Source organism: Exiguobacterium sp. BRG2, assembly GCF_031844245.1.
Classification (GTDB): domain Bacteria; phylum Bacillota; class Bacilli; order Exiguobacteriales; family Exiguobacteriaceae; genus Exiguobacterium_A.
In genome coordinates this window covers 1-115,343 of record NZ_JAUZUW010000008.1, presented here as the reverse complement: position 1 = coordinate 115,343, position 115,343 = coordinate 1, and the positions used below count along the sequence as shown (strand labels likewise).

Here is a 115,343-nt window from a genome sequence, read left to right as displayed (position 1 = left end):
TCCGTATCGTTGTCACCGACCATGATCGTCTCGTCTGGTGTTGATCCAAGTAACTGCATCGCTTTCTCAAACGGCTCGACGGCTGGTTTTTCTTCCGTTACGTCGTCCGCTGCGATGACAGCATCAAAGAGTGACGTCAATCCGAATAACTCGATCCCGCGTAAGGCGACGCGACGACTCTTCGACGTCACGACCGCCATCTTATAGCCTGCTTCATGCAAACGGCGTAATCCGTCAAGCACACCTGGATATTCGAGTACAAGCGCGTCATGCATGGCAATGTTGTAGCTCCGGTAAAAAGCAACCATCTCTTTCCACTGTTCCGCATTCATCGCTGAAAATGATTTTTCAAGCGTCGGACCGATGAACGGAAGCAGTTCCGCTTCCGTGAACGTCCGATCCGGATAATAGTAACTGAGCGTATGCTCGAAGCTTTTTAAGATCAACGGATTCGTGTCGATCAACGTTCCATCCAAATCAAATAGTAGCGTGCGAATCATCGATTACTTCGCCTCCTTTTTCGAACCGTCCAAGTAACGAACGGCGTTGCGGCGAACGACCATCATGATCACACCGAAGATGATCAAACAGATTGAGACGATTTGCGCCGTCCGGAGTCCATCTCCCATCAACAGACTGTCCGTCCGGAGTCCTTCGATATAGTAGCGTCCGATCGAGTACCACACGAGGTAACCGAGGAAGACATACCCACGGCGTGGATTGAACTTCATCCGCCAGACGATCAACAGAATGACACCGATGATGTTCCAGATGCTTTCATAGAGGAACGTCGGTAAATAGTATGTTCCATCAATGTACATCTGATTAACGATCCAGTTCGGTAAGTGCAGCGTATCTTGTAAGTACGACCATGTCGTCTCGCCACCGTGTGCTTCTTGGTTGAAGAAGTTACCCCAGCGTCCGACGGCTTGTCCGAACAAGAGCGACGGTGCCAGGATATCGGCGATTTGCCAGAACGAGATCTTTTTCTTACGCGTATAGATGATGACCGTCAAAATCGCCCCGATGATCGCACCGTGAATCGCGATTCCACCTTGGCGGATGTTGATGATCTGATCGAGATGCTGACTGTAGTAGTCCCACTCGAACGCGACGTAGTAAATCCGGGCACAGATGATACTGATCGGAATTGACCAGATGACGACATCGACCGCATACTCTTCATTGAAGCCGATCCGCTTCGATTCGAAGATCGCGATCAACAGGCCGACGACCGCACCGAGTGCGATGACGATCCCGTACCAGTAAATCGGTACCGGTCCGAGATTGATTGCGACGCGATCAAACGTTGGTTGTACAGAGGCTAGAGTTCCCATCAAAGACCACCATTCCCATCTTCAATTGCTTGCGCGAGACGTCCCGCGAATTCTTCTGCTGTATTAATGCCCATGTTTTTCAGGCGATAGTTCATCGCTGCCACCTCAATAATGACGGCGAGGTTTCGTCCGGGACGAACCGGAATCGTCAAGAACGGGATTTCCGTATCGATGATTTGAAGCGTCTCTTGATCCAGACCAACGCGGTCATAGACTTTCGATTGATCCCAAATCTCGAGGTTACAGACGAGGCTGATCTTCTTGTGCGAGCGAACAGCACCTGCACCGAACAACGTCATCACGTCGATGATCCCGATTCCACGAATCTCAAGCAGATGTTGAATCAACTTCGGTGCCGTTCCGACGAGAATCCCGTCACCCGTTTGACGAATCTCGACCGAGTCATCTGCGACCAGACGATGACCCCGCTTGACGAGTTCGAGTGCTGTTTCCGATTTACCGACGCCACTTGCTCCTTTAATGAAGACGCCGACACCATAGATATCGACAAGGACACCATGCATCGCCGTCGTTGGCGCGAGTTCTGCTTCGAGGAAGTTCGTGATCTGTGACTCGACCGATGTCGTATGCCCTTTTGTCGTCAACAGTGGCACGTTCGTCTCGTCCGCAGCTTGGATGATCGCTTCCGGCACTTCAAATCCACGTGTGATCAAAATACCAGGTGTTTCATCTGTACAAAGGACGTTCGCTCGTTCACGTTGTTCCTCGTACGTTAAATTATTGAAGAACGTCAATTCTGTTTTTCCGAGAATTTGAAGACGTTCTGCCGGGTAATAGGCATAATAACCGGCAAGCACAAGGCCAGGTCGGCACAAATCAGCCGTTAGAATCGGGCGATGTAAGCCTTCTTCTCCCGTGACGATGTGGAGATTGAATTGTTTTACGATTTCAGCTGTTCGCACTTTTGGTTGCACGCTTCGTCAGCCCCTTTCACTTGAAGTATTGTACCATATTTTTATTCGGTTCATGGAATTGGATTAGAAGCATGATTTCTTGGGAATGGAATAAAGAGTTAATATTTTGAAGGAGGTTTTGCCATGATGTCAGGTGGCGGTATTTGGTTCGTTTTAATACTTATTTTATTTGGAATCCTCGCGATCGCCGGTTTCGTTTATCTCGTGATTTCGCTGATCGATATGTGGAAGGCTTACTCCCGGAATCAAGATCAAACAGCTCTCTTATTCTTTATTATTTCCATTATCGGGGTCTTCATCAGTGGGTCTTTCATCTCGTACGTCTTAGCCATCATTTTCTATTGGAATCGCGCACGCGGAAAGAGTTGGCTCGGCATTGGTCTGATTCTCGTTTCGATCGTTCTTGCAATCATCGGTGTCATCGCCTTACTCTCGTTCGGTTACGATATGAATAATATCGAGAACATGAACTTCGACGAGCCGATGATGGATCAGGATTACGATTATTGATGTAGCTACACCCATCTTCTTATGAGGATGGGTGTTTTTACATGTGCAGACGAAGTCGTTCCGCATCTGTGACTCCTACAGGAAAAAGCGCGGATATCCACACTGTCAGAGACAAACGAGCCTGAGAAAAGCACGCAAAGCTGATGCGACGTCATTAGAAAAGCGCAACCTCTTTTTCAAGAAGTTGCGCCGAGTATGCTTATAACGCTTGTGGACTGAGGTGAACGCCGTGTGTGACCGAAATCGTACCTGTCTTCGTATCCGCTTCGACCTCGATTTTTGGTGAACGGCCGCGTCCTGATACGAAATGGAGTTTCCGGTTGACGATCTCTTTTTGATCCCGAATCAATTCCATGTCGTCCAAGTTGCAGTTGAGACCACCAAAGTTCGTCTCAAGTTCCCCGTAGACTTCAGCGCCATGCGGCAACATCAAGGCGATGCTTCCAGCAAGTGACGAGGCTTTGACTTTCGCATTTTGCGCTGTCTTCAGCTCGCACCGGACGTTTCCGTTCGCTGTTTTCAATTCTGAACGTTCGAAGACACCCGTCGTGATGATTTGACCGTTGGCTGTCTTCGCTTTTAAGACCTTCAACTCCGACTCTTCGATTTCGATCGAGCCGTTCGCTGTCGATACTTTGACATCTTCACTGAAGAGGTCACGGACGTTGACCCGACCGTTCGCCGTCATCAGTTGAGCGGACGTCGTATCGAGTGACGATAACGAAATCTCACCGTTCAACGTCTGTAAGACGAAGGACTCGTAATGACGACGTGGTACTTTCAGATGGACTGTCGCACGGACACTCTTATCCTTCAAACGAATTGAGAGTGTGTTCGCCGATACCGCGTGTTGCACAGCGGCTTGAAGTTGCTCAAGCGCCTGTTCTTCCGTCACCTGTTGGCGGCGGAGCGGACGTCCTGTCACCGTCAATTCGCATTCTTCAAGATCACTCGGTTCGACGACCAAGTTCGCATTGAACAGATCGACGTGAACCGTCTCACCGCTGAACGGGAATTGTTTGACGTAGGTGACGTTCGGACCAGACGCCTGATTAAGCGAAAGATCACTGTCCTTGATCCGGCTGACGAGATTATCGAACGCTGACATGACTTTCGTCGTCAGCGAATCGACGGAATACTGGTCGACCCGATCATATTGTTCTGGTTCATCGACGTACTTATGTTCACTGGCAGAAGTTGCACGTTCGTCGATCGCTTCGAGCCGCTCGAGTTTATCGAGTGCCTCATCAATCGTTAACTTTCCTTCTTTGACTTGCTCCAATATCAATTGACGCATATCTTGCTTCATGAACCGTTCCCTCCTATTCTTGAACCTCAAACGTGTGTTACATGATACTTTCGTTTAAGTTCCCTTAGTTCCTTCCTACGAATCCTCATCCACAAAAGTTTCACGATTCAATTCGTGCCGCGTCGCGTTCAAGGACAGGCGCGAGGTATCGTCCCGTATAAGATGCTTCAACTTCAGCGATCTGTTCCGGTGTCCCGGCAGCAACGATCGTTCCGCCACCGTCGCCCCCTTCAGGTCCGAGATCAATCAAGTAGTCGGCCGTCTTGATGACATCCAAGTTGTGTTCGATGACGAGCACCGTATCACCATTGTCGACGAGACGTTGTAAGACTTTCAACAGACGCGCGATATCATGGACGTGGAGTCCTGTCGTCGGCTCATCGAGAATATAGATCGTCTTCCCAGTCGAGCGTTTATGCAACTCGGACGCCAGTTTAACACGCTGCGCTTCCCCACCGGACAGTTCCGTCGCGGGTTGACCGAGACGCATGTACGTCAGACCGACGTCAGCAATCGTCTGCAGTTTCCGCGTGATTTTCGGAATGTTCTCGAAGAAGGCGAGTGCATCTTCAACCGTCATCTCAAGCACGTCGGCAATCGTTTTGCCTTTATATTTTACTTCGAGTGTTTCGCGGTTATAACGTTTACCGTGACAGACTTCACACGGGACATAGACGTCCGGTAAGAAGTGCATCTCGATCTTGATGATCCCGTCGCCACGACACGCTTCACAGCGTCCACCCTTGATGTTGAAACTGAAACGTCCTTTTTTGTAACCACGGAGTTTCGCTTCGTTCGTCGAAGCAAAGACGTCCCGGATGTCATCGAAGACACCCGTATACGTTGCAGGGTTCGAACGCGGTGTCCGACCGATTGGTGACTGATCGATATCGATGACCTTATCGATTTGATCCAGACCGGTGATTCCTTTATGAGCACCCGGCTTTTCTTTCGCCCGGTTCATCTCGTGGGCGATCGTCTTATAGAGAATTTCATTGATCAACGTCGATTTCCCGGAGCCCGAGACACCGGTGACGGCGACGAACAGACCAAGTGGAATATCGACATCGACGTTCTTCAAGTTGTTTTCCGATGCTTTGTGGATATGGAGCATCCGACCGTCCGGCTCTTTTCGTGTCGACGGAACAGGAATGAACTTCTTCCCGGACAAGTATTGACCAGTCAACGAGTTCGCATCCTGCATCAACTCTTCCGGTTTTCCGGCTGCCGTAACGAATCCACCGTGATCGCCGGCACCAGGTCCGATATCGATCAAGTAGTCGGCTGCCATCATCGTATCTTCATCGTGTTCGACGACGATCAGCGTATTGCCGAGATCACGCATCGCCTTCAGCGTATTGATCAGACGATCATTATCGCGTTGGTGTAAGCCGATCGATGGTTCATCCAGAACGTAGAGGACGCCCGTCAGACGCGAACCGATTTGTGTCGCAAGACGAATTCGTTGCGCCTCCCCACCGGACAACGTACCGGCTGCGCGTGAGATCGTCAGGTAATCGAGACCGACGTTCTCAAGGAACGACGCCCGTTCATGAATCTCACGGACGATCATCCGCGAAATCGTCTGATCCTTCTCACTTAATTTCTCCGGTAGTTCGTCGAAGAACATGACCGCTTGTTTAACAGACATCTTCGTCACTTCACCGATATGGTGATCGGATACTTTGACGGCGAGCGATTCCCGTTTCAAGCGATGTCCTTTACACGTCGGACAGGCTTTCTTCGCCATGTAGCCTTCCATCTGTTCCCGGATATAATCAGACGATGTTTCCTTGAAGCGACGCTGTAAGTTATTGAGGACCCCTTCGAAGTAGAGGTTCGTGTTCCGGACCATGCCGAAGTCGTTCTCATAACGGAAATGAATCTCTTCCTTCGTGTTTCCGTTCAAGATCGTTTCGCGATGTTCTTCTGACAATTGTTCGAACGGTGTATCCATATCGATTTTAAAGTGGTCACAGACCGCTTTGAGCAATTGTGGATAATACTGCGAGCTCGTTGGTTCCCACGCCACGATTGCCCCTTCGTTCAATGACTTATCGGGATGCGGCACGACGAGATCAACATCGACCTCAAGCTTCGTTCCGAGACCATCACATGACGTACAAGCACCAAACGGTGAGTTGAACGAGAACATCCGTGGTTCGAGTTCGCCGATTGAGAAACCACAGATCGGACAAGCATGATGTTCACTGAACAATAGTTCGTTGCCGTCCATCGTATCGACGATGACCCGACCATCCGCGAGGCGAAGTGCAGTCTCCAGTGAGTCCGCAAGACGGGCTTCGACGTCTGGTCGCACGACGACACGGTCGACGACGACTTCGATCGAGTGTTTCTTGTTTTTCTCAAGCGTGATTTCTTCGGCGAGATCCATCGTCTCTCCGTTGACACGAACGCGGACGAAACCTTCCTTCTTCAAATCGTCGAGCACTTTGACGTGCGTTCCTTTGCGTCCGGAAACGATCGGCGCGAGAATTTGCAGACGGGTCCGTTCCGGCAACTCCATCACTTGGTCAACCATCTGACTGATCGTCTGACTCGAAATCTCGATTCCGTGATTCGGACAGATTGGTTTACCGATCCGTGCGTATAACAGACGCAAGTAGTCATAAATCTCTGTGACCGTTCCGACCGTCGAACGAGGGTTTTTACTCGTCGTCTTTTGATCGATCGAAATTGCCGGACTCAGTCCTTCAATCGTATCGACATCCGGTTTATCCATTTGTCCTAGGAACTGGCGGGCATAGGCAGACAGACTTTCGACATAACGCCGTTGTCCTTCAGCGTAAATCGTGTCGAAGGCAAGCGACGATTTCCCTGACCCGGACAAGCCCGTCAAGACGACGAGCTGATCGCGGGGGATTTCGACATCGATGTTTTGTAGATTATTGACGCGAGCGCCTTTGATGATAATCTGATTCTTCTTTTCTCCCAACTTAGGCACCTGCTTTCAATTCTAATATGAGGTCGCGGAGCTCAGCAGCTCGCTCGAACTGCATGTCTTTTGCCGCTTGACGCATCTCTTGGTCAAGCTGTTCAAGCAACGTTTCACGCTCCGGTTTTTTGAGTTTGTTGAACTTCTCGAGTTTTTCGACGGTATCGTCGTTCTCGATTGTCGTACTAATGACACCACGCACGTCTTTTTTGATTGTCTGCGGCGTAATGCCATGTTCTTCGTTGAACGCCATCTGGATCGCGCGACGGCGTTCCGTCTCATCGATCGCCCGTTGCATCGAATCGGTGACTTTATCGGCAAACAAGATGACGTGTCCTTCCGCGTTCCGCGCCGCCCGACCAATCGTTTGAATCAGCGAACGGTCCGACCGGAGGAAGCCTTCCTTATCGGCATCAAGAATCGTCACGAGTGAGACTTCCGGAATATCGAGTCCTTCTCGTAATAAGTTGATCCCGACGAGGACATCATATTTTCCGAGTCGTAAGTCACGGATGATTTCAATCCGTTCGAGTGTCTTGATCTCCGAGTGCATGTAGTTGACCTTGACGCCATTCTCTTTCAAGTAATCGGTCAAGTCTTCAGCCATCTTCTTCGTCAGTGTCGTCACGAGAACACGTTCGTTCTTCGCGACCCGGTCACGGATATTATCCATCAAGTAATCGATTTGTCCCGTGATCGGATGAATCTCGATCGTCGGATCGACGAGACCGGTCGGACGGATGATTTGCTCGACCATCTCTTTCGAATGTTCGAGTTCATACGGTCCTGGTGTCGCCGAGATATAGATCGCCTGACTGACTTTTTCCTCGAACTCCTCGAACCGTAACGGACGGTTATCTTTTGCCGACGGAAGACGGAAACCGTGATCGACGAGGACTTGTTTCCGCGCCTGATCTCCGTTATACATCCCGCGAATTTGCGGCAGTGTGACGTGTGACTCATCGGCAACGAGTAAGAAGTCCTTCGGGAAGTAATCAAGCAACGTATACGGTGTTGCCCCTTCCGGCATCAAGTTCAAGTGACGCGAGTAGTTCTCGATTCCGGAACAATAGCCCATCTCACGCATCATCTCAAGATCGTAGTTCGTCCGTTGTTCGAGCCGTTGCGCTTCAAGCAACTGATTGTCTTCACGTAACTTCGCAAGCTGCACTTCAAGTTCCTTCTCGATGTTCGCGATCGCTTTCTGTAGACGGGTATCCCCCGTCACGAAGTGGGACGCCGGGAAGATCGAGATGTGCTCGCGGTCCGCGACGATCTCACCTGTCAGCGGATCCATGTCACGGATCCGTTCAATCTCGTCACCGAAGAACTCGACCCGGACACACTGTTCGTCGCGTGACGCCGGGAAGATTTCGACGACGTCTCCGCGGACGCGGAACCGTCCGCGCTGGAAGTCGATGTCGTTTCGCTCATACTGGATGTCGATCAGACGACGAAGCATCTCGTTTCGCCCCATCTCATTGCCGACACGCAGGGATAAGACGTGGTTGTTGTACTCTTCCGGATTACCGAGACCATAGATACACGAAACGGACGCGACAATCAAGACGTCCTCCCGTTCGAACAAGGCGGACGTTGCCGAGTGACGTAGTTTATCAATCTCGTCGTTGATCGAAGAGTCCTTCTCAATGAACGTATCCGTCGATGGGACGTACGCTTCCGGTTGGTAATAATCATAAAAACTAACGAAGTATTCGACCGCATTGTTCGGGAAGAATTCCTTGAACTCCGAGTAGAGTTGTCCCGCTAGTGTTTTGTTGTGGGCAAGGACGAGCGTCGGTTTCTTGATTTCCTTGATGACGTTCGAGACCGTGAACGTCTTCCCGGTACCGGTCGCCCCAAGCAACGTCTGATGTCGTTCGCCTTGTTTTAGCCCAGTCACCAATTTTTCGATTGCCGTCGGTTGATCACCGCCTGGTTCAAATGGTGAAACGAGTTCAAAATCCATCGTTTGCTTCCCCCTCATCACGTTAAAAAATCTATTTTTATTGTACCACTTTACGAACAAACATTCGATTATGAAGTGCTCCTTTTAGGAAGTTACCCTTTTTTTCGAAAATGCAAAAGTTTCTTTTTGCTTCGAGTGTTGATCCTCGATTTTTCTGCCAACAAAAAAATCCCCGTCACGGCTGTTCCGTGACAGGGATGTACTCGTTAATGTAAGGACCGCACTTTAGTGCGACCATGGACCGGCTCGTTGACGAACAGGATACCAAGTTCATGATGATCTTGTTCATAAAAGGCACGTTGCGCAAACCGGATGTCACCGTTATGGTTCATGACTTCAAGACGCAGATACGGTTTGTGTTTTTGGATGGCTTCGTAGAACGATGCTTCCGAATCGACCTTCTCACCATTGACCTTATAGATCGCTTCACCTGGAATCAAGCCCATCTCAGCAGCCGGTTTATCAGGTAGCGTTCCAAGAATGACGGCACCACGCGTTCCATTGAGGAACAACGGTGTCTGTGCCCGGTTCAAGCGTTTGACCCGCTGATGCAACAAGATATGCAGAACAAGCAACAAAACGATTCCGTACAGCCATTCAGCTTGTCCGGTGACGTATGCAAGAACCGTCAATAGAATCGCGACGAGGCTCGTGATCAAACGTCCTTGAACGAGCGGACGCATCAATTCTTTCGGCAGCTTACCTGTAAAGAGGAAACTGAAACCGATCGGTAACCAGAGAACGACCGGAACGAGTTCCGGGAAGCTGTAACGTGGCCACCAGGCTTCAAGCACGTCGCCCGGAACAAAGACGAGCAAAGGCAATAGCCAAAGTTTATTCGCTGACAGCCCACCGATGAAGCGACCACGCTTCGAAACGACGAGTGACGGTGACAGGCGTCGCTGCCCGCGCCACCAGACGAGGAGACATTCCGCGACGAGCGTCAACGTTGCAAGTAATAAAACCATCTTCGGCTCGACCGCTCGGATCGAGTCAAGACGTGAATCCATTAGGAACCAGCCGGTCAGTCCAAGCAAGAAGATCGGCCAGAGTGGCAGGTTCAAACGAACGATCCCGACCAACAACAGGACGCTCGAGAGTCCGAGTAACAACAGAGCGTATTGCGGCGTCAGCGTCAATCCGAGCCATCCGCTGACGATGGACAAGACGAGACCGACGAGTAGACCTGGTAAAAGTGTTTCGAGGACATCGCTTCGTTTGCCGTGTGTCCGGGAGCGAAACAGTCCGCGTTCCCGTTTGACACGCCGGATGCCGATGACCCAACTGACAAGGAGTGCTAACCACAAGGTCGGACTGGCGATGAGACTAATCGCGGTCCAACCAATTTCATCGAGTAATTCCACGCGCATTCAGACCTCTTTCCATTCCTTATTATTGAGCAGCGACCTCGAGTGCTTTTTTCCGCTGGACGTCATTCTTATCGTCCTGGAGTTTCTTCAGGAGACGCGTCTCCATCTCACCCGCTGTCTGCTGATCGATTTTTCCAGTGACGTCGAGGTTCGCGTCCTTTTGCAAAGCCTCGACAGCTTGTTTCATCGTGTCACCGAAATAGCCGTCCTGTCCTTTGGGCTCATAACCGATCGCTTCGAGGACGAGGTGGGCATTCTCGACTGATTTTCCGTAATCGCCGACAGCGAGTGACTTTTGATCAGTCAAAATCTTCGTGACGTTGAAGTACGCCGGTTGTTTGACTTCGACCGTCGGCTTGACCCCTTTTTTGTGGATCCAGTTTCCGTCTGGTGTCAGCCATTTGTTCGTCGTTAACTTCAGGTCGCTACCGTCCTTCAAATCATACGCACTTTGGACGATCCCTTTCCCGAACGACTTCGTACCGACGACTTCGGCGCCAGCTCCTTCCTTCAGTCCGGCTGCAAGGATCTCGGACGCTGAGGCCGATCCGCCGTCTTCTAAGACGACGATGTTATATGGTTTCTTCTCGTCTGCCTTCCCGAATTCCTGCTGGCGCTCGCCTTTATTGTTCTCGACCTGATAAATCGGCACGTCTTTCGGAATGAACGGAGCGATCATTTTCGAGACGGCCGTCAAAAGACCACCCGGATTTCCGCGGACGTCGATGACGAGTCCATCAATATTCTGACTCTCGAGTTTCGTCAACCCCTTCTCGAACTCTTCTGCTGTCGGTTCCGAGAACTGTGTTACTTGTAAGACACCGATCTTCTTGCCGTTGACATTCTCCGTTGACGTATAGACCGTCTCGATTGGAATCGTATCGCGTTTAATCGTGATCTCCATTGCGTCTTGTCCGCTACGCTGAATCGTCAGGACGACATTCGTTCCTTTTTCACCACGAATTTTTTTAACGGCTTGATCCGTCTTTTGACCTTTTGTCGACTTACCATCGATTTCTAGGATGACGTCGCCTGGTTTGATACCAGCTTTTTCAGCAGGTGATCCTTTGATCGGCGAGACGATGACGATCGACTCACCTTTTTGTTCAAGCGTCGCACCGATCCCTTCGAACGAAGACGACAGATTCGTGTTGAACGAGGTCGTTTCCGACTCATCCATATAAACGGAATATGGATCGTTAAGCACTTCTGTCATGCCAGATAACGCACCATCGAGTAACTCTTTATCTGTCACGTCTTTTAGATAATTTTGTTCGATCATCTGCCGGACCTGGTCGATTTTTTTCCAATCACCAGTCGCATTCGAAGATGATGACTGCGTTGCAACGGAATCTGTTCCGCCAGCCGCTAACATACCGACGGCACCTGCCCCTAAACCAAGCCCGAAGGTACTGACCGCAATCACTGCTGTTGTAGATTTTTTCACGCTTGATTCCCCACTTCCATTAAAAACGCATTATTTTTTTCAGTATAGCAAAAAAAGATAGGTTACCCTATCTTTTCAGTATTCTGTGGGATGTCAAAAGATGTACGGTGCTGGGTCAACTGCATTCGGTTGTCCGACTGCCCACTCTCCCTTATGCAATTCGAAATGCAAATGCGGACCTGTCGACCAGCCCGTTGTACCTAATGTACCGACCGTCTTACCCGGCATGACTGTTTGACCGGCGGAGACGCTGATCGAATCGAGATGTGCATAGACGGTCGTGTAGACCTGTCCATCGATCAAATGCGTCACCATGACGACGTTCCCGTAACCTGTTGCACTACCGGCTCGTAGAACGATACCACCTGCCGCCGCATGGATCGGTGTTCCTTTTGCATTTACGAGATCAATCCCTTTATGAATCTCCGGCTTTCCTGTCAACGGATTGTTCCGGGGACCGAACGGCGACGAGACATATCCTTGAACCGGTAAATGGAACGGACGACTCGTCACGGCATCTGCCGGTTGCTCCGGTGTCGCAGTCGGTGACTCGACTTCAGGAATGATCGGTTCCGCACTTGGAGCATCGGATTTTTTCTTTTTCGCCTCTGCCGCACGTGCCGCTTCTGCCGCTTCCGCTTGACGTTTTGCTTCTGCTGCCCGCGCCGCTTCTTCCGCTTTCCGTTTCGCTTCTTCTTTAGCTTTCCGTTCGGCTTCTTGCAGGGCAATCAATTCATTTTGAATCAGACGGCGCTGATCCGCGAGAATTTCTGCCTCCTCGGCTTTAGAGAACTGCTCTTGTTGCAGTTCCTTGACCTTCGTGTTCAACTGGACGACGAGCTTACGCTTCAGTTCGGACTCCGCGATGATCCGCGTCTGGAGCACAAGGAGCTTGCGTTGTTCCCGTTTCACGCTTTCAAGCAATAGTGCTTGTTCCGACCGTTGTTCGCTCAGTTGTTTGACGTTCCCCTTGTAAGCTTGTAAGACATGATCATCTTGTTTGATGATCTCACTGACCGTACTGAAGCGCGAAATCAAATCACCAAAGTCTTTTGCGTCGAGCAAGACCTCGATGTATTTGACGTCCCCTTTTTGCTGGACGGCACGCAATCGGCTTCCAAGCAACTCTTCTTGCTGGTGCAGTTCCTTGAGTGTCTCGGAAATCGCTGCTTCCGTCAGACGCAATTGTTCTTTAGATGCAGCAACAGCCGCTTGTTGATCGGCTATCTTAAGCGCTAAATCATCCAAACGGCTGTTGACTTCATTCAGTTGCGCACGGGCTTCCTTACGCTCCTGTTTCGTCAAGATCAACTTCTCTGATGTCTGATTCTGTAATCGTTCCGTCTCTTTCAGACGGCTTTCGACCTCCTGTTGTTCCTTCAGCAAATCTTCTTTAGACGTGGCATCAACGGACACACTAGTTCCAATCAAAGCTAAGCTCAGGACGGCAGAATAGAATCGGACTTTCATGAGAAGCATCTCTCCTCTATTTTATTTTTGAGTAACTGATTTAAATCTTCAAGAAACGACCGAGTGATGTCGTTGATCCCCATACACCGATGAATGCACCGAGTCCGAGCAGGATTAAGACGACTTGTGCCGACAATTCACCTGGTGGAATCAACGAGAAGATTCCCGCATTCACGGTAGAAAGTTGGGGTTGGATCGCATTGTAGGAGACTTCATAACCGAAGTAGACGACGACGATCGGAATGATGGCACCTAATATGCCCATCAATAATCCTTCGACGAAGAATGGGGCACGGATGAATCCGTTTTTCGCTCCGACGAGGCGCATGATCTCGATTTCCCGGCGACGGGAGAAGATCGTGACTTTAATCGTGTTCGAAATGAGGAACATCGCCATGAACGTCAATCCGACGATCAGGATGATTCCACCGATCCGAACTCCTTCAAGGAAACTAAACATCTTTTTAACATATTCCTTACCGTATTCGACACTATCTACATTTTCCATTTTTTTGATGGAATTTGCAAGTGTTTCTGTCTCTTTTGGTGAGGTAGCTTTGACGATGTACCGGTCATGAAGCGGATTATCCTTTTCAACCGACTGGTAGGCCTGGGAACCTTCGCCAAGTTGCTCCTTGAAGCGGTCCAGTTCTTCTTCTTTCGAACTGTAACGAACGGAGTCGACACCCGGCATCTGCTTGAGTGCTTCACCGACTGAATCGATCTTCGACTGGTCTGCTTCTCGTTCGACGAACACTTGGATTTCAACGTCTTTTTCGACGTTATCGGAAATCTTGTTGACATTGAACATGAGCATCGCGAATATTCCTACGAGAAGTAACGTGACGGTAACGGCACTGACAGAAGCGAATGTCATCCAGCCGTTCCGGACGAGACCTTTTGCCCCTTCCCGTAAATGACGGAATCCATTAAACTTCATAGCCGTACATTCCTTTCTCTTCGTCTCGGACGATTTTTCCTCCATCGATCGCTAAGACACGATGACGCATCTTGTTCACGATGTCCCGGTTGTGTGTCGCCATTACGACCGTTGTCCCACGGCGATAGATCTCTTCGAATACTTCCATGATCTCCCAGGCTGTATCCGGGTCCAGGTTTCCAGTCGGCTCATCGGCGATGACGAGTGACGGACGGTTGACGATGGCTCTCGCGATCGAGATCCGTTGTTGTTCGCCCCCAGATAATTCGTCCGGATAGTTGCGCTCTTTATGCTTGAGCTTAACAAGATCGAGTACTTCGAGTACTTTCTTCCGGATTTGTGCTTTGTCTTCCCCTACGACTTCTAGCGCAAAGGCGACATTTTCATAAACCGTCAGTGACGGGAGTAATTTAAAATCTTGGAAGATGACGCCGATTTGGCGACGAAGTTCGGGGATTTGACGGTTCTTCAACTTACCGACTTCGATTCCTTTAAACAAAAATGAACCGCTCGTTGGTTTCTCTTCGCGGTACATCATTTTCATGAATGTTGATTTACCCGCACCCGACGGACCGACGATATAGACGAATTCGCCTTGATTGATCGTCAAATCGACCTCACGGAGTGCCGTGACGCCGTTCGGATAAATCTTACTGATTCGTTGCATCTTGATCACGTACTTCACATCCTTACTTATTTACTGATGCTGAATGAATAGGTCCAAAAACCTACCGACCACCATTATAACAGGGACAAAATTGAACGCACATTACAATCAAATGTCATTTCAGGCGATTATACCATAAAAAGAGGCACGAATGACGAACACATGTCGTGTGTGTCATCTCGTACCCCATCATATCCCATAATCATTTTTTAGCAGCGAGCCAGTCGGCAACAGCCATGATTTCTTTATCATCTTTCAGGATACCAGCAGGCATTTGCCCTTTCCCGTTCTTGATGATTTTTTGAATCTCTTCTGAAGAATATTTCGAGCCAACCTTCGTCAAATTCGGTCCGACGTTTCCTTCAAGGTTTTTACCATGACACGTCGCACAGTTTGTTGCGAAGATTTTCTCAGCATCTACACCAGATTGTGTCTTCGACGAATCATCGTTCATCGTTGACTCATCCTTCGTGCCTGACGATGAATCATCAGAACTCGAATCGTCACTACCACCACATGCCGCGAGCGCAAGTGTCGTTCCTAAGCCTAACGCGAGTAACAAGTTTTTCAGCTTCATCCGGATATCCCCCTCTTGTAAGTATCTACATAAACGCTACTGACCTAGTTAGAGTATAACCGTTATCCGGAGGAGTTAAGCGTGATTTCACAAAAACTTCACGAGTTCAGAACGATTACGGCACATTACGGTAGCGTTTATCGTCTGTAAACCCGAGTCCGAGCACCTCATGGGCTTCACTGACGACGAGGAATGCCGATGGATCGATGTGTTTGACGATTTCCTTTAATGTCGTGATTTCTCCTTGACGAACGACGACCATCAGCATTGGTTTGCGTGTCCGAGTGAACGCTCCCGCTGCCTCGATCTCCGTCGCCCCGCGATCGAGCGTCTCGAAGATTTCCTTCACTAACGCTTCCCGTTGATCGGAGATGATGTAGGCAAGTTTGTCGTTCGTGATTCCGAGCTGGACGACGTCGATCATCTTGATCGTGATGAACAAAGCGACGAGTGCATACAGCCCAATCTCAAGCGAGAAGATCGTCGCCGCACTAATGACGATCGTGCCGTCAAGCAAGGCGATACACAGATGGAGTGGCAATTTCGTGAAACGATGCAGGATTTGCGCAATCAAATCCATTCCTCCGGTCGACGCTCGCCCCCGGAAGATCAGACCGAGTCCAATCCCGACCCCGGCACCACCGAAGATTGCAGCAAGCATCGGATTCATTGTCGCAGCCGGAACATCGAACCGCTCATATACGAGAATGACGACCGGTAAGAAGATCGACCCGACGAGTGATTTGACCCCAAAGCCCATCCCGAGGATCATCCAACCGATCGCAAGCAAGACGACGTTCGCGACGAGTTGGAACAATCCTGGCGAGATCCCGAACAAATCGTTCAAGACGATCGATAAGCCACTGACCCCTCCCGAGGCGAGTTGGTTCGGTGCTAAAAATAAACTAAAGGCACTTGCGACGAACAAGGACCCGATTAACAAATACGCATAATCGCGCACGACTTCCTGACGTGTCGATGTCATGACATTCCATTTCCCCTTATCAATTGATTCTCGTGTTTCATTTTAGCGGAAAAGTCAGACAACGACTAGACAGGCGGAACAACTCACAGTGTTCCCTTTATACCGCACTAAAGGGTGGACTGTAGCGAACGATACCGCTAACGCCACGTAATCCATTCCGTTCGAGTGCAAGAACGAGAAAGACCTCCGGCGGAACGGGGAACGGCGGCTTGATACCGTAGTCAATCGCCCGTTCAAAGCCGAACTGTGGATAATAGCTGTCGTGACCGAGGACGACGATGTGGGATTCCCCGGCGTCCCGCGCATCCTCGATCACTTGACGGATCAATTCAGAGCCGATACCCTTTCGCTGCCAGGTGGGTAGGACACCGACCGGCGCTAAGGCAAGCGACGGGATGTCATCGATATGGATCCGGCTCAACAGGACATGACCAACGATTTCTCCTTTATCAGTCACGGCGACGCGACCGAAGACTGGTTGCGCGGCTTCTTCCTCGCGTAACGCAACAACGAGATTCGCTTCGTTTGGTTGTTCGAATGCCGCTTCATGGACGAGCCGAATTCCCGTGGCGTCCTTGAAGCCTTCTTTACGGATGATCATTAGTTATTGCTCCCTTCAAGTAGTTTGGTTGCGAGGAGCGTGAACTCGGTCGGGATGTTCTCACCGTTCCATCGCGTTTCTCCCAAAATTCATGTGCTCGGTATTCCCACGCCTGTTTGTTGACCCGACTTTGCTTCTTCATCACGTTTCCCCCTTTGACGGTCAAAAAACCAGTCGAACATCGTCCGACTGGTTGGTTGTCTTACATATTCATGAGACGGAGGTACGCATCGATGAAGCCCATGATGTCACCATCCATTGCCCCTTGCGTGTTCCCGACTTCATAGTTCGTCCGGTGATCCTTGACCATGCTGTATGGATGGAAGACGTACGAACGGATTTGGCTACCCCACGCGATATCCGATTTTTCACCACGGATTTCGTCGAGTTTCTTTTGTTGCTCTTCGATTTCGCGTTGATAAAGTTTCGCTTTCAACATCTTCATCGCTGCTTCACGGTTTTTGATCTGCGACCGTTCTTGTTGACAGGAGACGACGACGCCTGTTGGTACGTGTGTGATCCGGACAGCCGAGTCCGTCGTATTGATGTGCTGACCACCGGCACCAGAGGCACGGTACGTATCGATCCGTAAGTCTTCTGTACGGACTTCGATATCGATGTCATCGTTGAATTCCGGCATGACGTCACACGAGACGAACGATGTATGACGACGGCCTGACGAGTCAAACGGTGAGATCCGGACTAAACGATGGATCCCTTTTTCGGCTTTTAAGTATCCATAGGCATTGTGCCCTTGAATACGGAGCGTGACCGATTTGACACCTGCTTCATCACCCGGTTGGTAGTCCATCGTTTCGACTTTCCAACCCTGCTTGTCGCAGAAACGTTGGTACATACGCAGTAACATTGATGCCCAGTCTTGTGACTCGGTACCACCCGCACCTGGGTGTAACTCGAGGATTGCGTTGTTTGCGTCATACTCGCCGTTCAAGAGGATTTGTAGTTCGAAGTCTTCGAACTTCTTCTTAAGGTCGCCAAGTTCTGACTCGAGCTCTTCTTGAAGATCCGCATCCGGCTCTTCCTTGATCAATTCGTACGTCAAAGCAACGTTTTCGTGACCTGCTTCGAGTTCTTTGTATTTGTCGACCATCGCTTTTAAGCCGTTCGACTCATCGATGACTTTTTGTGCCGATTCCTGGTTGTTCCAGAAGTCTGGGTACGTCATCTCGTTTTCAAGTTCTTCGATCCGGGCAATCTTCGACTCGAGGTCGAGTGATGCCTTATATTCGTCGAGTTTCTTTTCCATCCACTCGGCGGTGTTGCGAATTTCTGCTAATTCCATGTGTTCCACCTTCTCTTTCCGTGAAAAGAGGCAGGAATCTCCTGCCTCTCTTTCAGTCGATTCATCACTTATGCCTGACGGCCGTGACAGTTCTTATATTTCTTACCGGATCCACACCAGCACGGATCATTGCGTCCGATTTGGTCGTTTGGATTTTTCCGGACCGGTTTTTTCTTGACCGCTTTATCTTCCTTACCAGAAACCGCGACTTCGTCTTGGACGACTTTTTCGCGTTTGAGGTTCGGGTCGAGATCTGCACGAAGGACGAATTGCGTCACTTCTTCAGCGATCGCAGCGTTCATCGCATCAAACATCATCGAACCTTCTGATTGGTATTCACGGAGCGGGTCGTTTTGACCGTATGCCCGAAGGTGAATCCCTTCACGGAGTTGATCCATCTGATCGATGTGGTTCATCCAGTGTTGGTCGACGGCACGTAGGACGATGACTTTTTCGAACTCATCGAATGCTTCTGCTGGGACTTCTGACCGTTTGTGCTCGTAGTGCGCGAATGTGCGCTCTTTGAGCAACTCGATGATCTCTTCGCGTTCTTTTCCGAAGAGGTCGCTTTCCGTGACCTTCTCTTCGATCGCAAGCGTCTGGTTCGCCCACTCCGCAAGTGCACCGATGCTCCATTCTTCCGGTACGAACTCGACCGGCGTATATTGATGGACGCCTGCTTCAATCGTCTGCTCGATCATCGGACGGACGATATCTGACACGGAACCGGCATCGAGAATCGCTGCCCGGTCCGCGTACATGACTTTCCGTTGATCTGCCATGACGTTATCGTAGCCGAGGACTTGTTTCCGCGCATCAAAGTTATTTCCTTCGACGCGTTTTTGAGCCGATTCAACGGCACGAGACACCATCCGACTCTCGATCGGTTGCGAATCATCCATTCCGAGACGATCCATCATCGACTGCAGCGAATCAGAACCAAAGCGACGCATCAATTCATCTTCAAGTGAGAGATAGAATTGTGATGCACCTGGATCCCCTTGACGACCGGCACGACCACGGAGCTGGTTATCGATCCGGCGTGATTCGTGACGTTCTGTCCCAAGGATGTAGAGACCACCTTTTTCTAAGACACCTTGACCGAGCTTGATGTCGGTACCACGACCGGCCATGTTCGTTGCGATCGTGACCGAGTTCGCTTGACCCGCGTTCTCGATGATCTCCGCTTCACGTGCATGGTTCTTCGCGTTCAAGACTTCGTGACGGATGCCACGTTTTTTGAGGATGTTACTCAGCAACTCCGACGTCTCGACGGCAACCGTACCGACGAGGACTGGTTGTCCTTCACGGTGGGCACGTTCGATTTCGTCTGCGACAGCAGCAAACTTCCCGTTCATCGTTTTGAAGATCAAGTCCGGCATATCGTTTCGGACGACCGGCTTGTTCGTCGGAACCGGTACGACGTGCATGTTGTAGATGTTACGGAACTCTTCTTCCTCCGTCTTCGCTGTACCGGTCATTCCGGCAAGCTTCGTATACATCCGGAAGAAGTTTTGGTACGTGATCGTCGCAAGGGTCATGGATTCGCGTTGAATCTCGACGCCTTCCTTCGCTTCGATCGCTTGGTGCAGACCTTCCGAATAACGACGACCTTCCATGACACGACCCGTGAATTGGTCGATGATCATGACTTCGTCTTCACGAACCATATAGTCGACGTCGCGATGCATGACGGCGTTCGCCCGCAGCGCGAGGCTTAAGTGATGGTTGAGCGCGACGTGTTCGAGACCAAACAAGTTATCAATACCGAAGTATTTTTCAGCACGGTCGATTCCTTGCTCCGTCAACAGGACACTCTTCGTCTTGATGTCGACCGTGTAGTCTTCCTCTGCCTTCATGATTTTCGCGAACGCATCGGCTTGTGAATAGAGCGCTGTCGATTTTTCGGCCGATCCTGAGATGATGAGCGGAGTCCGCGCTTCATCGACGAGAATCGAGTCGACTTCATCGACGACGGCATAACTGAGTGGACGTTGAACGCGGTCTTCTTTGTAGAGGACCATGTTATCACGCAAGTAATCGAAACCGAACTCGTTGTTCGTTCCGTACGTGATGTCACAGCTGTATGCTGCTTGTTTTTCTTGACGCGACATGCTTGAGAGATTCAAGCCGACCGAGAGACCAAGTGCTGCATAAAGCGGCTCCATGATGTCACGGTCACGTTTTGCGAGATATTCGTTGACGGTAACGACGTGTACGCCGTTGCCAGCGAGAGCATTCAAATAGACAGGGAGTGTTGCGACGAGCGTCTTACCTTCCCCGGTCTTCATTTCGGCGATATCCCCATTGTGCAGGACATATCCACCAATCAACTGAACGCGGTAGTGGCGCATGCCGAGAACGCGTGTTGACACTTCGCGACAGACCGCGAAGGCTTCCGGTAAAATATCATCTAAGTCTTCTCCGTTAGCGAGACGCTCACGGAATTCAACGACTTTCCCTTCCAGTTCTTGATCCGATAACGCACCGATTTGTGTCTCGAGCGCTTCCACAGCGTCTGCTGCTTTTTCGGCTTTCTTCAGGACACGTTTCGTTGGTGCAAATAATTCTTTTAGAAAATTAGCCATGCCTTACAGTCCCCTTACTTCGAACGATTCTTTGAACGAACAGAATTCCGAGATTTTTCCTTTATTCAGTGTACCGAATACGACGTCAAATTTCAACAAGCGGACCAAGCAGCGGTCTCGCTCTTTTGTCGTAGAGCAAACGTACCTTGTTTAGAAATAGTTTTCCATCATATCAAAAAGGGACTCGCCCGTAAGAGCGAGTCCCTGTTGCATTCATTATTCTGGTTCAATCAAACCGTAACGACCATCCTTACGACGGTAGACGACGTTCGTGTTGCCCGTTTCTGCGTCTGAGAAGACGAAGAATGCGTGCCCGAGCATGTCCATCTGAAGAATCGCTTCTTCCGTATCCATTGGTTTGAGTGTGAAACGCTTCGTCCGAACGAGTTCGAGTTCTGCCTCGTCCTCTTCATAGACTGGCGCTTCCGCTTCCGGTCCTTCGAGTATTTTGAAGTACTCTCCGATGCCGCCTTCTTTAGCGCGCCCTCTCCGGTTCAATTTCGTTTTGTGTTTCCGGATCTGACGTTCGAGCTTATCGACGACGAGGTCGATTGCTGCATACATATCGCCATTGACATCTTCAGCACGGAGCAAGAGGTTTGGCATTGGAATCGTCACTTCGACTTTTTGTTTCTCATTGTTGACTTTGAGATTGACATAAGCCGTTTGCGCTTCCGTAGGAGTTGTAAAATAACGAGTTAACTTTTCAAGCTTTTTCTCGACGTAATCCTTGAGAGCATCTGTGACGTCCAAGTTTTCACCGCGAATGTTGTAGATCATGTAAACTCCTCCTTAAGTAACCGGTTGAACCTATGAATTCGAGATGCTCCAGTCGTTTCCTTCTGAATATTCGAAATTCTTTGGTTCGTTTTTATTATAGCACGATAAGTGAAGGAAGACCATGAGAACAATGACATTCTCATGAACGTTCACTACTGTTCTTAGCGTACGATAATATTGAAGCATGTTGATGTTAACGTATATACCCGTTTTTATCGAACTCAAAACAAAAAAACCGCTTTTAGGCGAATAGCCTAAAAACGGTGGCGGCTGCTATTGGATTAGATCTTTGAAACGTTCGCAGCTTGTGGACCACGATCGCCTTCAACGATTTCAAATTCCACTTCTTCGCCTTCTTCAAGTGATTTATAACCATCGACTTGAATCGCTGAGAAGTGTACGAATACGTCTTTCGCGTCAGACGTTTCGATGAATCCATAACCTTTTTCAGCATTAAACCATTTTACTTTACCTTGTTCCATTCGAATTCACGTTCCCTTCGCAAACCAGAGTTCGAGAGCAAGCTCTCTACGGCTTAGTCTATCAAAAGAAGGAATTATTGACAATTAAAAATTCTGATTACTTTGAATTCATTCTAAAAAATGAATAATATTCCCTACTTATTGCTCTATATTTAAAAAAATTACATTGTCATTACAGTTGTATTATTGTATTATATCGTTAGTAATTACCTATTTTATCCATTGTCCTATCTTAAGGAGGATGTAGTCGAATGCGACCATTCCATAATGACGAAAAGTATCGAATCACGAAACGGACGGTGGCGATTCTCCCGTGCTACGACATGATGAAGCAATCCATCATCGTACTCGAGGATGGCTCGACCATCATGACCCCGCTTCGACCGTATCAACTACTGCAGCTTTCCTGCAGGCAATACAACAGTTCCATTGAGGAACGCATCGTGACCGCAAAACGTGTCGCATCTGTAAAAGGAAAAGTACCAGTCGTCATTGAACCGACACTCGGCCTCGTGTTTTTCCCAACAAAATCACCGAAACGTGATGATTGCGAGTGGTATGCTTGGAGCCACATGTCTGAAGTCATCGAGGAAGACGGACAGACGAAGCTCAAGACTCGTAATGGCATGATCCTTCCCGTAAACGCCTCTCCTTACATCGTCCGCAACCAAATGAAAGCAACTGGCGAGCTGATGGCTCGTTATCAACAATTGAACGCGATGACATTAGAGGAACGCTTTAATGCAATCAAATCTTAAAGAGTAACCGTAAAAAAATCAGGGTTGGGCGATGAATTCGCTCAATCCTTTTTGGTTTCTGCCGATATATAATGAGATGACAGTTTTAAAAAACAAGGAGGCTTCTCGATGAACATCCAATTGAATCCGGCACGTCCGGCGCAATCCCCTGGTCAGACGCCGCTTTTGGAGACAAAGACCTATAAAGGAACGGTCCTTGAGCAGACTGGTCCGCATACGGCTCTCGTCCAGGTCGGTCGGGATAAGATCGAGATGACCTTCACAGGCGACGTTCCGACAGGTGATTTCCAGTTCAAGGTCAAAGGACAGACAGCAGAAGGTTACCTGATTGAACAACTGACACCAGCGACACCGGATGCGGAAACGCCACCTGTCCTGTCTGTTCCATTAAATGTCGATCCCGCGTTACTAGAAGGTGTACCGGCTGAACTGAAACAGGCCGTCGCGAAGTTACTCGCGAGCGGTCAATTGCCACAGACGCCGGAAATCGTCGCCCAGCTCGTGACGGCACTGCAAGGAACGTACAAGGACTTAGCACTCGAACTCGTGTCGCGACCGGACACGGCACTGCCCGTTGACGCCGACGTCTTGATCGCAAGTCTCCTTGCGACGACGGAAGACTATCCAGATGTCCTGCCGGAGCGCGACGCCTTAACGGAGCAACCGACGTTCGAAAAAGCCGTCGCGCTTGACGTCGCTCGCGTCACACTACCGACGCAACGCGAGATCGAGACAGCGTCGCCCTTGCATATCCGACAATACATCGAACACCTACCAGCGGAAAAGCGCCCGGCACTCGTCGCAACGCTCGAACAAGGCGAGATCGAAACGGTTCGTAAACAGTTGACGCCCTACTTCCCGCAAGTGCCGCTCGATCCGAAGACGAGCGTCCGTGAGCAACTGATCGGTCTGACGGCACGGGCAAGTCAATCGGAACCAGTAACAGGGCAACCGGCACCGGTCCGCTCTGCCTTGACGCTTGTCCGCGAAGTGACGCCACGGCTTGCTGAGATCACGAATGATTTCAAGAGCCAACAGCGAACGATCGTCTCCCAACTCCGGCAAATCGAACCGCTCGTCGAGACACGTCCGGCCCAGATGGTCGCCGTCATCGAGAGTACGGCGCAACGCTTAAAACAAGTCTTCCAGCAAACGGACGCCTTATTACATACCTCGATGAAGGATGAAAAACAGCTAGTCCACTTTTTATCGAAACTCGAACGGGGTGCGGAACTGGCGTTACTCGGACGCGGAACAGAAGCAAAAGCCGTCTTACAAGAAGTCCGGGTTGCGTTTGAAGCCTTCCGTTATGCGCCAGCAAACGTTCGTCCGACTTACTTACCGGAGATGCAGGGACTACTGCCACAAGCGCCGTTTCCTTCGTCACAAACGGCACAAAAAGCCGTTCCATATGAGCCGCAACAGAACAGCCCACGTCTTTTGCAAGAGACCGTCCAAAAGACGCTTCAGCTCCAGACCGCGGAACTGAAACTGAGTACGCCAGCAGCGAATCCGGAAGCCGCCAAATTGCAGACGTTCCTTGCAGCACAACAGCAAGTCAATAAACCGGACAGTCAGCAACAGTTGAACCAGATTTTACTCGCCTTACCGGTCCAACTTATTGAAGCGACGGCAGGACTCCACGTCCATTTGCAAAACAAACGGCCGGACGAAGTGATCGACTGGGAAAACAACACGTTGTACGTCCAGCTCAATACGCCACGCCTCGGGGAGATTGGTGTCCGGGTCGAGACCGTCAATCGCAAGATGCAGATCACAATCGAAAACGATCATCCGGTCCTTGAGCAACTGGCAACACCGTTCCTCGATCGGACGACGGATGCCTTGCAAGCAACCGGTTACCAAGACGTCCGCATCCAGTTCCGTCCATTCACGCGTGAGCAAATCACAGAAACCGTCAAACAAGACGAGACACCAAGTGGCTACGACTACCGTATTTAAAAGGGGAGACCGATATGTATCAGAAAATCGATTTAACCGGACGCAAGACTGCTGCTGTCCTCCGCTACGATGAAGCATCCGGTCAAGCACCGGTCGTCGTCGCTCGAGCTAGTGGTCAAGCCGCCGATCGCATCCTGCAAGAAGCACGGGCGAACGGGGTCGCAATCGAACACGATACGTCCCTGCTCGGTCACTTGCTTGATCTCGACCTTGGGACAGCGATCCCACCGCAACTTTATGACGTGATGGCAGAACTGCTCTTACTGATCGAAGAACTCGACAACGCGAAAGGACGGCAGACATGACAGAACAAGAACTCTACGCGATGACCCCACAACAGCTGACGGAAGTCATGTTGACGGGACTCGTCCTTCAATACGATCGTGCCATTCTCGCACGTGATACGAACCGCTTTGACGAGGTCAACGAACGCTTACAAAAAGCTTATCAGTTACTCGACAAACTGCAGGCAGGGTTACACGACGCCGGTGGCATCATCACGGCACAACTGGACGCGCTCTACCACTATCTTGCTGAGCAAACGTTACAGGTCTATATGACACCAGCCGTTCTCGACGAGCTACTCGAACTGGTAGAAGACTTACGCGTCACCTGGCAAGCGGCACAGACCGTCGATCGACCACTCGTGCGCGCCGCACATCATCAACGATACGAAGGGATGGAATACGAATGAGAATCACGAATAACGTCCAAGCCTTGAAGGCTTACCGCAACCTCAGCATCAACCAGACGAACGTCAAGACGACGATGGATAAACTATCGAGCGGTCAAAAAATCAACCGGGGTGCGGATGATGCAGCTGGTCTCGCGATCTCGGAGAAGATGCGTAATCGTTTGAAGGCACTCGATAAAGCAGAACAGAACGTCCTTGACGGCGTCTCGATGATTCAAACGGCTGAAGGTGGTTTGAGTGAGACACACAACCTCTTGCAACGGATGCGCGAACTCGCCGTCCAAGCTGGGAACGGGACACTCGCGACAGAAGACCGGACAGCAATCCAGGAAGAAATCAACCAGTTGACGAACGAGGTCTCGCGGATCGCAAAGACGACCCAGTTCAACGGTAAAGAATTGTTGAGCGGGAAGTTCAACGGTAAAGAATTGTTGAGCGGGAAGTTCAACGATGCCGACAGTGCCCTGTTCATCCAAACGAATGCTGGGGCAAACGAAGGGATCTCGATCACGATTAACGACATGCAAGCCCTTGCGATCGGCGTCAGTTCAACGACACAAACTGATCCCTCGATTCGTCCGCTTGATTTTTCGAGCGGTGACGCACCGGAGTACGCCCTGAGCGTCATGACGGCAACGGACGCGAATGATGCGATCAGCCATTATACGAAAGCAATCGATACGATCTCTCAGCAACGTTCACAACTCGGGGCGATCCAGAATCGGTTTGAAGCGACGTCATCCGTCCTCAGCGTCAGCGTCGAGAACTTGACGGCGTCGGAATCACGGATTCGCGATACCGATATGGCGCGTGAAATGATGGAATATGCGAAGTACAACATCCTCAACCAATCGGGGATGGCGATGATCGCTCAAGCGAACGCCCTACCGCAAGGCGTCTTACAATTACTCAACTAAGGAGGCAGATCCGATGGATATCCGCCGCATCCAAGAAACCCAACGACTCCAGTCCTTAAAAGGTGGTCCGCGTGAAGTCGAGGCGTCGACGACCTTCTCTGCCTTGATGCAGGAGAAACGGGACCACAAAGGCTACGAGCGCCTGCAACAAAAGCTCGCGCTCGTCGAAGAACACGGGCAACTGCTCGCTGAAAGTCAGACGATCGAGCACCTCGAAAGCTATAAAGAAAAGATCAAGGACTTCTTAAAAGATGCCCTCGACCAATCACAACAACTCGAAGAGAAGCGCGGCTTCAACCGCCGTGGTCGGACGAAGATCTATAAAGTCGTCGAGCAAGTCGATGCGAAGCTCCTTCAGTTGACGAATACGGTCATCTCTGGCGAATCGCGCCGGCTTGATATCCTCGATCAAGTTGGCGAGATCAAAGGAATGCTCGTCAACGTCTTCGTGTAATCTAGATTAGAGGAGTTCCCCCACATGCCAGACTTATATCTTAAAAAATGCACCTGCCCCTACTGCTTGAAGACGACGGAGACGAAACGTGTCCTGTCGCGACATATCCGTGTCGCCTCGACTGACTTTGATGGCTTCATCCGCCATCAAGGCGTCAACGTCTACCTCTATGAACCGGTTCAGTGCAGCCATTGTCGGTTCTTCTTCCACGAGTCGTTCGGAAAGTTGTCGCCGGACGTTCGGGCGACCTTGCAAGATCACATCCTGTCGACGCTTCCCGTATTGCCGTTCGCTAGCACGGAGCGGACGATCGAGCAGGCGATCCAGCTCTATAAACTCTGTCTGTACGCGGCTCAAGTGACGGAACAAAAACCAGCCATTCAAGCAATGCTCGGCGTTCGTCTATCCTGGTTGCATCGCTTGACCGGTCAACAGAACGAAGAACAACTTTGGGCGAGTCGAGCGATTGAAAAATACGTACCTCTATACGACAACTACACGTCCGTCAAAGAGAGCGGGCTTCCAGAAGACGTCCTGTTATTGCGGATCGCCGACCTGCATGCTGTGATGAAAGAGAAAGAGCAGGCTCGCCTATGGTACAGCCGCTTATTCCAAAGTAAGACAGCGACCGATAAAATCAAAAAAGACGCACGAACCCACTGGGAATGGGTGCAAGAGCAGGACTGATCTTTGTTCGTCATCAGACGGAACAAGGATTTTTTCACTGCTCGCAATCGCGCGGAGACGATCACCTACGCCGAGAACGTCCTCCTTCGCTTAAACGATCCGTTTTTCTTTGACGCAACGGCGATGCAGGTCACGCCATCAATCGGTATCGCTCGTTACCCTGACGATGGGCGGACGACGAGTCTCTTATTGATTCGCGCCGACGAAGCGATGTATACGGTTAAACAGGAAGAGAAGAACGCCTACCGCTTTAAATGAACGGCAAAATGCCCCGTCCAAACAAAGGGACAGGGCATTTTTTGTCATGAGCTTACGACTCACGACGATATTTTTCTTCTTCGTAGGCATCCGGTGCATCGGAGACAGGGCGTTCGAACTCTTCCCATGATTCCGATTCGACGTCCGGTTCAATGAACTGATCGTACGAGCCGTCCGATTGGAAATACGGCTGCGGTACGGGACGCTTTTTGTCTTCCCGCTTGGTCACGAAAGATCCCTCCCTCACACAAGAAAGTTACTGACGAGAATCAAAATACGGTGAAAAACTATGATCGACTTCTTCGTACGGATCAACGTACGATTTACGACTCGTTTGCGTCTGACGCAACTGACTGATTTGTACCCCTAATTTAGCCGTTTCTGCTGATAATTTCAAGTCGATTTTCCGACTATCAGCGACGAGTTCCTGGATGACGGCTTGGTTGGCACCAGCAAGCAAATTCGAGTGTGCCGCGATGAACGCTTCTCGTTCGTTCAGCAGGCCTTGAATCTTCTCGATCCATGCGTCAAACGTCTCTTCATTCGGCGTTTGATCAAGCAGTTCAATCAGTCGTTTCGTCTTCAGGCGAAGCGGATCGAGCGGACTCATCGTTGCCGTGCGAGTTTCATCGCTTCTTTCCATGTCTCACGGAATTCTTCCGCAAAACCGATGACTTCGTCAATTGCAACAAGGTCGTTTTTAACGTTGGCATCAATCAAGCGTGTTTGCATGTAGTCATAAAGGCTATTCAAGTCTTTCGATAGCGCAATCGATTGATTGAGCGTCAGTTGCAACTCACTGATGATTGCTTGCGCTTTTTGAATGTTCGTATTTTTTTGTTCGATCATCTTCTGTTCGATCGCTCGTTTCGCAAGCATCGAGAATTTGATTAATCCTTCATATAACATCAATGTTAAATCTTGAGGTAACGCCGTCGTTACCGAGTTCGTTTGATACGTCGTATAAGGGTTCATCGCGTTTCCTCCTTTTTATCCTTGTCCGAGATAATTCGCAAGCGTCGCCGACTGACTGTTCGCTTGGTTCATCGCTTGTTCCATCGCTGCAAATCGGCGATAATAACTGTCTTCTTTTCGTTTCAGTTTGTCTTCCCACGACAGCATACTTTTATCGAGATCAGCAAGTGATTTCCCGAGGCGATAGGTCGTCGCAACGGCACCGTCACGTCCAGCGACTCCAGAAATTTTATCGCGGAGTGTCGTTGCGAATCCTTGGATTTGACGAACGAAGCCATCGAGTCCATTCGGATTCGGAATCGTATTCCCTTGCGCGTCCTTCGTGGGCTCCGGCGCATCAGCGGTGAATAGCTTATAGACACCTTCTGGCTGTTCTTCGAGCATCTTTTTCAATTTCGTTTCGTCGATTTTTAGTTTCCCACCATCTCGGAAATCACTCGTTGAAGTGATTCCGATTTGCGACATGTACTGGAGTTGGATCGTATCCGTACCTGACGTATACGAGTAACCCGTATCGATTTTTGACGAGATGGCGCTTCGGAACTGATTCATACCGTCCTGTAAGTAGCTATCGTTCTTGAGAACACCACTCATTGCTTTCTCTTCCCACTTCTTGACTTCGTCCTCGCTGAGTTCCTTACGCTGCGCATCCGTCAATGGTTGATAGTCTCGATATTTTTCTTCACGAACCTTTTTGTTCATCTTATCGATGACATCGTTGTATTTATCGACGAAGTTCTTGATTGAATCAAAGTTTTTCTGTGTATCGAGTGTCGTATTGATCGTCGTTGCTGTCGTCGTGACATTGTTCAAGGTGATTGTCAGACCGTTCTGCGTAAAAGTATTCATTGTTTGTTCGAGTTGTTGTCCACCAATCGTATACTTCGCGTTTTTCCCTTCACGACCGAGTATTGCATCCTCTGAATTGACCTTCGCGGTGTTATTTGAGGCATCGACGATCGAAATGTCGGCACCGTTTGGATTCAAGTTACCGGTACTTGTTTTCGTTAAAACGAGTTTCCCTGTCAAATCATTAAATACCGCGTTCATTCCTAGGCTGGTTTTACCGTTGATTGCCGCGGTTAAGTCAGAGATTTTTTGTGTTGCATCAAGCTGCAATGTCTCAGTTACCGCTTTACCTGTCGCATCGAAGGTGTTAATTTGGACATTGATTTTGCCATTCGCATCTTTCGTGAACAATCCACTTTCTTCAAGTGTCGCGTCACTCTTTTTCCCACTTGCTGCGACCATCGTTACCGAAGCGGCACTTGCCAGTTGATCGATACTATCAATCGTCACACTGCCAGCTGACGCTGTTGGACTCGCCGTTACCGTCAATGCCGTCGGATTAGAACTCGTAACCGTTTTTGATTGATAGTTTTTTGATAACAGCATATCGCTTGCAGCTGTCCGGAAATCAAGTAACGCCCGATTCATCTCCCGATACGCATCGCGTTGCCATGTCAGCGTCTGTTTCTTTTGTGATAAACGATCGACCGGTGCCCGTTCCGCCTGCATCAATTGTTTGATCATCGTTTCTGTATCAATTCCACTTGCTAAACCGCTCAGTCGAATACCTGCCATCCAATCAGTCCTTTCCGTTAAATCCGTTTATCGATCAATTGATTAAATTCCATGAATGCTGCAAAGAAATCGAGTTCCTTTTTACTCGGAATTTCCTGGACGACGTTATTATTCGTATCGACGACTTGAATGTAATATTCATTGAGCTGTTCATGTTTGACGAACTTCAATCCTGTTCGTTGCAGTTCAAGTTTGATATTCGCCTGCTCCATCGCTGTTTCAAGTTTCATAATATGCTGTGGTGTCGGTAGGACAACGACTCCTTCTTCTGCTAGCGCTTCCTGATTCGCTTCCACAAACACATTCCGTGTCGCTTCGTACGGTAGGACGTTCGAAGGTAGATGAAGGCGAATTTCCGTATTGATGGAATTCATAGTCGGTCACTCCTTTTTATTCTCTATGTAGTATATCGGCTGAATCAGATATTTTGTAAGTATTAATTTAAGGAAGATGATTTTGGGGTAATTAGAACATATGATCCCATATAGAAGGAGGTACTCTAATGCTACTGCTAAACAATCTATCATCGTCACAACAAGCTATTTTATTAGCTAGTATTCTCGGAGATGGAGAAATCACAAAGTGTTATCCCGGTTCTAGACGAAAGAACAATAGTTATCGTGAACACTTTGGAGAGTCACAGTGTTTTTATCGGGAATGAAAGCGACAACTGCTTCCTGATTTGCTATACATTCGTCAAAACAACTTAGTGTCACGCTCTCTTCCGTTATTTACGGAGCTTTATCCATACTTTTATCCTTCTAATCAAAAAGATATTCCTTTCAACTTACTGCCCTTATGTAATCACCCACTTTTCTTATTGACCCTTTATCTTGATGACGGTTCATTGATTGTCTCAAAGCACCTCACATCTAAACAACAACTGATCGTTTCTCCTACAATCGCACTTTATCTTCAGTCTTTCCCTAAACAGTCACTGACACTCTTTTGTGAATGGTTAAATCATAATTTCCGACTCCATTTCAGAGTAGCGAAAACGTCGAATGGTTCCGGATATTTCTTGCGAACAACTCGTTTTGAGGACACAATGCAGTTTCTTGATTATTTAAAGCCCTATGTAAATCAGTTGCCCGACTTTTCTTATAAACTCGATTGGCGAATTCGAATGAAACAAATTCAACAAGATCATCCACATATCCCAGTCTTAAGCACAAAGCCAAATCGGTACTTCAGTGAATTAGAATTGGAACAACTGATGAATGACGTAGCAAACCAAGTTCCTGTATCAGCAATCGCACAACGCTTAAATCGTTCGACATGGTCAATCTAAGCTAAACTCAATGCCATTAAAAAAGGTCACGGAACGAGTCCGTGACCTGAACAATCGATATGTGCCAATTACGATTAACGGAGTAATTGGAGAACGCCTTGCGGCTGTTGGTTCGCTTGCTACGCGCATTAGCTTTCGCTAATGATAAGACTATATCTTCATCCTAGATTTCCTAGGAGCTGGGCACTTCCCCCGCCGTTTACGGAGTACGGATTTCATAACCATCGGACAAGTCCATTAGGTCGTCTATCCTAGTCGTTGAACCTTCACCAAGGTTTCCCTACAGGTGCTTGGCTGCTGATTGTCCAATCCTTGATGTTTTTCAGAACGGTCACGCTCGCCGTTTCCAGCCACGTTGTCGTACATCAAGGCTCTCAGGAGTTCCAGCAATTCACCCAGTCATGATCTAATCCGTTACCAGATTAGACGCCCGGTAGAATCAATCATCGGAGGAGTTGAAGAACGCCCTGCGGTGTTTGATTCGATTGAGCCAACATTGCTTGTGCAGCTTGCGCAAGAATCGAGTTCTTTGTTTGAGTCATCATTTCTTTTGCCATATCAACGTCACGAACACGCGATTCAGCCGCTGTTAGGTTTTCAGAAGATGTCTTCAAGTTATTTGTAGTATGCTCTAAGCGGTTTTGGTATGCACCCAAACGTGAACGTTCAGCAGAAACGTTTTTAATTGCTTGATCAAGAACTTTTGTTGCAGCAGATGCTTTTGTTGCATCTGAAATATCAAGCGCTGTTTCGCCTGCTGTCGATACGTCACTTAAAGTATTAGCTGCTGATGTAGCTACGAAACTTGCTCCAGTTACACCACCATCTTTACCAGAAGCAGTTCCAGAAGCAGTTCCAGCAATTCCTAACGCACTTGCACGCATGTCATTGATTGTTACTGTAAATTGTTGTGATTGGTTCGCTCCAATTTGCAAAGAAGCTGCGCCGTCTTTAGCAACTCCGCCAGTTGCAGCTCCAGTTCCAGTTGCACCAGAAGTAAGTCCTAAATAAGTTAAAGTAGCAGCAGTTGATGACGCATCAACATTTACAGTCGAAGCTGTTCCAGTAGAACCTGAAGTTAATTTTAATTTTCCTGTTCCATCATCAGATGCAATTGTAGATCCTGCTGCAGTATTGATTTTAGAAACAATGCTCGATAACGTATCGCCAGTTGTGATAGCAGCAGTAATATTTGAACCGCCATCCACTTTAAGAACTAAGTTACCTGCATTTCCCGCAATTGCAGTTGCTACAGTAGCAGTTCCTGTCAATGTACCTGCAGTACCACCATTACTCGCAGCCCCCACTTTATTACCATTCAGTAATTTCTGTGTGTTGAACTCAGTGTTATTACCAATGCGGCTGACTTCAGAAGTCAATTGGTTCATTTCTTTCTGAATTTCAGTGCGATCATCTGCATTGTTTGTATCATTGGCAGCTTGGACAGAAAGTTCACGCATCCGTTGAAGAATATCATGCGTTTCGTTTAATGCACCTTCAGCTGTTTGGATCATAGAGATACCGTCTTGAGCATTTCGTGAAGCTTGGTCAAGCCCACGAACCTGTGAACGCATTTTTTCAGAGATTGCAAGACCTGCTGCATCGTCTCCAGCTTTGTTGATGCGAAGACCTGAAGCCAATTTCTCCATTGACTTACCTTGTGCTGCGTTTGCGCTTGAAAGTTTGTTGTGCGTGTTAAGAGCTGTAATGTTGTGATTGATAATCATTGTAATTTCCCTCCATAGGATAAGTTTTTTGTCTCTTCAAAGATCCGTCTTCTCCGAGATGTGCCCCCTGGCCGGCCCAAGGGTGACACGGTAGAATTAGTCGATGACTGCTTCCACCTTATATATCGTCGTCCATTCAAAATGTTTAACAACTTTCTTCAAAAAAATGCAAAAAAATCGTACATCCGGTTCGGACGTACGATTTCCTCATAGTTTAGAGACGCGTCGCGCCTGTCTCTTCTTGCAACTGCTCAGCAACCGCAACCAGTTCTTCCATCGCTCCATTGACTTCACCGAGTGATGCTGCTTGATGGCTTGATGCCTGCAAGACTTGTTCCGCGTGTTTCGATGCTTCCTCAACCATCGCAAGGATATTTGCTGTCGTTAAACCGACCTGATCAATTTCTTGATCCGATTTGACGACTAGCTGGTCAACCGATTTAACTCGTGAGTAGACGTTCTCTGTCGAATGATGAATCTCTTCGAACGACGAACCTGCCTGCTCGACGAGTCCGACACCGGTCGCGACTTCGCTTTGAACATCCGTCATCGCGTTCGCCGTGTCATTAACAAGACGTTTAACACCAGAAATCAAATCAGTGATTTCTTTTGCTGAGGTCGCCGTCTGTTCAGCGAGTTTTTTAACTTCTGCTGCAACAACGGCAAATCCACGTCCTGCTTCTCCTGCGCGTGCCGCTTCAATCGATGCATTCAAACTGAGTAAGTTTGTTTGTGCCGAAATATCACTGATGACATCAGTGATTCGTGAGATCTCGCCTGTCATATCCGTCAGACGACCGTTCAGTGTCGCCGACTGTTCCATCTTCTTCGAAATCATGTGCATCGCTTCAACAGAATCCGTTGCCAGTGTCTTCCCGTTCTGGGCTTCCGTCTGCATGACTGTCGCTGATTTCAATGCTTCGTTCATCTCTTTTGCAACTTCATCCATCGTCCGTTTGACCGCACCGAGGGCGTCCATCGACAAGTAGGCTTGATCGACGTTCTCGTTCATCTTCGCTGATAGCTCTGCCATCGCTGAACGAATACTCTCACCCGACGCATTCCCTTCCTGGACTGCTGCTGCGATCTCTTGCGCGGACGCTGTCAGCTTATCACTCGAGCTTCCCATCTGTGTCGCCTGTTTGCGGATATGTAAGACCATGACTTCGAGTTCGTGCATCAATTGGTCGACTTCATCCCCGCGTTTTGCTTCTTCAAAATCGACGTTGAAGTTGCCGTTCGCGACTTCGCGTGCCGTTTCTGTTGCTTTTTCGATCGCTTTGATCGGTTGACGTAGGATTAATTGCGTCAACGACGTTCCAATCAACGATAACAGTAAGCCAATCCCTGCTCCAATCCAAATCGCGTTCGTATCCGCGACATCAAGTCCACGGTGGAGATAGAGCACGAGCTGAGCTGAGATACCACTCGTGATGACCGAGATCGCCAAGACCCAAAAGAATAAACGTACCTTCAAGTTGCTTCGTAATTTACGCATAACCGAAACTCCCTTTCCTGTATCTTCTTTCACCGTCCTCACTATCGGTTTCTTTTGTAACCGTTTTAAGTCGGTTGACCCGATTTTCAAAAACACTTACCAGTGAACTGAAAAAAACACACCAAAAAGAGTGATGGACCAAATCGTCCATCACTCTCTCTTTCTTATTTCCGCTCAATCTCAACATACTTATACGAGATATCCGTTCCGACATTGTGTCGTGCGAGATTTTTGATTTCCGTATTTTGCAAGAAGGCATTCTTCCGTTGGTAGACCGGTGAGATCGCTTGATCGTCGAGCAACAAGCTTTCCGCTTTACTGAGTAAGGCGAGACGTTTGTCTTGATCGAGCTCACTTTCAGCCTGTTTCAAGAGACGGTCATACTGTTTGTTCGAATAATCCATCATGTTGAACGGGTTACCGGTCGTGAACAAGTTCAGGTATGTCGTTGCATCCTGATAGTCTGGTGCCCAGCTCGCGAGTGACAGATCATAATTCCCTCGTCCTTCACGGGCGAGACGCTCTTTCTTCGGTAGTGACAACAATTTGACGTCGACGTTCTGCTTCTTCAATGCGCCTTGGATATACTCCCCGATTTTTTTCGAGACGTCGTCATCTTCGATCAACATCGTCAACTCAAGGTTTTGCTTCGCCAGCACTTTGTTTGCCGCTGCTACATCATATGACGATTCGATTTGACGCGCACTATCATACTTCGGATCAAGTTCTTTCGGCACGATGTAGTCAGCAGGGAGTGATCCGTTTCCGAGCAACGTTTCCGTCATCGCTTTTTTATCATATGCCGCATCGATCGCTTGGCGTGTTTCTTTATCTTTCAAAGCATCCGTTTTTTCGTTCATCCGAATGAAGAACATCCGCGAATCGCTGAACGTGTTGTACTCTTTTTGATCCTTGTACGTCACGACGTTCTCCGAGTTGAGTGGCGCGACATCAAGTTCACCGGACTCGAACAAGTTGATCGCAAGCATTGGATCCTTGATGATTTTAACGTCGACTTCGTCGATTTTGACGTTCTTCCGGTCTGCGTACTCAGCGTTCTTTGCGAGCGTATAACCTTGCTCCGCTTGATATTTCTTGAATGTGAACGGTCCGTTGTAGACGTTCGTCTTTGGATCCGTTCCGAACTGATCCCCTTCTGCTTTGACGATATCTTCCCGAACCGGCATGTACGTGCCGAACGTCGTCATGCTGAGGAAATATGGTGTCGGACGTTTCAATTCGATTCGGAGCGTCTCATCGTCGACCGCTGTCGTTTTTTCGACTGGCTCGAGCAAGTAAGCGAACGGTGAGTTCGTTTTGATGACACGCTCGAACGCATAACGGAAGTTCTCTGCTGTGACGGGCTTTCCGTCAGACCATTTCGCATTCGGGTCAAGCTTGAACGTATAGACTTTTCCGTCTTCAGACACGCTATGTGATTTCGCTGCCGCCGGAACAAGTTCGTTGTTCGCATCGAAGCGATAGAGTCCTTCGTAGATTTGGTTGAAGATATTTGATGTGATGGCGTCTGCCGGGTCGACCGACAGGAGGTCGTAACTCTCCATCGTATGCAGGACCTTTTTGTCCGCCTGTTTGTCTTCTGCTGGTTCTGTCGTTGCACATCCTGCTAATAGGACTGCCGTACTCGCCGCTGCGATCAATGTCTTTTTCATGTGTAGTGCCTCCTGAGAAATATGATGAGCGTTGGATGATTCGGCATACCTTGACGTACAACAAAAGGCGCCCTCTACGCATAGCTATCAGCTAATGCATAGAGGACGCCTGTATCCGCGCGGTGCCACCTCTGATTGAGACGAAAAATCGTCTCCACTTGTCGCTGGTCCAACAACCAGCTAGCCCGGTAACGGGGGCAACCGTCCTGTCTACTCAAAGCTTCAACAGGCTCTCAGCGGTCCATTCTCGTTCAGCTTACCGTGTCAGGCTCTCACCATTTCTGACTCGCTTGGTCGGCAGTGTTGACGATACTTACTCCGCGTCGTCGATGTAATTGATATGGCTTAACTTGTTGTTTACTTTACACGGCTTGTTTTTCGCTGTCAACGAAAAAAACTCAGAACGGATGGTCTTCTTGTTTTTCTTGCTCCCGACGGACCGGACGTGGTCGAATCGGTTCGACATGTTTGACATGTGTTCGTGTAACGATTCGGTTACTGAGTGCTGCATCGACGAGAATCGTGATCGCTGCTGCCATGTGTAAGAACATCCCGACGACGGGAATGACACCGACCGTTGATGCGACGATCCCGACGATGTTCCCTTTTGAGACATTTCCGGCACGTGCCGTCAATACGACAACGACGATGTGGAACGCGAGCATCAACCACAGAGCATTATAACCTGAGAAAATGACGATTGAACCACCTAAGAGCGGAATCCCGAGCACCGCTTCCATTCCACCTGATACCCACTTCAACGTCCGCAATGAATCCTGTCGACTCTCCATGACGTCGCCTCCTCTTTTTTTCCATATGTCTAGTATACGACGGATTGCAGAAAAGGTTCCAACGTTTTTGTTTAGTTTGTAAAATAAAAAAAAAACGATTGCCGAATTTACTCAAGTCTTGCTCCCTTTCCTCAGGCGAGACACAAGCCGCGACTCTTTCGCTTCAAGCGAAGAGCCGGGTCTTGTTTGTCTCTGACAGCGCAACTGCGCTTTTTCCTGTAGGAGTGGAGCAACTTGAGCATCCAGCATGCACTGGAATATCCGTCAATCGCTCATTATTTTAAACCGCCAACACGTGGAACTGATAGCCACGATGCACGACGAATCCTGCCTCTTTGTAAAGATCAAGTGCCCGGTCGTTATTTGTCTCAACGTCGAGTTCGAGCTGCGTCCGACCTGTCCGGAACAACGCTTGGACCATCAACTGCAGCATCTTTTTGCCGTAACCATTGCCTTGGGCTTCCGGACGAACGGCGAACGCATGGATGCTTGCTTGTGTATCGGAAGCGAGATAGGCACGAATGACACCGACCGGTTTACCTTTTGCGACGCCGATGAACGTGATCCGGTCGTCGGATTCAATCGCTTGATAGATTGACTCCGCTTCTTCGTCCGTGTTACCGAACGATTTGCCGAGCGTCTCGACGATGAACGGGCGGTCGTCCGCTGTCGCTTCGCGTAATTCGAAATCCGGATCTGCTTTTAAGAACAGCTGCGCCTTTTTCAAAATCATGTTGTACTCGGTCATCCGGTACTCAGCACCTAATCCTTCGAGGACAGCTTGACCTGACTGACTTGCGTCGTCAATGACGAACGTGAATGCTTCGACGCCTGCTTCCGTTGCCCGCGCTCGTGCTGCTTCAACGAGTGCCGTGAATATGCCTTGTTTCCGATAATCCGGATCAACGAAGACGTTCAATTCCCACTCCGTCGGTAAGTACGCGAATGCTTGTAAGTACCCGACGAGTTGCTCACCATCATAGATTGCGAAATCGTTCTCGCCGACCCAATCTGCCGCGACCTTTAATTCAATGCCATCGTGATCGTTGACACATTTTTCGAGTTGTAATACATCTGTTGTTTGTTTGACGTCTGTGACGTTCCATTCCATATTCATTCACCTCATTTTCAACTATACCGAACGAACAAAAGAAGCACTAGCAAAAGCTAGTGCTCATTGCAATTTGAATGTCTTCATCATCTGCGGGACGTCCTTGACGATCAAGTTCTCGATCGCTTTTTTGCCGACAGCCCCTTTGACGGCTTCCGTCGGTAAGACGTAGTAGTAGGTTTTGCTACCTTTCGTCCCGAGATATGTACCATATCCGATTTCACGGTCGAACTGTTTTTTCGAGAGCTTCTTCGGCTCGTAGTTCAAGTTGACGAGCAGCTGATCCGCTCCTTTGACTTTATAATACAACGCGAACGTACCGCTCCGCGTGATGACACCGTATTTTGACTTGACCGTCTTGTTCTTGACGAGCTCGACTTTGTCTTGCTGGATCGCCTTTTTCAACGCGTCCGTCGTCTTGACGGTATAGCCGAACGTCTTGTTCGCGACGACTCCTTTGCTATATGTCACGTTACTTGCAGCAAAGCCGGTCACCGGAGTCAGACATGCTCCGAGTAAGACTCCTGTCATTGCGATTCGTTTCATGCTGACTCCCCCTAAAATGATTGATAGTAATGGATTCCCTTTTGTGAAATAGGTAAACTCTATTCTCGAAAAAGATTTGACGGAATTGTCTAAATTTCTTACGATAGGAATAACGAAACGAAATGGGGTTAAAGCGATGACTGAACAAGAACAATTAACGCAAGAACAGCTCGATAACTTGCTCAAGAATGCGTTTGCAATGCAGGTTCCGATCCTCGAGAAGTTCATGAAGGATACACACGATCGTTACGCACTCGCAACGACGTCGTTCAAGCGTGACATGGAAGCAATGAAAGAGACGGAATGGCATCAGTTCTTCGCTAGTAAACTGTTACCACACTTCTTCCTCGAGCACCTCGGATTCGGGGCATCGTTCCGCTTCAACGGACACGATAAGGAAGTCGATCTTCCGGAAAACGTCGTCCCAGTCCGAAATGATGCCGATGAGCAAATCGAAAAAGTCGTCCTCGGGGTCAAAAAGGCGATGCAAGATGAGCACATCAAGAACCATGATCTCGTCGCGAACTTCTATAAGGAAACACTCGAACTCGCTTGCCAGATGGGTAGCCGTGTCGGAATGAGCGATGAGTTCTACACCCTCGTCAAACCAAGTCTTGTTCATGCGAACGAAGGCGAATGATCTTTAACTTCTACCAACATTAATAGGAGAACAGTTTTTGTGTGATACGAAAACTGTTCTCCTTTTTCGTGTCCCTATTTCAGAACGAAGTAGCTCATCCGCGGCTTACTCCCGCCTGTGGAAAGCAAGGATGACGGAATCGTTCGTCAGAATCCCCTACCATTCTATCCCATCAAAATCGAACGTAGAACACCGCTCCCCCACCACTTCGGTCGCGAACACCATAGTCGAATTGATGACTATCGAGAATCATCCGACTGATCGCAAGACCGAGTCCATGCCCGGCACTGCCTTCTTGTTTGACGTAGACATCCCAGATCGTTGCCCGGTCTTCTGCTCGGACACCCGCTCCTTCATCCTCGACCGTCAATTCGTCATGCGTTAAACGAACGGTGACCGTTCCACCGACGGGTGAAGCAAAACGGGCGTTCATCAGGAAGTTGATTAAAACACGTTCGAACATCCGTGGATCAAGGGACTGCCTCACCGGTTGCAGCTCCATCGCCAGCGTCAGTCCTGCCTGTATGAACGTTCCACGGAGTCGTTCAACTGTCGCAAGCACGAGTTCATCGAGTGCCACATCCGTCTTTTCAAGCGGCATCCGTCCACCGGCAAGCTTCGAATAAAGTAACGTCTCGTCAATCAGATGACCGAGTCGATCCGTCTCCTCGATGATGCTCGTCGTCACGTCGGGCAGTTCGGCAACAGGAATGACACCTGCTGCGAGCGCCTCGGTCTCGTTTCGAATGATTGCGAGCGGCGTCCGCAAGTCATGGGTGATACCGGCGATGAACGTCTTTTGCAGATGATCCTTTTGTTTGAGTTGTGTCTGCATCTCATCGACGGCGTCAATCAACTCCCCGACTTCATCCTTCGGTCGTGCCGGCAGGACGACGTCTGTCTCGCCCGCACCAATCTTTTGGGCGACGGAACGGAGCGTCACGATCGGTCGTGTCAGGTGTCGTCCCATGTAGTAAGCAAGCAGTGATGCGAGCAGCAACGTCACGAGTAACGCGAGTCCGATCGCGATGTAAACACCGTCGAGGGCGCTACTTGCTAGCGGCGCTTGCCGGACCGTCGTAATCCGCGTTCCGTCAACGGTCAGCTGATATGTCAGCAACCGTTCGTCTTGCACTTCGATGACGTCTTCTTTCTTAAGATCGTCGAGAAGTGGCAACTGTCCCGCCGGTCCACGTGTGCCAATCCGTTGCGTCAACCCATCGGTCGTTAAAAATCCTTGGATGTCACGCGGAATTGGCGTATCGGCTTCAATCGCCTGTTTGATGATGTTCGCTTCCCGCGCGAGTTGATCGTACCGTTCGCCTTCCGCGAACCGATTGACGAGGAACGCCGTCAAGACGAAACTGAGGACGCCCATCACCAGCAAGGGACCGATGACGGCGTATAAGAATTTTCGGATCAAAGGACGTTGTTTCATTCGATCGCCTCCAATCGATAGCCGACCCGGTGCACCGTCTTCAATTGTTGTTTAATGACGGGTAGCTTATCGCGCAATTGTTTGACGTGCGTGTCGACGGTCCGGGTATCGCCTCCGAATGCGTACCCCCAGACGTCATCAAGAATCTGATCCCGGCTGAGTGCTTCCCCGAGATGTTCGATAAAGTAAAGCAATAGTTCGAATTCCATCTTCGCGAGACTGACTGCCTGTTCTCCTGTTTTGACTTGGCGTCCCTTCTCATCAATCGTCAATTCACCGAAGGCATGGCGGGCGACCGGACGGACTTTCAATGCCCGTTCGAGCCGGATCGTCAACTCCTTCAGGACGACCGGTTTGACGAGATAATCATCGGCACCGAGTTCGAGTCCGAAGACACGGTCATCCGCCTCCCCGCGCGATGTCATCATGAAGACGACCGGCGGCTGGACTTGTGATTTGATACTCGGCACGAGCGACCAACCGTCACCGTCCGGCAAGCGGACGTCGATTAAGACAGCATCGAACGCTGCCGTCAGACATTGTTTCGCCTCCGCTAACGAACCAGCAATTGTTACCTCATAAGCATGGTGACGCAGGAAGCGTGCCGTCACCTGCGCTAATTTTTGTTCATCTTCAATCAATAGTACATTCATGGTCATCCCTCCACTCCTAGTGTAGCGCCTTTTTATCCAGATTTTCCTTTCTTCGCAGTTTCTTTGCAACTTCCTCACAACTTCTCTTTCGTGACCCTCTACCATAAAAGGTGAAAGGAGTGATCATCCCATGACATTCAAAAAACAATGGATCACTGCATTGACAATTAGCGCATTAACCGTCGGAGGCGCATCAGCATACGCTGCGACGAACGATGACTCAAGCACGACAAAACAAGCGAAACACGGACACCACTTCGAAGGTATGAAAAAACACGACATGACGTTACTCTTGAAAAAATTGAACCTGACACAAGCTGAGGCAGATGTTGCCCGGGAGAAAGGGCAATCAATCGCCGATCTCGCGAAAGCAAAAGGCATCTCGTTCGCTGATTATAAAAAGGCAGAACTCGCAGCAGCGAAGGAACAGCTCGCAAGTCTCGTTAAATCAGGCGACTTAACACAATCGCAAGCAGACGATATGTTGAAGCGTCAAACGGAACGGTTCAGTGGCGTCAAGAGCTACGATGAACTCAAAGAAAAAATGCCGATCGGTCGTCACGGCGGACCCGGCTTCTTCAACGAATCGTTGATCGCTGACGTCTTGAAGGCACTCGGACTGAGTCAGTCAAAATTCGATGCCGCGAATCAATCGCTCGCTGCTTATGCGAAGGCACAATCGATTAAGTTCGCTGACTACAAAAAAGCGTTGCTTGCAGCTCAGACGAGTGAACTCAATCAACTCGTCAAAGACGGGAAGATGACGAAAAAACAAGCAACAGAAATCAAGTCTCGTCTGACAGAGGAATACAAGGACGCGAAGAGCTATGATGATCTTCCGGATCGCGGTGAACACGATAAGCGCGGTGACCATGGACCAGGTGGTGTCTTCGGCGACGCGACATCAGTGATTCTAAAAGCACTTGGACTCGATGAAGCGAAATTCAAAGCAGCGGATCAAGCATTGCCTGAATTCGCGGAAGCGAACAAGATTGCTTACGCGGATTTCGAGAAAGCTGTCCTAACAGCGCAAAACGCTGCCGTCGATCAACAAGTCAAAGATGGCAAGCTGACAGAAAAACAAGCGAAACAGATCAAGGAACACATCCAGTCACGAGCAGATGCGGTTTCAAGCTACGCTGATTTGAAAAAAGGACCAGAACGCGATGGTCGAGAACACGGACCTGGTCCGGATGGTGACATGCCGGGCGCACCGGATCAAGGACCGGATGCGGATCCGAATGCGAGTGCTACATCCGTCGATTTAGCGATTTAAAGATTAGACCGAGGCTCTTTCATCAGAGCTTCGGCTTTTTTTGTTCACGTTAGGACAATTGTCTTTTAATCATGAATTTCATATACTGGTTCACTTTTTTGAAAAATAAGTCTATTCCTTGAACGAATGTTGCAAATTCCATTTCCTACACCCGATACTAGTAGAGAGAACGTTAGTATCGTAAGGAGGTGACGTGGATGGCTTTTCATGAAGCGATGAATCGGATTCGTCAATCCGACACAGCCCCACTCTATATCGGTGGACTTGAAGTATCCCGTCCGGAAACGGCGGAAGCCTTCTTTCAACAACAGACAGATGCAATTTTTTTATTTGATGTCTCTGGCACGATCATCTATTTCAACGAACAGTTACGGGACATGCTCGGCTATTCCGCTGAGACGCTCTATGAGCACTTTGCCGTCTTCAATCCACCTGATCAAGTCGAAGCGGTGACATCCTTTTTCAATCGTGCGCTACATGGTGAGACCGTTCATTATACGGCACAAGGACTCCATGCCGATCAACACCGGGTTACGTTAAAAATTACGAACATGCCGATCGAACAAGACGAACAAGTCATCGGTGTCTATGGTGTTGCGCGCGATATCACACGTGAGAAACAACTCGAAGAAGATGTCTCGTCCATTCGCTCTCAACTCGAACTGACGGAACAGATACCAGAACTCGTCGTTTTCCACTTCGACGTCAACTCGCAAACGATCGAGTTTTCTCCCGCTTTATTGCATTTTTTAGGTCTTTCAGAAGTCGACGCGACGACGCTTGATCAAGAACAGTTATTCAGTCGGATTCATCCACGTGACTTCGATCCGCTCCGGTTCGAGATGGAACGTTTGATTGCGGGTGAAAAGGAACGTTTTGAAATGGAAGTCTCCCTGCTGACCGCTGACGATACCTATCAGCTGTTGCGCTTGAAAGCCTTCCATCGTCCATATCATCCAAACCATCTGTCGGTCGTCCTCTATGATTTATCGGAAGTCGACGAGGCACGACGTCAACTCGTCACGGAACGGGCACAAGCACGTGAAATCTACGAAGCCGTCAATGCCGCGATCTCACAAATCGACTTGTTCTCGGGACGAATCCTCTTTCACTCACAAGGGTTCCTGCACATCTTTGAAGAATTACCGCAGGATTTAATTCTTAGTCGTGAGTGGTTGTTCGAGCGGTTGGACGTCCGCGATCACGCGACGATGAAACAGTTCATTAGACGGTTGGTCGACGGTCAGGCTGGCACGATCCAGTACCGCCTTCACTTCCCGGATGGTCGCGTCAAATGGATTGAGGACCAACAAATCCCTGTCTTCCAACTGGACGGTACGATTGCCTATACGAACAGCATCATGCATGATATCACGCTTCAAAAAGCGTACGAGGAACGATTGCGGCAGCTCGCTTTGCGTGACGCTGTGACGCATCTGCCGAACCGGCAAGCACTGATTGAGACGATCGATGTGTGGCAACAGAAGGACCACCCCTTCTTCGTCCTCACCGTCTCCTTCAACCGGATTGCTGAGATCAATAATGCCTTCGGACATGGCTCCGGTGATCAGTGGCTAAAAGGAACGGCTGCCTTATTACAACAAACAAAGTCAGATGGAATGTTTCTCGGACATCTTGGTGGTGATGAGTATGCCTTGCTCGTACCGACAAGCGATAAACAGGACGTGACGGCATGCGCTGAGGCACTACTCGATCTATCGGAAACACCGATCTCGATCGAACCATACGCCTTGTTCGCACGTATTTCCGTCGGGGTCAGTCGTTATCCGGAAGACAGTACGGACGCCGTCGAATTGTTAAAGCATTCCTATACCGCCTTACGACGATCGCGTCGTGAAAATCACAGTACGATACACCACTACGCATCGAATCTCGATATCGATTATTACCGGCGCTACCGGCTCGAGCAGGACTTACATTACGCGATCGAACGTGATCAACTGTTCCTCGAATATCAGCCAAAAGTCGACAGCTGGACAGGAAAGATTGTCGGTTTAGAAGCACTGATTCGCTGGCAACACCCGGAATGGGGACGAATTCCACCGAACGATTTCATTCCTCTTGCCGAAGAGAGTGCCTTACATGTCGCAATCGGAGACTGGGTCGTCGAGACGGCGTGCCGTTCGATGCAAGACTGGAAGGCGACCGGAGCAGAGCTTGTTCCAATTTCCGTCAACGTCTCACCGAAACGATTCTTGATCCCTGGCTTCGAACACCATATCGAGCGGATGCTGTCGACGTACGATCTCGCGCCTGAGTTACTCGAACTTGAGATCACGGAAGCGGCTTTAATCATGGATGATCCGATGACGAGTCGGACACTCGAATACGTCAGCCGGATCGGTGTTCGGATCGCACTCGACGACTTCGGGAAAGGCTATTCCTCAATGGTCTACCTGCAGCGCTATCCGATCGATGTCATCAAGATTGATCGGCAGTTCGCGATCCACATCACGGATGACGCCAAAGCCCAAGCGATCGTCAAAAGCATTCTCTACATGGCAGGTGAGTTCAATCTGACCGTCGTCGCCGAAGGCATCGAGAAGCTCCGTCAGCTCGATACGTTCCGGACGCTCAATTGTCCGAGTATCCAAGGATATCTATTCAGTCGCCCGGTTCCAGCGGATGTCATGGTATCGTTCCTCCTGCGGGAGATTTTGTATCCAATCGAAGCCTGTTCCTTGTCGAGCGATACCGTTCCTCGTTTTTCCGTCTCTGGGAAAGTTCGCATGCTGACACATCATGCCCAGTCGTTCGAACTGCCCTTCTCAGACATTGAAGCGCATCAAACGAGTACGCGGGCACTCTATTTTTCGTCAAAGACGTTGTTACCGTTGTCGGACGCAACGTTTGAGATTCGCTTGAGTGAAGACGTTCAACTCGTCTCCTGCACAGTGACGATCACCGGACAACAAGATCATCAATACATCGGTGAATATACGAATCCGATCGAAGCAGAACAGATCATGCGTTTCTTCCAGTCGTTACGTTATCGCCCTTGACCTCTCCACGAAGACGTTCACACACGTCTTCGTGCTTTTTTGTTATAGTAATCCTAAAGCGTTTTACTATGGAAGGGAGTAATGGCATGCAGTCACCACTACCTACGAAACATCATCGCCGCTCTACGAAAGTTCAGCTTTTTCGACGATTACTGATGCTGACGATTGGCGCCATCATCTTCGCGCTTGGACTGAAAGGATTCCTTGTTCCCAATAACATCATCGATGGCGGGATCGTCGGAATCTCGATCATCGGCTCAAAGGTGACGGATACGACGCTCGCTTTGTGGCTGTTCTTCTTGAACATCCCGTTCATCTTTTTCGGCTATAAGCAGATTGGAAAGACGTTTGCCCTGTCAACGTTATATGCGATCTTCGTCATGGCGATCGCAACGAAACTCCTCGAACACATCGGTCCATTGACGAGTGTTGATCTGCTCGCGACCGTATTCGGTGGCTTGATTCTCGGAATCGGCGTCGGGATCGTCATCCGTTCGAGTGGATCACTCGACGGAACTGAGATTCTTGCTGTCTCTTTCAGCCGCTCGACACCGTTTTCAGTCGGTGAGATCGTCATGTTCTTCAACGTCTTCATTCTCGGTGCTGCTGGATTTGTTTTCGGTTGGGACCGAGCGATGTACTCGTTGATCACCTATTTCGTCGCCTTCAAGACGATTGACGTCGTCATCGACGGACTCGATCAATCGAAGAGTGTCTGGATCATTTCGGAGAATTACGAAGAGATCGGTCTTGCGATCATGGACCGACTTGGTCGAAGCATGACGTACTTAAACGGGGAAGGTGCCTTTACCGGTGACGGCAAAAAAGTCATTTTTTGTGTCATCAGCCGGCTCGAAGAATCTAAACTGAAGGATATCGTTCGTGACTTCGATGAACAAGCCTTTATCGCGATCGGCAACATCCATGATGTCCATGGCGGTCGCTTCAAGAAAAAAGATATCCATTAACCGAACGAAGGGAAGGAACGCGGGTGTGGAAAAAACATCGTAAGAAAATCATCGGCGGCGTGATCGTCATCGTGACGCTCGCTGTCATCGTTGTCATCGGGATTTCCGTTTATGTCGGATCATCGTTGACACAACCGGAACGCGAAGCCTTGACGACGACACCCAAAAAAGCAGAAGGACTTGACTATGAAGATGTCACCTTCCGTTCTTATAAAGACCGGACACGTTTGTCTGGCTGGTGGATGCCAAGCGAAGATGCGAAGTTGACGATCGTTTTCGCTCACGGCTATGGCAAGAACCGGGAACAAGATGATGTTCCTGTCTTCCCGCTATTTAAGAAGTTTCACGATGCCGGATACAACGTCTTGACGTTCGATTTCCGAGGATCGGGTGAATCGGACGGGAAACGCGTTACGGTCGGTGCCAAGGAACAAGATGATCTACTGACAGCTGTTCGTTACGCGAAGTCACGTTCTTCAAAACCGGTCGTCCTCTATGGTATCTCGATGGGCGCAGCGACATCACTCGTAACGGCACCGAAAGCGGATGTCGTCGGTGTCATCGCCGACAGCCCGTTCAGCGACTTAGAGAATTATCTCGCAACGAACCTGCCCGTCTGGAGCGGGTTACCGAACTTCCCGTTCACACCGATCATCCTTGAGATCACGCCACCGTTGACAGGTCTTAATCCAGAACGAGTCAAACCGGTCGAAACGGTCCGGCGCATCGAGTACCCGATTCTGTTGATTCACGGTAAGGATGATGATGCGATTCCCGTCACGGAAAGCATGAAAATCCAAAAAGCTGCACCGCGCTCGGAACTCTACGTGACGGAAAACGGCGGACACGTCCAGTCATACGCGCATGACCGGAAGGCGTATGAAGATAAAGTGTTGACCTATCTGTCTGACTTGCATTGATGGAAGGAGAGACACATGCAACAGCTATCTATATTCTTGACCTGGTTCGTCGCGTTGACGGTAATGACGATCGGACTATTCGTCTCCCGTCGCGCCGGCTATCGTTTGCCCTATGAACGGACGATCGCTTTGATTTGGACGGGTTCTGCCTTGATTGGACTCGCATTTTATCTATTACGTTAAAAACAGCCGCCCACTTCCTTGACGGAACCGGGCGGCTGTTCGTTTATGCTTATCGTTTTAGTACGGCAGCGCCGACGATCTTCAAGACTTCCGGACGACTTAGTTTTTCTTTCCCTTTTGCAAGGGCATCCAGCGTTCCATGTGCGAGTGCAAGTGGAATGTGACAGAATTCATAAATCGTCGTCTCCTTCGGGATGGACGCAAGGTACGCATCGGCTTCCGCGAGATTCTCACGCGCATAGGCGAACATCGTATCCGTCGTCCAACCAGGTGGGAAGTAGCCGACACCACGCTCCGCATCTTCCTGTTGGTTACGAAGGATGTTGACGGCTTGCAAACCACGACCGAATCCGATCGCTTGCTGTTTATCGGTGACGATACCAGCCTTCCAGTACCAGATGTCGGATAACATGACACCGACAAGTCCCGCGACATAGTATGTGTACTCATCAAGATCCGCTTCCGTCTCGACCGTCCAGTCACGCTCAGCCCAGACCGCCATGCCTTCTGCCATCTCAGCCGTCGAATCGAGCACTTTCGGACGAATCGCAGCCGGACAATAGGCGATCCACTCCGGTAGACGAAGGGTCACTTCTGGTAGGTGTGCCGTATACGGCGCAATCAACTCAAGATAGGCGGTAGCGGAAAATGTGCCCCGCATCAACAATGCCGTCTCCCGGAGCAACATCGTCTTGACGTCCGTCGCCAAGTCCTCATGGTCTTCAATCTCATCGATGGCGCGCATGCATAGATAAGCAGCACCGACCGCTTCCTGTAAGTCTTGCGATAGTCGACTAATCGGGATGTAGAAGGTGCGACTCGTCGCTTTCAATACTCGGTTCGCGTCTTTTTTCAGCTGCTTCGTCTCATTCATTCCTGACAACTCCCTCTTTGGCTCAAAAGGTTTCTTTTCTCTCCATTACTATACACGATTCAACGCGTTTCAGCATTCGTTTCATGATAAGAAAGACTCCCTTTGCGCTAGATTCAGGCAAAGGGAGTCTTTTCATCCTCGTTTGAAGCGTATCGTTCACAAGAAAAATACGTTCCAATGACATTCAAATGGAATCATTTTTCCTGTTGTTTCAAGAGTTGTCCGATCAACCCTGTGCTACGGGAGGCTTCCGTGTTCTCTTCTTGGATCGACAAGTAGACTTCCTTCCGGTGGATGTCGACCTGTCGCGGTGCCTTGATACCGAGCTTGATTTGATCGCCTTCAATCGCAAGAATCGTCAGTTCAATGTCGTCACCGATTTGAATCGCTTCTCCCGTCTTTCGTTTGAGTACGAGCATCAGCGACCACCTACTTCCGTCAAGCTGCCGATCAGATGACGATTCGTATATGTATCGTCTAAGATGATTTGTTTCGCAAGTCGTTGTTTCGTCTCCATGACGAAGGGTGCCCGTAAGTTCGTCGTCGACGTCGTGAACGGATCTCGTAACGTGACCGTCGTATAGACAGCGACTTGCGCCGTATCCTCAATCCCGAGCTGCTCTTTTGCTGCGTCCGGTAACTCGAAGACGTATTCCGGATCAATCCAGAACGGGTTCGTCACGACGAACGCACACTCCGGCTGATCAATCGATTGAAACGACCAAAACGGTACGCCCTCTCCGAACGGGAGCAGGATGAAGCGCTTTGCGTCCGGAAAACCTGGTAATTCGGACGCGAAAGTAATGATTTCCGTCTCGTCAATCGTGATAGTTCCAAAAAAATCGGTTTCGATTTGCATGTCGTTATCCTTCCCCGTCGAATATGCCACCAACCGGCCACATATTCAATTGATTTTGTTCTTGTAAGAAAATCTCGACCTGTCCGTCTTTTACGGTCAGCTCCGGTTGATGCGTTTCGACATTGATCTTCGGACGATTCGCGGTGTAGCTCAATCGGACTTCCGCCGGTGTAAAGGTCGTCTTGACCCGATCGAGACTCCGCGGGATGAATCCGAGTGTCGTCACTTCGGCAGGCGGTGTGTCGTTAGCTCTTGCAATCCGCGCGACCGTTCCCCCGCCCTGCTCGATCCGCATCAGTTGATCCCCTTCCGAAGCTCTCTGCGCGACCGCTTCCTGTCCCTTTTGTCGACCGTAAGCAGCGTACTGCCGAACGGACTCGAGCGCAGGAACACGCCCCATCTCGATCCAGGCTTGTGTCGAATCGATCTCAAGACGTGCCGCGACGGTTTCAATCGACAGTTCTCCGCGGGGCTGTTCGATCGAAAGGGAGGCAGGTGTCTGCTTCTGCTCGATTTGCGGACGTGTGATGTTCATTCCGATTCGCGCTGCCGTCTGACGCATTTCAAGATGTGGAAGATTCATCTGCCTTCACCCCTTATCGTAGGAAATCGAGTAACGTCGGTTGAATGATTCGTGCTCCGGCGCTGAGAGCCGCTCGGTGTAATGTTTCGTACGACTTCAGTTCCATGATGACTTTTTCCGCCTCGATGTCTTCGTTATCCGACATGACCGTCTTTGCGATGATTTCCTGATCCTCGAGCCGTGACGTGTTCAAATCCATCCGGTTAACCCGTGCCCCGAGATCCGCACGCGTCTCGACCGTGCCGTTCACCATCTCATCGATATCCTTCAACATACCGGATAAAGCAGCTCCATTATTGTCAGCATTCGTCCCTAGGGCATCGTAGACTTTTTTCAACGTTTGGAACGTTCCCGGTCCAAAGACGCTAAGCGGCGAGATGTTGACTTGGACTTCGATACCGGAAGAGACTTCATATTGAATCGACTCCGTCTCCTTACCTGTTGGATCTCCATCCGTGAAGACACCGTCAACAGGACCTGAAGCACTTGCTAAGTAATCACGCAATCCGTCCATCGAGACGAATTCCGTATCCGTCTTCGTCCCGTTGAAGATCCCTTTTTCATTGTATTTCGTATTCGCGAGCGTCCCGATGTGTTCGATCAATTGACCGACCTCGCTCTGGATCGCTTTACGCTGTGTCGCATCATACGTATCCGTCGCCGCCTGTGTCGTCAACTCACGAATCCGGCTCATCGCCGACGTGACTTCGTTAAGGGCCGAATCCGTCAAGTCCATCCAGCCCGTTGCTTCACTGGCATTTTTCTTGAACTGTTCGACTTCTCGTACTTCCGTCCGGTAACGCACGCCCTGCATCGCGACGACCGGATCATCGGATGGACGCTGAATTTTCTTCCCGCTGATCAATTGCTCTTGAAGCGTGCTCAAGCGCTGGTAGCTAGAGGATAAGTGCCCGATATTCGTTTTCGTCAACATCGTTTGTGTTACTCTCATCTATTCATCACCGTCCTACGAGTCCCATACCGTTAATGATTTTATCGAGCATCTCATCGACGGTCGTAATATTTCGTGCTGCCGCATTATAAGCGTGTTGATACTGAATCATCATCGTCATCTCTTCATCGATCGAGACGGCAGACATCGACATACGCCGCTGGTCCGCACTCTCCATCAAGACAGCGGCACTTTTTCCGAGGCGCGCGACTTGGTCGGTCGAGACCGCCATGTTGCCGATGACGTTTTGATAGAACGAGCCGATCGTCGTCGTCGTGTTCGACTTCGTGAACGTAATGCTTGCCGTCTTCATCTTCGCCAGTGCCAGCGCCCCTTGGCTGTCACCGATGTTCCCGTCCGTCGACGTTGCAATGTTATCGAGACTCGCTTTGATGTCTGTACCGACAGAAATCGTTGCTGCCGTGATGTCGCCACTTGTCGAAGCAAAGAACGCATTCGATCCCGCTGTCCCGTCTTTTTTCAAGTTCGTCGCGTGCGCGACGTTGAACGCGTCGGCGAAGGTCTTCGCCATCTCATCAAGTTGACTCTCCATCTTGACGTATTCACCGACAGCTTGACCGTTTCGTTCTTGCCCGTACATCTCGATCAATCCTGTCAAACGACCTGTTGAGAAACCGCCTAGCTGATCGAACGTGTAGGTTTGTGTCTCCGATTTGAAGCCTGTGTATAGTCCTTGATCGTTCGTCGTGAAGGTTAGTGTCCCTGCTTTCGGTAAGTCGGAGTCGACCGCAAGCAGCTTGTCCCCATTCGGAAACTTGATGTTGACGTCAATACGTCCTTCCGCGTTGCGTAACGCATTCCCCATCTTCCCTGTTTCAATCGCCTGAGCGTCTACCGTCACTTTTTCGAAATCGACATATTGAGCAAGTTCATCAAAGTAGCGATCACGTTCATCATAGAGCGCGTTCGGCAAGGTACCGAGCGGTTCGACGACATGGATTTCCGTATTAATGTTATGGATTTTTTGCAAGAGATCATTGACTTTTTTCGTCGAGACATCGATTTCACTTTTTAAGTCTGATTTGACCTGATTGATTGCCTTCGACATGTAATTGAAGGTCTGTGCGAGCGTCTCTGCTTTTTGCCGGACGACACTGCGCGCACCCGAGTCCTGCGGGTTCGTCGACAAAGTCTGAAGTGATTCCCAGAACCCGTCGAATGCTTTCGCAAGACCCGTATCCGACGGTTCATTGATGATATCTTCCATCCGTCCGAACGCCGCTTCCTTCGTGCCGTAATAGGAAACCTTCGTCACTTCATCCCGGTATTGCTTATCGAGCATGATGTCACGAATCCGCTCGATCATTTCTCCGCGGACACCCGTTCCGACTTGACCATTTCGGCCAGATCCAAGCGATATCGAAAGCTGTTCTGTCGTTCCCATGACGAGACGCTGACGAGAGAATCCTTCCGTACCGGCGTTCGCAATGTTATTTCCAGTCGATTGCAGGGCCCACTGGTTCGTCGTTAATGCCCGACGTCCTGTCTCAAGCCCCATGAAAGTCGATCCCATCCGTATTCCTCCTTACGCGTTTCGGTTAAAGTGTGTCTGGTTCAGTGCGGACTGCCCATATGTGAAGTCGTCTGCTTCTGGAATCAAGAGTTGAAGATGCCAATCCAAATAGTGCAACGATTGCTCGAGCAACTCTGCGTTCAGTGCATTCAGCTGCCGCAACTGACCGATCGTCTGCAATAATGTCCGGAGTGAGTCGATATCTTCCGGGTGCGTCTCGATCCATTCGGTCATCGTCACGCTACCCATGAGTGCAAGTCGTTCTTGCTCTAATGCTTCAATCCGCTTGATATGTACCGGTTCTTCCTTGACAATTTCAGACAAGCGACGCATGTCGTTCGCGATCAAGACGTGCTTCTTTTCTTCTGCGAGCGCGAGCAATTGAGCGTGCGCCTCGTTGAGTTGATTGATGAGTTGCATTCGGTTTCTCCTTCCGAATTAAAAAGGTTCCATTCATATAAAAAACGACCCGCGCATCCGTGCCCCGAGTCGCCTCCATTTTCTACGATGTTCCGCTTACAGGTTCAAGAAACGTTCCGCGATTTTTTTCGCGTCCGGTTTATAGGTTCCATCCTGGATCGCCTGCTTGAGGGATTCAATCTTTTCAGTCCGTGACGTCTGTGTCTCATTAAAACGCGCGCGCGCTTCTGTTGAGATACTGACTTCGTCCGGACGGTTCGTGCGTTGGTTTTTTGTTCCTTCTACTGATTGAGTTCTTTCGTACGTTTTGGGCATGTTCACCCATTTCGTAGAATCAATTCGCATGTGAACACCTGCTTTCTAGACTACAAGATTCTTAGTTCAAGTCCGATACGTCCTTGGTTTCGAAGAGTCAGAAGAGTCAAGCATCGCCTGGGCGAGGTCACGTCGTAAACGATCACGACATGCGGCACAAATCGTGCCTTCACGGGAGGGCTTCCCGCAATTCTCACACATGATTTCCATTTGGGAAATCTCGGAGATCAATAAGCGCCCTTCCTTGATGTAACGGAAGACGGTATCTCGACTGACACCCGTTCCGATCTCGACATCTTTAGGTGAAGTCCGGATTTTTCGTCGTTCTCGCAGAAATTCGCGCACCTTCTCAAAATCCGTATGATCCTTTCGTATGCAATCAATACACAGTTCTGAAGATTGACGCACGACTAACTTTCCGCAAGATTTACAATTGATGACATCCATTTCTTTCACCTCATACAGAGTATCGGCAGGATTGTCGCTTTCTTAAACACTTCGAAATAAAGTTACAGCAGAAATTTCTTTTGCGCCTGCCTCCTTCAGTCGAAACATTGCCTGCCGAAGAGTCACACCTGTCGTGTAGACGTCATCGACGAGCACAATGTTCTTCCCTTTGACGTCATTTGTCACGCAAAACGGATTACTTCGCGCAAGCCGAGCCTGTCGTCCTGCCTTACTTTGGGCAGGACCCTCCAAACGATTCAAATACGGCGCGATTTTCCCACGCATCTGGCGTGCGATCAACTCCGCTTGATTGAAACGACGGTCTGCGAGACGCTCGGTGCTTAACGGTATCGGAACAAGAACAGCTTGTTTGATTTTTACCTTCTTCAAGTCATCGGTAAACATCTCAAGCAACGCAGTATCTCCGAGAAACTTGAACCGACGCATGAATTCCTTGGCTGCCTCATTGTACAGATAAAGAGGTGTCGTCTGGAGGGGCAGCCCTTGTTGCCGCCACACCGTACAATCTGAACAGCATGGCGAACCCGGCTTTCCACAATCGACGCATTCCCCTCTTTTTACAAACTTTATTTTACAGGTCGGACAGGTCACTTGCCTAGTCCAGAGATTTCCGAGTTCCCAACTAGGTAGATAGACCTCTTGACAGAATAAACATCGATTCATGGTTGCACGGCATTCGCTTTTTTAATGTGATGGATCGCTTCATACATCGCATCACTTCGGTCATTCGCGCAAAATAAAATGTCACCATCCGGATACGCCGACGATCGTCCGACACGTCCGCTGATTTGAATCAAGGCTGCCGTACTGAATCCGTGATCGGCATCAAGAATCGCAACCTGGACGTTTTCAATCGTCACACCCCGCTCTAGAATCGTCGTCGTCAGTAAGATTCCTGTCGATTGTCGAAAGCGTCGGACCTTCTCGACTCGTTCTGAATCCGCGGCATGGACCGTCTCGACGGTATAGCCTGCATCTGCGAATCGGTTCTGCCATCGCTCAAGCTCCGCAATACGCGAGACGAACACGAGCCGTGGTACAGCAGCATGACGCGCCAACCAATCGAATACGATCTGTTCGGTATAAGGTACGACGAGCTTTGGTACCGGTAACGGATGCCCGTGATAGCGTCGCATCAGTCGGACTATCGGAAAGCGTCGATGCCAAAACGAAGGGGTGGCGCTTAATAAAATCAAGGCAGCGTCTTTCGTCATCGCTCGTTTGACGTACCGGTGCAACGTCCGGTCCATCCGGTAAGGGAAGGCGTCGACCTCATCCAAGAAGACGACATCGAAACAATGCCGGTAATGAATCAATTGGTGTGTCGTACTGACCGTGATGTCACCTAACTCGAGACGCTCCGACGAACCACCGTATAAAGAGACAATGGACGCATTTGCGAATGCTCGCTTTAAATGCCCTGTCAATTCCCGGACGACATCCGCCCGAGGTGCTGCGACAAGAACACGTCGTCCGTTTGTAAGGGCGTCGGCGATTCCTGGAAAGAGCATCGGCGTTTTTCCGGCACCACACACGGCATGGACAAGAAGTCGTTTCGGACGCAAGACGGTCTGCTGGATTGCTTGTGCGATGCGCAGTTGCGCCGGCGTCAACAACAATGGTCCGTGTTGCGACGGGATCACTGGATCAAGCGCCTCCAAATCCGTCACAAGCCTCCCGCAGCTTCGCAATTTGCCATAAGCGAGACATTTTCGGCAATAATAACAGGCTGTTCCACATGTACAGGCACCTCGTACTGGTAGTGCGCCACACCGTTGACAACGCCATGTCACGGCTGGCATGTATCGATATGTTTCGTTTGGTGTATCTATCCATTCAGCAGGTACGAGCCGTCCTCGAAGATCCATCATCATGACCTCTCCTTTCTGTGACGTTCCTTTCTCGCATATGCCTGGTATCTCCTTGTCCGCATTCGTTCCTGCTCCATCGCTTTTTTCCTCAGTCAAATTAAGAAAATAGTGTATGTTATGTCTCTAAAAGTTGTCGTAAGTAGAATCATTCATGAAAATCGAGGATTTTGACAAAACAAAAGCAACAGGTATTCTCAATGTAAGAGAATTCCTGTTGCTCATCTGTTTTCTCGGATATATTGTTCATTCCGCTGCATGATACCATGTGATCCCAATTGCACCAGGTCCGAGGTGGGTCCCGATGACGGGTCCGAAGAAGCTCATCTCGATGCGCGCCTGCGGGAAAAGTGCCGTTAGTTCGGCAATTTCTGCTTCTGCTTTCATAGAATCCTCAGCATGGATGACACCGATGACATATCCTGCTCCGTCTCCTTTGATGTCTTCCTTCATCATTTCCTCGATCCGATTGACCGCTCGCTTGAACGTCCGGATTTTTTCGAACGGAACGATTTTCCCGTCGATGAAGTGAAGGACCGGTTTTATCTTCAGAAACGAGCCGACGAATGCCTGTGCGACACTCAGACGTCCACCGCGCTGGAGATGGGCTAGATCGTCGACGACGAAGTAGGCTCGAATCTGTTTTTTTAATGTCTCCAGACGATCAACGATCGTCTCTGCCGTCGCTCCTGCATCTCGCAAACGAACGGCTTCTTGGACGAGAAACGCTTGCGGCATACAGGAAATACGTGAATCGATTGGATGGACGTTGACATGCTCCACCATCATGTTGATCGTATATAACGCTTGATACGTTCCACTGATCCCACTCGATAGTGTGATACCGATGATATCCGTTCCTTCCGGCAATTGCTCGAACGACGCAACGAGATCACCGATGTTCGGTTGTGATGTCGTTGGGAGGCTGCCCGTCTGGATGCGTTCATAAAATTCAGCTACTGAGATGTCAAACCCTTCTCGATAGGCGTCACCGTCGAAGATGACACTAAGTGGTGCGACGTGCACTTGATGTTCTTCACAATAGGTAGTTGGCAGATAGGCTGTGCTATCCGTTAAGATCACAATCTGGCTCATCCGTGAATTTCCTCGCTTTTATAGTTCCGTCGTGACGCTGCCGAATGTGACACGCCACAATCGTTTTTAAGTGTAGCATTTTTCCTTAGATAAAAAAAGAAAGACGGGAGCCCCGGCTCCTGTCTTTCGAGATATTAGACGACGACCCATCCACGGCGGATTGATTCGACGACGGCACCAGTACGGTCCGGTACATTCATCTTCCGAAGGATCGATGAGACGTGGTTCTTGACCGTCTTTTCACTGATGTATAACGTATCGCTGATCGCGCGGTTTGAGAAGCCGTCCGCCAGTAACTGTAAGACTTCGCATTCGCGACGTGTTAGAACGTGGAGCGGTGCTTCCGCGACTCGTTTTTCAACAGGCTGTGATGCCATCGTTTGTTTCATCTTCATCAAACGACGATATTCCTGTAACAAGTTCGGTGTGACCTTCGGATGGACGTAGCCACCTTCGCGGTATACGGAACGAATCGCATTGACGAGCTCATCGGTTGCCATTTCTTTTAAGAGATAACCGACCGCGCCCGCACCGAGTGCGTGCATGACATACGTCTCATCATCATGAATCGATAAGATGATGACACGGACGTCCGGATAGACTTCCATCAGACGTTTTGTTGCTTCGACACCATTGACTTGCGGCATGTTGATATCCATTAAGACGATATCCGGTTGGTGGGTTTCGACGAGCGAGATGACTTCCGCTCCGCTTTCCCCCTCCGCTACGACGACGAACTCTTCTTCGAAATCAAGAATTCGTTTAACGCCTTCGCGGAATAACTGATGATCGTCGACGATGACTACTTTCACTTGCTCGTTGTTCACAGTGTTTCCCCTCTCGCTTCAGATTCCTCGATCGGAATCTTTACCTTGATGACCGTACCTTTTCCGGGTTGCGTCTCGATTTCGAATTCACCATCGATCAATTCGATCCGCTCACGCATACCGACGAGTCCGAATGACTCGTCACACGACGCGACGATGGAATCAAAATCAAATCCAACGCCATTATCCTTTACATGGATTCGTACGGAATGTTGATATTGTTCTATGATAATACGAATGTCACTCGCTTTGGAATGCTTAACTGCATTTTGAACGGCTTCTTGCACGATTCGGAAAACGGCGACTTCATACGTCGAATCGATTCGTTCACCGCCTCCAAGATAGTTGAAGTGAACCGGAATATTCGAAATTTCTTGAATATGACGAAGATAACGTTCGAGCGTCGGAACGAATCCGAGATCGTCAAGCGTCATCGGACGTAAATCGTATATGATACGACGGATATCAGCAAGCCCATCCCGAATCAACGTCCGTAAACGGTGAATCTCTTCAAAAGCTGCCTCTGCCCCATTGTGCTGGTGAATCTTTTCAATCAAATCTGCCCGGATCAAGACATGGGCAAGCGTCTGTGCCGGACCATCATGCATATCGCGCGACAGCCGGCGGCGTTCATTTTCGGCGGACTGGAAGACTTTTAGACCCATCTCCTGCTTTTGCATCGCCTTTTCATATTTTTCATTCATCATCTGCATATCGTCCGTCAAGAAGTTCAAGACGACCGAGACACGTCCAATCAATTGATCTGCTCGTTCTATCGTCTCATCGAGCTGAATCAGTCGGCGTTCGAGCTCATCACGTCGTTTTCGGCAATTCATCTCGTCTCGTTGATTGATGAACGATTCGAGCTGCAACGTGTTCGCAGTCTCATAGGCCGACCGGACATCCTGTTCCGAGTAGCTGTCGAAGTTCTTACTGACGACGACGAGTCGCGCCTTCGCATCCTTGATATGCCGTTCAAGTCGTTCTGCTTCTTTTATATAGTCGTGCACCCGAATCTTCAGGTCGCGTAGTTCTTGCTGAATTTCGGCATACTGTTCGCGAGAACTTTCCGTAATCCGGACGATTTCTTCCCGACTCTCTTCTACGACGCCGATGATGTTCTGTACGATATCATTCAAGGATAGCCGCTCCCTCATCTCATTCGTCATGGTACTCCCTCCATTCCTTGCCAGTCGTCTACGGTTGTCTCTCTCTTGGAACGTCGTTATGCTAGAAAGAACTAGTTAACGAGGAGGACATTTTTGATTATGACATTATCTAATTATTATACAGTAAAAGAAAATGGTTTCCACGAAATCATTATCCAAAAGTCACGATTCATTACCTATTTAGCGCGTGCAACGACGGAAGAACAAGCCCAGGCGTTCATTTCCGAGCTGAAAAAAAAACACCACGATGCGAACCATAATTGTTCCGCCTACGTCATCGGTGAACGCAATGAGATCCAAAAAGCGAATGATGACGGTGAACCGAGCGGAACAGCTGGTGTTCCGATGCTCGAAGTATTGAAAAAGCGTGACTTGCGCGATACGGTCGTCGTCGTGACACGGTATTTCGGCGGCATCAAGCTCGGTGGTGGTGGATTGATTCGCGCATATGGTTCGAGTGTCTCTGAAGCATTGAACGCAGTCGGTGTCGTCGAACGGATCGAGCATACCGTCGTTTCTGTCAATGTCGATTATACATGGCTTGGTAAACTCGAGAACGAACTGCGGGCAAGCGTCCATCCAATTGATCAGATCCATTACCTCGATCAAGTCCAGATCGACGTCCTCGTCAAGACAGCCGATGTTCCGGATTTTCTCGACTGGATGACGAATATGACGAATGGTCAAGCTGAGTTGTCAAGCGGCTCTACACGCTACCTCGAACGTGACATTATTTCCTGAACTGCTATACTGATTATAAAGAATTTTAAAGTTTTTCAAAAATTCAGAAAAAGTTAGGGGTTAATGAACGTGGAAGAGCGAACCCGAAGCAATAAAAAAAAGATAAAGAAAAAACGTTCTTGGTTCAAAGTGTTCGTGATCAGTTTTCTTATCGTGCTTATTGGCGGAGGGGCGACCTTCGCGTATGTCGCGTACAAGACATTTCAGACCGCAAACGACTCAAAAGTCGATTTAGCTCGTGGTGACAAGTCCGAGAAACGAGAAGCTGCCATTGATTTGACGAAAGATCACTTTTCCGTTCTGCTCGTCGGAACGGATGAACGACCTGGTGACACTTCCTCACGTGCTGACACGATGATCGTCGTGACATTCAACAAGGACGATCAGACCGTTGATATGGTCAGCATCCCCCGTGATTCACTCGTCGAGATCCCTTCTGTCGGTTACGAAGATAAAATCAATCACTCTTATGCCTTTGGTGGCATCGATTCAACGATTGAAACCGTCGAGACGTTGCTCGATATCCCAATCGACTATTATGCCTCGATCAACTTCAACGGTGTCGTCGCGATCGTTGACGCCTTAGGTGGCATCGATGTCGACGTCAAATTACCGATCGATACGCTCGACTCATCCGATAAGCGCAATGGCGTCAAATTGGAGCCGGGGAAACAAACGTTGAACGGAGAGGAAGCACTCGCTTATGCCCGAATGCGTTATCAAGATCCTGAAGGTGATATCGGTCGAACAAAACGCCAACAACAAATCGTCGAAGCGATCGTCGATCAATCCACCTCATTCGGTTCCATCACGAAATTGAACAGTCTGATGGATGCGACCGGTGATAACTTCAAAACGAACATGTCGTTGACGGAAGCATTCCAATTGCAACCATTCATCAAAAAAATCGGTTCGGTCAACCGGATTGATTTAAAAGGAACGGATACGAAAATCAACGGCGTCTACTACTACCAACTTGATCCGACTTCACTTGCGGATGCAAAAACGACGTTGAAGGAACAGCTCAATCTACCGACTGATGAGACAACGGACGGCACTATGACGGAGGCTGCAGATGATTCGGTCACTTCAACCAACTGATCATACGTCACTATTAGACGTTCAGCGCCGCGCTTACAAGATTGAAGCACGATTACTCGAAACTGCTGATTTCCCGCCATTGCGAGAAACGATTGATGACATCAACATAGAGGCACCGACTGGTTTTGTTTATGTTATCGACGATAACATCACTGGTGCCGTCACGGTTGACGCTCTGACAATCACCCGTCTCGTCGTTGATCCGGCATACTTCCGGCAAGGGATTGCACAATCCTTGTTGCAACATCTATTCGAACACAGTCACGCAAAACATGTCATGACCGGAGCGCGTAATCTTCCCGCGCTCGCTCTTTATGCTCGCTTCGGCTTCACGGAAGTTCGACGCGTATTCCGCGATGAGATTGAACTCGTCTTCTTGACGCGCGTGTGACGTCTAATAACAAAGCAGCAGTGGACAAATGTCCGCTGCTGCTTTGTTATTAGAAGAAAAGAAAACCGAGCACTGCACCGATCAGAACAATACGAAGCGGTGACTGCTTATAAAAACGTAACAGACAAAATAATCCGAAAGCCATCAAGAAGTCGAGTCCACTTTTAATACTCGATGTAAAAATCGGATCGTACAATGCCGCGAGTAAGATACCGACGACGGCAGCGTTGACCCCGATCAACATCCGACCAACCGACTGATTTTTTCGGATGCGATCCCAGTACGGCAAAACACCGATGACGAGTAAGAAACCGGGAAAGAAAATCGCAAGCGTCGCAAGGATGCCTCCAGAAATACCAGAGACGATCGTACCGAGATACGTCGCGAATGTGAAGAGAGGTCCCGGTACTGCTTGTGCCGCTGCATATCCGGCAAGGAACGTATCCGTATTCATGAGTCCAGGTACGAGCGATTGCTCAAGAAACGGCAAGACGACGTGCCCGCCACCAAAGACGAGAGCTCCGGCACTGTACATGATACTCGTCAGCTGAATGGTTCCAGTTGTCGCTTGAGCGAGAAGCGGTGTGATGGCGAGTAAGACGAAAAACAAGACGAGTGCGATGACGCTAAACATTCGTGGTACGCGAATTGACAACGAACCACCTGTCTCTGTCTCTTCTTTGAACCAGAAGAAAGCAATAAGACCTGCGAGTAGTAAGACTCCGACTTGCACCAATGGATGGGCAATCAAGAGCACGCCTGCGAGCGCCAGTAACATCAAGGTCAGGCGTTTGGCACCTGTCGCAAGCTTCATTCCCATACCCAGAACGGCGTCAGCGACAATCGCGACCGCAACCAGTTTTAATCCGTGAATGAATCCAGCTTCTGCAACGTCGAACCGTGTCGCAAGAAGCGCGAACAGAATCAAGGCGATACTCGACGGCAACGTGAAGCCGATGAAGGAAATAATTGCTCCTGCTACCCCACCACGGATCAGTCCGATGCCCATTCCAACCTGACTCGAGGCTGGACCGGGTAAGAATTGACAGAGCGCGACTAAGTCAGCATAGGCTTTCTCGTCGATCCATTTTTTCCGTTTGACATATTCTTCATAAAAATACCCGAGATGGGCGACCGGACCACCGAACGACGTCCATCCGAGCTTAAACGACACTAGAAAGATTTCGATTAAACGATGCATGTTTCACCTCCATCTTTCATTTTACATAAAAATTGTTAAGTTCTCGTGAACTTCAATGATTTTTCTTCCCGTATGTTCCCTTTCGCCACAATTTCTCCATAGGACCTTGTGCATGATGCTTTAGATATCTGTTTGATGCGATACCTTGCGTAATCAAAATCAGGAATACAAGTAACAGACCTTGCCATAAAGGCGTCGTTTCAAACTGACCGCTCAGGAAGATGAAACATGTAAAGACGAGTGTGTGCATTAAATAGTTCGTCAATGCCATCCGTCCCAGTCCAGCAAACCACCGCATTCGTCCAGCACGGACGAGTAATGCGACAGCACAAGCATAGGTGATAGCAAGCGTCCGACCTGATAACCAGACATAAAAGAGATTAGATGAACCGTCTGGTAAGTCCATATGTGAATGAATGATTCCTACGAATGATGGCACCGTCAGCAACAGGCTGATTCCGAACGTCCACCAGAGAAAACGATTCGTCGGCGGTCGTGTGCTGAAACGTTCCATCAACAACGCCCCGATTAAGAACAGCGACAGAATTTGCGGCCATATGATACCGGTGTTCAGAAAGGATTGCGGTAGTTGAACGGTTATCTCATCGTGAATGAAGCCGACAATATCCCGGGAAGCGACCAACGATTCCAGGAAATCATTCTCTTCGATACTCGATTCATCTCCGAATTCGTTAGCATATTGGTAAATCGATATGTAAATCAGGAAAGTATACACTTGACCGACGACTACAACTAACATTTTCGTAATCGACTTTGCTTTCGTAAATAATAACAAGATGAAACCAGTCAACGCATACGTATGTAAAATATCGCCCTGCCACAAGCATAAATGCACTAGTCCAATGAGAAAAAGAATCCCCAGACGACGCGCAAAAATCATCTTCGATAATCCTTTTTGTCGCAAACGCTGGATGAACAAATAGAATCCTGCTCCGAACAAGACACTAAATAGCGTATAGAATTTCGTCTGGATGAAAAGGTCAAAAAACAGACGAATCCATTGGTCCGCTTCCCCCATCATCGCATGTGATCGATCCCCAAGAAAACTTGGCATATTGACGAATAGGATTCCGCATAATGCAAAACCCCGTAACACATCTAAATAAACGATGCGTTGATTCAACTGTTGTTCCAACCTAACACTTCCTTCCTAAAAAAAGGAGCTGACTCAAAAAAAGAATGACGCGTCTTTTCACGCCCTTTCCTCAGGCGAGACACAAGCCAGTTTTCCTGCTTCATTCAAGCAGGAAATCAGGTCTTGTTTGTCTCTGACAGCGCATAATGCGCTTTTTCCTGTAGGAGTGGCGCGAAACACGTCATTCTTTTTGTTAAAAGATAAGGGTGGCAGATCATCATTCTGCCACCCTTATCTTTGTAGAGACTGACTTTTGAGTCAGCCCCTTTATCATACGCTATCTCGATGTAAAACGTTCCAACAAATTCAATAATGGACGATAGCGTTCACCGAGCAAACCGAGCGACTCGACTAAAATATCGAGGACAAGCAGTAACATGACGAGGGAGACAAGTGCCCCAAGTGAGTTCGTCTGAGAAAAGAGAACTGCCGTCATCCCAAAAATTGCACAGAGTCCATAGATGACAAGGACCGCTTGGCGCATTGTAAAGCCAAGATCAAGTAACCGGTGATGCAAATGAGCTTTGTCCGGTGCGAATGGCGGTTTTCCTTGCAACACCCGACGGACGATCGCAAATAACGTATCGGAAATCGGGATACCAAGCAAAATGACCGGGACGGCAAGCGAGAACAGCGTCACGTTCTTGAATCCAAGTAACGACAACACACCGAGCATATACCCGAGGAACAAAGCACCCGTATCGCCCATGAAAATCTTCGCTGGGTAAAAGTTATGGAACAAGAAGCCGAACGTACTCATCAATAAGAGAATCGCGACGATCGTCACGTAGACGTTTCCTTGGATGACGGCAAGACTAATCAATGTCAACAAGACGATACTTGAGACACCGGCTGCTAAACCATCTAATCCATCAATCAAGTTGACGGCGTTCGTGATCCCGATGACCCAAAGGAACGTCAACGGAACACTCCACCACCCGAGATATAATTGTTGGTCGAACGGTAGATTGATGAACTCAATCCGAATCCCACCGTTGAGGACAATGACGGCGGCAACGATTTGCCCCATCAGCTTTAAACGGGCATTGAGCTGGAATCGATCATCAAAGGCACCTGTCAAAATAATAACGAATCCGCCGACTAGAATATGCGTCGCATACGGACTCGAAGGTTGTAAGATAAAATAACCGATCATGAACGCGATATAGATCGCAAGTCCGCCAAGTCGCGGCATGATTCGGACATGTACTTTTCGCGCGTCTGGACTGTCAACGGCACCGACTGCAATCGCAAAGCGTTTCACGACGGGTGTGATCAGTAAGGCGGCGATAAAACAGACGATGGACGCAGTCCATAACATAGTAACATCACGCTCCTGCGCGAATTATATCATAAAAAAAAAGAGCCGACGAGCGGCTCTTACATGAAGATCGGTACTTCAGCAGCTGGATCATATGTATAGATACCGCGTCCAACTTTCTTAATGGCAGGGTTTGCCTGTTCGACTTTCGCCATCAATTGATAGATATTGCTGATTTGATGGCGATAACGTAACTCGAGTTCCATTTGGATATCACGAGCTGTCATCGATTCACGCTCGCGCATTAAATCACTGATTTGGTGCACGTAGACTTCTAGTGGATACCGTTGATTGACGCGACGTTGCTTTAACGGACGCTCATGCGTGACGGCGATTTCTTGCGAATGTTCTCCCGTTCCACGGCTTAATTCCGAGATCAAATACTCGGCGCGACGTTGCAGACGACGGTATTCCTCTTCGATTTCCATTAGTTCGCGGTAGATGTGTTCACTGTTCCCCATTCCTTGCCCCTCTTTCCTATTTTATACATTAATGTTTCATTTGTGTTTCAATTGTATGTATTTTGAAATATATTAAACTATAATTCGCCTCGATAATATATAATTTCTTTAATTATTTAATTATCCTGTAATATTTTCATATCCTTACCGATAAATTGGCTACACTTCATATTAACAGAAAGGAATGAAAACGGAACATATAATTTCGAGATTTAACTATTTTAATAATACTTAAGTTCTATTAATACAAGATATATCTTTCTTATTTTAACGAAAAGGAGACTGGAAATTTAATGGGCAAATTACCTAAAACATTTCAGACCGCTTTAGTACTTTTGTTGGTATCCGGTTGCTTCGCTTCTACTTCTACTGTATCGGCTGCGACCGGCACAACCTTTACGAAAACTTCGTATCAGACGACGGATGCTTTGAATTTACGTAGTTCGAATTCGACCTCTTCGAAGAAACTACTGACGATCCCGAAGACGACGAACGTCACGTCAAACTACCGTAAAGGCTCTTGGTATAAGTTGTCATATAAAGGAAAGACGGGTTATGTGACGGGATCTTACCTGAAAAAGATTGAGAATGGTACGTCCTTTACGAAGACGTCCTATAAGACGACCGATGCGTTGTCCTTACGTAGTGCGGCAACGACGTCTTCTAATCGCTTGTTGACGATTCCTAAAGGGACAGGCGTACAATCGAGTTTTAAAAGCGGAAATTGGTATAAAGTTACCTATGCGAACAAGACTGGTTATGTTTCGGGTTCTTATTTGAAGAAAGTAGCTGCACCAGCTAAAACCACGGTCTATACGACGACCGATCGCTTGAACTTCCGTTCGTCCCCCTCGACGTCCGGGAAAGTACTTACAACGATTCCGAGTGGAACAGCAGTCAGCTCCCTCGCCGTTAAATCGAACTGGCATACGGTGCAGTACCAAGGGAAAACAGGTTATGTCATGGGGACATACTTGAAGAAAGGGACTTCCGTCCCTGCCTCGACGACTGGAAACGTTGACTACAGTGGTTCGAAGATGTATGTCTTAATCTCGTCCGGTAACAGTGTCGCTCTTCGTGCGAATACTTCAACGCTCAGTGGTCAAATCGCCCGTCTCGGTCGGGGGACCCCTGTCGTCGTCACGAATCCGCGGCATCAAACGAAAGGCTTCGTCGCCGTCCGGACAGCGAGTGGTCAAAGCGGTTATGTCGATGCGACGTATCTGACACTGTTCCAACCGGCACCATCAAACCGTCCATTGCTTGTCCTTGACCCGGGTCATGGTGGACATGACGCAGGCGCGGTTCGTTACGGCGTTACGGAACGTGACATCGTCCTTGCAGTCACGAAACAAGTCGCTGAACGTCTTGCCGGAAAAGTCGATGTGACGATGTCACGTTATACAAACGATTACTACCCGTCACTTGGAGAACGGAGCGCCCTTGCGAACAGTCATGCGACGACTGCTTTCGTCAGTGTTCATATCAATGCTTCAACGAGTGCACAGGCATATGGAGCAGAGACCTTCTACTATAAGGGTGCTTCTTCGATCAACCTCGCTCAGAACGTTCAGCAACGTCTCGTCTCGTATGCTGGCATGCGTAACCGAAGCGTTCACTATGCGAACTATGCTGTCATTCGCGGCACACAAGCACCGTCGATTCTAGCGGAGCTCGGTTTCCTCTCGAACAGCGCGGATCGTGCGAAACTGACGAATCCGACGTACCAGTCCCGCTATGCTCAGGCGATCGCGGACGGTATCCTCGCTTCACTTTAAATCAACCGCATACCAAAAAGGATCGCTCAGGGAAGCGATCCTTTTTGTATACACATAACTTTCAAGGAATGTCCTTCACCATCAGGGAATGGTTCAGACAAGGGAGCGACTAGCGAGGATTTGCTCAAGGGAAAGCAAATCTGTCGAATCGACACGATAGTCTGCCTCATGGAGTGCCGACTCCGGTCCTACTCCGACGGCATACATGCCGGCAGCGTGAATGGCAGTGATGCCAGCTGTCGCATCTTCTACACCGATGCAACGACTCGGTTCGACGTCGAGTGCTTCTGCAGCACGGAGAAACACTTCAGGGTGTGGTTTCGATTGTGCAACAGTCGCAGCGTCTACGATGTCATCGAAATAGTGTCGAACCTTTAATGCCTCAACGACCATCAGCGCATTTTTAGAGGCGGACGCCATTCCGATTTTCAGCCCAGCGTTTCGGATTTCATCGAGGAATGCAGTGATTCCAGGAAGAAGATCCTGTTCAGAGATATGCTGGATCAATGTGACATAGTGTTCGTTTTTCTTCGCGGCGAGTGCTAGCTTCTCCTCCGCTGAAAAAGCGTTCTGTTTTCCGCCGAGCGCAAGGATCCGCTCGAGTGAATCCATCCGGCTGACACCTTTTAATGTCTCATTGAATTCCCGGTCGAACGGGATATCCAAGTCCTCTCCTAATTGTTTCCACGCTAAGTAGTGATACTCTGCCGTATCGGTAATTACGCCGTCTAAATCAAAAATGACCGCTTCGATCGTTGGTGCCATCCGACATCCATCCTTTCTTCCATCGTCCATGAAAGGCAAGAAATCGAATGACTTTGCGCAAACGATTGCACTTGCCTTATGAATAATTTTACTGGTTCTTCCGAATCTTTGCAAGCGTTATCAAATATTTCTGATTTTCTATTTTCAGACGCAAAACATGTCCATTTTGATAACGCTTTCAATTTTAAGGGAATGTTTTACTTATTTCGTTTTTTACTATTCGTTTTACAATTTTTAACTGCTATAATGACTTCATAGCATATGAGGGAGTGACGAAGATGTTTCAACGTGTTAAACAGTTGTTGAATGATCAAAGTCGAAGAATTCATCGTTATGAAAAAATCGTAACGACGATCAATAGCTTAGAACGAGAAATGGAGCAAACATCTGATGAAGCGTTACGGGAGTTGACGATTTCGTTACGGGAACGGCTACGAAACGGAGAACGGATTGATGCGATCTCACCAATGACATTTGCGCTTGTTCGAGAAGCGAGTAAACGAACGCTTGGCTTACGGCATTACGACGTGCAGCTCATGGGCGGACTCGCACTGCTTGAAGGACAAATCGCTGAGATGGCGACTGGTGAAGGAAAGACACTCGTTGCTTCACTCGCGAGCTTCACCCAAGCGTTATATGGAAAAGGTGTTCACGTCATTACCGTCAATGAATATCTAGCACGGCGCGATGCTGAACAAATCGGTCAAATCCATCGTTTTTTAGGACTGCAAGTCGGAATCAACTCCGCTGAAGCCACCTTTGAAGAAAAACGGATTGCTTACGCAGCGGATATTACATACGGTGTCGGGACTGAATTCGGATTCGATTACCTGCGGGATCATTTAATCATGGAGCCAACGGAACGTCTGCAACGTCCCCTGCACTTCGCCTTAATCGACGAAGTCGATAGCATTTTAATCGATGAAGCGAAAACGGCACTCATCATGGCGGAACGAGACAGTGTCCACGAAGGATTACAACAACTCGTCCGTCATGTCGTCCAGACGTTTGAAGACGAGCGGGATTATACGTTTGATGAAGAAATCAAAGCCGTCGCCTTGACCGATCACGGTATTGAGACGATCGAAGAGACGTTCGCGATCGATCATCTGTTTGCCGCCGAGCATTCCGTTCTCTTCCATTACGTCATTCAAGCCTTACGTGCCCATGTCGTTCTCAAACGAGATGTCGATTATATCATCAAGGATCAAAAAATCGCGCTCGTCGACCTCTTCACAGGTCGTCTGATGGAAGGACGCAGTCTATCTGATGGTTTACACCAAGCCCTTGAAGCAAAAGAAGGGGTTCCGGTCACGGAAGAGAACCGGACGACCGCCCAAATCACGATCCAACATTATTTCCGTCTCTATCATCAGGTAGCTGGAATGACCGGTACGGCGGCGACGTCACGGGAAGAATTTCAAAAGACGTACGGCATGGACGTCGTGACGATTCCATCGAACCGCCCGAAAATTCGGATCGATGCAGAGGACGTCGTCTTTGCAACACGCGACGAAAAGCTAGAAGCCATCGCGCTGGCAACAAAATCGGCACACGTCACGGAACGACCGGTTTTAATCGGGACTTCATCGATTGAACAGTCTTTGCGCGTCGCGAAGACACTTGATGCGCATGGACTCACCTACGAGATACTGAACGCTAAAACCGTCGATCAGGAAGTCCGGATCATTGCGGCTGCCGGACAAGCTGGTCGAATCACGATCGCGACCAATATGGCAGGTCGCGGAACGGATATTTTACTCGATGAAACGGCACGACAACAAGGCGGCTTGTTCGTCATCGGTACCGAACGCCATGAATCGATTCGGATCGACAACCAGTTGCGTGGTCGGGCAGGTCGCCAGGGTGATCCTGGATTGACGCAGTTTTATCTTTCGCTCGAAGATGAACTGCCACGCCGTTTCGCGCGAGATCGCCTCGAGCGTGTGCAACAAAAAGTACGAAACACTGCCGGTCCGCTTACTTCGCGTGACGTCCGGGATCTATTGCAGTTCGCTCAGTCGACATGTGAATCTGTCAACCGAAGTGTTCGGGATGAACTCGTTCAGCTCGAAGAAGTCATCAGTGAACAACGGCAAGCGATCTATCATCTCCGGAATAGAATCGTTGATGCGACGTCACTCGAGGATATCGTTCAGCCATTTGCAGGACGTGTCTTGCCGTCGATCCTCGACCAAACCCTCTCTGACGATCTCGTTCCAGAAGAATGGCCACTGGCTCTCGTCATGACAGAACTCGAGCAACTGTTACATCAACCAGTCACGTTAGAACGACTGGAGACGATCGACGAGATGAAACGACAACTCGAGCCGCTGATTGTTGAAACCGAAGCCCTACTCGTTGCCCATGTCACAGCTGAAAAAGAGACCGTCAAACGTTTCATCCTCCTTGCACTGGACGAGCAATGGACGCGCCACCTGACAGCGATGAACACTTTAAAAGAAGGGATTCATCTCCGCAGTTACGGACAAGAACAACCGGTCCGCATCTTCGAACGGGAAGGCATGGATTATTTTGAATATGCCATTGCAAGTTTCGAGAAACAGGTCCTTTCAGGCATCTGCCGCGCCGAACAGACACACGATAGCGAAGGAGAACTGCACCATGCACACGTCGAATGAAGTGTTCCGTCCCCCGCTCTATTTCACGGAGGACATGCCGATCGTCAAGGAAGATGAATACGTCTTTCGTCACGTCGCGAAACAACTGCCTGATCTAGAAGCCAATCAGATGGCGATCCATCTGTTTCAAGTCTTATCACACCGTCCTCTTCATGTCATCGCCTTGTTCCAAAACACGTTGTCTCGGTCGTTCCACCTGAATGACCTCGTCGTCCTTGCTTTATCCGGTGATGAACTTGTTGCTCGTAAAGTTCTCAGTATCGAGGAGGTCCCGGTCATCCTTCCGATGGCGACGTTACCGCTCTGGTTGACGTTTGAAGAAGACGAATGTTTCGTCGACCTCGAACAGTTGACGGAGCCGCTAAAACTCGTCTTCTCAAGCGAGACTCTGACGGAGCTCTTCATCGAAGACGACTCCACGGAACTCGAGCAACGGATGATCCGCCAAGTCGCTTATTCGCATCCGACACCACCCGCAGACGGTTGGTCCCTCTTACCAGTTTCAATCATGCGCGAACTAGACACTGTGACAGCAATCGTTCTCGTCCGTAATGCGAGCGATCAGACGCTGACACTCGAGGCGCTAACGCTTGAACTAATGGATGACGAAACGCCAATCGCAGATGTCACCCATCCCGGACTATCCTTACCCGCTTATAGTCAACAAGCGATCCGTCTCCGTTTTTCCTGCACCGCCCCGCACGTCGATGCTCTCGGACTCCGCTATCTCCCACCTTCTTCATAAAAAAACGTCTCGGCACACAAGATGCCGAGACGTTTTCCTTATCCTTTTAAGAGTCCGATGACACGGACGTTGATTGCTTTTGGTTGGAACGCGAGCATATTTTCCATGTCTTGCGCGATTCGTTCTTGGACTTTTCCAGCTGTCTTGATGATCGACATGCCGTATTTGATATGCACAGATAAACTGACCGTGATGTCGCCGCCGACATCTTCGACTTTTACAAGTTTGACCATTTGTTTTTCCTGTAATTTCGAATCATCTGCTGTAAAGGCAATGCCTTCTGTTTCTTGAACGGCTACACCTGCGATGACCTCAATGACTTGTTGCGAGACGTTCACGACACCATCCGCATTATTTAAATTATATGACATACCTTCCACGCCCTTCGTCTAGTAATCCATCTATCTAAAGTGTAATGCATTCCGCTTTATTTTGAAAGGTCTTCCCGCTTCTCGACGATCGGACGAATGTCGATCTCAATCAAAGGACGGAGGACACGGACGACGAGCGGGTGTATGATGATGCCAACGATTAGTAAGGCGACGCCAATCATGATCAGTAAGGCAAGCCATGCTTGCGGAACGAACGCATCCGTTACGTATTGGCGCCACGCCATGACGAAGAAGACGTGAAGCAAGTAGACATAGAGACTGAGTTCCCCTGCTCGCGTGATGAGCGGCAAACGACGCATTGGAATTAACATCATGAAACCGAGCGAAGCCGCAATCGATAAGAGGTAGATGACGCTATGCTTGAGTACACCAACCAACGCGTCACTATCATATTGTTCGACATATGGGAAACGATGCTTGAACGCATTTGCAAAGTCGACGATCTCTTTCGGCGTATCACGCCATGCTTCGAATAACAGGAAGCCCATGACGGCTGCGAACGTGATACCACCAATCAAACGGACGTTCATCCGCCGCTTGAAATTCTTCGGCATCTCGAAAATCCGGATGAACTCGTGCTCCGATAGATAGTTCCCGAGTAAGAAATACGGATAGAACATGATCAACTTGCGAAGTGCTAAGAAGCCCGTGTTCTCAAGCTCGAACCCATATAACAAAGCGAACGCGAGACCAAACCAGACATATCCTCGCAAGCGGACGACATATGGCGTTACGATATACCAGACGACCATAACGAACAGATACCAAAGTGCCCAATACGGACGTAGTAGATGTGTTCCGATATTTTCCCCGGACAACAGTGGTAGTCCTTCTCCAAGTGTTGCCCAAGAACCAATTAAAATTTGCCAGACACAGTAGACGGCAAATAATTGGATGACACGTAAGTATTTATTTTCGCGGAAGAAATAACCGCTTAAGATAATGAATAATGGCATATGAAACGAGTAAATCAACAGATAGACCGTCTCGAGCAACTTTCCATCATAATCAAACCGTAAATCCGTCAGCATGCGACCGATGACGACGAAAATGACAAGAAAACCTTTGATATTATCAAACCAAGGATTCCGATTCATGTTACACTACCCCTTATACTCCCTCGAAAGGAACGAATGTTTATGAAAAAGACACTCCTGATTCTATCCATCGTCTTGAACGTCGTTCTCCTTGCATTGTTACTGGGACGTAAACCGCTCGAAACTTTCGGAAGCGTCTTACCTGCAAAGAGTACGACTCCAGTCACGACATTCCAATACGATAAGAACCCGAACTATGTCCGTTTGAATAGTTTATTCCATACTTATCAATACCCAAAATCAGCGAACGCTGTCATGTTAGGTGACTCAATGACGAATTTTGCCGATTGGCGCATCTTGATGGAGGATCCGACAATCATTAATTTCGGGATTCCTGGCGATACGACAGAAGGCTTTTTGACTCGCCTCGACTTGATTCTCGAGATGAAACCAAAACGCGTCTTCTTGATGGGTGGCATCAATGACATCCGTCACTATACGCCGATTCCACAAATTACCGAGAACATGACGACGATCGTGACGACACTTCGAAAAAATAACATCGACGTCGTCCTCCAGTCAACCGTTCCTGTGGCTCCAAAATATTCGGACTCTGTCCGAATCAATCGTGATGTCGAAGCGTTGAACCGAAATTTACAAAATCTCGCTCAATCGCTTAAAATCCCATTCGTCGACTTGAGACCTGTCTTGACGAACAAACAAGGGTATCTTCAGAATCGCTTGACGTATGATGGATTACACCTCGTCGGTGGGGGTTACCTGCGCTGGAGTGATGCCTTAAAACCTTATGCGTTGCAAACAAACATAACAGCAAACAAATAAGCAATGACGCATTAAAAAAAACGGCTCATCCCGACAATCAGGATGAGCCGTTTTTTGATTCTTAGTCTTCTTGGTTTTTAACACCCATATAAGCTGCAACGCTTGATGCTGAGAAAACAGCAACAGCAACGATTCCGACAGCGATCCAGATAACCTGATCCATCATTTCTTCATATCCCCCTTTATGTAACCGCTCACTTCTACATTTAGCGTACACGAATTTCGTCAAGAAAGAAACACATTTTCCATGTCTAATGACTAGACGATTCGGGAAAAAGTAACTATAGTAAAAGGACAACTATAAATTGTCAGAAAATTCGATTATTTAACAAGGAGGTGTTTCTGATGGCCACTTCATTGCTTACGCCGAAAGTGACGTTACGACATCGAAGTACTCTCAACTTTGGATATTGGCTTGTCATCGGATGCATAGGATGGGTGATGCTTGCCCTCGTCACGAATGTTGGTACCGTTCTTGGTCGTCTTCCTTTATATGAAAGCATTCCCCTCGCGATCCTTGTACTTGGGCTCACAGGTATCGTACTAAAAATGGCGCGTGACGAGTGGTGGATTCATTATCTTGAACGTCAGACCCAGTATTATATCGGACATGAGACCGTCACCAGTTGGTGCACGACGATCGATAGCATGTGGCTGATCCGTAAGACGATGCGTCGTGAACTTCGCCTACTTTACCGGCAGCTCGCTCAGACGAAAGCATCGGAAGAAGTGAAACAGATCCTTGCCCTTCAGCTTGTCGAGCGTGGCGTGCTCATCGTCTACTCCCGTCCAAAAAGTGATCATCCCGCTTGAAACGAAAAGAGGACTGCCCCATTACCTTCTAGAAGAGAAGCAGATGGGACAGTCCTTTTTTAGTGTTTTAACCAATCGGTTGCTGCTTCAATCGTCGGCATGACAAGTTGGTGTCCGTAGTTCGACCATGTGACATCGACCGATGCACCAGCCTCCTTCAAGAGTGCTGACAACTCTTCTGTTTCCTGAGCGGGACAGATTGGATCATTACTACCGGCTCCGATGAACACACGAACGTTTGATAAGTCCGGTAACGTCACACCGCGACGTGGTACCATCGGATGCAGTAAGATGGCTTGTTTAAATAGCGCTTCTTCAAACAACATGTTCGCTGCGATGTTGGCCCCGTTCGAATAACCGACCGGAATCAGGCGATCGAGTGCGAAGTCATGTTCCGCTGCTTGTTCCTGTAAAAATTGAATCAATCGTGCTGTCCGTAAAGCGAGATCTTCTTCATCGAAGACGCCTTCTGCGAGCCGTTTGAAGAATCGTGGCATCCCGTTTTCCGAGACTTCCCCGCGGACGGACAAGTAGCCTGCTTCCGAATCGAGCAACGAGACGAGTCCGACGAGATCTTGTTCCGTTCCGCCTGTGCCGTGTAAGAGTAAAAAGATCGGTGCATCCATTGTTTTTGGTGCTTGATATAAATGAATCATATGAGTCTCCCCTTCGGTACTGTAATAGGTGTTACGTGATTCGTGATCGCGGTGCGATGCGCTTCAAATTGTTCCGGTAACTTCAAGTCTTCTCCAAGCATCTCGAAGTCCTCATCGATCGCGAACCCTGGATTGTCAGTTGCGATTTCATGCAATATTCGACCTCGATCATGGAAATAGATCGACGTGAAATAATTGCGATCTTTTACTTCAGTCGTCTGCAAACCGAACGCGTTGATCGCCTTCATCCAGTCGAGTTGTTCCTCTTGATCGGTTGCGCGCCAGGCGATGTGGTGAACGGTTCCCGTACCCGGACGACCAACCGGCATCTGACCATGTACGACATCAATGACATTTCCAAACTCCCCTTCCGCAATGTACCGGTCAACGGTCTCCGTCCGTTTACTGAGGGTGAGCCCTAATGTATCGGTCAGTAATTTGGCTGTGTCTGATGGATCTCGCGACAGTAATGTCGCTCCCGCAAATCCTTTGATGGCGACGTCACGCGTGACACCGTCGATTTCATAGCGACTGCCTCGTCCCGCCTTGCGTTCGACGAGCTCGATTTGAAGACCATGTGGATCTTCGAACGCGATCTGTTGCTCTCCGAAACGAACTGTTTCTTCAAACGAGACGTTCTTTTGCGTCAGCCGTGCTTTCCAGAAATCCGATGCACCGACCGGAATCGCATAAGCTGTCGTTCCGACCTGTCCGGCACCGACCTGTCCTCTCGCCATGCCTTCAAATGGGAAGAACGTGATGATCGTTCCGGGTGCACCAGACTCGTTTCCAAAGTAAAAATGGTACGTCCCTGGATCATCGAAGTTGACCGTTTTTTTGACGAACCGTAGTCCGAGAATCGTCCCGTAAAAATCAAGATTTTCTTGAGGATCGCCGACCATTGCTGAGATGTGATGGATACCTTGCGTTTTCATAAAACAGGTTCCTCCTTCAATCGTTACTGTTAACACAATAATAGTAACTAATGAACAAATAGTAAACTAATTAGACTTGTTTCCATTTCCCCTGGAACCTTTACCCAATTTTGACCGTAGGACACTATGTAACAATGGTACACTTGTCGTACAACAGACATCTTTATAAGGAGGTTCTTATGTTAGAAATCAAACACATCACGAAGCGTTTCGGCGATTTCACTGCCGTTGATGCGTTGACGATCGAAGTGCCACGCGGACAAATCTTTGGTTTGCTTGGTGCGAACGGTGCCGGCAAGACAACGACGTTCCGGATGCTACTCGGTCTACTCCAACCGACCGAAGGTTCGATCACATGGAATGGAGAGCGTATTCCGACTTCAAAGATTGGATATCTTCCGGAAGAACGCGGATTGTATCCGAAAGTCCGAGTCGACGAACAACTCTTATTTCTTGCTGAACTCCGCGATATGAAACGGAAGGATGCAAAACGAGCACTGACCGAATGGCTCGAGTATTTCCAAATTCCTCAATATGAAAAAATGCGTGTCGAACAACTCTCAAAAGGAAACCAACAAAAAATCCAGTTGATCTCCGCCGTCCTACATAAACCTGAACTGCTGATTTTAGATGAACCATTTAGCGGACTCGATCCAGTCAATGCGGAACAATTAAAACGTGCCGTTAAAAAATTGACCGTCGATGGAACGACGATCGTCTTCTCGAGTCACCGAATGGATCATGTCGAAGAACTCTGCGAGCATGTTGCGATTCTCGATCATGGTAAGCCCGTCGTCGCTGGTTATCTTCCTGATATTAAGGCGAGCTATGGGAAGACCCGTGTCCTCTTGACGACGGATGCCCCACCACTCCTATGGGATAGCTTACCGGGTGTCCTTCAAGTTGAGTCGGACAATAATGGGCATGTCGTCCAAGTTTCTTCAAAAGAAACCGCTGACCAACTTCTCCAACATATCGTCAGTGAAGGACATCATGTTGATCGTTTCGTCTGGGATCAATTATCCTTGCAGGATATCTTCATCGAGGAGGTCGGAAAACGTTATGAACCGTAAATTCCTGACTTTATATCGCTTCAATCTATTACAGAAATTACGTGCCAAAAGCTTTTTAATCTCAACTGTTCTGATGGTCCTGTTTCTCGTCGGCTTCGGCAATATCGAACGGATTCTCGACTGGTTCTCGGGTGACGATCCGAAAGTCGCCCTCGTCAGTGAATTATCGACAGACCTTCGCCCTGCCTTGAAAAAGGCTGGTGTCACCTCAGACATCACACCGAAGGAGTATACGGTCGCAGAAGCACGTAAAGCGGTCGATCGAGGCACGTTTGACGTCGTAGCGATTGTCCAAGATTCTTATGACGTGACGCTCGTTAGTGCTAGTCCTGAATCCGAGTTACAGACACAAGTCGCGACGGTCGTCAAACAAGTCCGTGATCAAGCGGTCATCACGGATGCGAAGATTGACCCGAACGTTCTTGCGTCACTCGCTAAACCCGTTCCCGTCAAACAAGAGTTGACGTCGACAGGTGGAAAAAGTGAAGACGAACTCTTTGCTGCCTCGGCGCTTGTCTATGTCTTGTTGTTCTTGATGTACTTCACGATTGCAATTTACGGCGGGATGATCGTCACGGAAATCGCGAACGAAAAGTCATCCCGTGTCATGGAGTTGCTGATTTCAGCAGCGAGTCCAATTCAACATATGCTGGCGAAGATCCTCTCGATCGCTACGGTCAGTCTCGTACAATTGTCGATTCTCGTTGGTGTCGGCTACTACAGTGCTCAAAGTAGTAGTTTATTCGATCAGTTATCACTCGATTCCTTGAGTGCTCGGACGATCATTTATCTGTTCGTCTTCTTCCTGCTCGGATACTTCCTGTACGCGACGCTCCTAGCGGCACTCGGTTCGCTCGTCAGTCGGGTCGAGGATGCGCAGCAAGTGACGTTACCGGTCATCTTGTTAATCGTTGCTGCCTTCATGATTTCGATGTTTAGTCTGAATGCACCGACGAACCAAGCTGTCGTCGTCCTGTCATTCGTGCCGTTCTTCACACCGATGGTCATGTTCCTGCGCGTCATGTTGACCGATGTATCGCTATGGCAAGTGTCAATTTCGCTCATCTTGATGCTGATCAGCATCTCGCTTGCCTTATTCGTCGGAACGAAATTCTATCGGGGTGGTGTTCTGTTCTATGGATCGAATCCACTCAAACAGTTGCGCCGGATCTTAAGCGGTCGCCGGTAACAGTTTACAAGACGAATCGTTTCCGCTATCGTTAGGTGAGAAAAAGCCTTTAGGAGGAACTACGTTATGCGGTCTCGTTTTTGGGCAGCGATCCTTTTCACAGCTGCTGCCATGGTCTCGTCACTTGTCATGTTCACGAAATTCCCGCAAGCGAGTGCGACATGGGAACTCGTCCTTGCCTATGGAGGCATGGCGTTCATCTCTAGCCTCTTTTGCTGGTCCTTCGTCGCGGTGCGCCGCCACTCTTCTCGTTTATACGGAAGCTGGGTCGGTGTCTTCATCGCTGGACTGACTGTCTTACTCGTCTGTATCGCGCGATTCGTCTTGCGTGGTGATGTGATGATGATTTTCAAATGGCAAGCGATGCTCGGTAGCTTAACTCTCAATTTCGGCTATGTCGGTTGGGTACTTGTCATTGCAAATGCGATCATTGGTTTCATCATCGGTCGGATCCGTCAAAAGACGCGTCGTCCACGCCCGATGCCACAACGTTAATAAAAAGTCGCTGTCTTCTGAACGTCAATCAGAAGACAGCGACTTTTTTTATTTACGATGGTAGCGGGAACGACTTTTCCGGTCGCTGTAATCCGCATAATAGGTCGAACTGGATAAAGAAACACCATCCGTCATGCGATCGAGATATTCATCGAGTTGCATCATCGATGGAAGTTTATCCTCAAACAACTCATACGTCTCTTCCGCTTGATCGCGTTGCAACTCTCCTGCTTCCATGACGGCCTCGACGAGCTCATGAAAGATCCGTTGCTCAGTGGCACTCATCGTCTGCTCGATCCGTTTGACATCCTCATCATACATTAAATCAAACAGACGCATTCGCTCCTCGAGCTGTTCCTCAACCCACGTTCCGTCTTGTCCGAGCGTCTGTTCATAAGCAAGCTTCATCTCTTCGAGCGGTGTGTTCTGTTGCATGATGAACTTTAACGATTCTCCCGTCCAGATATGCCGTGCCAAATAACTGGCATCGATGTTCAAGACGTCCGCTAATGCTTCGATGTAGGGTTTAGTTGGATAGACTTCGCTGAGTTCCGTCCGACGGATGAAATACGGTGCGACACCGAGTCGTTCAGCCAACTGTTCGATCGTAATCCCGGCACGCTCTCGTAAGATACGGATCCGGTCACCGTAACCCCGATATGGTGAATGGTCTAGCATACGATTCCCTCCCTTGTTCCTATGGTATCATCATACCCTTGAATCCGGTGTCGGATACATCGAACTTTTGGATGAATTCCGGAACAGATGGCGTGGGTAGCGTAACCAAATCGGTAAGACACTTAAGAAGTATCCGATCGTGACGATACTGATCCAAAATGCGGCTAAGTCGAGGAATGACCCGACCTGTAGTCCGGCTCGGGTCACGACGACTTGGAACAATAAGAAAGCATGAAAAACCGAGATCAGGTACGGAATGAGTAAGACCGCACCATACTTCATGAGCAAGTAACGGCGGATATTCCCGGAACCGAACCCTAACGCAAACAATGTCTTCATTCGTTTTTGTTCTTGTTCCGCTGTCATCTGCATCCACACATGCAGGAAACTTGCATTGATGACGAACAACCAGATCGTCAGGAGGATGACGACGAACGTGACGAGGCGCACGATCCGGATGCCGTCGATCTCATCCTCCGTCTCATTGATCAACTGATAAGGAACCGACTGTTTTTCATCTAGCTTTGCTGCAGACTGGATGTTGCGGACAATCTTCATCCACTGTTCCCAGTCCTTTGTTCCGTAATCATGATAGGCTGGCGTATCAAAGACGACGATTTGACGGACAGGTTGCTTCAGTGTTTGAAAGACGGCATCACTGACGACGAACATCGTCTTGATCCGGTAGTTGTAACCGAAGACTAAATCATGGGAAGCAGCGGGAAGCAATTCAAAGCCAGCTTTTTCCATCTCCTGTTTCGCTTTTTTCATCGTCGGCGTGTTCTCTTCCAGTTGTACTGGACGTGCCGGTACGAAGAAACTCTGTCGACCGGTCGCTGTCCGCTCCTGAAAATGCAGTTGACGCATCATCTTGTTGTACGCTGAAATCGGTAAGAGCACCCGTGTTCCATCTGCCTTCACTTGAATATCTTGTTGGTAGCGATCCGGGAACGCCTTGGTCATCGTCTGCTTGATATCCTTCAATCGTTTCGTCGGCTGAGCGGACTCTTCATAATAGACGAGACCGAATTGGTTTTGTGACGATAAATCGAGTCCGACCAATTGAAATAAGAAAACGAGACCGACTGCTGTCAGCGCACACGATGTCAGAATCGTTCCGAGGGCAATGAGCGTACTATTCGTTCGCAATTGATTGGCGATTTCCGAGACGATCAGCTTCCGCAGCGACAAGCGACATGGTCGATATAACTTGGTCAACCATGGTAAGACATATCGACAAATAAAAAACGATCCGATGAAGATGACAAGTGGGAAAAATATATAAAATCCTTCCGTCCGAACAAATGCTAAGGCATAACCATAGATCAACAGGAGTAACGCTCCGATTTGCGTCAGAATCCAGACTCGTTTTCGAAATAGCGAACGGGAACGAGTCGGTCGATCGGGACGAAAGCGGTAGATCGCAAGGACCGTTGCCGTCAGCAAAACAAGGAAAGCGCCACCGATCAAAGCAAGAATCGCATAAAAGGATAATTCGAATTCGATTGCTGGTAAGAACATGACCTTGACAACGGACAGCAACAGCATCTTCGTCAAGACATTACCTAGAATCATCCCCGCAGTGATGGCTAGACCACCAACGATCAAGACTTCAATTAAGAAATACTTTAAGAAGTGTGACAATCCACTGCCAAGCGTCCGCATCGTCCGCAAATCATTCTTACGGTGCTCAAGCATCGTATAGGTCGTCGAATAGATGAACAGGACACTGAAGAATAGGATGATCAGCTCCGCGATGAAGACGAAGAAAATCGTCATCTCGATGACTTGATTCAATTGACTGAGGATTTTAGCGACGTTTTGGAACGATCCATTCGTCAACAAGTTCCAATAACTCGTCACGATCGTCATCGCGATGATGATCGTCAAGGCATAGCCATAATACAACCGCTGATAACGCCGGATGTTACGTAGGGCGTATTGCAGATAATTGATGCTCATCCCCTCCTAGCAGCGATAGTGATTCGATGACCCGTTGGAAAAAGATACGGCGCGGTTCATCGCGGAACAACTCCGTTTGAATACTACCGTCTTTTAGGAACAAGACATGATTACAATACGACGCGACTTGTGGATCGTGTGTCACGATGACCATCGTCATCCCCGTCGCGTTCAACTCGGCTAGGACATCCATGACGTGTTTCGTTGCTTGGAAATCGAGTGCTCCCGTCGGTTCATCCGCAAGCATCAGACGTGGTGTATGGATCAGGGCGCGACCGATCGCTGTCCGTTGCCGCTGTCCACCACTGACCTCATCGACCTGTTTATCAAGTAGATCATCAATTTGTAGACGACGCGCCAACTCTTCCATCTCATCTCGCGCGAGCTTTGTTTTTTTCCTTGATAGCATTAAGGGGACGAGCATGTTCTCGCCGAGCGTCAAGGAATCGAGTAAATTGAATTCCTGAAAGATGATGCCGAGCGTCTCGCGCCGGAAACGTGTCATCTCTTTTCGTTTGAACGTCGCCGTATCGACGCCGTCAATCAGAATCGATCCCCAACTTGGTTCGTCGAGTGTCGCAAGCAAGTTGATCAGCGTCGATTTGCCACTACCGGACGGTCCCATGACCGCAACCATTTCGCCCTCTTCGACTCGGAAATTCACATCCGTCAACGGTTGCTCCGTCACTTTTCCGGGATAGACCTTCCCTAATTGTTTGACCTCAATCATGTGCGCGACCTCCTACTAATCGAATCCGGCATGTCGTGCCGACACCTTCCTCACTCTCGAGTTCAATCTCATGCCCGAGCTTCAAGCAGACTCTCTGGACGAAATACAATCCCATTCCGGTCGATTCCCCGTAACGTCGTCCGTTTTCACCAGTGAAGAACGCATTAAAGACACGTGGTACGTCTCGTCTTGGGATTCCGACACCGTCGTCTTGAACCGAAAGGACGACTTGCCCCTTTGTCACCTCTGCCGTCAGAACGACTTCTCGACCATGTCCTGTCGTATACTTGATGGCGTTCGTCACGAGCTGTAAGACGAGGAAACGAAACCACTTCGCATCCGTGTAAACATACACGTCTTCAGCGATATCGAGTTTCGGAAAGACCTGATTTTTAACGAATAATCGTTTTTCTTGATTGATGATGCTCGTGACGAGCGGCTTCAGTGCCAATCGTTCTGCCTTCAAATCCGTCTCGATTGCTTCTAAACGCGACGAATAGAGCATCTGGTCGAGTCCACTACGCAACCGATCGACCTCTTGCCGTAAATCAGCTTGATACTGTTCTCCTGGATGTTCGAGAATCAGCTCAATGACGGATAACGGTGTCTTCATCTGGTGAATCCATTGGTCGACATACCGATGGCGTTCCTTTTCCTTTCGTCGCTCAGCGAATAAACTGTTCCGAAACAATGTCTGTTGCCGCTCTAAAAATTGTTCGACGGCAACGGAAATCGGTTCTTCACTATCACTGCGAATCGGTTCTGCGACCGATTGAACTGGCTGTTGCATCCGTCGTAGCAATGGAAGCATGCTGAAGAAACGATAACTGAGATAAATCAAAAGACCGATACTGTTCAAGAGTACGATATAAAAGAATGCTGCTGGGCGATAAAGATCATAGAGCCATAAGACGGCATATAAAATCAGCATTTGTCCGGTAAAGAAGATGATGCCTGGTATCGCGTGCCGTAAAAAGAGCTTCATGGTTCAAGAACCAGTTTATAACCGACGCCTCGCACCGTCTCAAGTCCAGCGACACCGATCTCGGCAAGCCGTTTGCGGACACGCGTGATATTGACGTTCAACGTATTCTCATCGACGAACGCCTCGTCATCCCAAATCCGTTCGAGTAAATCGCCACGACTGACGATTTGTGGACTTGCCGTCAGCAGCATCTCAAGAATCAGTCCCTCTTTTTTTGACAGCTCGATTGACTGTTCCCCGTACTCGACGATATAACGGTCCAAGTACAGCGTGACACCTTCTTTTGTCACCGTCCGCTCATCCGTTTCGTTCGACAGCGTGCCATAGGCTCGGCGAATCTGACTTTTAATCTTCGCGATGACGACCGCTCCTTGGAACGGTTTGACGATGTAATCATCCGCTCCGTATTCGAGCGCCATGACTTGATCCATCTCCCCGACCCGTGCCGAGATGAAGAGGATCGGCGCCCGTGTCTTCATACGCAATTGCCGGCACCAATAAAAACCGTCAAACTTCGGCAAATTGACATCTAATAGAATGACGTCCGGATTCGTCTCTTCATAGACCGCGACGACATCTCCTCGTCCATCTTCAACGACGACTCTAAAATCATAGCGTTCGAGTAGTTCTTTCAATAATGTGGCAATCTTCATATCATCTTCGACTAATAAAATCGTATGCATCGTTCATGTCAACTCCTTCTCCCTTTATCATAACGAACTCAAAAAGGACTGGAAACGATTATTCCGTTTCCAGTTCTGTGTACCCCTATTTAGTTCATCACGTGACGATGCGGCGGTAAGCACGGACCGTGACGATATAGTAGATCAGATAGACGATCGTATAACAAACAATCGCAAGTAATGTCGGACGAACGATGTTGTAGTTCAACAGTTTCTGCAAGACTTGCATCGCAACTAAACTATGAACGAGTCCGAGCACGTACGGTAAGGAGAAGACGAATCCGACAAGGCGCCGGATGATGCCTGTCTGTTCCTTCTCATCCACACCGATCTTCTGGATGATCGCAAACCGTTGTTTCGATTCTTCTGCTTCCGCGAGCATCTTAAAGTAGATGATTGAACCTGTCGCAAGCAAGAAGACGAGACCGAGGAAGCCGGCAGCAAACGCGAGTAAGCCGGTCGTTGCCGTCGTCATCGTATAGACCGGATAGTACGCTGCCATTTCTGTATCCGCTTGTTTTCCATACAGTTGCGTTAATTGCTTTATCAGTCCATCGTCATGACGTTCATCCGAAAACTGATAATTCGTCAGCATAAAACCTTTTTCCGGCATCTTCGCGAACGCATCGTCGTTTACGACGAAGGCAAGCCGCTGTTTCTCATAAAGTTGAGCGATTGGTAAATTCGTCGCAGCGGTGATGCGAAAGGACTCATGGACATCCTTGATTTTGACACCGACCGGCGATTTGACTTTCATCTTCAACAAATCGTTTCCTTTAAATGTTTCAAGGACGATTGCTTCGCCTCGTTTTGGTTCTTTGATGACCGTTTTCCCATTCGCTTTCGCGAGCTTGACGTAGTCCGAATAGTTGACGTAGCTGAATTGTCCCGGCTGGTCTTCATACGCATACGTCGCGTAGTAACGTGTAAACGTCAGAGGATTCGGAAGCTCAGTCATCTTGTGATCGACGTTCTTGACGTTGACCATCGTCCGGCTGTCGATCTTCTGGTCGGACTTTGCAATCAGCTGTTCCGCTTCCGCTTGTTTACTCGCAATCGACAGACTGTACGGGACTTGCTCCTCGACAGTCTGATCGATGAAGTAATAGATCGATGTCGCTGTACCGACCGTCGTCAATGTCACGGCAGTAATGACCGTGATCGTCGACAGCATGACAGCGTTCGATTTGATTCGTGACAGCAATTGTCCGTGCAGAATCAAATTCGTTCCTTTGAAATGTCGCGCTTGATTACTTAAGAGGCGTAATAAGAAGATCGTGAAGTAACTCATCGTTCCAAATGTCCCGAGGATCACACACAGCATCAAGAGTGGTGCGACAATCGTAAAGTGATCCATCAACGGTTGTCCCGTCAAATAGTAACCGATACCAATCAAAACGACCGAAAGCACGGCTAGGATCGGATGGACTTTCGGAAGGGATTCTGCTTGTTGCTCTGCCTTGAACAATTCAATCAATGTAAAACGATAGATCGTCCGGGCTGAACGTAAGGCAATAATCAGGAAGATCAAAAGGAAGACGCCGATCGTCTGCATGACGGAAGCCCCGCTGATCGTAAAGGTCGCATCGACTCGCATCGCCATGACGGAAGCCAGCAACTGTACGAAATATTTCGATGCGACTGTTCCCATCGCAATCCCGAGGATTAGACCGATCACTCCATACCCCATCGTCTCAAGGAAGATCAGTCGGGCAATCTGTCCCCGCTCTAAACCGAGCAATGCGTAGAGACCGATTTCCTGCTTACGGCGGCGTAAGAAGAAGTCACTTGAATACCAGATGAAGATAGCGGAGAAAAGCGCTAGAATCACACTTGCTCCAGTAAAGACCGTTCCTAATTTTCCGTACAATTCATTCGCCTGAAGCATCGCTTCGTTTGATCGAATCGCAAGGAACGTGTAGTAAATGAGAATCGCGAACGTGACCGCACCGAGGTACATCACGTTTTGACGGATGTTTTTTAGATTTTGAAACGCCAGTTTAGACAAACTCACGGACGGCACCTCCGAGTTCGCGTTGGACTTCCATGATCTGCTCGAAAAAATCCTTCTGTGAACCGAAGCGATGGACTTCCTTGAACAGCTCTCCATCCTTGACGAACAGAATTCGTTCTGCATAAGACGCCGTCATCGGGTCGTGTGTCACCATTAAGATCGTCGCGCCTTCATCGTTTAGTGACTGCATCGCTTCAAGCAATCCTGTCGCTGACTTTGAATCAAGCGCACCGGTCGGTTCATCCGCTAAGATGAGTGACGGGTCATGAATGATCGCACGGGCGGCAGCCGTCCGTTGTTTTTGTCCTCCCGATAGTTCGACCGGACGTTTATCGAGTAGGTCCTGGATACCGAGTTGATGCGCCACACGATCGACACGCTCTAAGATCATCTTTTTATCGATGTTCGCGAGTGAGAGCGGTAAGGCAATGTTTTCCCGGACCGTCATTGTATCGAGGAGATTGAAATCCTGGAAGATGAAGCCAAGTTGTTCCCGGCGAAAGCGAGCCAATTGTTTTTCCTTCATCACCGTCACGTCTGCTCCATTGATTAAAATCGATCCGTCCGTCGGCTGATCGATTGTCGACAGCAGATTAAGCAACGTCGATTTCCCGGCACCGGACGGTCCCATGATACTGACGAATTCCCCTTCATGGACACTGAGCGTCGTCGGACGTAGTGCTTCGTGGCGTGCCGTTTTCGTTTGATAGGTTTTTGTGATCTGTTCTGCTCGTAAGATTGCTTTCATCTGTAATGCCTCCTGTGTTTGATTCGTTACACTCAGTCTAGTCCTTCCATGCTTTTCTCAAAATGGACTTTACTTTCACTTCTCTTACAAAACGGTAAGACAAGGGAGGAGACATCAAAAAAGCCCCCATCCGTAAGGGATGGAGGCGTGTCGTATCTTATTTATGTGTTGCTTTGAAGAGCTCTGTGTCGCCTGCGACAACAGAAGTTCCTTCAGCTGGTACAGCTGAAAGCGTGAATTGATCGTGATTTGTCACGATGATCGGTGTGATCGTCGATGGTGCGTTTGCACGGATGTACTCGAGATCGAACTCGACGAGGACGTCTCCTGCTTTGACTTTGTCACCTGACTGGACGTGAGCCGTGAAGCCTTCGCCTTTAAGGTTAACCGTATCAAGACCAACGTGGATCAAGAGTTCAAGACCATCTTCACCTTTTAGACCGATTGCGTGTTTTGTTGGGAAAATCGTTTCAACCGTTGCGTTGATCGGTGAGACGACTTTACCTTCTGTTGGCTCGATCGCGACACCGTCGCCCATCATTTTTTGAGAGAAAACTTGATCGGGTACGTTCTCGATGTTGACGATTTTACCTGTAAGTGCAGAAGCGATTTTCGTGTTTCCTGCGTCGTTACCACCAAACAATTTTTTTAAGAATCCCATGATACTATCCCTCTACTTTCTCGATCGTTTTTCTTCCGAATGGAAGTTTCGATTTTTTATAGGAGTAAGCTGTTAGACAGCTCGCTCACGTTCTCACAAAAAGCATACGTTTGTCCCTCTGGTTTTGCAAGTATTTTTGTGTGATAATAGTTAGAAATCAAAAGGAGGCGCTTACATGTTACCATTTTCAGAAATTACATACGTCCGTCCTGATCTTGCTTTGCTTGAAACATCGATGAATCAAGCAATCGCTCGACTAACGGAAGCCACACAAGTAGATGAAGCAAACGCAGCCATCACTGAGATTAATACCCTCAGAAATCAATTTGAAACGGCAAGCCAGCTCGTCGAAATCCGTCATACGATTGATACACGCGATACGTTCTATGAGACGGAACAAGGGTTCTTTGATGAAGCAAGCGCGATCTATCAGGGATATGTCTCAAGCTATTATCAAGCGTTGACGACGCATCCGCTTCGCAATGAACTCGAACGGACGCAAGGCAAACAGTTATTCCTGATTGCGGAAGCGAGCCTGAAGACGTTTTCGGAAGAAATCATTCCAAAGCTCCAAGAAGAGAACCGTCTCTCAAGCGAATATACGAAACTGATGTCTTCTGCTCAAATCGAGTTTGACGGGAAGACGCTTAACTTATCGCAGTTCGGTCCTTACCTCCAATCACCAGACCGGGCTGTTCGTAAAGCCGCTTCAGAAGCCCGCTATGGCTACTTAAAAGAGCAAGGGGAAACGATCGATACAATTTACGATAAACTCGTCCATATCCGGACAGACATCGCGAAGACACTCGGTTTCCCATCGTTCGTCGAACTCGGATACGCACGGATGCTTCGCGTCGATTACAATCAATCGATGGTCGAACAATATCGCGAACAGATCCTTGAAACGATCGTTCCGCTCGCGACACAACTTAAAGAACGCCAGCAACGACGCATCGGTGTCGATCACTTGTACTACTACGATGAAGGATTCGCCTTCAAGTCTGGGAACGCGACACCTAAAGGCGAAGAGTCCTTCATCATCGAAGGCGGCAAAAAGATGTATGCGGAGATGTCACCGGAGACGAACGAATTCTTCAACTACATGCTCGACCGGGAAGCACTCGATTTAACGGCGAAGCCTGGAAAAGCGGGCGGTGGGTATTGTACCTACATCGCAGACGAAAAACTCCCGTTCATCTTCTCGAACTTCAATGGAACGGCAGGCGACATCGATGTCCTGACACACGAAGTCGGACATGCGTTCCAAGTCTATGAGAGCCGTCACCTGACTGCTCCAGAGAGTGCCTTCCCGACGTATGAAGCGTGCGAGATTCATTCGATGTCGATGGAGTTCTTTGCTTATCCATGGATGGAAGAATTCTTCGGTGAAGAGACGGCGAAATACAAATTCAATCACCTCGCAGGAAGCGTCACGTTCCTTCCATACGGCGTTGCGATTGATGAGTTCCAGCACGTCATCTACAACCAACCGGAATTGACACCAGCTGAGCGTCGCGAAGCATGGCGGACGATCGAGAAGAAATATTTGCCGCATCGTGATTATGAAGCGAATGATTATCTCGATTCAGGTGCCTGGTGGCATCAGCAAGGGCACGTCTTCGGAAGTCCCTTCTACTACATCGATTACACGCTCGCTCAAGTCTGTGCCTTCCAGTTCTATGCTTGGATGGAACAGGACCGGGAAGCAGCTTGGACATCATATCTCGATCTCTGTCGTGCCGGTGGATCAGAAAGCTTCCTCACGCTCGTCGAGCGCGCTGGATTAAAGTCTCCGTTTGCACCAGGTACGGTCGAAGCAGCGGTCGCACCGGTCAAAGCGTATCTCGAACAAGCAGACGACCTCGTACTCGATCGCGTTTAATAATTATTTTCATCAATCTAAAGTTCACGCTTACAACGAACGTTTCTGTCATCCCCGCTTTCCACAGGCGGGTGATAAGATCCGGCACCTCGCATTTCATGCGGTCTGTCGGATCTTATCTAGCCCTGACGAAAGCGAAAATCGTGCTTTCTTTTCCTGTAGGAGTCGAGGGTGAACATTCACGTTCTCTATTTATCGAATGAAAAAAGGTGAGTTTCCAGACTGGAAACTCACCTTTTTTCATTTTAAGACACATACACATTAAAATCATGAATCATAATAGACTAATTTCATTCAGATAGAAGCTTTTGATGGTACTTCACGTACCAGACTCGAAACTCGTCGGCTGGAATCGGTCTTGAATAATAGAATCCTTGCGCATACTCACAGTCAAGCACTCGCAAATGATCAGCTTGTTCAAGTTCTTCGATCCCTTCAGCGACGACGTCATACTTCAGCGTATGTGCGAGCTTGATGATCGTCTCGATGAGCGGTGCGTTCGAGCATGCATCCGGACCACTGATGAACGAACGGTCAATTTTCAGTCGCTGAATCGGCAAGCGACTCAAGTACGACAAGGAAGAATACCCCGTACCAAAGTCATCAATCGCAAGACGATACCCCATCTGATGCAACTTCTGTAACGCATCAAACACGCGTGTATCTGAAAAGACACCGAATGATTCCGTAATTTCAAGTTCCATCCGTTGTTCGATTCCCGGATGAACCTCTCGGACATCAGTCAGATAATCGACGATCCGACCGGAGACGAGTTCTTTGACGGATAAGTTCGCTGAGACGCGTAGTACTCCGAGTTCCGTATCCTTCCACTCTTCGACTTGTCGGACCGTTTCGGCAACGACCCACATCCCGATCTCTTCAATCAACATGGATCGTTCGGCAATCGGAATGAAGATCGCCGGACTGATCATCCCTCGTTCAGGGTGGAACCAGCGCAGAAGCGCTTCACAACCATCGACCTGACCTGTCGCGAGATTGATTTGTGGTTGATAGAACAATTGTAGCTCGTTCTTTTCGATCGCGTCCCGCAGTTCTCCTTCGAGGACGACGGATTCGAGATACTCGGCACTCATCCAGGATTCGAACCAGACCGGTCCGCCTTCTGTCTGTTGCTTCGCATGCTGCATCGCGATATCAACCGAAGATAACAAGGACGTGACGGCTACTGCATCATCGGGGTACCGCACCATACTCATACTGATGCTGACATTGACATACTCTCCGTCGATCTCATAAACGTGTTCGATGACTTGCTTCAATTTCTCGTAATCCACGATATCCTGTTGTGCAACCAACACGGCGAATTCGTCTCCCCCGATTCGTGCGGCTTGTCCCGTTCCGATGAAATGATGTTTGAGTCGATTGGCGAGATCTTTCAAAATCTGATCGCCTGCACCATGTCCGTAAATATCGTTGATTCGCCGGAATTGTCGAACGCTGATGGTGAGGAGTTCTCCCGGCTGAGGTGCTTTCAACGCATCTGTCATCATTTGTTCGAAGCCATTTCGGTTCAACAGTCCCGTCAACATGTCAAAGAGTGCGAGTTGTGTGATCCGTTCTTCGCGCCGGAACTGATCCGTTTCATCATGACAGGATAAGTAAAGTGCAACGCCTGTATCGTCTTCTTTGTTTGCGACATGGACGATGTTGACGAACATGTTTAAGATTTCTTCATCGAACAACATCTTGCAACGAATCGTTTGACTATGGCCTTCCAATGATTGCTTCAACGCTCGCCGCATCCGATTCAAATCAGCCGGATGGATCAGTTCTTCGATCGTCCATCCCGCCGTCGCTTTCGTCAATTGTCGAAAGCGTTCGTTTCCGTTCACAATCGTATAGTCAGATGACATCGCAAGAATCGGATCTGTATTTTGTGAAAAGAGCGACTCGATTTCTGCTTTTTTCTGCTTGATCTCTTTTGTTTTCGCATCATTATGATCGAGCAACCCGGTGATGATGGCCGTCATCGTCCGAAACGCTTGGACGACAGGTTGAAAATCATTTCGCTCCGGTACGTCATAACCGGATTGCCGGCGGTCTTCCGCAAAGGTATTCGCTTCTCCCTTCAGTAAGGAGAGATCTTGGCGAAAGGCGCGTAATAACGATAAGGTCAAAATCAACAGTCCAAGAATTAAGACACTGGTTACACTAAAGAGAAGCCAGGCATTGCGAATGATATGATGGCCTCGATCCTGCATTTCTTGTGCGACTTGGTTGAGTTCTTGATCGTACAAACGATACATACTCGATTCATATTCTTCCGCTTGTCCTGCCAAAGCAGCGTACGTCTCGACTTCTGGAGCACGCAATAGATCATCAAGCGTTTGTGTATAGGCAGCCATCTGTTCCCGCATTGTTGCGACATCTTGACGTCCCGTATCGTCCTGAAGAGGAATCACATCATACAATGATTTGATGAGTGATGCCTGGCGTATCGGTAAATCAATCCGCATCTGCTGAATCCGTAATCGATCAATCGAGCTCGGTTCTTCCTTTTGACGGGCATCTTTTAAGATTTCAGCTGATTTCCCAAGTTGTTCCTCCATCAGAATCAAATTGGAGAAGACATTATAATAAGACCCTGTCTCTTTGCTCAGTACGAGTTGATTGAAGATGATTTCACTCTTGAAATTCGTCATCGTCGTGAAGAAACGATGGTTCGATTCATATCCTTGTCGTTGAAGCTTCTTGACTTCCGCCAAGACTTCTTCCCGTGCCGACCCGGTCGCTTTCATGTTCGGTAGACGATCCGTTAGTTGTTCCAATGCACGATCGGACTGTTTGGACGCTTGTAGAACATCCGTGTCCTCATTCAATGATGAAAAATAATAGCGTGTCACTTCTTGTTCAGCATGATTAAATGGTATCACTTCAGCAATCGTTTTTCCTGATGCTTTGAAGCGATAACCTTCTTCGAGTGTTTTCATCAAATGTTGACATGCGACGATCAATGCTAATAACCCGATGATCGCAATCATCCATGAGAACGTTTTATAGTAGGAGCGTCTTCGAAAAGCTTCTACGATGAAGACTGGTGATAAACGTCGCAACACATCGTCCTCCCTAAATTGTCATTATGTTTCTATATCGTCGTCTCATACCGTTTCCTGAAGTCGTTTTGGGTCAATAAAAAGCACGTCTTCCCACATCTCTGCGAAAATAAGTGCTTTTTTTACTAGTTTTATTCTTTTTTAATAACTGACGTTCTCACGCGCTACTTTTTTAGCAAAATAATCGATGATGTCACGTCGTCGGATAATCCCGATGAAATGTTTTCCGTCATCGATGACGGGTACGAAATTTTGATCCGTGATGACTTCAATCATCTCTTCCATTTGCGCTGTGATCGAGACCGGTTTATAACGGACGCGTTGTTTGATATCGGTTAAACGTGTCTGCAAGACATGGTCATAATCGGCATGCTCGAGATTTGCTTCGAGCGCCCACAAGACATCGCCTTCTGTCAGCGTTCCTGCGTATTTCCCTTTATTATCAACGAGTGGGACTGACGTAAAACGATGATGTTTCATCTTTTCTAGTGCTTGTCTGACCGTTGACTCAGGATCTAAATATTTCACCTCATCTTTAGGTAATAAGAAAAAAGCAATATTCATTTCTGTTCCTCCCTAGCCACTCTGTGACACTCTTTTCATTTTATCATGAACCCTGCTCCGATTCATTTCTCAAATGATGAAAATCTCTACATAATCCTTCATATTTGGTCATACTCTTCCGATATTCCAAGTAGACAGAATTTAAAGACTATTTAGTTAGGAGAATACATATGCGCCTCCCGATCACGCGTCGCCTGTTCATCGGGCTTATTTTATTGCCCGCTCTCACTCTCGGTGCCTCAACCTGGTTTTCTTATGATCAGACGAGCCAAACCGTCGATCAGCTTGTAGACTCGACGTCACAGACCGCTTTGAAGCAACTCGAACAATCCTTTACACGAATCATTGATGATACGAAGAAGGATACGACCTTACTCGCAGGTCTTCCGTTCAACCGAGCGGACGGCGCTTTACCGAACTACACGGATCAAACGAAACAACCCGATCCGGCTACTCCTCCGACGCAAAAAGCGAGCGATATCTATAGCGTCCTAGAAAAGTACGGTTCATCGAAAATCGAAAACTCCTTCATTCAGTATGCGGATACCGCTGGTGGTTATCTCAACTGGCCAAAACAAGCGGCAGCACCTGGGTACGATCCACGCAAGGAAGACTGGTACAAACAAGCACTCGATAACTCTAGCATCGTCATCATGAGTGAACCGCATTATGATGCGGCAACGAAACTATCCATCATCGGCTTCTCAAAAGCAACACTAGATGCACAGGCGAATATCAAAGGTGTCTTATCCATCTATAAAAGTATCGATCGCCTAGCAGAAGACATGAAGCGGATTGAAATCGGACAAAAAGGATTCGTCTTCAGCTATACCCAAAATGGGAAGATTGTCACCCATCCGAATAAAAATTATTTCTTCAAAAACGTAACGCAGATGAAAGAAGACGGAAAACCTTATTTCTCTGCTCCTAAAGCAATGATGGAACAAGAGTCGGGTTCGACCATCATGGACGTCGCCGGTACAAAATCCGTCGTCATCTGGCAGACCTCGTCAAAAACAGGCTTTAAGTTAGCTGTCGTTCTTGACTATGCTTCCTTGTATGCAACGAAAGAAGAAATGCTCAGTCAATCGTTGATCAACTTCGTCGTCGCGATCGCCTTAGCCACGTTGATTGCTTGGTTGATTGGTCGATCAATCAATCGTCCTTTATCAACACTCCGTCAAGAAGCACTTGCCATCGCCTCTGGTGATTTACGGACGCCAAAGCGTCCGACACGTTTCATCCAAGACGAGTTGACGGATCTCACCGAAAACTTTGACGCGATGCGGGCTCGACTACGTCAAACAATTCTCGCTTTGACGACTTCAGCGACGACCGTCCGGGATGCATCTGCCGAACTCTCCACGAATGCAACGCACGTCCAAACAGCTTCTCTGCAAATCGGACGAACGATGGAAGAGATCGCGGCGGCTGGTGAAACACAGACGAAACAAGCAGAGCGCTCGTCCCATGCCGTTCATGGCGTCAAGGAACGGTCGACGGCCATGCAACACGTCGCGTCAACGACATTATCGGAAGTCTCGACCGTCGCTTCCGCAGCCGTTCGCGGAAGTGATGTAACGAAACAGACGATCGCCGATTTACTTGATCATTCCGTCTCACTCGAACAGGAAATCCAAAATACGTCCGACTTCCTCGGTAAACGATCGGATGAGATTGCCAAAGTCCTTGGCACACTACAAGCAATCTCGAGTCAGACGAACTTGCTCGCCTTGAATGCCGCCATTGAAGCAGCACGCGTTGGCGAACAAGGACGCGGATTCGCTGTCGTTGCGAGTGAAGTCCGAAAGCTTGCGGAAGAGAGTGACGCTTCTGCGAAGCAAATCAAACAACTCCTCGATCATATCCAAGACGAGACACAGACCGCGATGGGTGCGATGAACCATGTCATGGATGATTTGAAACGATCGCTTGATTCCGTCAAGACGACCGGTGACGATTTCGAGCAAATCGCGGGTTCCGTCCAACATGTCTCACGCCGGACAGAAGAACTGACCGGTGACATCCATGCGTTGACGCAAGCGACGGAAGAAGTCTCAGACGCCATGGGGACGATTCTCGCTTTGACGGAAGAGAATGCCGCAGGTCTTGAGACGAGTAGTGCGAGCATTCAAGAAACGAACGCAACACTCGAATCCGTGACGTCTGCCGCTACGCATCTTGCAAAGATTGCTGGTAATCTCCATCAACTGACGCTTGATTTCCAACTCGACGATACGGAAGCATTGGTTCACGACTCCGTTGAAGAGGTCATACATTCGGAAGAATCCGTATTGTATGAGGAAGCAGCTGTCGCATCACTTGACGAGGAACAACATAATCCGGATTTAAAGGTTCCTTCGTCTTCATCCGAATGATTTTCAGCGAAGTCTTTTTTCGAAAGGCTTCGTTTTTCATTGTTTCGTTCTCGACTATCCACGAAAGAGGACATACACTAGAAGCAATCCACTATATTTCGAAAGGAGTCGTGTCATGAATCGCTTGTCGACGTCTGACTTGACGCAAATCGCAGAGCACCTCTACGGGATGACTGGTTTTTTCGTCACGTACCGAGATCATCACGGTACTCCGCTGGCGTTACGTCCAGAAGCTCCATCTCATCCGGGAACCTTACTGATTGAGAACGAATGGCCAGTATTAAAAAAGACTCCTCTACTCTATACCCTGAAAGATGGTACAGCTTACCTCTTTTTAGATGTTCCGGAACAAGGAATGTACCGAATCGGTCCGGTTTTACTACAATCGGCTCTTTTTCGGGCACACATCCAAGATGAAGCCTACCATCAGTTCTATAAAGCCTTACCACGTACGACGGAGAATCGACTGATTGACTGTGCTCACTTGATGTATCGCTTGTTACACGGGGAAGCTCTACCGAAGCGCGAGATCGAACAACAGTCTGATATTCAGGAAGCCGAAATCCCTCTCGTCGCAGACGCCCCTTCCCATACAGGCGTCACGGCATATCGAAAAGCCTGGCAACGGGAACAACAAATCATTGATTGGATCGCGACCGGTCAAAGCGAGCGACTCGCTACGACGTATTCCTTACCGGCCTATGGTGAGTTCGGAACACTCGCCCGTCATCAGCCGTTACGCGCAGAAAAAAACTTGTTGCTCGGGACCGTCCTCTTAAGCGCGCGTGCTGCAATTCGTGGAGGACTGGAACCGGATGAGGCATTCTCGCTCAGCGACCGGATGATTGAGACAATCGAAGCGGCGACGAGTATCGCTGAATTGCGGAATCGCCATGTCCGGATCACCGTCTCGTTCGCTGAAGCCGTCAAGGAACTTCAAGCCTTACGTCATTCGCCACACGTGTTGGCAGCCATTCGTTATATTCAACAACATCTCTATGAGCCGTTGTCCGTCTCGTCGATCAGCCAAGCCATTCATGTCTCATCCAACTATTTGTCCGTCCTGTTCAAAGATGAGACCGGTCTACCGCTTGCTCGTTATGTCATCCGGGAACGGATCCGGGAAGCGAAGCGTCTCTTGCGTTCTTCGGACGATTCCTTGCTGACGATCTCAAATAAGTTACACTTCTCGAGTCAAAGTCATTTCAGTCAAGCCTTCAAGCAGACGACTGGTGAGACCCCGACACATTATCGACAACGAAGTGAATTTTAAGAGAATCGTGCCTTTTTTTCGTTTTGTGATATCCTATTCAACAGGAACTATTTTCGTGAATCCGTTTTTAGCGGATTCTTTCATCAAAAAGGAGAATCAACATGAACTCAATTAGTGTCATCATTCCTGTCTATCAAACTGAATCACAAACGAAAGCAGCCATTCAATCCGTTCTTGATCAGAAGGTGTCTATCCCGGTAGAAATCATCGTCGTCTTTGATGGACCAAGCCCATACATCGATGAGCTTCGCTCCCTCTATCCGGCATGTACGATCGTGGAACAGGCACATCAAGGAACATACGCTGCACGTCGACGCGGTCTTGAAGTCGCGACAGGTGACTACGTCACATTCCTCGACAGTGATGATATTCTCGCACCACGTGCGCTCTATACGTATATCAAAGCCTATGAGAAATCACGCGGCGAAGTCATCATCGGTAAAGTCTCACCCGTCTACAATAAGAAAAAATGGCTCATGCCGATCGATGATGATCGTTATTTCTTCTATACTCGTACGAAGTTCAATTCGCGTCATTTGACGACGGTTCACGGCTGGATGATCAAAAAGGACTTGCTGAACGACTTGCCGGTTCTTGAGACACGATGGTTCGCTGATACGATCATCGCGCATACGATTATCTCAAAACTGACGAACTTGACATCGGTCAGTTATGTCGTCTACGGTCGAAACTCACGCAGTACGCCACTCGAAGGACAATCACTCTACCAAGCACGTGATATCACGACATTGACGGATATCTCACGGATTTACGGTATGTTATCTGCTCATACGCAGGATAACGATGTTCAAAAATTCTTGAATACATGGTACAAACGCTTCATCTCAAAGCGGGGTCGCGCGTTGCTTGAACGAAGCACGTCAAAAAGTCAGCAGGCAGATATATTCCGCCATGTCGCTTACGATTTAAGACAGACGAAGACACGAAGTAAGTATCTACAAGCATGGTCGACAGGTTCCTACTTCATGTTCCGTTCATACATCACTGCCGTGAAGACAAAACGAACGCTACGGACGGCACGACGTAAAAAGATCAAGAACGGTCTGATGCTCTATCGCCTGTTCCAAAAGATGCCGGTCAAAGAGAACCTCGTCTTATTTGAGAGTTTCCTCGGTCGGAGCTATTCTGATAATCCAAAGGCGCTTTACCTGAAATTAAAAGAACAACGCCCAGAACTCGAACTTGTCTGGATTTTCTCGAAAGAACCTTCAGATGACGTCAAGGAAGCTTGTCCGAACTGGGTGCTCAAAAACAGCTTCGCGTACTACCAAGCGATGGCACGTGCGAAGTATTGGATCTTCAATACGCGCCAGCCACTAAGCTTGAAAAAACGTGAAGAGACGATCTATCTCCAGACATGGCACGGTACACCATTAAAACGACTAGGTCTCGACATGGAAGAAGTCCATATGGCGGGAACGAATGCGACACGCTACAAACGGAACTTCTACAATCAAGCACGGGAATGGAACTACTTGATTTCTCCGAATGCTTATTCGAGCGAAATCTTCAAAAGTGCGTTCGGTTTCCAAAACACGATGCTCGAGACCGGTTATCCGCGAAACGATCTCTTGTATGCGGACGATCAAGCTGGTCTCATCAGCGAAATCAAAGCGCGTCTTGATATTCCAGCCGACAAGAAAGTCGTCTTGTACGCACCGACATGGCGGGATGACGAGTTCATTGCGCGTGGAAAATACCGCTTTGATCTCCAACTTAATTTGAACGAGATGCAGGCACGCCTTGGTGACGATTACGTCGTCTTGCTCCGGATGCATTACTTGATCGCTCAAAATATGGACATCAGTGGACACGAAGGATTCGCCTATGACGTGTCGTCATACGGTGATATCGCAGAGTTGTATTTAATCAGTGACGTGCTAATCACCGACTATTCGTCTGTCTTCTTCGATTATGCGCACTTACAACGTCCGATGATTTTCTTTACGTATGACTTAGAGAAATACGCTTCGACGTTACGTGGATTCTACTTCGATTTCGAAGCAGTCGTTCCGGGACCACTCCTAAAAGAAACGGATCAAGTCATCGATTATATCGAACAGATTGATACGAAGTCTGTCGCTTACCAAGAAAAATATGATCGCTTCCTCGAACGGTTCTGTAGCTTGGATGACGGCACGGCAAGTGAACGTGTTCTTGCTGAGTTGTTCCCGAATGCAAGCTCAGCAGATGCTGAAGATGCTGAATAAGGAGACACAATGAAAAAGGAGAAAGATGCGCTTTTGCGCTCTTTCTCCTTTTTCGTATCATCGTCTACGATATGGTGCGATCCGCTCTTCAAATTCAGGGTGAACGAAACTAGGACGTAACGATAAGACGACCTCACCGAGGAGGTGTTCTACCACGTCGTCCCATCGTTCGACGATCTCAGACGTAGTCTTCGCAGATACATCCCCCTCTTCGAGTAATGCTGTCTCATCTGTCGTTCTCATGAAGACCCATGTATCATCAGATCGTTTGCGCCCCATTAAGGTGATACGTCCACCTTCCATCCGGTACAGAAGGATTCGCTCCCATTGACGCTTCCGACTCGGTACCATGACTTCACGATGTCGCGCGATGATTTGCTCTTTGATCGTTTCCCGGCTAGCAACGAGATTCGGACAGAGATGATAGAAGTCATCTGTTCTTGGATGCTTGATCCCAAAGTGTGGAATACCCGATGCTTCAAGACGCTTCATCCATTCCACCTTCGCTTGTCGTAAGTGTGTCCAGCGAACAAGATGACTTCGGACGCCCCATCCTGTGATCACGAAAGGATGTCGACGCAATTCTTCGACTGACGCAAACAACGTCTGCTTTTCAAAAGAAGTTTCCTGGCAGAGTTCTTCGAAATGATTGATCGATGTGACATCATTGCCATGTTGCATCGGGAATAGATTGTATAGATGAAAGCGTCCCGATAAGACTTGTCCTTCATAGATTCCCTCTACGATCCGGATGATTTGTCGCATCGTCTCATCCAACCGACCAATTTGACCCGTCGCTTGTCCTGCCGTATCAAGTTGCTGACGTAATGAAGGATCGACCATCGCAGAACCGGGATTCAACATCAGGCACGCACCGAGCGACGTCTCACTCTCTCCCCACTGGATATATGTATGATAGCGATACAGTACGTCTTGCTCTAGCCGGAATGTCGCATACACTTGAACATCGTTAGTCTCCATCATGAAGCCTCCTATACTTTTATATATAACTTGATTATTTTACCATATAGAGGTTCTTATTTACTTCCTTTTATACATCAGGTCAATCAAAAAATGGAACTGACTCAAAAGTCAGTCTCTACAAAGATAAGGATGGCAGAATGATGATCTGCCATCCTTATCTCGTAACAAAAAGAATGACGCGTCACACGCCACTCCTACAGGAAAAGCGCATTTATGCGCTGTCAGAGACGAACAAGACCCGCTTTCCTGCTTGAATGAAGCAGGAAAGCGGGCTTGTGTCTCACCTGAGGAAGGGCGTGTAAAGACGCGTCATTCTTTTTTTGAGTCAGCCCCATGAACGATTTAGTTACGGACGAACAAGGCGACGCTCTCGACGTGTGTCGTATGCGGGAACATATCGACCGGTGTCACTTCGACGAGTGTATAACCGAGCTCTGTCAACAACTTCGCGTCACGCGCTTGTGTCGACGCATTACACGAGACGTAGACGATCCGCTTCGGTGCGACATCTGCTGCTGCACGTAAGAACTCTTCGTCACAGCCTTTACGTGGTGGGTCGACGACGATGACGTCCGGTTGAATACCCGCTTTGACGAGTGCTGGCATGACATTCTCAGCTGCACCGTACTCGAACGTCACGTTCTCGATACCGTTCGCTTGTGCGTTCCGGCGTGCGTCATCGATCGCTTGCGGTACGATCTCGATACCGTAGACGTGCTTCGCTTGTTTTGCGAGTGACAAGGAAATCGAACCGATTCCACAGTATGCATCAACGACTGTCTCATCTCCTGTCAACTGAGCATACTCGAGCGCTTTCGCGTAGAGTTTCTCTGTTTGCAGCGGGTTGACTTGGAAGAACGAATGCGGAGAGATCTCATACGTCAAACCAGCGATTTGATCGCGAATGACGGACGGTCCGTACAAGACGACGTTCTTTTTCCCAAGAATGACGTTCGTATCATCCGGGTTGATGTTGTGCTGGATCGAAGTGACGTTCGGTAACGCCTTTAAGATTCCCTCGACGATTTTATCGATACCGCGAAGTTGTTTGACCTTCGTGACGAGAACGACCATCAACTCGTTCGTATGATAACCATGACGTGCCATGATATGACGAATGACACCTGCTTTTTTCTTCTCGTCGTATGCTGGGACTTTTAAGTCAGCGAGGACTTTACGAACCGCTTGGACAGCTTCATCGTTTTCTTTGTTTTGGATCAAGCAGTAGTCCATATCGATGATCCGGTGGCTCCGTTTTTGATAGAAGCCAGCCATCAATTTGTTTGATTGGAACGCGACCGGTACTTGTGCCTTGTTGCGGTAACCCCACGGATCTTCCATCCCGATCGTCTCGTGGACGGGAATTTCAAGACCTGCTAGACGCGTGAAAGCGTCACGGACACGGTTGTGCTTGAACTTGAGTTCTGCATCGTATGACAAATGTTGCAATTGGCAACCACCACACTGGTTGTAAACCGGGCAAGGCGGCTCGACACGATCGACACTCTTCGTCTTTTGACGGATGATGCGACCGAATCCGTAAGACTTCGTCGTTTTCGTGATCTTGATCTTGACCTGTTCCGTCGGCAATGCGCCCGGGATGAAGACCGTATATCCATCGATGCGCGCGACCCCTGACCCTTCATGTGTCAGGTCGACGATCTCGACGACGTGTTCATCGTTCTTTTGTACTGGAATCATGAATATCCTCCTTAAAAACCTCGCTTCACGCGAGGTTCGTTTCTGCTTCTTGAAGTTGTGTATTGATTTGTTCCATCTCTTCGATCCGGAACTTTGGTGTCATGACTTCGAAATGAGAGCGAAGATTCGTCATCTCGCCTTCGCAGATGCCGCCAAACTCACCATCGATGTTCAAACTCATCTCTGATGTATTCTTCATGCGGACGAATGAGGTCGTGACATGCTCGATGCAAGGGTCCGAGAAATGATCCCCTTTTAAGGCAAGACGCATGACACGAATCAATTCGACGAGGTTACATTTCTTCAGAATGAAGAGATCGAACCGACCGTCATTGAGTGACGCGTTCGGTGACAACTTCTCGAATCCACCGACAGAGTTCGTATTGGATGTCAAGAACAGCATGACTTCTCCTTTGAATATACCCTTTTCATGCTCCAGTTCGACATATGTCGGTCGGATTTGCGGAAGTTTCTCCATCCCTTTGACGTAGTACGCGAGCTGTCCAAGTGCCGTCTTCAGCTTTGAAGGCACTTCGTACGACAGTTCTGTCATGATGCCGCCACCAGCGATGTTGATGAAGTAATGGACGCCTGTCGAACCTTCGATCTTACCGATATCGACCGGCATCGTATGTCCCGTGCAGATAACATCCATCGCCCCTTCGATCGTCAACGGAATACGCATCGCCCGACCAAAGTCATTCGTCGTTCCAACAGGTAATACACCAAGCTTTGGACGTTTGCTATAAGCTGCCATTCCACTGATCACTTCATTCAACGTACCATCGCCGCCTGCAGCAACGACAAGATCAAAGTCTGCTTCGCATGCTCGTGCTGCTTCATACGTTGCATCACCGACCGCTTTCGTCGAGTAGACAGATGTCTCATAACCCGCTGCTTCGAGTCGGTCGAGGATATACGGTAAGTTTCGTTTAACCATCTCTTTCCCGGAAGTCGGGTTATAAATCACGCGCGCTCTAGGTCTCATAAGATTTTCTCCTTTTTGACTCAACCGTTCATTTGATACATAACTGTTTTATTTTACATGAACTCTCGAGACATTACAAAGTCAAAAAAGACAGCGTCCGTTTCTTCACCTCAGCGAGGGAGAGACAGACGCCATCTTAAGTGCAACTTATTTCAGTTTTTCGAGCTCTTCGTAGAAGAGTTGATCAAGGAGAGCAGGGTTTGCCATTCCTTTTGTTTTCTTCATGATCTGACCGATGACGAAGCCTTTCTTCCGATCACGTCCACCGAGTAACTCCTCGACGACGGCTGGGTTCGCTTCGAACATCTCGACGATGAGACCACGCAACAATCCTTCATCCGAAATTTGTGCAAGACCGTTTGCTTCAACGTATGCACGCGGCTCGACACCTTCTTCGATGACTGCCGTGAAGACTTGTTTGGCGATTTTCGAAGAAATCGTGCCGCTTGCGATCAAGTCGATCATCTCTGCCAAACGCGCTGGTGTCATCTTGACTGTTTCGAACGTTTCCGTCGATTTATTCAAGTGACCTTGGATCTCACCGACTGTCCAGTTGGCTGCTGCTTTTGGCTCTGCACCAGCTGCAAGTGTCGCTTCGAAGTACTCTGCCATTTCACGCGTGACTGTCAATTGTTTCGCATCATACGCTGAAAGACCGAGTTCTTCTTGGTAACGAACACGGCGTGCGTCTGGAAGTTCCGGGATGCCGGCACGAATCGCTTCTTTCCAATCGTGATCCAATACGAGCTTGACGAGGTCAGGCTCTGGGAAGTAACGATAGTCCGACGCCCCTTCCTTGACACGCATGAGGACGGTTTGTTTTTTCGTCTCATCGAAACGGAGTGTTTCTTGACGCATCACACCACCAGCAAGCAGTAACTTGCGGTGACGATCTTCTTCAAACTCAAGACCCTTTAAGACATTTCCGAACGAGTTCAAGTTCTTGAGCTCTGTTTTCGTACCGAACTTCTCTTGTCCGTATGGACGCACCGAGATGTTACAGTCGCAACGGAGTGACCCCTCTTCCATCTTGACGTCTGAGACGCCTGCATATTGCAAGACTTCCTTGAGACGTTCGAGGTAGGCGACTGCGTCTTTCGGTGAACGCATATCCGCTTCACTGACGATCTCAATTAGCGGTGCGCCTGTCCGGTTGAAGTCGACGACCGAATGGTTGGCACCCGTGTGGTTCATCTTACCGGCATCTTCTTCCAGATGGACACGTTCGATTCGGAAGCGTTTCGTTTCGCCATCGACTTCCGCATCAATGTAGCCATCAAAGCCGATTGGTTGATCAAACTGCGAGATTTGATACGCTTTTGGCGTATCCGGATAGAAATAGTTCTTCCGGTCGAATTTTGTTTGATCAGCTACTTGGCAGTTGAGCGCCATCGCTGCACGAACGGCGAGTTCGACGGCTTTTTCGTTGATTTTCGGCAAGACGCCTGGGTGTCCAAGACAAATCGGACACGTTTTCGTATTCGTCTCTGCGCCATATTCCCGCGCACAACCACAGAACATCTTCGTGTTCGTGCTCAGTTCGGCGTGGACCTCGATCCCGATGATCGTTTCAAAGTTCATGATACATTCGCTCCTTATAACTTCGGAAGCGCGAATCCACCTGTCGCAAGCTCAAACGCATGCGCAGCGCGATAGATCGTCGCCTCATCGAAATGTTTTCCAATGATTTGTAAGCCGACCGGAAGACCGTCGACGAATCCAGCTGGAACCGAGATCGCTGGGACACCTGCTAAGTTAATCGGAATCGTCAAGATGTCATTCGCATACATCGTGACCGGGTCATCGAGCTGTGCACCAAGTTCGAATGCTGGTGTCGGTGCTGTTGGTCCGATGATGACGTCATAGTTTGCGAGGACATCGTCGAAATCCTTTTTGATCAACGTCCGAGCTTGTTGTGCTTTTTTATAGTAGGCATCGTAGTAACCAGAGCTGAGCGCATACGTTCCGAGCATGATCCGGCGTTTGACCTCGTCTCCGAATCCTTGTGAGCGGGAATACTTGAAGACATCTTCAAGTGCATCCGCTTCCGCACGGACTCCGTAGCGAATACCGTCAAAGCGCGCAAGGTTTGATGATGCTTCTGATGAAGCGAGTAAGTAGTACGTCGCAAGCGCATATTTCGAGTTCGGGAGTGACACCTCATCAACCGTCGCACCGAGTGCTTCGAGTTTTTGGATCGCTTCACGGATGTTGGCTTTGACGCCTTCACTGACACCCTCGCCGAAGTATTCTTTCGGAACAGCGATCTTCAGACCTTTGATATCACCAGTCAACGCTTGTGCATAATCCGTTGCTGCAACGTTCGCAGACGTCGAATCCATCCCACAGTGTCCTGCGATCGCGCTCAAAAGATACGCGTTATCTTCGACTGTTCGGGTCAACGGACCAATTTGGTCAAGCGATGACGCGAACGCAACGAGACCAAAACGTGAGACGAGACCGTAAGTCGGTTTCAACCCGACGACACCACAATAGGCAGCCGGCTGACGAATCGAACCACCTGTATCCGAACCGAGGCTGAACAAGACTTCGCCTGCTGCGACAGCAGCTGCTGAACCACCCGAAGAACCGCCTGGAACGTGTTTCGTATTCCATGGATTGCGAACCGGTTTGTACGCTGAGTTCTCGTTTGAAGAACCCATCGCGAACTCATCCATGTTCAATTTCCCGATCGTGATTGCCCCTGCTTCATGCAGACGCTCGACGACCGTCGCATCATGTGCTGGTACGAAGTTCTCAAGGAATTTCGAACCACATGTCGTCGTCATTCCTTTCGTGACGATGTTATCCTTGACGCCGATTGGAAGACCAAACAGTGGGTTCGCTTCGTGTTTCGCGACATCATCCATTCGTTTCGCTTGCTCGAACGCTTCTTCATTCAATGAGAGAAACGCACCGATTTTTCCGTCGACGCGGTCGATTTGATCAAAGGATTCCTTGACGAGTTCAGAAGCTTTGACTTCGCCATCCTGAATGAGTGTGTGTAATGTTTTGACACCATGTTCAAAAAGTGACATCGGGTCATTTCCTCCTTATTCGAACACCGCTGGGACGCGGACTTGTCCGTCTTCCCAATCGGGTGCGAGTCGTTCTACTTCCGTACGCGGAAGTGATGGACGTACTTCGTCCTTACGTAGGACGTTCTTTAAATCGAGGACATGAGTCGTCGGTTCGACGCCTGTCGTATCGAGTTCATTTAATTGTTCAGCGAACCCAAGAATCTTCTCGAGTTGTCCTGTGAATTGTGCTACTTCTTCATCTGTCACGGCAAGGCGTGCCAAATGCGCCACGTGGCGGACTTGCTCCTCATTAATCTTTGCCATGTCATTCCACCTCCGGAACTTTTGCGATATATTTTACACTATTTCTAATCATAGCACTTTTCGTCCAGACAAAAAAGACGATGGTGCATCGGGGGGAGGTCCGCACCATCGTCCTTATAGGGGTAGCAAAGCTTCCGGGCGGAAAGCTTCTAGTTATGAAATACCCGGTTTAAATCAGACGAAACAAAAATACTGAATATTCATACTAAGACATCAACAAGCAGATAGACATTGAAGACGATGACGATCGAGACAATGATCCAGGACAACGCGTTCATGAACCGACTGTTCCGATGTTCTCCCATGTACCGCTCACTTGCTGTCGCCCGAATCAAGGGAATCAACGCAAACGGAATCCCGAACGATAAAGCAACCTGACTGAGGACAAGTGCCCGTGTCGGATCAAAACCGGAGAAAAGTAACAAAATCGCCGGTAACATCGTCACGGTCCGGCGAACGAACAGTGGCAGCTGGAGATGGAGGAAGCCGCGCATGATCGCGTCCCCCGACATCGTCCCGACGCTTGATGAAGCGAGACCTGATACGAGTAAGGCAATCGCAAACAGATACGGCGCGATGCCACCGAGCGTGACATGTAGTCCTTCATAAATTTCTTCAAGCGAACCGGCTTGATACTTCGTGTCGTAAAAGACGCTGGCCGCGATGACGAGCATCGCTCCGTTGACTGCTCCGGCAATCAACATCGCACCCCAAATATCGAAGCGTTGGATCCGTAGCAACGGCATCTTGTTCGCAACATGCCCCATCCGTCGTTTCGTTAAATCGGAATGGAGATAGATCGCATGCGGCATGACGGTCGCTCCAAGCATCCCGGCAGCAAGGACGATGCTCGACGTACCTTCGAATCCCGGTAACAACCCTGCCGATAAATCTCGGAACACCGGATGGACTTCAAATACTTCAATCGCAAAAGCCGCTGCGATGATTAAAACAAGAACGGCGATGACGGCTTCGAAATGACGGAGTCCCTTTTGCTCGAATCCGAGGATGACGAATGATAGGACTGCCGTCAACAATGCCGCCACCCGTAAATCGATCGCAAACAGTAAATGAAATCCGAGTGCGGCTCCGACGAACTCGGCGAGATCGGTCGCCATCGCGACGAGCTCCGCTTGTACCCAGTAGAAGAAGCGATAGACCGGCGACAACTCTTCCCGGATCACCTCCGCTAAACTGAGATTGCTGACGATTCCAAGTTTGGCTGATAGGAACTGAATGACGACCGCCATCAAGTTCGAGGCAACGATGACCCAGAGCAACAAGTAGCCATACTGGGCACCTGCCGTCATGTTCGTCGCGAAGTTTCCCGGATCAAGATACGCGACGGCAGCGACGAACGCCGGTCCGATATATGTCCGTTTTCTTGGTAAATCTTGTGTAAGTGGCTGTGTCGCCATCTCGTTCACCTCACTTTTTGTTTTCATTATACGCTTATTTTGCGCAAGTGCAACAAATATGTTTATGGTAAATAATAACGTATCAAGTAAATAAAAAAGGGGTGTCTCCTTTACTCAGGAAACACCCCTCTCCGTTATTTAGACGATTTTCCGCTCAGGCTCTGCACCTTTTAGCTGCGCTTGTACTTGATCGAACTCATCATAGATCGCTTGACTCGGTTCCTTCGTCACAAGACTACCGATGACGAGCGCAATCGCCGAAGCGATGAAAGCTGGAATCATCTCGTACATTTCCGAAATGTACGATGGTAATCCGGCGACGTTCTGATTGATGAGAATCCAAGCGATGACGACGACGGATCCCGTAATCATCGAAGCAAGTGCTCCGGTCTTGTTCATCCGCCGCCATAGTAGGCTGAACAGCACGACTGGACCGAACGCTGAACCAAAGCCAGCCCACGCATATCCGACGAGCGTCAGAATCGACTTCTCTGCACCAAACGATAAGAGAATCGCTAGAAGCGCCACGACGAGAACCATCAAGCGTCCCATGATCATCAATTCACGATCTGAAGCATCGCGTTTAAAGAAACGGTGATAGAAATCATTCGTTGCCGCACTTGAAGAAACGAGCAGCTGCGTCGAAATCGTCGACATGATCGCAGCAAGTAAGGCTGCAAGCAACAACCCTGTAATGAACCCTGGGAAAAGGTCACGTGATAATTGAATGAAGACATTCTCTGGATTTTTTAATCCTGCACTTTGTTGCGTGTAATAGGCATATCCGATTAAGCCCGTCACCATTGCACCAACGATCGAGAACGTCATCCAAATCATCCCGACACGACGCGCCGACTTCATCTCATGTAAGTTACGAATCGCCATGAAACGAACGATAATATGCGGCTGTCCAAAATATCCGAGTCCCCACGCGAGAAGCGAGGTGATACCGATCGTCGTCGTCCCTTTGAACAGTTCCAGTTTCGAGCCGCCTGTCGACCGGATCGTCTCCAATGTATCATTAATCCCACCACTTAAAGTCAGCGCGACAGCTGGTACGATCAGCAATGCGATGACCATGATCATCCCTTGCACGACGTCCGTCCAACTGACGGCAAGGAAACCACCGAGGAAGACATACGCAATGACGACGCCTGCGAGAATCCAAAGACCTGTTGTATATTCAAGACCAAAGACAGCTTCGAATAAACGACCACCTGCGACAAAACCACTTGATGCGTACATTATAAAGAATATTAAAATAACTCCAGCTGAAACGGTACGCAAAACACCACTTTTATCGTGGAATCGTTTTTCAAAGTAATCGGGAATCGTGATTGCATCCCCTGCATGTGCCGTATACGCACGCAGACGAGGCGCGACGAGTAACCAGTTGGCATAAGCGCCAAGTAATAATCCGACGACAATCCATCCACTGGACAGACCAGTTGCATACATCGCACCCGGTAAACCCATCAACAGCCACCCACTCATGTCACTTGCTCCTGCAGAGAGCGCCGTGACGACGGGACCGATCGTACGTCCTCCAAGCATATAGTCATTCATGTTCTTCGTCCGATAATACGCAATGACGCCAAGTGCGACCATCAGGCCGAGATATAGCAAAATCGCGAACCACATTCCGTTCATCCTTGCTCCCCCTTTTTCCGTGATATAAGAAAAACGGGTGTGCAGGTCGCACACCCGTTTCGTCTATTAAACACCATTTCAGAACATTTCTGAAGTAGTTTTTGCTTGAAGATGTAAAGTCAAGTAATCCGGTCCGCCCGCTTTCGAATCCGTACCTGACATGTTGAACCCACCAAATGGTTGGTAGCCAACGATTGCGCCTGTGCAACCCCGGTTGAAGTAGAGGTTACCGACGTGGAAGTTCGCACGTGCGTACTCTTGATTCGTCCGGTCTTGCGTGATGACAGCACCTGTCAATCCGTATTCCGTGTTGTTTGCGATATCGATTGCTTCTTTGAAATCTTTCGCTTTCGTGAAGGCGACGACTGGTCCGAAGATTTCTTCTTGCATCAAACGATCCGTTGGTTGAACGTCCGCGACGACTGTCGGTGAGACGAAGAATCCTGTTGAATCGTCAGCCGTACCACCTGCGACGATGCGTCCTTCTTCTTTTGCAACGTCGAAGTACGACGTGATTTTCTTGAAGGCTGCTGCATCGATGACTGGTCCGACATTGTTTGAGACATCCGTCGGGTTACCGATGCTGAGTTTGTTTGTGTTCGCGACGACTTTTTCGAGCAACTCGTCATAGACAGAGTCGAGTGCGACGACACGTGAACAAGCTGAACATTTTTGACCTGAGAATCCGAATGCCGCTTTCGTGATCATGTCCGCTGCATAATCGAGGTCAGCCGACTCATCGATGACCATCGTATCTTTTCCGCCCATTTCCGCGATGACACGTTTGAGCCAGATTTGACCTTCGTTCAGTTTTGATGCCCGCTCATTGATGCGAAGACCGACATCACGTGATCCCGTGAAGCTGATGAAACGTGTTTTTGGGTGATCGACGAGATAGTCGCCGACTTCTGCTCCTGAACCGGGTACGAAGTTCAAGACGCCTGCCGGAAGACCAGCTTGCTCCATCACTTCAACGAATTTCGCTGCGACGACCGGTGTCGTCGATGCTGGTTTCAAGAGGATTGGGTTCCCTGCCACGATTGCTGCGACGGCTGTTCCAGCCATGATTGCGAGTGGGAAGTTCCATGGTGAGATGATGACACCGACACCGAGTGGAATGTAATCGTAACGGTTGTATTCGCCTGGACGACTCTCGACTTTTTTGCCGTCTTTTAAGACGAGCATCTGACGTGCGTAGTACTCGAGGAAGTCGATTGCTTCTGCTGTATCCGCATCCGCTTCATTCCAAGGCTTCCCTGCTTCTTTGACGAGGTAGGCAGAGAACTCATGCTTCCGCTTACGGATGATGTTCGCTGCTTTGAATAGGACGTCCGCACGTACAGACGGATTGACGAATTTCCATGTTTCGAAGGCTGTGACTGCTGCTTGCATCGCTTCTTCTGCATGTTCCTGTGTCGCTTTTGAGACACGTCCGACGATCTCTTCTTTGTTGGCCGGATTGACGGAGACGATTTTATCTTCCGTCGTCACATGTTTTCCACCGATGACGAGCGGATAATCTTTGCCGAGTTCTTGCGTGACGAGTGCAAGTGCCTCTTCGAACGCTTTCTTGTTTGCTTCTTGTGAGAAGTCCGTGAATGGTTCGTGTTTGTACGGAATCATCTCTATTCCCCCTTTAATCTCTACTTTAAATCGCTTACATTCTCCATTGTACAGAAGCATGAGTCCGCTTACAATTATTCTAGTCAAAAAAAATAAAGGAGCGACCGATTCGGTCTCTCCTCGTTCCTCTATCATTCCTTCGCTTGTGAAAAAACAATCTCTTCGTTTTCGATCGAGACTTTGACGTCTTGTCCTTGGAATAACCAGTCATCTTGGTCAGATACGACGAAATGAATACCGTCGACGACTTCCTCGACCGCTGCCCGTTCGACTTCTTCCATATGAACGCCGACGGAGAAACCTTGCGTTAAATCCGTTGATCCACCATATTTTGCGAAAAAGCGAATCGTATCGCCCGATTGTGCTTCCATCTCATTTTTAAAGTATTGCAATGCCTCGTCTGTAATATGAATTTTCATACCTATCACTCCCCTTTCGTTTAGTGTACCGATATCCTACTCAAAAAAGCGAATTTCCTGTATGGTAGAGACAAGATTAGCTATGAAATCATCACGGAACACCCATCTAGGAGGAATTCGAATGAAACGATCGCTCGTAGTGTTGCTTGCGACCAGTCTCGTACTCGTCGGTTGCGGAAACGATTCCCCGTCTTCTACAAATACCAAATCCCCGAAGACGACGGAAACGAAACAACAGAAGGCTGAACAAGCCGTTCTCGATATCTATCAAACCTATGAAAAAACGCTCGGTCAATCGGGACGAGCAGATGCGAAAGACCTCGCATCGATTGAATATACAGGTGACGCAAAACAACTTGAACCCCTCGCCGTTGGTGCGAAGAACTTGAACGTCATTCCCGGTAAAATCGTCAAGTCGTTCCAAAAGGGTGACGTCGCTTATATCATCCATGAATTCAAGGATGCGAAGGGATCCATTCTCCCGAACCGCGGATCGAAGCTGTTATTGAAGAAAGACGATGAATGGAAGATCGTTCTGACACCGACGACGTTCGACCCGGCCGTCTTCTCGACGCTTGGTGACCTATTCACTGGGTTTAACGCCGATGAGTATGGTGTCAATGCGAAAGCAGCAGACGAAATCGGGAAAACGGATGAAAAAGAACAGGATGCCGTCTTCTCTCGCGTCAATGCACAAACGGATTATATGGCGCTTGAGATGAACAGTAACATTCTGATGATTTACGGTGAGGCGCTGAAGAATGAAGGAAACCCAGAGACGCTCGTTGATTACTATCAAGACTATGCGGATTGGTATGAGGACGAACAGCCTCTCCTCATGAAGACGGCGAAAGCCGGTACGGATTATGAGAAGTACTTGATCGCACTCGATCCGTTAAAAGAAAGCCTTCAAAAGAAGCTTGAAAAATATGCGGATCAATTAAACATGGAATTAGGATAAGGAGGAATTTTTCATGCAAGCACCAACATTCACCCTTCCAAATGCACAAGGAGAACCAATCTCCCTTGAGGATTATCGTGGAAAAAAAGTCGTACTTTATTTCTATCCAAAGGATTCAACGCCGGGTTGTACGACCGAGGCATGTGATTTCCGAGATGCGACGCAAGCTTTTGAAGAGAACAACACCGTCATTCTCGGCGTCTCCGCCGATAGCCAGAAGCGTCATCAGAACTTTATCGCGAAATACGAATTACCGTTTCAATTGTTATCAGATGTCGATCACGAAGTCTGTGAACAATATGGCGTCTGGCAATTAAAGAAGAACTTCGGTAAGGAATATTATGGAATCGTACGCTCGACTTTCTTAATTGATGAATCCGGTGAAATCGTCAAGGAATGGCGTAGTGTGAAAGTAAAAGATCATGTCGCAGAAGCACTTCAATACGTACAAGAACGGAAATAATTCGAAGAACCAGTTGAATCATCCAACTGGTTCTTTTTGTATGTGCAGATTATTAATATTTCTAATTTTATCCTTACATAAAAATAATTTCATGTAAGGAAACGTTGGTATCACACACAATTTTAATGATTTTGAAATAATCTGAAAATATCCTATTGATTTTTCTGAATATTGTATTTATTATTGATAACAAGTTGATCCGGTGCTTTCCATAGCTTAAGAATAAAAGGCGATGACCCCTCTTATTTTTAGTCGGACACCGGATCGCTATCCTATCGGTTCTTATCGTTTCACCATATATATCTATTTCTTTTGGGAGGGATTTACTTTATGAAGAAGAAAAAGGCACTCGCACTCGTCGGAGCACTGACAATCGCTGGATCAAGTCTTGCGGCATGTTCGACGACAGATGAAGGTAAAAAAGAAGGCGGCTCGACGTCAGGCGACAAAACTTCAGACAAACAAGTCTTGAACTTAACGAGCGGTTCAGACATTCCGGCTCTTAGCCCGACAGTCGCAACGGACTCTGTATCCTTCACGGTATTGAACAACGTTCAAGAAGGTCTGTTCCGTCTTGACGAGAATCAAGAAGCGACACCAGGTGTTGCTGAGAGTGTGGATGTTTCGGAAGATGGACTTACATACACGTTCAAACTTCGTGATTCAAAATGGTCGGATGGCAGCGATGTCACAGCAAAAGACTTCGAATATGCGTGGAAACGCGTCCTCGATCCGAAGAGCGGTTCGCAATATGCGTATATCATGTATATCATCGATGGTGCGGAAGCGTACAACACGGGTAAAGGGAAAGCAGATGACGTTGCAGTTAAAGCGGTCGACGACAAAACACTCGAAGTCAAGTTGACGCAACCGGCTGAATACTTCAAATCATTGACTGGTTTTGGTTCATTCATGCCGCTCAAGCAAGAATTCGTCGAAAAACAAGGGAAAAACTTTGCGACGAAGCCGGATACATTCCTCTACAACGGACCATTCACTCTCTCGGATTGGAAGACGGAAGTCGGCTGGAGCTTTAAGAAGAACGACCAATACTGGGATAAAGACAACGTCAAGCTCGATGACATCAACTTCAAGATCGTTAAGGAAGTCTCAACGAGCGTCAACCTTTACGAAAAAGGTGATGTCGACCAAGTCGGTCTGACGAGTGAGTTCGTTGATCAGTACAAAGATAGCAAAGAGTTCGATACGCGTCTTGATGCATCAATGTACTACATCCAAATGAACTTCAAGAATGAACTCTTGAAAAACAAGGATATCCGTAAAGCGATCGATTCGGGATACGATAAAGCGCAGATGGCGAAAGTCCTCTTGAACAACGGTTCGATCCCTGCATACTACTACGTACCAAAAGACTTCGCAAAAGGTCCAGACGGTAAAGACTTCCGTGACGGAAACGAAGGCTTCGGTTCATACGACGCTTCTTCAGCCAAAGCATCGTTCGAAAAAGGTCTCAAAGAAGTCGGTAAGAAATCGGTGAAACTCGAGCTTCTTTCGTACGATGATGACAACTCGAAGAAAATCTCTGAGTACCTCAAAGGCGAGTGGGAGAAAAACCTCCCAGGTCTTGAAGTCACGATCAAACAACAACCGTTCAAAAACAAATTGGATCTTGAATCAAAAGGTGAGTTCGAACTATCCTTCGCAGGATGGGGACCTGACTACCAGGATCCGATGACGTTCCTCGATATGTGGGTAACGGGTGGGCCATACAACCGTGGTAAATACACAAGCGATAAGTATGATTCGCTCATCAAATCGGCTCAAAAAGAAGTCGATGCAGCGAAACGTTGGCAGTCACTGAAAGATGCTGAGAAAACACTCCTTGAAGATGATCAAGCCATCTCAGTCATGTACCAACGTGGAGCATCCTTCCTACGTAAACCGTATGTCAAAGGAATCGTCAACCACAAAGTTGGTGCCGATACTTCGTACAAATGGGCTTCCATTGAAGGAAAATAAGTTATACCCGAAGACCAGATTCGCTGACGAGCGTGTCTGGTCTTTTTTTCCATATGAGCCGTTTGTCCTATTTTTCTGAATAGAATTAAAATTTCGTGTCATTCTGTTTTCATTTCCATGACTTCCATTTATACTAAGCAAAGAATCCGATTCACTTTATTTACAATATTTTGCGGGAATTATTCATAATTAATGGAAATGTACCGATATATCTAATACAGAGGACTTTTGCCTCAATATTACATCGAACTAGGAAGGAGGACTCACTCATGAAGCAACGTGTACTTACGAGTCAACAGAGTTATACAGAAGAGCAGCTTGAGATGATTGAAGCCATCCGTGCGGTCGGTGAACTCATCCAGGATCGTCCACGCCGCACTGTCTATCGCCGTTATGCTCTCGCGAATGACTGGCCTCAGCCAGAAAACATCATTCGTCAATTCGGTTCATGGCCAGAAGCCTTATCGGCTGCTGGATACGAGTGGAATGTCGATCAACAGCCGGAGGAACTCGAGCGGGCACCTAAATACACGAAAGACGAGATCTTAAAGTCATTCGAACGGTATGCACAAGACGTCGGCTCGACGATCACGCTCAAAAAGTATCAAATGTGGCGTAAATCCGTCCATCATGCCCCGAGTCACTATCACATCGTCAAGATGTTCGGTTCATGGCATGACGCTTGTACCGCAGCAGGACTCGAAGCAAGTGTCACCTATTCAAAAGCTGAACTTGCTGCTTCCCTGCGTCAAGCAATCGAAGAAGTTGGCTTCTCCCTCTCCTTTGAAGCATATCGAGAATGGGCAAAGCGAAACAACAAACCATCGACGAAAGCCTTACTTCATCGCTATGGGTCTTGGTCAGCCGCGATCCATGCGATCGAAAACGAGATTCGCCTTAGTAAACAACAAGCCCAATGAACTTATACCTTCTTCAATCCTTCTCGTTCATTTGAACTGGAAGGATTTTTTACATCAGACGGTTTGTCAAATTAAGC

The 115,343-nt window shown here is 48.7% G+C and carries 110 protein-coding genes, 1 pseudogene and 1 other annotated feature (1 of these 112 running past the window's edge); of the genes and pseudogenes, 36 read left to right on the top strand and 75 right to left on the bottom strand.

The genetic code is table 11. The features are described from left to right. The 3 genes in view from ppaX to hprK are tightly spaced (at most 3 nt apart) and all read right to left on the bottom strand, a layout consistent with a single transcriptional unit that may run on beyond the window. Nucleotides 1-500: the 5' portion of a pyrophosphatase PpaX gene (gene ppaX / locus Q9R23_RS11540; RefSeq protein WP_290752371.1), read on the bottom strand. Its footprint begins 157 nt before the window's first position; 500 of the gene's 657 nt are visible here — the first part of the coding sequence; the start codon lies at nucleotides 498-500; the stop codon falls past the left edge of the window. Between the two features lie 3 nt (nucleotides 501-503). Beyond that, nucleotides 504-1,337 (bottom strand): prolipoprotein diacylglyceryl transferase, encoded by an 834-nt coding sequence (gene lgt / locus Q9R23_RS11535; protein WP_311247083.1) that lies wholly within the window; start codon nucleotides 1,335-1,337, stop codon nucleotides 504-506. After that, nucleotides 1,337-2,272: an HPr(Ser) kinase/phosphatase gene (hprK, locus tag Q9R23_RS11530; RefSeq protein WP_035396292.1), complete on the bottom strand. Its 936-nt coding sequence runs from the start codon at nucleotides 2,270-2,272 to the stop codon at nucleotides 1,337-1,339. Before hprK ends, lgt begins: the two co-directional genes overlap by 1 nt. 123 nt (nucleotides 2,273-2,395) lie before the next feature. Here hprK and Q9R23_RS11525 point away from each other — a divergent pair, with 123 nt between their 5' ends. After that, nucleotides 2,396-2,782 carry a hypothetical protein gene (locus Q9R23_RS11525; RefSeq protein ID WP_311247082.1) on the top strand — a complete coding sequence of 129 codons (387 nt, stop codon included), beginning with the start codon at nucleotides 2,396-2,398 and terminating at the stop codon, nucleotides 2,780-2,782. Nucleotides 2,783-2,981: 199 nt separating this feature from the next. Here Q9R23_RS11525 and Q9R23_RS11520 read toward each other — a convergent pair whose 3' ends face one another. The 16 genes from Q9R23_RS11520 to Q9R23_RS11445 form a co-directional block, all read right to left on the bottom strand. After that, nucleotides 2,982-4,091, bottom strand: a complete 1,110-nt coding sequence (locus Q9R23_RS11520; protein ID WP_056062976.1) for a DUF4097 family beta strand repeat-containing protein — start codon at nucleotides 4,089-4,091, stop codon at nucleotides 2,982-2,984. A gap of 100 nt (nucleotides 4,092-4,191) precedes the next feature. Continuing rightward, on the bottom strand, nucleotides 4,192-7,047 hold the full coding sequence (gene uvrA / locus Q9R23_RS11515) for an excinuclease ABC subunit UvrA (protein ID WP_133207887.1): 2,856 nt from the start codon (nucleotides 7,045-7,047) through the stop codon (nucleotides 4,192-4,194). A gap of 1 nt (nucleotide 7,048) precedes the next feature. After that, nucleotides 7,049-9,016, bottom strand: coding sequence for an excinuclease ABC subunit UvrB (uvrB, locus tag Q9R23_RS11510; RefSeq protein WP_311247081.1), 1,968 nt, complete (start codon nucleotides 9,014-9,016; stop codon nucleotides 7,049-7,051). Between the two features lie 206 nt (nucleotides 9,017-9,222). Continuing rightward, entirely contained in the window at nucleotides 9,223-10,386 is a 1,164-nt protein-coding gene (locus tag Q9R23_RS11505; RefSeq protein WP_311247080.1) for a PDZ domain-containing protein, read from the bottom strand. A gap of 22 nt (nucleotides 10,387-10,408) precedes the next feature. Next, the gene (locus Q9R23_RS11500; protein WP_311247079.1) at nucleotides 10,409-11,833 is read right to left on the bottom strand and encodes a S41 family peptidase; all 1,425 of its coding nucleotides are present in this window, start codon (nucleotides 11,831-11,833) and stop codon (nucleotides 10,409-10,411) included. A 93-nt stretch (nucleotides 11,834-11,926) separates the two neighbouring features. Next, nucleotides 11,927-13,303: a murein hydrolase activator EnvC family protein gene (locus tag Q9R23_RS11495; protein WP_214852515.1), complete on the bottom strand. Its 1,377-nt coding sequence runs from the start codon at nucleotides 13,301-13,303 to the stop codon at nucleotides 11,927-11,929. A gap of 40 nt (nucleotides 13,304-13,343) precedes the next feature. Further along, complete coding sequence (gene ftsX, locus Q9R23_RS11490) at nucleotides 13,344-14,243, bottom strand: permease-like cell division protein FtsX (protein ID WP_214852513.1); 900 nt, start codon at nucleotides 14,241-14,243, stop codon at nucleotides 13,344-13,346. Continuing rightward, a complete protein-coding gene (gene ftsE / locus Q9R23_RS11485) occupies nucleotides 14,233-14,919 on the bottom strand; it encodes a cell division ATP-binding protein FtsE (RefSeq protein ID WP_035410018.1) in 687 nt (228 codons plus the stop codon). The genes ftsX and ftsE overlap by 11 nt, the downstream gene beginning before the upstream one ends. A gap of 193 nt (nucleotides 14,920-15,112) precedes the next feature. Continuing rightward, complete coding sequence (gene cccB, locus Q9R23_RS11480; protein WP_214852511.1) at nucleotides 15,113-15,487, bottom strand: cytochrome c551; 375 nt, start codon at nucleotides 15,485-15,487, stop codon at nucleotides 15,113-15,115. 115 nt (nucleotides 15,488-15,602) lie between these two features. Further along, nucleotides 15,603-16,472, bottom strand: coding sequence for a YitT family protein (locus Q9R23_RS11475; RefSeq protein ID WP_023469242.1), 870 nt, complete (start codon nucleotides 16,470-16,472; stop codon nucleotides 15,603-15,605). 97 nt (nucleotides 16,473-16,569) lie between these two features. Further along, entirely contained in the window at nucleotides 16,570-17,073 is a 504-nt protein-coding gene (locus Q9R23_RS11470) for a GNAT family N-acetyltransferase (RefSeq protein ID WP_214852509.1), read from the bottom strand. Continuing rightward, nucleotides 17,060-17,215 carry a hypothetical protein gene (locus Q9R23_RS11465; protein WP_214852503.1) on the bottom strand — a complete coding sequence of 52 codons (156 nt, stop codon included), beginning with the start codon at nucleotides 17,213-17,215 and terminating at the stop codon, nucleotides 17,060-17,062. The genes Q9R23_RS11470 and Q9R23_RS11465 overlap by 14 nt, the downstream gene beginning before the upstream one ends. Nucleotides 17,216-17,275: 60 nt before the next feature. Then, nucleotides 17,276-18,376, bottom strand: coding sequence for a peptide chain release factor 2 (gene prfB / locus Q9R23_RS11460; protein WP_023469245.1), 1,101 nt, complete (start codon nucleotides 18,374-18,376; stop codon nucleotides 17,276-17,278). A 68-nt stretch (nucleotides 18,377-18,444) separates the two neighbouring features. Beyond that, nucleotides 18,445-20,964, bottom strand: a complete 2,520-nt coding sequence (secA, locus tag Q9R23_RS11455; RefSeq protein WP_214852501.1) for a preprotein translocase subunit SecA — start codon at nucleotides 20,962-20,964, stop codon at nucleotides 18,445-18,447. A gap of 216 nt (nucleotides 20,965-21,180) precedes the next feature. Continuing rightward, nucleotides 21,181-21,744, bottom strand: coding sequence for a ribosome hibernation-promoting factor, HPF/YfiA family (hpf, locus tag Q9R23_RS11450; RefSeq protein ID WP_311247078.1), 564 nt, complete (start codon nucleotides 21,742-21,744; stop codon nucleotides 21,181-21,183). Nucleotides 21,745-22,025: 281 nt separating this feature from the next. Then, complete coding sequence (locus Q9R23_RS11445; RefSeq protein ID WP_023469248.1) at nucleotides 22,026-22,226, bottom strand: cold shock domain-containing protein; 201 nt, start codon at nucleotides 22,224-22,226, stop codon at nucleotides 22,026-22,028. Between the two features lie 251 nt (nucleotides 22,227-22,477). Here Q9R23_RS11445 and Q9R23_RS11440 point away from each other — a divergent pair, with 251 nt between their 5' ends. The 8 genes from Q9R23_RS11440 to Q9R23_RS11405 all read left to right on the top strand — a co-directional run bounded on the left by Q9R23_RS11440 (nucleotide 22,478) and on the right by Q9R23_RS11405 (nucleotide 27,956). Then, a complete protein-coding gene (locus Q9R23_RS11440; RefSeq protein WP_029342501.1) occupies nucleotides 22,478-22,984 on the top strand; it encodes a competence protein ComK in 507 nt (168 codons plus the stop codon). 108 nt (nucleotides 22,985-23,092) lie between these two features. Beyond that, nucleotides 23,093-24,946 (top strand): hypothetical protein, encoded by a 1,854-nt coding sequence (locus tag Q9R23_RS11435; RefSeq protein ID WP_311247077.1) that lies wholly within the window; start codon nucleotides 23,093-23,095, stop codon nucleotides 24,944-24,946. A gap of 14 nt (nucleotides 24,947-24,960) precedes the next feature. Continuing rightward, a complete protein-coding gene (locus tag Q9R23_RS11430; RefSeq protein ID WP_029342503.1) occupies nucleotides 24,961-25,251 on the top strand; it encodes an EscU/YscU/HrcU family type III secretion system export apparatus switch protein in 291 nt (96 codons plus the stop codon). Next, nucleotides 25,248-25,640 carry a flagellar export chaperone FliS gene (locus tag Q9R23_RS11425; protein ID WP_311247076.1) on the top strand — a complete coding sequence of 131 codons (393 nt, stop codon included), beginning with the start codon at nucleotides 25,248-25,250 and terminating at the stop codon, nucleotides 25,638-25,640. Before Q9R23_RS11430 ends, Q9R23_RS11425 begins: the two co-directional genes overlap by 4 nt. Further along, nucleotides 25,637-26,557, top strand: a complete 921-nt coding sequence (locus Q9R23_RS11420) for a flagellin N-terminal helical domain-containing protein (RefSeq protein ID WP_311247075.1) — start codon at nucleotides 25,637-25,639, stop codon at nucleotides 26,555-26,557. The genes Q9R23_RS11425 and Q9R23_RS11420 overlap by 4 nt, the downstream gene beginning before the upstream one ends. Nucleotides 26,558-26,570: 13 nt before the next feature. Continuing rightward, nucleotides 26,571-27,011 (top strand): YaaR family protein, encoded by a 441-nt coding sequence (locus Q9R23_RS11415; RefSeq protein WP_290757444.1) that lies wholly within the window; start codon nucleotides 26,571-26,573, stop codon nucleotides 27,009-27,011. Between the two features lie 24 nt (nucleotides 27,012-27,035). Beyond that, nucleotides 27,036-27,698 (top strand): DUF2225 domain-containing protein, encoded by a 663-nt coding sequence (locus Q9R23_RS11410; protein WP_311247074.1) that lies wholly within the window; start codon nucleotides 27,036-27,038, stop codon nucleotides 27,696-27,698. Nucleotides 27,699-27,701: 3 nt separating this feature from the next. Further along, nucleotides 27,702-27,956 (top strand): diguanylate cyclase domain-containing protein, encoded by a 255-nt coding sequence (locus Q9R23_RS11405; RefSeq protein WP_311247073.1) that lies wholly within the window; start codon nucleotides 27,702-27,704, stop codon nucleotides 27,954-27,956. 52 nt (nucleotides 27,957-28,008) lie between these two features. Here Q9R23_RS11405 and Q9R23_RS11400 read toward each other — a convergent pair whose 3' ends face one another. Genes Q9R23_RS11400 through Q9R23_RS11380 form a run of 5 tightly spaced genes read right to left on the bottom strand, consistent with a single transcriptional unit; the run spans nucleotide 28,009 to nucleotide 30,889 of the window. Further along, complete coding sequence (locus Q9R23_RS11400) at nucleotides 28,009-28,185, bottom strand: hypothetical protein (protein ID WP_169738097.1); 177 nt, start codon at nucleotides 28,183-28,185, stop codon at nucleotides 28,009-28,011. 27 nt (nucleotides 28,186-28,212) lie between these two features. Continuing rightward, entirely contained in the window at nucleotides 28,213-28,599 is a 387-nt protein-coding gene (locus Q9R23_RS11395) for a hypothetical protein (protein ID WP_311247071.1), read from the bottom strand. Then, complete coding sequence (fliS, locus tag Q9R23_RS11390) at nucleotides 28,563-28,931, bottom strand: flagellar export chaperone FliS (protein ID WP_029342510.1); 369 nt, start codon at nucleotides 28,929-28,931, stop codon at nucleotides 28,563-28,565. The genes Q9R23_RS11395 and fliS overlap by 37 nt, the downstream gene beginning before the upstream one ends. 15 nt (nucleotides 28,932-28,946) lie before the next feature. Then, a complete protein-coding gene (fliD, locus tag Q9R23_RS11385) occupies nucleotides 28,947-30,515 on the bottom strand; it encodes a flagellar filament capping protein FliD (protein ID WP_311247070.1) in 1,569 nt (522 codons plus the stop codon). Nucleotides 30,516-30,532: 17 nt separating this feature from the next. Beyond that, a complete protein-coding gene (locus Q9R23_RS11380) occupies nucleotides 30,533-30,889 on the bottom strand; it encodes a flagellar protein FlaG (RefSeq protein ID WP_311247069.1) in 357 nt (118 codons plus the stop codon). A gap of 335 nt (nucleotides 30,890-31,224) precedes the next feature. Between Q9R23_RS11380 and Q9R23_RS11375 the strand changes: the two are divergent. Beyond that, nucleotides 31,225-31,530, top strand: a pseudogene (locus Q9R23_RS11375) (endonuclease); the annotation flags it as partial. A 111-nt stretch (nucleotides 31,531-31,641) separates the two neighbouring features. Next, nucleotides 31,642-31,806, top strand: coding sequence for a hypothetical protein (locus Q9R23_RS11370; RefSeq protein WP_311247096.1), 165 nt, complete (start codon nucleotides 31,642-31,644; stop codon nucleotides 31,804-31,806). A 443-nt stretch (nucleotides 31,807-32,249) separates the two neighbouring features. Here the strand turns inward: Q9R23_RS11370 and Q9R23_RS11365 are convergent, their stop codons facing one another. The 6 genes from Q9R23_RS11365 to Q9R23_RS11340 form a co-directional block, all read right to left on the bottom strand. Continuing rightward, nucleotides 32,250-33,533: a flagellin N-terminal helical domain-containing protein gene (locus Q9R23_RS11365; protein WP_311247068.1), complete on the bottom strand. Its 1,284-nt coding sequence runs from the start codon at nucleotides 33,531-33,533 to the stop codon at nucleotides 32,250-32,252. A 214-nt stretch (nucleotides 33,534-33,747) separates the two neighbouring features. After that, entirely contained in the window at nucleotides 33,748-35,031 is a 1,284-nt protein-coding gene (locus Q9R23_RS11360) for a methyl-accepting chemotaxis protein (RefSeq protein ID WP_050678723.1), read from the bottom strand. A gap of 164 nt (nucleotides 35,032-35,195) precedes the next feature. After that, nucleotides 35,196-36,704, bottom strand: a complete 1,509-nt coding sequence (locus Q9R23_RS11355; protein ID WP_311247067.1) for a peptide ABC transporter substrate-binding protein — start codon at nucleotides 36,702-36,704, stop codon at nucleotides 35,196-35,198. 98 nt (nucleotides 36,705-36,802) lie between these two features. Continuing rightward, nucleotides 36,803-37,040, bottom strand: a binding site (T-box leader). A 62-nt stretch (nucleotides 37,041-37,102) separates the two neighbouring features. Beyond that, entirely contained in the window at nucleotides 37,103-37,495 is a 393-nt protein-coding gene (locus Q9R23_RS11350) for a hypothetical protein (RefSeq protein WP_064299399.1), read from the bottom strand. Nucleotides 37,496-37,775: 280 nt separating this feature from the next. Continuing rightward, nucleotides 37,776-38,606, bottom strand: coding sequence for a GNAT family N-acetyltransferase (locus Q9R23_RS11345; protein ID WP_311247066.1), 831 nt, complete (start codon nucleotides 38,604-38,606; stop codon nucleotides 37,776-37,778). A gap of 63 nt (nucleotides 38,607-38,669) precedes the next feature. Beyond that, complete coding sequence (locus tag Q9R23_RS11340; RefSeq protein ID WP_214852469.1) at nucleotides 38,670-39,152, bottom strand: hypothetical protein; 483 nt, start codon at nucleotides 39,150-39,152, stop codon at nucleotides 38,670-38,672. A 136-nt stretch (nucleotides 39,153-39,288) separates the two neighbouring features. On the opposite strand from Q9R23_RS11340, the gene Q9R23_RS11335 reads away from it, so the two are divergent. Continuing rightward, a complete protein-coding gene (locus tag Q9R23_RS11335; RefSeq protein WP_035410079.1) occupies nucleotides 39,289-39,792 on the top strand; it encodes a hypothetical protein in 504 nt (167 codons plus the stop codon). Between the two features lie 172 nt (nucleotides 39,793-39,964). On the opposite strand, the gene Q9R23_RS11330 is transcribed toward Q9R23_RS11335, so the two are convergent. Together Q9R23_RS11330 and Q9R23_RS11325 are read right to left on the bottom strand one after the other, a co-directional pair. Then, complete coding sequence (locus Q9R23_RS11330; protein WP_311247065.1) at nucleotides 39,965-41,230, bottom strand: HAMP domain-containing sensor histidine kinase; 1,266 nt, start codon at nucleotides 41,228-41,230, stop codon at nucleotides 39,965-39,967. Further along, nucleotides 41,227-41,883, bottom strand: coding sequence for a response regulator transcription factor (locus Q9R23_RS11325; protein ID WP_311247064.1), 657 nt, complete (start codon nucleotides 41,881-41,883; stop codon nucleotides 41,227-41,229). The genes Q9R23_RS11330 and Q9R23_RS11325 overlap by 4 nt, the downstream gene beginning before the upstream one ends. A gap of 130 nt (nucleotides 41,884-42,013) precedes the next feature. Between Q9R23_RS11325 and Q9R23_RS11320 the strand changes: the two genes are divergently transcribed. The 5 genes from Q9R23_RS11320 (at nucleotide 42,014) to Q9R23_RS11300 (ending at nucleotide 48,253) form a co-directional block, all read left to right on the top strand. After that, nucleotides 42,014-43,159 (top strand): hypothetical protein, encoded by a 1,146-nt coding sequence (locus Q9R23_RS11320; protein ID WP_311247063.1) that lies wholly within the window; start codon nucleotides 42,014-42,016, stop codon nucleotides 43,157-43,159. Between the two features lie 197 nt (nucleotides 43,160-43,356). Beyond that, nucleotides 43,357-46,182, top strand: a complete 2,826-nt coding sequence (locus Q9R23_RS11315; protein WP_311247062.1) for a sensor domain-containing protein — start codon at nucleotides 43,357-43,359, stop codon at nucleotides 46,180-46,182. Nucleotides 46,183-46,268: 86 nt separating this feature from the next. Continuing rightward, a complete protein-coding gene (locus tag Q9R23_RS11310) occupies nucleotides 46,269-47,150 on the top strand; it encodes a YitT family protein (RefSeq protein ID WP_290783388.1) in 882 nt (293 codons plus the stop codon). 23 nt (nucleotides 47,151-47,173) lie between these two features. Continuing rightward, entirely contained in the window at nucleotides 47,174-48,070 is an 897-nt protein-coding gene (locus tag Q9R23_RS11305) for an alpha/beta hydrolase (protein ID WP_311247061.1), read from the top strand. A gap of 15 nt (nucleotides 48,071-48,085) precedes the next feature. Continuing rightward, nucleotides 48,086-48,253: a hypothetical protein gene (locus tag Q9R23_RS11300; RefSeq protein ID WP_311247060.1), complete on the top strand. Its 168-nt coding sequence runs from the start codon at nucleotides 48,086-48,088 to the stop codon at nucleotides 48,251-48,253. 49 nt (nucleotides 48,254-48,302) lie between these two features. Here the strand turns inward: Q9R23_RS11300 and Q9R23_RS11295 are convergent, their stop codons facing one another. The 14 genes from Q9R23_RS11295 to Q9R23_RS11230 form a co-directional block, all read right to left on the bottom strand. Then, the gene (locus tag Q9R23_RS11295; RefSeq protein ID WP_035410098.1) at nucleotides 48,303-49,127 is read right to left on the bottom strand and encodes a squalene/phytoene synthase family protein; all 825 of its coding nucleotides are present in this window, start codon (nucleotides 49,125-49,127) and stop codon (nucleotides 48,303-48,305) included. A 194-nt stretch (nucleotides 49,128-49,321) separates the two neighbouring features. Continuing rightward, a complete protein-coding gene (gene csrA / locus Q9R23_RS11290; protein WP_035410102.1) occupies nucleotides 49,322-49,546 on the bottom strand; it encodes a carbon storage regulator CsrA in 225 nt (74 codons plus the stop codon). Further along, complete coding sequence (gene fliW / locus Q9R23_RS11285) at nucleotides 49,546-49,986, bottom strand: flagellar assembly protein FliW (RefSeq protein ID WP_056063060.1); 441 nt, start codon at nucleotides 49,984-49,986, stop codon at nucleotides 49,546-49,548. The genes csrA and fliW overlap by 1 nt, the downstream gene beginning before the upstream one ends. Before the next feature lie 4 nt (nucleotides 49,987-49,990). Then, nucleotides 49,991-50,569: a DUF6470 family protein gene (locus Q9R23_RS11280; RefSeq protein WP_311247059.1), complete on the bottom strand. Its 579-nt coding sequence runs from the start codon at nucleotides 50,567-50,569 to the stop codon at nucleotides 49,991-49,993. A 13-nt stretch (nucleotides 50,570-50,582) separates the two neighbouring features. Continuing rightward, entirely contained in the window at nucleotides 50,583-51,521 is a 939-nt protein-coding gene (gene flgL / locus Q9R23_RS11275; protein WP_214852452.1) for a flagellar hook-associated protein FlgL, read from the bottom strand. Between the two features lie 7 nt (nucleotides 51,522-51,528). Next, complete coding sequence (flgK, locus tag Q9R23_RS11270; RefSeq protein ID WP_290757374.1) at nucleotides 51,529-53,055, bottom strand: flagellar hook-associated protein FlgK; 1,527 nt, start codon at nucleotides 53,053-53,055, stop codon at nucleotides 51,529-51,531. Between the two features lie 12 nt (nucleotides 53,056-53,067). Next, nucleotides 53,068-53,475 (bottom strand): flagellar protein FlgN, encoded by a 408-nt coding sequence (locus Q9R23_RS11265; protein ID WP_056063071.1) that lies wholly within the window; start codon nucleotides 53,473-53,475, stop codon nucleotides 53,068-53,070. 96 nt (nucleotides 53,476-53,571) lie between these two features. Beyond that, nucleotides 53,572-53,820 carry a flagellar biosynthesis anti-sigma factor FlgM gene (gene flgM / locus Q9R23_RS11260; protein WP_035410118.1) on the bottom strand — a complete coding sequence of 83 codons (249 nt, stop codon included), beginning with the start codon at nucleotides 53,818-53,820 and terminating at the stop codon, nucleotides 53,572-53,574. Nucleotides 53,821-53,856: 36 nt separating this feature from the next. Next, on the bottom strand, nucleotides 53,857-54,135 hold the full coding sequence (locus Q9R23_RS11255) for a hypothetical protein (RefSeq protein ID WP_155960182.1): 279 nt from the start codon (nucleotides 54,133-54,135) through the stop codon (nucleotides 53,857-53,859). A gap of 144 nt (nucleotides 54,136-54,279) precedes the next feature. After that, on the bottom strand, nucleotides 54,280-54,684 hold the full coding sequence (locus tag Q9R23_RS11250) for a ComF family protein (RefSeq protein WP_311247058.1): 405 nt from the start codon (nucleotides 54,682-54,684) through the stop codon (nucleotides 54,280-54,282). Between the two features lie 233 nt (nucleotides 54,685-54,917). Further along, on the bottom strand, nucleotides 54,918-56,129 hold the full coding sequence (locus tag Q9R23_RS11245; protein ID WP_311247057.1) for a helicase-related protein: 1,212 nt from the start codon (nucleotides 56,127-56,129) through the stop codon (nucleotides 54,918-54,920). A 243-nt stretch (nucleotides 56,130-56,372) separates the two neighbouring features. Next, complete coding sequence (locus Q9R23_RS11240; protein WP_311247056.1) at nucleotides 56,373-57,221, bottom strand: DegV family protein; 849 nt, start codon at nucleotides 57,219-57,221, stop codon at nucleotides 56,373-56,375. 134 nt (nucleotides 57,222-57,355) lie between these two features. Then, a complete protein-coding gene (locus Q9R23_RS11235; protein WP_029342537.1) occupies nucleotides 57,356-58,048 on the bottom strand; it encodes a response regulator in 693 nt (230 codons plus the stop codon). Then, nucleotides 58,045-59,217 carry a sensor histidine kinase gene (locus Q9R23_RS11230; RefSeq protein WP_311247055.1) on the bottom strand — a complete coding sequence of 391 codons (1,173 nt, stop codon included), beginning with the start codon at nucleotides 59,215-59,217 and terminating at the stop codon, nucleotides 58,045-58,047. Before Q9R23_RS11230 ends, Q9R23_RS11235 begins: the two co-directional genes overlap by 4 nt. A gap of 99 nt (nucleotides 59,218-59,316) precedes the next feature. Here Q9R23_RS11230 and Q9R23_RS11225 point away from each other — a divergent pair, with 99 nt between their 5' ends. The 3 genes from Q9R23_RS11225 to Q9R23_RS11215 all read left to right on the top strand — a co-directional run bounded on the left by Q9R23_RS11225 (nucleotide 59,317) and on the right by Q9R23_RS11215 (nucleotide 61,450). After that, nucleotides 59,317-59,958 (top strand): YigZ family protein, encoded by a 642-nt coding sequence (locus Q9R23_RS11225; protein WP_290756847.1) that lies wholly within the window; start codon nucleotides 59,317-59,319, stop codon nucleotides 59,956-59,958. A gap of 69 nt (nucleotides 59,959-60,027) precedes the next feature. Beyond that, nucleotides 60,028-61,059, top strand: coding sequence for an LCP family protein (locus tag Q9R23_RS11220; RefSeq protein ID WP_311247054.1), 1,032 nt, complete (start codon nucleotides 60,028-60,030; stop codon nucleotides 61,057-61,059). Further along, nucleotides 61,034-61,450 (top strand): GNAT family N-acetyltransferase, encoded by a 417-nt coding sequence (locus tag Q9R23_RS11215; protein WP_311247053.1) that lies wholly within the window; start codon nucleotides 61,034-61,036, stop codon nucleotides 61,448-61,450. Before Q9R23_RS11220 ends, Q9R23_RS11215 begins: the two co-directional genes overlap by 26 nt. Nucleotides 61,451-61,499: 49 nt before the next feature. Here the strand turns inward: Q9R23_RS11215 and chrA are convergent, their stop codons facing one another. The 4 genes from chrA to Q9R23_RS11195 form a co-directional block, all read right to left on the bottom strand. After that, entirely contained in the window at nucleotides 61,500-62,651 is a 1,152-nt protein-coding gene (gene chrA, locus Q9R23_RS11210) for a chromate efflux transporter (RefSeq protein ID WP_311247052.1), read from the bottom strand. Between the two features lie 52 nt (nucleotides 62,652-62,703). Continuing rightward, entirely contained in the window at nucleotides 62,704-63,807 is a 1,104-nt protein-coding gene (locus Q9R23_RS11205) for a DUF418 domain-containing protein (protein WP_311247051.1), read from the bottom strand. Nucleotides 63,808-64,084: 277 nt separating this feature from the next. Next, nucleotides 64,085-65,128 (bottom strand): glycosyltransferase family 4 protein, encoded by a 1,044-nt coding sequence (locus Q9R23_RS11200; RefSeq protein WP_035410148.1) that lies wholly within the window; start codon nucleotides 65,126-65,128, stop codon nucleotides 64,085-64,087. Between the two features lie 59 nt (nucleotides 65,129-65,187). Continuing rightward, nucleotides 65,188-65,589: a Rok-like winged helix domain-containing protein gene (locus tag Q9R23_RS11195; protein ID WP_035410150.1), complete on the bottom strand. Its 402-nt coding sequence runs from the start codon at nucleotides 65,587-65,589 to the stop codon at nucleotides 65,188-65,190. A gap of 293 nt (nucleotides 65,590-65,882) precedes the next feature. On the opposite strand from Q9R23_RS11195, the gene Q9R23_RS11190 reads away from it, so the two are divergent. After that, complete coding sequence (locus Q9R23_RS11190; protein ID WP_311247050.1) at nucleotides 65,883-67,367, top strand: N-acetylmuramoyl-L-alanine amidase family protein; 1,485 nt, start codon at nucleotides 65,883-65,885, stop codon at nucleotides 67,365-67,367. Nucleotides 67,368-67,460: 93 nt separating this feature from the next. On the opposite strand, the gene pgmB is transcribed toward Q9R23_RS11190, so the two are convergent. After that, the gene (gene pgmB, locus Q9R23_RS11185) at nucleotides 67,461-68,132 is read right to left on the bottom strand and encodes a beta-phosphoglucomutase (RefSeq protein ID WP_214727696.1); all 672 of its coding nucleotides are present in this window, start codon (nucleotides 68,130-68,132) and stop codon (nucleotides 67,461-67,463) included. 278 nt (nucleotides 68,133-68,410) lie between these two features. Between pgmB and secA (Q9R23_RS11180) the strand changes: the two genes are divergently transcribed. Together secA (Q9R23_RS11180) and Q9R23_RS11175 are read left to right on the top strand one after the other, a co-directional pair. After that, nucleotides 68,411-70,774: a preprotein translocase subunit SecA gene (gene secA / locus Q9R23_RS11180; protein ID WP_311247049.1), complete on the top strand. Its 2,364-nt coding sequence runs from the start codon at nucleotides 68,411-68,413 to the stop codon at nucleotides 70,772-70,774. Then, entirely contained in the window at nucleotides 70,758-71,519 is a 762-nt protein-coding gene (locus tag Q9R23_RS11175) for an SLAP domain-containing protein (RefSeq protein ID WP_311247048.1), read from the top strand. The genes secA (Q9R23_RS11180) and Q9R23_RS11175 overlap by 17 nt, the downstream gene beginning before the upstream one ends. A gap of 38 nt (nucleotides 71,520-71,557) precedes the next feature. Here Q9R23_RS11175 and Q9R23_RS11170 read toward each other — a convergent pair whose 3' ends face one another. Both Q9R23_RS11170 and Q9R23_RS11165 read right to left on the bottom strand, forming a co-directional pair. Further along, nucleotides 71,558-71,890: an Asp23/Gls24 family envelope stress response protein gene (locus Q9R23_RS11170; RefSeq protein WP_029342549.1), complete on the bottom strand. Its 333-nt coding sequence runs from the start codon at nucleotides 71,888-71,890 to the stop codon at nucleotides 71,558-71,560. A gap of 56 nt (nucleotides 71,891-71,946) precedes the next feature. Then, complete coding sequence (locus Q9R23_RS11165; RefSeq protein WP_311247047.1) at nucleotides 71,947-73,008, bottom strand: acyltransferase family protein; 1,062 nt, start codon at nucleotides 73,006-73,008, stop codon at nucleotides 71,947-71,949. A gap of 42 nt (nucleotides 73,009-73,050) precedes the next feature. On the opposite strand from Q9R23_RS11165, the gene Q9R23_RS11160 reads away from it, so the two are divergent. Further along, entirely contained in the window at nucleotides 73,051-73,791 is a 741-nt protein-coding gene (locus tag Q9R23_RS11160) for an SGNH/GDSL hydrolase family protein (RefSeq protein WP_214852417.1), read from the top strand. 345 nt (nucleotides 73,792-74,136) lie between these two features. Beyond that, the gene (locus Q9R23_RS11155; RefSeq protein WP_035410169.1) at nucleotides 74,137-74,604 is read left to right on the top strand and encodes a hypothetical protein; all 468 of its coding nucleotides are present in this window, start codon (nucleotides 74,137-74,139) and stop codon (nucleotides 74,602-74,604) included. A gap of 59 nt (nucleotides 74,605-74,663) precedes the next feature. Here Q9R23_RS11155 and Q9R23_RS11150 read toward each other — a convergent pair whose 3' ends face one another. Together Q9R23_RS11150 and Q9R23_RS11145 are read right to left on the bottom strand one after the other, a co-directional pair. Further along, nucleotides 74,664-75,260, bottom strand: coding sequence for an alpha/beta hydrolase (locus Q9R23_RS11150; protein WP_311247046.1), 597 nt, complete (start codon nucleotides 75,258-75,260; stop codon nucleotides 74,664-74,666). Next, complete coding sequence (locus tag Q9R23_RS11145; protein WP_214852412.1) at nucleotides 75,257-76,195, bottom strand: VOC family protein; 939 nt, start codon at nucleotides 76,193-76,195, stop codon at nucleotides 75,257-75,259. The genes Q9R23_RS11150 and Q9R23_RS11145 overlap by 4 nt, the downstream gene beginning before the upstream one ends. A 179-nt stretch (nucleotides 76,196-76,374) precedes the next feature. Between Q9R23_RS11145 and Q9R23_RS11140 the strand changes: the two genes are divergently transcribed. The 3 genes from Q9R23_RS11140 to Q9R23_RS11130 all read left to right on the top strand — a co-directional run bounded on the left by Q9R23_RS11140 (nucleotide 76,375) and on the right by Q9R23_RS11130 (nucleotide 78,952). Continuing rightward, nucleotides 76,375-77,268: an ABC transporter ATP-binding protein gene (locus tag Q9R23_RS11140; RefSeq protein ID WP_035410178.1), complete on the top strand. Its 894-nt coding sequence runs from the start codon at nucleotides 76,375-76,377 to the stop codon at nucleotides 77,266-77,268. After that, nucleotides 77,258-78,457, top strand: a complete 1,200-nt coding sequence (locus Q9R23_RS11135) for an ABC transporter permease (RefSeq protein ID WP_290756807.1) — start codon at nucleotides 77,258-77,260, stop codon at nucleotides 78,455-78,457. The genes Q9R23_RS11140 and Q9R23_RS11135 overlap by 11 nt, the downstream gene beginning before the upstream one ends. Before the next feature lie 66 nt (nucleotides 78,458-78,523). Then, on the top strand, nucleotides 78,524-78,952 hold the full coding sequence (locus tag Q9R23_RS11130; protein ID WP_149427807.1) for a hypothetical protein: 429 nt from the start codon (nucleotides 78,524-78,526) through the stop codon (nucleotides 78,950-78,952). A 48-nt stretch (nucleotides 78,953-79,000) separates the two neighbouring features. Here the strand turns inward: Q9R23_RS11130 and Q9R23_RS11125 are convergent, their stop codons facing one another. From Q9R23_RS11125 to Q9R23_RS11090, 8 genes are all read right to left on the bottom strand, one after another. Then, nucleotides 79,001-79,630, bottom strand: coding sequence for a helix-turn-helix domain-containing protein (locus Q9R23_RS11125; protein WP_029342558.1), 630 nt, complete (start codon nucleotides 79,628-79,630; stop codon nucleotides 79,001-79,003). A gap of 30 nt (nucleotides 79,631-79,660) precedes the next feature. Further along, complete coding sequence (locus Q9R23_RS11120) at nucleotides 79,661-81,592, bottom strand: ABC transporter permease (protein WP_290784433.1); 1,932 nt, start codon at nucleotides 81,590-81,592, stop codon at nucleotides 79,661-79,663. Then, on the bottom strand, nucleotides 81,558-82,322 hold the full coding sequence (locus Q9R23_RS11115) for an ABC transporter ATP-binding protein (protein ID WP_311247045.1): 765 nt from the start codon (nucleotides 82,320-82,322) through the stop codon (nucleotides 81,558-81,560). The genes Q9R23_RS11120 and Q9R23_RS11115 overlap by 35 nt, the downstream gene beginning before the upstream one ends. Beyond that, nucleotides 82,315-83,307, bottom strand: a complete 993-nt coding sequence (locus Q9R23_RS11110) for a sensor histidine kinase (protein WP_290756800.1) — start codon at nucleotides 83,305-83,307, stop codon at nucleotides 82,315-82,317. The genes Q9R23_RS11115 and Q9R23_RS11110 overlap by 8 nt, the downstream gene beginning before the upstream one ends. Next, a complete protein-coding gene (locus Q9R23_RS11105) occupies nucleotides 83,304-83,990 on the bottom strand; it encodes a response regulator transcription factor (protein ID WP_311247044.1) in 687 nt (228 codons plus the stop codon). Before Q9R23_RS11105 ends, Q9R23_RS11110 begins: the two co-directional genes overlap by 4 nt. Before the next feature lie 97 nt (nucleotides 83,991-84,087). Beyond that, complete coding sequence (locus Q9R23_RS11100; RefSeq protein WP_311247043.1) at nucleotides 84,088-86,004, bottom strand: ABC transporter permease; 1,917 nt, start codon at nucleotides 86,002-86,004, stop codon at nucleotides 84,088-84,090. Continuing rightward, a complete protein-coding gene (locus Q9R23_RS11095; protein WP_311247042.1) occupies nucleotides 85,991-86,752 on the bottom strand; it encodes an ABC transporter ATP-binding protein in 762 nt (253 codons plus the stop codon). The genes Q9R23_RS11100 and Q9R23_RS11095 overlap by 14 nt, the downstream gene beginning before the upstream one ends. A 157-nt stretch (nucleotides 86,753-86,909) precedes the next feature. Then, entirely contained in the window at nucleotides 86,910-87,413 is a 504-nt protein-coding gene (locus tag Q9R23_RS11090) for a PTS sugar transporter subunit IIA (protein ID WP_035410206.1), read from the bottom strand. 175 nt (nucleotides 87,414-87,588) lie between these two features. Between Q9R23_RS11090 and Q9R23_RS11085 the strand changes: the two genes are divergently transcribed. Then, nucleotides 87,589-89,295, top strand: a complete 1,707-nt coding sequence (locus Q9R23_RS11085; RefSeq protein WP_290756793.1) for a M3 family oligoendopeptidase — start codon at nucleotides 87,589-87,591, stop codon at nucleotides 89,293-89,295. 290 nt (nucleotides 89,296-89,585) lie between these two features. On the opposite strand, the gene Q9R23_RS11080 is transcribed toward Q9R23_RS11085, so the two are convergent. Together Q9R23_RS11080 and Q9R23_RS11075 are read right to left on the bottom strand one after the other, a co-directional pair. Beyond that, nucleotides 89,586-92,372 (bottom strand): putative bifunctional diguanylate cyclase/phosphodiesterase, encoded by a 2,787-nt coding sequence (locus Q9R23_RS11080; protein ID WP_311247041.1) that lies wholly within the window; start codon nucleotides 92,370-92,372, stop codon nucleotides 89,586-89,588. Between the two features lie 138 nt (nucleotides 92,373-92,510). Further along, nucleotides 92,511-92,933 carry a CBS domain-containing protein gene (locus Q9R23_RS11075; protein ID WP_023469329.1) on the bottom strand — a complete coding sequence of 141 codons (423 nt, stop codon included), beginning with the start codon at nucleotides 92,931-92,933 and terminating at the stop codon, nucleotides 92,511-92,513. A 170-nt stretch (nucleotides 92,934-93,103) separates the two neighbouring features. Here Q9R23_RS11075 and Q9R23_RS11070 point away from each other — a divergent pair, with 170 nt between their 5' ends. From Q9R23_RS11070 to Q9R23_RS11060, 3 genes are all read left to right on the top strand, one after another. Then, nucleotides 93,104-95,311, top strand: coding sequence for a methyl-accepting chemotaxis protein (locus tag Q9R23_RS11070; RefSeq protein ID WP_311247040.1), 2,208 nt, complete (start codon nucleotides 93,104-93,106; stop codon nucleotides 95,309-95,311). Between the two features lie 115 nt (nucleotides 95,312-95,426). Continuing rightward, a complete protein-coding gene (locus tag Q9R23_RS11065; RefSeq protein ID WP_311247039.1) occupies nucleotides 95,427-96,584 on the top strand; it encodes a helix-turn-helix domain-containing protein in 1,158 nt (385 codons plus the stop codon). A 101-nt stretch (nucleotides 96,585-96,685) separates the two neighbouring features. After that, entirely contained in the window at nucleotides 96,686-98,815 is a 2,130-nt protein-coding gene (locus Q9R23_RS11060) for a bifunctional glycosyltransferase/CDP-glycerol:glycerophosphate glycerophosphotransferase (RefSeq protein ID WP_311247038.1), read from the top strand. Between the two features lie 57 nt (nucleotides 98,816-98,872). On the opposite strand, the gene Q9R23_RS11055 is transcribed toward Q9R23_RS11060, so the two are convergent. From Q9R23_RS11055 to Q9R23_RS11010, 10 genes are all read right to left on the bottom strand, one after another. Further along, nucleotides 98,873-99,796: a hypothetical protein gene (locus Q9R23_RS11055; RefSeq protein WP_290756772.1), complete on the bottom strand. Its 924-nt coding sequence runs from the start codon at nucleotides 99,794-99,796 to the stop codon at nucleotides 98,873-98,875. 345 nt (nucleotides 99,797-100,141) lie between these two features. Next, nucleotides 100,142-101,500, bottom strand: a complete 1,359-nt coding sequence (rlmD, locus tag Q9R23_RS11050) for a 23S rRNA (uracil(1939)-C(5))-methyltransferase RlmD (protein ID WP_311247037.1) — start codon at nucleotides 101,498-101,500, stop codon at nucleotides 100,142-100,144. Nucleotides 101,501-101,525: 25 nt separating this feature from the next. Next, the gene (locus Q9R23_RS11045) at nucleotides 101,526-102,488 is read right to left on the bottom strand and encodes a diacylglycerol kinase (protein ID WP_214852387.1); all 963 of its coding nucleotides are present in this window, start codon (nucleotides 102,486-102,488) and stop codon (nucleotides 101,526-101,528) included. Nucleotides 102,489-102,635: 147 nt separating this feature from the next. Continuing rightward, entirely contained in the window at nucleotides 102,636-104,069 is a 1,434-nt protein-coding gene (gatB, locus tag Q9R23_RS11040; protein ID WP_035410227.1) for an Asp-tRNA(Asn)/Glu-tRNA(Gln) amidotransferase subunit GatB, read from the bottom strand. A gap of 14 nt (nucleotides 104,070-104,083) precedes the next feature. Further along, on the bottom strand, nucleotides 104,084-105,526 hold the full coding sequence (gene gatA, locus Q9R23_RS11035) for an Asp-tRNA(Asn)/Glu-tRNA(Gln) amidotransferase subunit GatA (RefSeq protein ID WP_311247036.1): 1,443 nt from the start codon (nucleotides 105,524-105,526) through the stop codon (nucleotides 104,084-104,086). Between the two features lie 15 nt (nucleotides 105,527-105,541). Beyond that, entirely contained in the window at nucleotides 105,542-105,832 is a 291-nt protein-coding gene (gene gatC, locus Q9R23_RS11030) for an Asp-tRNA(Asn)/Glu-tRNA(Gln) amidotransferase subunit GatC (RefSeq protein ID WP_023469336.1), read from the bottom strand. Between the two features lie 200 nt (nucleotides 105,833-106,032). Continuing rightward, complete coding sequence (locus Q9R23_RS11025; RefSeq protein ID WP_311247035.1) at nucleotides 106,033-107,277, bottom strand: Nramp family divalent metal transporter; 1,245 nt, start codon at nucleotides 107,275-107,277, stop codon at nucleotides 106,033-106,035. Nucleotides 107,278-107,388: 111 nt separating this feature from the next. Continuing rightward, complete coding sequence (gene putP / locus Q9R23_RS11020) at nucleotides 107,389-108,900, bottom strand: sodium/proline symporter PutP (RefSeq protein WP_311247034.1); 1,512 nt, start codon at nucleotides 108,898-108,900, stop codon at nucleotides 107,389-107,391. A 78-nt stretch (nucleotides 108,901-108,978) separates the two neighbouring features. After that, nucleotides 108,979-110,523 (bottom strand): L-glutamate gamma-semialdehyde dehydrogenase, encoded by a 1,545-nt coding sequence (pruA, locus tag Q9R23_RS11015; protein ID WP_029342578.1) that lies wholly within the window; start codon nucleotides 110,521-110,523, stop codon nucleotides 108,979-108,981. Nucleotides 110,524-110,654: 131 nt separating this feature from the next. Next, complete coding sequence (locus Q9R23_RS11010) at nucleotides 110,655-110,942, bottom strand: HesB/YadR/YfhF family protein (RefSeq protein WP_035410238.1); 288 nt, start codon at nucleotides 110,940-110,942, stop codon at nucleotides 110,655-110,657. Between the two features lie 121 nt (nucleotides 110,943-111,063). Between Q9R23_RS11010 and Q9R23_RS11005 the strand changes: the two genes are divergently transcribed. From Q9R23_RS11005 to Q9R23_RS10990, 4 genes are all read left to right on the top strand, one after another. Beyond that, nucleotides 111,064-111,903 (top strand): hypothetical protein, encoded by an 840-nt coding sequence (locus Q9R23_RS11005; RefSeq protein ID WP_290784457.1) that lies wholly within the window; start codon nucleotides 111,064-111,066, stop codon nucleotides 111,901-111,903. A 13-nt stretch (nucleotides 111,904-111,916) separates the two neighbouring features. Continuing rightward, nucleotides 111,917-112,366, top strand: a complete 450-nt coding sequence (gene bcp / locus Q9R23_RS11000; protein ID WP_311247033.1) for a thioredoxin-dependent thiol peroxidase — start codon at nucleotides 111,917-111,919, stop codon at nucleotides 112,364-112,366. A gap of 330 nt (nucleotides 112,367-112,696) precedes the next feature. Beyond that, complete coding sequence (locus Q9R23_RS10995) at nucleotides 112,697-114,346, top strand: peptide ABC transporter substrate-binding protein (RefSeq protein WP_214852369.1); 1,650 nt, start codon at nucleotides 112,697-112,699, stop codon at nucleotides 114,344-114,346. A gap of 269 nt (nucleotides 114,347-114,615) precedes the next feature. After that, nucleotides 114,616-115,266 carry a homing endonuclease associated repeat-containing protein gene (locus Q9R23_RS10990; protein WP_214852367.1) on the top strand — a complete coding sequence of 217 codons (651 nt, stop codon included), beginning with the start codon at nucleotides 114,616-114,618 and terminating at the stop codon, nucleotides 115,264-115,266. Nucleotides 115,267-115,343: the final 77 nt, after the last annotated feature.

What these genes read in the sequence shown, in the direction of transcription:
- Q9R23_RS11355 (WP_311247067.1), bottom strand. Translation starts at nt 36,704, where the DNA reads ATGAAAAAGACATTGATCGCAGCGGCGAGTACGGCAGTCCTATTAGCA.
- Q9R23_RS11150 (WP_311247046.1), bottom strand. Translation starts at nt 75,260, where the DNA reads ATGATTCATTTATATCAAGCACCAAAAACAATGGATGCACCGATCTTT.
- chrA (WP_311247052.1), bottom strand. Translation starts at nt 62,651, where the DNA reads ATGCATCGTTTAATCGAAATCTTTCTAGTGTCGTTTAAGCTCGGATGG.
- Q9R23_RS11105 (WP_311247044.1), bottom strand. Translation starts at nt 83,990, where the DNA reads ATGCATACGATTTTATTAGTCGAAGATGATATGAAGATTGCCACATTA.
- Q9R23_RS11025 (WP_311247035.1), bottom strand. Translation starts at nt 107,277, where the DNA reads ATGAAAACAAAAAGTGAGGTGAACGAGATGGCGACACAGCCACTTACA.
- Q9R23_RS11125 (WP_029342558.1), bottom strand. Translation starts at nt 79,630, where the DNA reads ATGCTAGACCATTCACCATATCGGGGTTACGGTGACCGGATCCGTATC.
- secA (WP_214852501.1), bottom strand. Translation starts at nt 20,964, where the DNA reads ATGGCTAATTTTCTAAAAGAATTATTTGCACCAACGAAACGTGTCCTG.
- Q9R23_RS11435 (WP_311247077.1), top strand. Translation starts at nt 23,093, where the DNA reads ATGAACATCCAATTGAATCCGGCACGTCCGGCGCAATCCCCTGGTCAG.
- Q9R23_RS11170 (WP_029342549.1), bottom strand. Translation starts at nt 71,890, where the DNA reads ATGTCATATAATTTAAATAATGCGGATGGTGTCGTGAACGTCTCGCAA.
- secA (WP_311247049.1), top strand. Translation starts at nt 68,411, where the DNA reads ATGTTTCAACGTGTTAAACAGTTGTTGAATGATCAAAGTCGAAGAATT.
- Q9R23_RS11165 (WP_311247047.1), bottom strand. Translation starts at nt 73,008, where the DNA reads ATGAATCGGAATCCTTGGTTTGATAATATCAAAGGTTTTCTTGTCATT.
- fliW (WP_056063060.1), bottom strand. Translation starts at nt 49,986, where the DNA reads ATGCAAATCGAAACCGATTTTTTTGGAACTATCACGATTGACGAGACG.
- Q9R23_RS11070 (WP_311247040.1), top strand. Translation starts at nt 93,104, where the DNA reads ATGCGCCTCCCGATCACGCGTCGCCTGTTCATCGGGCTTATTTTATTG.
- lgt (WP_311247083.1), bottom strand. Translation starts at nt 1,337, where the DNA reads ATGGGAACTCTAGCCTCTGTACAACCAACGTTTGATCGCGTCGCAATC.
- Q9R23_RS11160 (WP_214852417.1), top strand. Translation starts at nt 73,051, where the DNA reads ATGAAAAAGACACTCCTGATTCTATCCATCGTCTTGAACGTCGTTCTC.
- Q9R23_RS11440 (WP_029342501.1), top strand. Translation starts at nt 22,478, where the DNA reads ATGCGACCATTCCATAATGACGAAAAGTATCGAATCACGAAACGGACG.
- Q9R23_RS11310 (WP_290783388.1), top strand. Translation starts at nt 46,269, where the DNA reads ATGCAGTCACCACTACCTACGAAACATCATCGCCGCTCTACGAAAGTT.
- Q9R23_RS11395 (WP_311247071.1), bottom strand. Translation starts at nt 28,599, where the DNA reads ATGGAAAGAAGCGATGAAACTCGCACGGCAACGATGAGTCCGCTCGAT.
- Q9R23_RS11240 (WP_311247056.1), bottom strand. Translation starts at nt 57,221, where the DNA reads ATGAGCCAGATTGTGATCTTAACGGATAGCACAGCCTATCTGCCAACT.
- Q9R23_RS11380 (WP_311247069.1), bottom strand. Translation starts at nt 30,889, where the DNA reads ATGAATTCCATCAATACGGAAATTCGCCTTCATCTACCTTCGAACGTC.
- prfB (WP_023469245.1), bottom strand. Translation starts at nt 18,376, where the DNA reads ATGGAATTAGCAGAAATTCGCAACACCGCCGAGTGGATGGAAAAGAAA.
- fliD (WP_311247070.1), bottom strand. Translation starts at nt 30,515, where the DNA reads ATGGCAGGTATTCGACTGAGCGGTTTAGCAAGTGGAATTGATACAGAA.
- Q9R23_RS11325 (WP_311247064.1), bottom strand. Translation starts at nt 41,883, where the DNA reads ATGAATGTACTATTGATTGAAGATGAACAAAAATTAGCGCAGGTGACG.
- Q9R23_RS11130 (WP_149427807.1), top strand. Translation starts at nt 78,524, where the DNA reads ATGCGGTCTCGTTTTTGGGCAGCGATCCTTTTCACAGCTGCTGCCATG.
- Q9R23_RS11340 (WP_214852469.1), bottom strand. Translation starts at nt 39,152, where the DNA reads ATGAAACGAATCGCAATGACAGGAGTCTTACTCGGAGCATGTCTGACT.
- Q9R23_RS11430 (WP_029342503.1), top strand. Translation starts at nt 24,961, where the DNA reads ATGTATCAGAAAATCGATTTAACCGGACGCAAGACTGCTGCTGTCCTC.
- Q9R23_RS11195 (WP_035410150.1), bottom strand. Translation starts at nt 65,589, where the DNA reads ATGGGGAACAGTGAACACATCTACCGCGAACTAATGGAAATCGAAGAG.
- Q9R23_RS10990 (WP_214852367.1), top strand. Translation starts at nt 114,616, where the DNA reads ATGAAGCAACGTGTACTTACGAGTCAACAGAGTTATACAGAAGAGCAG.
- Q9R23_RS11200 (WP_035410148.1), bottom strand. Translation starts at nt 65,128, where the DNA reads ATGTTATGGACTGCGTCCATCGTCTGTTTTATCGCCGCCTTACTGATC.
- Q9R23_RS11370 (WP_311247096.1), top strand. Translation starts at nt 31,642, where the DNA reads ATGAAACAAATTCAACAAGATCATCCACATATCCCAGTCTTAAGCACA.
- Q9R23_RS11215 (WP_311247053.1), top strand. Translation starts at nt 61,034, where the DNA reads ATGATTCGGTCACTTCAACCAACTGATCATACGTCACTATTAGACGTT.
- Q9R23_RS11280 (WP_311247059.1), bottom strand. Translation starts at nt 50,569, where the DNA reads ATGAATCTTCCACATCTTGAAATGCGTCAGACGGCAGCGCGAATCGGA.
- Q9R23_RS11445 (WP_023469248.1), bottom strand. Translation starts at nt 22,226, where the DNA reads ATGGAACAAGGTAAAGTAAAATGGTTTAATGCTGAAAAAGGTTATGGA.
- Q9R23_RS11120 (WP_290784433.1), bottom strand. Translation starts at nt 81,592, where the DNA reads ATGAGCATCAATTATCTGCAATACGCCCTACGTAACATCCGGCGTTAT.
- Q9R23_RS11190 (WP_311247050.1), top strand. Translation starts at nt 65,883, where the DNA reads ATGGGCAAATTACCTAAAACATTTCAGACCGCTTTAGTACTTTTGTTG.
- flgK (WP_290757374.1), bottom strand. Translation starts at nt 53,055, where the DNA reads ATGGGATCGACTTTCATGGGGCTTGAGACAGGACGTCGGGCATTAACG.
- Q9R23_RS11010 (WP_035410238.1), bottom strand. Translation starts at nt 110,942, where the DNA reads ATGAAAATTCATATTACAGACGAGGCATTGCAATACTTTAAAAATGAG.
- Q9R23_RS11360 (WP_050678723.1), bottom strand. Translation starts at nt 35,031, where the DNA reads ATGCGTAAATTACGAAGCAACTTGAAGGTACGTTTATTCTTTTGGGTC.
- Q9R23_RS11475 (WP_023469242.1), bottom strand. Translation starts at nt 16,472, where the DNA reads ATGACATCGACACGTCAGGAAGTCGTGCGCGATTATGCGTATTTGTTA.
- Q9R23_RS11065 (WP_311247039.1), top strand. Translation starts at nt 95,427, where the DNA reads ATGAATCGCTTGTCGACGTCTGACTTGACGCAAATCGCAGAGCACCTC.
- Q9R23_RS11140 (WP_035410178.1), top strand. Translation starts at nt 76,375, where the DNA reads ATGTTAGAAATCAAACACATCACGAAGCGTTTCGGCGATTTCACTGCC.
- Q9R23_RS11295 (WP_035410098.1), bottom strand. Translation starts at nt 49,127, where the DNA reads ATGAATGAGACGAAGCAGCTGAAAAAAGACGCGAACCGAGTATTGAAA.
- bcp (WP_311247033.1), top strand. Translation starts at nt 111,917, where the DNA reads ATGCAAGCACCAACATTCACCCTTCCAAATGCACAAGGAGAACCAATC.
- Q9R23_RS11335 (WP_035410079.1), top strand. Translation starts at nt 39,289, where the DNA reads ATGACTGAACAAGAACAATTAACGCAAGAACAGCTCGATAACTTGCTC.
- Q9R23_RS11520 (WP_056062976.1), bottom strand. Translation starts at nt 4,091, where the DNA reads ATGAAGCAAGATATGCGTCAATTGATATTGGAGCAAGTCAAAGAAGGA.
- gatC (WP_023469336.1), bottom strand. Translation starts at nt 105,832, where the DNA reads ATGGCAAAGATTAATGAGGAGCAAGTCCGCCACGTGGCGCATTTGGCA.
- putP (WP_311247034.1), bottom strand. Translation starts at nt 108,900, where the DNA reads ATGAACGGAATGTGGTTCGCGATTTTGCTATATCTCGGCCTGATGGTC.
- gatB (WP_035410227.1), bottom strand. Translation starts at nt 104,069, where the DNA reads ATGAACTTTGAAACGATCATCGGGATCGAGGTCCACGCCGAACTGAGC.
- flgM (WP_035410118.1), bottom strand. Translation starts at nt 53,820, where the DNA reads ATGCGAATTGATTCTACGAAATGGGTGAACATGCCCAAAACGTACGAA.
- flgL (WP_214852452.1), bottom strand. Translation starts at nt 51,521, where the DNA reads ATGAGAGTAACACAAACGATGTTGACGAAAACGAATATCGGGCACTTA.
- Q9R23_RS11175 (WP_311247048.1), top strand. Translation starts at nt 70,758, where the DNA reads ATGCACACGTCGAATGAAGTGTTCCGTCCCCCGCTCTATTTCACGGAG.
- cccB (WP_214852511.1), bottom strand. Translation starts at nt 15,487, where the DNA reads ATGAAGCTGAAAAACTTGTTACTCGCGTTAGGCTTAGGAACGACACTT.
- csrA (WP_035410102.1), bottom strand. Translation starts at nt 49,546, where the DNA reads ATGCTCGTACTCAAACGAAAGACGGGAGAAGCGATTCAAATCGGTGAC.
- rlmD (WP_311247037.1), bottom strand. Translation starts at nt 101,500, where the DNA reads ATGATTCCAGTACAAAAGAACGATGAACACGTCGTCGAGATCGTCGAC.
- Q9R23_RS11315 (WP_311247062.1), top strand. Translation starts at nt 43,357, where the DNA reads ATGGCTTTTCATGAAGCGATGAATCGGATTCGTCAATCCGACACAGCC.
- Q9R23_RS11055 (WP_290756772.1), bottom strand. Translation starts at nt 99,796, where the DNA reads ATGGAGACTAACGATGTTCAAGTGTATGCGACATTCCGGCTAGAGCAA.
- Q9R23_RS11525 (WP_311247082.1), top strand. Translation starts at nt 2,396, where the DNA reads ATGATGTCAGGTGGCGGTATTTGGTTCGTTTTAATACTTATTTTATTT.
- Q9R23_RS11110 (WP_290756800.1), bottom strand. Translation starts at nt 83,307, where the DNA reads ATGAAGCTCTTTTTACGGCACGCGATACCAGGCATCATCTTCTTTACC.
- pruA (WP_029342578.1), bottom strand. Translation starts at nt 110,523, where the DNA reads ATGATTCCGTACAAACACGAACCATTCACGGACTTCTCACAAGAAGCA.
- Q9R23_RS11225 (WP_290756847.1), top strand. Translation starts at nt 59,317, where the DNA reads ATGACATTATCTAATTATTATACAGTAAAAGAAAATGGTTTCCACGAA.
- Q9R23_RS11465 (WP_214852503.1), bottom strand. Translation starts at nt 17,215, where the DNA reads ATGAAGAAGCAAAGTCGGGTCAACAAACAGGCGTGGGAATACCGAGCA.
- Q9R23_RS11350 (WP_064299399.1), bottom strand. Translation starts at nt 37,495, where the DNA reads ATGGAGAGTCGACAGGATTCATTGCGGACGTTGAAGTGGGTATCAGGT.
- Q9R23_RS11505 (WP_311247080.1), bottom strand. Translation starts at nt 10,386, where the DNA reads ATGCGCGTGGAATTACTCGATGAAATTGGTTGGACCGCGATTAGTCTC.
- Q9R23_RS11495 (WP_214852515.1), bottom strand. Translation starts at nt 13,303, where the DNA reads ATGAAAGTCCGATTCTATTCTGCCGTCCTGAGCTTAGCTTTGATTGGA.
- Q9R23_RS11365 (WP_311247068.1), bottom strand. Translation starts at nt 33,533, where the DNA reads ATGATTATCAATCACAACATTACAGCTCTTAACACGCACAACAAACTT.
- Q9R23_RS11090 (WP_035410206.1), bottom strand. Translation starts at nt 87,413, where the DNA reads ATGGGATTCTTAAAAAAATTGTTTGGTGGTAACGACGCAGGAAACACG.
- Q9R23_RS10995 (WP_214852369.1), top strand. Translation starts at nt 112,697, where the DNA reads ATGAAGAAGAAAAAGGCACTCGCACTCGTCGGAGCACTGACAATCGCT.
- Q9R23_RS11145 (WP_214852412.1), bottom strand. Translation starts at nt 76,195, where the DNA reads ATGAAAACGCAAGGTATCCATCACATCTCAGCAATGGTCGGCGATCCT.
- Q9R23_RS11265 (WP_056063071.1), bottom strand. Translation starts at nt 53,475, where the DNA reads ATGCAACTCATCAATCAACTCAACGAGGCGCACGCTCAATTGCTCGCG.
- Q9R23_RS11470 (WP_214852509.1), bottom strand. Translation starts at nt 17,073, where the DNA reads ATGATCATCCGTAAAGAAGGCTTCAAGGACGCCACGGGAATTCGGCTC.
- gatA (WP_311247036.1), bottom strand. Translation starts at nt 105,526, where the DNA reads ATGTCACTTTTTGAACATGGTGTCAAAACATTACACACACTCATTCAG.
- Q9R23_RS11045 (WP_214852387.1), bottom strand. Translation starts at nt 102,488, where the DNA reads ATGAGACCTAGAGCGCGCGTGATTTATAACCCGACTTCCGGGAAAGAG.
- Q9R23_RS11075 (WP_023469329.1), bottom strand. Translation starts at nt 92,933, where the DNA reads ATGAATATTGCTTTTTTCTTATTACCTAAAGATGAGGTGAAATATTTA.
- hpf (WP_311247078.1), bottom strand. Translation starts at nt 21,744, where the DNA reads ATGATCTACAACATTCGCGGTGAAAACTTGGACGTCACAGATGCTCTC.
- Q9R23_RS11320 (WP_311247063.1), top strand. Translation starts at nt 42,014, where the DNA reads ATGACATTCAAAAAACAATGGATCACTGCATTGACAATTAGCGCATTA.
- Q9R23_RS11005 (WP_290784457.1), top strand. Translation starts at nt 111,064, where the DNA reads ATGAAACGATCGCTCGTAGTGTTGCTTGCGACCAGTCTCGTACTCGTC.
- uvrB (WP_311247081.1), bottom strand. Translation starts at nt 9,016, where the DNA reads ATGGATTTTGAACTCGTTTCACCATTTGAACCAGGCGGTGATCAACCG.
- Q9R23_RS11420 (WP_311247075.1), top strand. Translation starts at nt 25,637, where the DNA reads ATGAGAATCACGAATAACGTCCAAGCCTTGAAGGCTTACCGCAACCTC.
- Q9R23_RS11425 (WP_311247076.1), top strand. Translation starts at nt 25,248, where the DNA reads ATGACAGAACAAGAACTCTACGCGATGACCCCACAACAGCTGACGGAA.
- fliS (WP_029342510.1), bottom strand. Translation starts at nt 28,931, where the DNA reads ATGAACCCTTATACGACGTATCAAACGAACTCGGTAACGACGGCGTTA.
- Q9R23_RS11330 (WP_311247065.1), bottom strand. Translation starts at nt 41,230, where the DNA reads ATGAAACAACGTCCTTTGATCCGAAAATTCTTATACGCCGTCATCGGT.
- Q9R23_RS11155 (WP_035410169.1), top strand. Translation starts at nt 74,137, where the DNA reads ATGGCCACTTCATTGCTTACGCCGAAAGTGACGTTACGACATCGAAGT.
- Q9R23_RS11060 (WP_311247038.1), top strand. Translation starts at nt 96,686, where the DNA reads ATGAACTCAATTAGTGTCATCATTCCTGTCTATCAAACTGAATCACAA.
- Q9R23_RS11115 (WP_311247045.1), bottom strand. Translation starts at nt 82,322, where the DNA reads ATGATTGAGGTCAAACAATTAGGGAAGGTCTATCCCGGAAAAGTGACG.
- Q9R23_RS11095 (WP_311247042.1), bottom strand. Translation starts at nt 86,752, where the DNA reads ATGAAAGCAATCTTACGAGCAGAACAGATCACAAAAACCTATCAAACG.
- Q9R23_RS11300 (WP_311247060.1), top strand. Translation starts at nt 48,086, where the DNA reads ATGCAACAGCTATCTATATTCTTGACCTGGTTCGTCGCGTTGACGGTA.
- Q9R23_RS11245 (WP_311247057.1), bottom strand. Translation starts at nt 56,129, where the DNA reads ATGATGGATCTTCGAGGACGGCTCGTACCTGCTGAATGGATAGATACA.
- Q9R23_RS11085 (WP_290756793.1), top strand. Translation starts at nt 87,589, where the DNA reads ATGTTACCATTTTCAGAAATTACATACGTCCGTCCTGATCTTGCTTTG.
- Q9R23_RS11345 (WP_311247066.1), bottom strand. Translation starts at nt 38,606, where the DNA reads ATGGAATGGAACGTCACAGACGTCAAACAAACAACAGATGTATTACAA.
- pgmB (WP_214727696.1), bottom strand. Translation starts at nt 68,132, where the DNA reads ATGGCACCAACGATCGAAGCGGTCATTTTTGATTTAGACGGCGTAATT.
- Q9R23_RS11415 (WP_290757444.1), top strand. Translation starts at nt 26,571, where the DNA reads ATGGATATCCGCCGCATCCAAGAAACCCAACGACTCCAGTCCTTAAAA.
- Q9R23_RS11230 (WP_311247055.1), bottom strand. Translation starts at nt 59,217, where the DNA reads ATGACGAATGAGATGAGGGAGCGGCTATCCTTGAATGATATCGTACAG.
- Q9R23_RS11250 (WP_311247058.1), bottom strand. Translation starts at nt 54,684, where the DNA reads ATGCGTCGGTTCAAGTTTCTCGGAGATACTGCGTTGCTTGAGATGTTT.
- Q9R23_RS11410 (WP_311247074.1), top strand. Translation starts at nt 27,036, where the DNA reads ATGCCAGACTTATATCTTAAAAAATGCACCTGCCCCTACTGCTTGAAG.
- ftsX (WP_214852513.1), bottom strand. Translation starts at nt 14,243, where the DNA reads ATGAAGTTTAATGGATTCCGTCATTTACGGGAAGGGGCAAAAGGTCTC.
- Q9R23_RS11135 (WP_290756807.1), top strand. Translation starts at nt 77,258, where the DNA reads ATGAACCGTAAATTCCTGACTTTATATCGCTTCAATCTATTACAGAAA.